95 protein-coding genes and 4 tRNA genes (1 of these 99 only partly in view) are annotated in these 106659 nt (G+C 68.3%); 41 read left to right on the forward strand and 58 right to left on the reverse strand.

Annotated features, from left to right (window positions below; all coding sequences use genetic code 11):
• Both ACIHAX_RS00560 and ACIHAX_RS00565 read left to right on the forward strand, forming a co-directional pair.
• On the forward strand, positions 1–21 hold the end of the coding sequence (locus ACIHAX_RS00560) for an MFS transporter (protein ID WP_397275058.1). It extends 1914 nt beyond the left edge of the window; 21 of the gene's 1935 nt are visible here — the last part of the coding sequence; its start codon lies beyond the left edge, outside the window; its stop codon occupies positions 19–21.
• Complete coding sequence (locus tag ACIHAX_RS00565; RefSeq protein ID WP_355074967.1) at positions 18–599, forward strand: DUF2771 domain-containing protein; 582 nt, start codon at positions 18–20, stop codon at positions 597–599. Before ACIHAX_RS00560 ends, ACIHAX_RS00565 begins: the two co-directional genes overlap by 4 nt.
• 256 nt (positions 600–855) lie before the next feature.
• On the opposite strand, the gene ACIHAX_RS00570 is transcribed toward ACIHAX_RS00565, so the two are convergent.
• Entirely contained in the window at positions 856–1275 is a 420-nt protein-coding gene (locus ACIHAX_RS00570; protein ID WP_039795090.1) for a cold-shock protein, read from the reverse strand.
• 188 nt (positions 1276–1463) lie between these two features.
• Here ACIHAX_RS00570 and ACIHAX_RS00575 point away from each other — a divergent pair, with 188 nt between their 5' ends.
• Complete coding sequence (locus ACIHAX_RS00575) at positions 1464–1706, forward strand: hypothetical protein (RefSeq protein ID WP_397275060.1); 243 nt, start codon at positions 1464–1466, stop codon at positions 1704–1706.
• A gap of 410 nt (positions 1707–2116) precedes the next feature.
• The gene (locus tag ACIHAX_RS00580; RefSeq protein WP_355074971.1) at positions 2117–2752 is read left to right on the forward strand and encodes a resuscitation-promoting factor Rpf1 domain-containing protein; all 636 of its coding nucleotides are present in this window, start codon (positions 2117–2119) and stop codon (positions 2750–2752) included.
• Between the two features lie 83 nt (positions 2753–2835).
• On the opposite strand, the gene ACIHAX_RS00585 is transcribed toward ACIHAX_RS00580, so the two are convergent.
• Positions 2836–3024, reverse strand: a complete 189-nt coding sequence (locus tag ACIHAX_RS00585; RefSeq protein WP_040864798.1) for a hypothetical protein — start codon at positions 3022–3024, stop codon at positions 2836–2838.
• 95 nt (positions 3025–3119) lie between these two features.
• Between ACIHAX_RS00585 and ACIHAX_RS00590 the strand changes: the two genes are divergently transcribed.
• The gene (locus ACIHAX_RS00590) at positions 3120–5414 is read left to right on the forward strand and encodes a helicase-associated domain-containing protein (protein ID WP_355074973.1); all 2295 of its coding nucleotides are present in this window, start codon (positions 3120–3122) and stop codon (positions 5412–5414) included.
• Here the strand turns inward: ACIHAX_RS00590 and ACIHAX_RS00595 are convergent, their stop codons facing one another.
• Positions 5415–5945 carry a hypothetical protein gene (locus ACIHAX_RS00595; RefSeq protein WP_355074975.1) on the reverse strand — a complete coding sequence of 177 codons (531 nt, stop codon included), beginning with the start codon at positions 5943–5945 and terminating at the stop codon, positions 5415–5417. It lies immediately after the preceding gene.
• Between the two features lie 295 nt (positions 5946–6240).
• Between ACIHAX_RS00595 and ACIHAX_RS00600 the strand changes: the two genes are divergently transcribed.
• Positions 6241–7068 carry a hypothetical protein gene (locus ACIHAX_RS00600; protein ID WP_397275063.1) on the forward strand — a complete coding sequence of 276 codons (828 nt, stop codon included), beginning with the start codon at positions 6241–6243 and terminating at the stop codon, positions 7066–7068.
• Between the two features lie 4 nt (positions 7069–7072).
• Here ACIHAX_RS00600 and ACIHAX_RS00605 read toward each other — a convergent pair whose 3' ends face one another.
• The 5 genes from ACIHAX_RS00605 to ACIHAX_RS00625 form a co-directional block, all read right to left on the reverse strand.
• Complete coding sequence (locus tag ACIHAX_RS00605; protein ID WP_397074130.1) at positions 7073–8494, reverse strand: M1 family metallopeptidase; 1422 nt, start codon at positions 8492–8494, stop codon at positions 7073–7075.
• 60 nt (positions 8495–8554) lie between these two features.
• Positions 8555–9193 (reverse strand): LysE family translocator, encoded by a 639-nt coding sequence (locus ACIHAX_RS00610; RefSeq protein WP_355074981.1) that lies wholly within the window; start codon positions 9191–9193, stop codon positions 8555–8557.
• 53 nt (positions 9194–9246) lie between these two features.
• Entirely contained in the window at positions 9247–9915 is a 669-nt protein-coding gene (locus tag ACIHAX_RS00615) for a DUF3239 domain-containing protein (RefSeq protein WP_355074983.1), read from the reverse strand.
• 41 nt (positions 9916–9956) lie between these two features.
• Positions 9957–11615, reverse strand: a complete 1659-nt coding sequence (locus tag ACIHAX_RS00620; protein WP_355074985.1) for a DNA repair helicase XPB — start codon at positions 11613–11615, stop codon at positions 9957–9959.
• Between the two features lie 151 nt (positions 11616–11766).
• Positions 11767–13929, reverse strand: coding sequence for an acyltransferase family protein (locus tag ACIHAX_RS00625; protein ID WP_397275066.1), 2163 nt, complete (start codon positions 13927–13929; stop codon positions 11767–11769).
• Between the two features lie 275 nt (positions 13930–14204).
• Here ACIHAX_RS00625 and ACIHAX_RS00630 point away from each other — a divergent pair, with 275 nt between their 5' ends.
• The 3 genes from ACIHAX_RS00630 to ACIHAX_RS00640 all read left to right on the forward strand — a co-directional run bounded on the left by ACIHAX_RS00630 (position 14205) and on the right by ACIHAX_RS00640 (position 16228).
• On the forward strand, positions 14205–14957 hold the full coding sequence (locus ACIHAX_RS00630; protein ID WP_397275068.1) for a DUF6973 domain-containing protein: 753 nt from the start codon (positions 14205–14207) through the stop codon (positions 14955–14957).
• 3 nt (positions 14958–14960) lie between these two features.
• Positions 14961–15497, forward strand: a complete 537-nt coding sequence (locus ACIHAX_RS00635; RefSeq protein ID WP_397275070.1) for a hypothetical protein — start codon at positions 14961–14963, stop codon at positions 15495–15497.
• Positions 15498–15583: 86 nt separating this feature from the next.
• Positions 15584–16228, forward strand: coding sequence for a LysE family translocator (locus tag ACIHAX_RS00640; protein ID WP_397275072.1), 645 nt, complete (start codon positions 15584–15586; stop codon positions 16226–16228).
• Positions 16229–16244: 16 nt separating this feature from the next.
• Here ACIHAX_RS00640 and ACIHAX_RS00645 read toward each other — a convergent pair whose 3' ends face one another.
• Genes ACIHAX_RS00645 through ACIHAX_RS00655 form a run of 3 tightly spaced genes read right to left on the reverse strand, consistent with a single transcriptional unit; the run spans position 16245 to position 18972 of the window.
• A complete protein-coding gene (locus ACIHAX_RS00645) occupies positions 16245–16805 on the reverse strand; it encodes a dihydrofolate reductase family protein (RefSeq protein ID WP_397275074.1) in 561 nt (186 codons plus the stop codon).
• Between the two features lie 49 nt (positions 16806–16854).
• Positions 16855–18021 carry a pyridoxal phosphate-dependent aminotransferase gene (locus tag ACIHAX_RS00650; RefSeq protein ID WP_355074996.1) on the reverse strand — a complete coding sequence of 389 codons (1167 nt, stop codon included), beginning with the start codon at positions 18019–18021 and terminating at the stop codon, positions 16855–16857.
• A gap of 39 nt (positions 18022–18060) precedes the next feature.
• Complete coding sequence (locus ACIHAX_RS00655; RefSeq protein WP_355074998.1) at positions 18061–18972, reverse strand: sigma-70 family RNA polymerase sigma factor; 912 nt, start codon at positions 18970–18972, stop codon at positions 18061–18063.
• 101 nt (positions 18973–19073) lie between these two features.
• Here ACIHAX_RS00655 and ACIHAX_RS00660 point away from each other — a divergent pair, with 101 nt between their 5' ends.
• Positions 19074–19685 carry a GNAT family N-acetyltransferase gene (locus ACIHAX_RS00660; RefSeq protein WP_397275077.1) on the forward strand — a complete coding sequence of 204 codons (612 nt, stop codon included), beginning with the start codon at positions 19074–19076 and terminating at the stop codon, positions 19683–19685.
• Positions 19686–19812: 127 nt separating this feature from the next.
• On the opposite strand, the gene ACIHAX_RS00665 is transcribed toward ACIHAX_RS00660, so the two are convergent.
• The 3 genes from ACIHAX_RS00665 to ACIHAX_RS00675 form a co-directional block, all read right to left on the reverse strand.
• Complete coding sequence (locus tag ACIHAX_RS00665; protein WP_397275079.1) at positions 19813–20904, reverse strand: 3-deoxy-7-phosphoheptulonate synthase; 1092 nt, start codon at positions 20902–20904, stop codon at positions 19813–19815.
• A 304-nt stretch (positions 20905–21208) separates the two neighbouring features.
• Complete coding sequence (locus ACIHAX_RS00670) at positions 21209–21679, reverse strand: carboxymuconolactone decarboxylase family protein (RefSeq protein WP_355075004.1); 471 nt, start codon at positions 21677–21679, stop codon at positions 21209–21211.
• A gap of 115 nt (positions 21680–21794) precedes the next feature.
• Positions 21795–22673, reverse strand: coding sequence for an oxidoreductase (locus ACIHAX_RS00675; RefSeq protein ID WP_397275081.1), 879 nt, complete (start codon positions 22671–22673; stop codon positions 21795–21797).
• Positions 22674–22870: 197 nt separating this feature from the next.
• Here ACIHAX_RS00675 and ACIHAX_RS00680 point away from each other — a divergent pair, with 197 nt between their 5' ends.
• The gene (locus tag ACIHAX_RS00680) at positions 22871–24487 is read left to right on the forward strand and encodes a (2,3-dihydroxybenzoyl)adenylate synthase (RefSeq protein WP_397275083.1); all 1617 of its coding nucleotides are present in this window, start codon (positions 22871–22873) and stop codon (positions 24485–24487) included.
• A 42-nt stretch (positions 24488–24529) separates the two neighbouring features.
• Here the strand turns inward: ACIHAX_RS00680 and nbtS are convergent, their stop codons facing one another.
• Entirely contained in the window at positions 24530–25840 is a 1311-nt protein-coding gene (gene nbtS, locus ACIHAX_RS00685) for a nocobactin biosynthesis salicylate synthase NbtS (protein WP_397275085.1), read from the reverse strand.
• A 267-nt stretch (positions 25841–26107) separates the two neighbouring features.
• Between nbtS and ACIHAX_RS00690 the strand changes: the two genes are divergently transcribed.
• On the forward strand, positions 26108–28576 hold the full coding sequence (locus ACIHAX_RS00690) for a glycerol-3-phosphate 1-O-acyltransferase (protein WP_356963683.1): 2469 nt from the start codon (positions 26108–26110) through the stop codon (positions 28574–28576).
• Positions 28573–29982, forward strand: a complete 1410-nt coding sequence (locus ACIHAX_RS00695) for an HAD-IB family hydrolase (RefSeq protein WP_364425026.1) — start codon at positions 28573–28575, stop codon at positions 29980–29982. Before ACIHAX_RS00690 ends, ACIHAX_RS00695 begins: the two co-directional genes overlap by 4 nt.
• 275 nt (positions 29983–30257) lie before the next feature.
• Here ACIHAX_RS00695 and ACIHAX_RS00700 read toward each other — a convergent pair whose 3' ends face one another.
• From ACIHAX_RS00700 to ACIHAX_RS00730, 7 genes are all read right to left on the reverse strand, one after another.
• Entirely contained in the window at positions 30258–30977 is a 720-nt protein-coding gene (locus ACIHAX_RS00700) for a polyprenol monophosphomannose synthase (RefSeq protein ID WP_228827674.1), read from the reverse strand.
• A 195-nt stretch (positions 30978–31172) separates the two neighbouring features.
• Positions 31173–31355: a hypothetical protein gene (locus tag ACIHAX_RS00705; protein ID WP_355075016.1), complete on the reverse strand. Its 183-nt coding sequence runs from the start codon at positions 31353–31355 to the stop codon at positions 31173–31175.
• A gap of 73 nt (positions 31356–31428) precedes the next feature.
• Positions 31429–32109, reverse strand: a complete 681-nt coding sequence (locus ACIHAX_RS00710) for a GAP family protein (protein WP_397275088.1) — start codon at positions 32107–32109, stop codon at positions 31429–31431.
• Between the two features lie 268 nt (positions 32110–32377).
• A tRNA-Phe gene (locus ACIHAX_RS00715) sits at positions 32378–32451 on the reverse strand.
• A 58-nt stretch (positions 32452–32509) separates the two neighbouring features.
• Positions 32510–32583: transfer RNA gene (locus tag ACIHAX_RS00720), tRNA-Asp, on the reverse strand.
• A gap of 29 nt (positions 32584–32612) precedes the next feature.
• Positions 32613–32685 (reverse strand) — tRNA-Glu (locus tag ACIHAX_RS00725).
• A 94-nt stretch (positions 32686–32779) separates the two neighbouring features.
• The gene (locus tag ACIHAX_RS00730) at positions 32780–33445 is read right to left on the reverse strand and encodes a TetR family transcriptional regulator (protein WP_355077042.1); all 666 of its coding nucleotides are present in this window, start codon (positions 33443–33445) and stop codon (positions 32780–32782) included.
• Between the two features lie 853 nt (positions 33446–34298).
• Between ACIHAX_RS00730 and ACIHAX_RS00735 the strand changes: the two genes are divergently transcribed.
• The 7 genes from ACIHAX_RS00735 (at position 34299) to ACIHAX_RS00765 (ending at position 43863) form a co-directional block, all read left to right on the forward strand.
• Positions 34299–34371, forward strand: a tRNA-Lys gene (locus ACIHAX_RS00735).
• A 1329-nt stretch (positions 34372–35700) separates the two neighbouring features.
• Positions 35701–36669 carry an acyl-ACP desaturase gene (locus ACIHAX_RS00740; RefSeq protein WP_355077002.1) on the forward strand — a complete coding sequence of 323 codons (969 nt, stop codon included), beginning with the start codon at positions 35701–35703 and terminating at the stop codon, positions 36667–36669.
• A 161-nt stretch (positions 36670–36830) separates the two neighbouring features.
• Positions 36831–37958, forward strand: a complete 1128-nt coding sequence (gene dusB, locus ACIHAX_RS00745) for a tRNA dihydrouridine synthase DusB (RefSeq protein ID WP_397275325.1) — start codon at positions 36831–36833, stop codon at positions 37956–37958.
• Positions 37959–38713: 755 nt separating this feature from the next.
• Positions 38714–40489, forward strand: a complete 1776-nt coding sequence (locus tag ACIHAX_RS00750) for an LCP family protein (RefSeq protein WP_397275090.1) — start codon at positions 38714–38716, stop codon at positions 40487–40489.
• Between the two features lie 709 nt (positions 40490–41198).
• Positions 41199–41861: a phosphate signaling complex protein PhoU gene (gene phoU, locus ACIHAX_RS00755; RefSeq protein WP_355076998.1), complete on the forward strand. Its 663-nt coding sequence runs from the start codon at positions 41199–41201 to the stop codon at positions 41859–41861.
• Positions 41862–41980: 119 nt separating this feature from the next.
• Positions 41981–42274, forward strand: a complete 294-nt coding sequence (locus ACIHAX_RS00760; protein WP_355076997.1) for a hypothetical protein — start codon at positions 41981–41983, stop codon at positions 42272–42274.
• 32 nt (positions 42275–42306) lie between these two features.
• The gene (locus ACIHAX_RS00765; RefSeq protein WP_397275093.1) at positions 42307–43863 is read left to right on the forward strand and encodes a hypothetical protein; all 1557 of its coding nucleotides are present in this window, start codon (positions 42307–42309) and stop codon (positions 43861–43863) included.
• Between the two features lie 98 nt (positions 43864–43961).
• On the opposite strand, the gene pstB is transcribed toward ACIHAX_RS00765, so the two are convergent.
• The 6 genes from pstB to ACIHAX_RS00795 form a co-directional block, all read right to left on the reverse strand.
• Positions 43962–44738, reverse strand: a complete 777-nt coding sequence (gene pstB / locus ACIHAX_RS00770; protein WP_039795034.1) for a phosphate ABC transporter ATP-binding protein PstB — start codon at positions 44736–44738, stop codon at positions 43962–43964.
• 21 nt (positions 44739–44759) lie between these two features.
• A complete protein-coding gene (gene pstA / locus ACIHAX_RS00775) occupies positions 44760–45662 on the reverse strand; it encodes a phosphate ABC transporter permease PstA (RefSeq protein ID WP_356963675.1) in 903 nt (300 codons plus the stop codon).
• Entirely contained in the window at positions 45662–46633 is a 972-nt protein-coding gene (gene pstC, locus ACIHAX_RS00780; protein WP_355076991.1) for a phosphate ABC transporter permease subunit PstC, read from the reverse strand. The genes pstA and pstC overlap by 1 nt, the downstream gene beginning before the upstream one ends.
• Positions 46634–46723: 90 nt before the next feature.
• Positions 46724–47836, reverse strand: coding sequence for a phosphate ABC transporter substrate-binding protein PstS (pstS, locus tag ACIHAX_RS00785; RefSeq protein ID WP_355076989.1), 1113 nt, complete (start codon positions 47834–47836; stop codon positions 46724–46726).
• A gap of 241 nt (positions 47837–48077) precedes the next feature.
• Positions 48078–48998: a mycothiol synthase gene (gene mshD, locus ACIHAX_RS00790; RefSeq protein ID WP_397275096.1), complete on the reverse strand. Its 921-nt coding sequence runs from the start codon at positions 48996–48998 to the stop codon at positions 48078–48080.
• 114 nt (positions 48999–49112) lie between these two features.
• On the reverse strand, positions 49113–49877 hold the full coding sequence (locus ACIHAX_RS00795) for a response regulator transcription factor (protein WP_355076986.1): 765 nt from the start codon (positions 49875–49877) through the stop codon (positions 49113–49115).
• 294 nt (positions 49878–50171) lie between these two features.
• Here ACIHAX_RS00795 and ACIHAX_RS00800 point away from each other — a divergent pair, with 294 nt between their 5' ends.
• The 6 genes from ACIHAX_RS00800 to ACIHAX_RS00825 all read left to right on the forward strand — a co-directional run bounded on the left by ACIHAX_RS00800 (position 50172) and on the right by ACIHAX_RS00825 (position 54266).
• On the forward strand, positions 50172–50972 hold the full coding sequence (locus ACIHAX_RS00800) for an LmeA family phospholipid-binding protein (protein WP_355076984.1): 801 nt from the start codon (positions 50172–50174) through the stop codon (positions 50970–50972).
• Entirely contained in the window at positions 50969–51412 is a 444-nt protein-coding gene (locus ACIHAX_RS00805; protein WP_379250435.1) for a thioredoxin family protein, read from the forward strand. Before ACIHAX_RS00800 ends, ACIHAX_RS00805 begins: the two co-directional genes overlap by 4 nt.
• A gap of 288 nt (positions 51413–51700) precedes the next feature.
• Positions 51701–52195: a DUF4395 domain-containing protein gene (locus ACIHAX_RS00810; RefSeq protein WP_364425042.1), complete on the forward strand. Its 495-nt coding sequence runs from the start codon at positions 51701–51703 to the stop codon at positions 52193–52195.
• A gap of 29 nt (positions 52196–52224) precedes the next feature.
• Positions 52225–53058: a sulfurtransferase gene (locus ACIHAX_RS00815; protein ID WP_355076979.1), complete on the forward strand. Its 834-nt coding sequence runs from the start codon at positions 52225–52227 to the stop codon at positions 53056–53058.
• A 5-nt stretch (positions 53059–53063) separates the two neighbouring features.
• Positions 53064–53369, forward strand: coding sequence for a DUF1416 domain-containing protein (locus tag ACIHAX_RS00820; protein WP_063023277.1), 306 nt, complete (start codon positions 53064–53066; stop codon positions 53367–53369).
• A gap of 189 nt (positions 53370–53558) precedes the next feature.
• Positions 53559–54266, forward strand: coding sequence for an FABP family protein (locus ACIHAX_RS00825; RefSeq protein ID WP_355076977.1), 708 nt, complete (start codon positions 53559–53561; stop codon positions 54264–54266).
• A 476-nt stretch (positions 54267–54742) separates the two neighbouring features.
• On the opposite strand, the gene cydC is transcribed toward ACIHAX_RS00825, so the two are convergent.
• From cydC to ACIHAX_RS00850, 5 genes are all read right to left on the reverse strand, one after another.
• Positions 54743–56452 (reverse strand): thiol reductant ABC exporter subunit CydC, encoded by a 1710-nt coding sequence (gene cydC, locus ACIHAX_RS00830; RefSeq protein WP_397275327.1) that lies wholly within the window; start codon positions 56450–56452, stop codon positions 54743–54745.
• 71 nt (positions 56453–56523) lie between these two features.
• Positions 56524–58611: an ABC transporter ATP-binding protein/permease gene (locus ACIHAX_RS00835; protein ID WP_397275098.1), complete on the reverse strand. Its 2088-nt coding sequence runs from the start codon at positions 58609–58611 to the stop codon at positions 56524–56526.
• Positions 58612–58615: 4 nt separating this feature from the next.
• Positions 58616–59647: a cytochrome d ubiquinol oxidase subunit II gene (gene cydB / locus ACIHAX_RS00840; RefSeq protein ID WP_379250430.1), complete on the reverse strand. Its 1032-nt coding sequence runs from the start codon at positions 59645–59647 to the stop codon at positions 58616–58618.
• A gap of 9 nt (positions 59648–59656) precedes the next feature.
• Complete coding sequence (locus ACIHAX_RS00845) at positions 59657–61147, reverse strand: cytochrome ubiquinol oxidase subunit I (RefSeq protein WP_364425050.1); 1491 nt, start codon at positions 61145–61147, stop codon at positions 59657–59659.
• Between the two features lie 176 nt (positions 61148–61323).
• Entirely contained in the window at positions 61324–62187 is an 864-nt protein-coding gene (locus ACIHAX_RS00850) for an aminodeoxychorismate lyase (protein WP_364425218.1), read from the reverse strand.
• On the opposite strand from ACIHAX_RS00850, the gene ACIHAX_RS00855 reads away from it, so the two are divergent.
• The 5 genes from ACIHAX_RS00855 to ACIHAX_RS00875 all read left to right on the forward strand — a co-directional run bounded on the left by ACIHAX_RS00855 (position 62092) and on the right by ACIHAX_RS00875 (position 65695).
• Positions 62092–62337: a hypothetical protein gene (locus ACIHAX_RS00855; RefSeq protein ID WP_355077071.1), complete on the forward strand. Its 246-nt coding sequence runs from the start codon at positions 62092–62094 to the stop codon at positions 62335–62337. The genes ACIHAX_RS00850 and ACIHAX_RS00855 overlap by 96 nt on opposite strands.
• Before the next feature lie 89 nt (positions 62338–62426).
• The gene (locus ACIHAX_RS00860) at positions 62427–63539 is read left to right on the forward strand and encodes a folate-binding protein (protein ID WP_364425052.1); all 1113 of its coding nucleotides are present in this window, start codon (positions 62427–62429) and stop codon (positions 63537–63539) included.
• Between the two features lie 101 nt (positions 63540–63640).
• Positions 63641–64357 (forward strand): MOSC domain-containing protein, encoded by a 717-nt coding sequence (locus ACIHAX_RS00865; RefSeq protein ID WP_397275101.1) that lies wholly within the window; start codon positions 63641–63643, stop codon positions 64355–64357.
• Positions 64354–65307 (forward strand): asparaginase, encoded by a 954-nt coding sequence (locus tag ACIHAX_RS00870; RefSeq protein ID WP_355076967.1) that lies wholly within the window; start codon positions 64354–64356, stop codon positions 65305–65307. The genes ACIHAX_RS00865 and ACIHAX_RS00870 overlap by 4 nt, the downstream gene beginning before the upstream one ends.
• Before the next feature lie 175 nt (positions 65308–65482).
• Positions 65483–65695 (forward strand): DUF3073 domain-containing protein, encoded by a 213-nt coding sequence (locus tag ACIHAX_RS00875; protein WP_039794982.1) that lies wholly within the window; start codon positions 65483–65485, stop codon positions 65693–65695.
• A gap of 149 nt (positions 65696–65844) precedes the next feature.
• On the opposite strand, the gene purM is transcribed toward ACIHAX_RS00875, so the two are convergent.
• From purM to purF, 7 genes are all read right to left on the reverse strand, one after another.
• Positions 65845–66921, reverse strand: a complete 1077-nt coding sequence (gene purM / locus ACIHAX_RS00880) for a phosphoribosylformylglycinamidine cyclo-ligase (RefSeq protein ID WP_355076965.1) — start codon at positions 66919–66921, stop codon at positions 65845–65847.
• 130 nt (positions 66922–67051) lie between these two features.
• Entirely contained in the window at positions 67052–68740 is a 1689-nt protein-coding gene (locus tag ACIHAX_RS00885) for an ABC transporter ATP-binding protein (protein WP_397275103.1), read from the reverse strand.
• Positions 68733–69731 carry an ABC transporter permease gene (locus tag ACIHAX_RS00890; protein WP_397275105.1) on the reverse strand — a complete coding sequence of 333 codons (999 nt, stop codon included), beginning with the start codon at positions 69729–69731 and terminating at the stop codon, positions 68733–68735. The genes ACIHAX_RS00885 and ACIHAX_RS00890 overlap by 8 nt, the downstream gene beginning before the upstream one ends.
• Positions 69731–70741: an ABC transporter permease gene (locus ACIHAX_RS00895; RefSeq protein ID WP_356963892.1), complete on the reverse strand. Its 1011-nt coding sequence runs from the start codon at positions 70739–70741 to the stop codon at positions 69731–69733. Before ACIHAX_RS00895 ends, ACIHAX_RS00890 begins: the two co-directional genes overlap by 1 nt.
• A 125-nt stretch (positions 70742–70866) precedes the next feature.
• Positions 70867–72438 carry an ABC transporter substrate-binding protein gene (locus tag ACIHAX_RS00900; RefSeq protein ID WP_397275330.1) on the reverse strand — a complete coding sequence of 524 codons (1572 nt, stop codon included), beginning with the start codon at positions 72436–72438 and terminating at the stop codon, positions 70867–70869.
• A 357-nt stretch (positions 72439–72795) separates the two neighbouring features.
• Positions 72796–73218: a hypothetical protein gene (locus ACIHAX_RS00905; RefSeq protein ID WP_397275107.1), complete on the reverse strand. Its 423-nt coding sequence runs from the start codon at positions 73216–73218 to the stop codon at positions 72796–72798.
• Positions 73219–73281: 63 nt separating this feature from the next.
• Positions 73282–74871, reverse strand: coding sequence for an amidophosphoribosyltransferase (gene purF, locus ACIHAX_RS00910; RefSeq protein WP_355076960.1), 1590 nt, complete (start codon positions 74869–74871; stop codon positions 73282–73284).
• A gap of 205 nt (positions 74872–75076) precedes the next feature.
• Here purF and ACIHAX_RS00915 point away from each other — a divergent pair, with 205 nt between their 5' ends.
• Positions 75077–76345, forward strand: coding sequence for an ABC transporter permease (locus ACIHAX_RS00915; RefSeq protein WP_355077058.1), 1269 nt, complete (start codon positions 75077–75079; stop codon positions 76343–76345).
• A 30-nt stretch (positions 76346–76375) separates the two neighbouring features.
• On the opposite strand, the gene ACIHAX_RS00920 is transcribed toward ACIHAX_RS00915, so the two are convergent.
• The 3 genes from ACIHAX_RS00920 to ACIHAX_RS00930 form a co-directional block, all read right to left on the reverse strand.
• On the reverse strand, positions 76376–76765 hold the full coding sequence (locus ACIHAX_RS00920; protein WP_355076959.1) for a sterol carrier family protein: 390 nt from the start codon (positions 76763–76765) through the stop codon (positions 76376–76378).
• A gap of 139 nt (positions 76766–76904) precedes the next feature.
• Positions 76905–77627 carry a lysostaphin resistance A-like protein gene (locus ACIHAX_RS00925; protein WP_397275109.1) on the reverse strand — a complete coding sequence of 241 codons (723 nt, stop codon included), beginning with the start codon at positions 77625–77627 and terminating at the stop codon, positions 76905–76907.
• On the reverse strand, positions 77624–79357 hold the full coding sequence (locus tag ACIHAX_RS00930; RefSeq protein ID WP_355076955.1) for an alpha/beta hydrolase: 1734 nt from the start codon (positions 79355–79357) through the stop codon (positions 77624–77626). Before ACIHAX_RS00930 ends, ACIHAX_RS00925 begins: the two co-directional genes overlap by 4 nt.
• Before the next feature lie 185 nt (positions 79358–79542).
• Here ACIHAX_RS00930 and ACIHAX_RS00935 point away from each other — a divergent pair, with 185 nt between their 5' ends.
• Entirely contained in the window at positions 79543–79833 is a 291-nt protein-coding gene (locus ACIHAX_RS00935) for a YiaA/YiaB family inner membrane protein (RefSeq protein WP_355076953.1), read from the forward strand.
• Between the two features lie 61 nt (positions 79834–79894).
• On the opposite strand, the gene purL is transcribed toward ACIHAX_RS00935, so the two are convergent.
• A complete protein-coding gene (gene purL, locus ACIHAX_RS00940) occupies positions 79895–82189 on the reverse strand; it encodes a phosphoribosylformylglycinamidine synthase subunit PurL (RefSeq protein WP_397275112.1) in 2295 nt (764 codons plus the stop codon).
• Positions 82190–82350: 161 nt separating this feature from the next.
• Here purL and ACIHAX_RS00945 point away from each other — a divergent pair, with 161 nt between their 5' ends.
• Complete coding sequence (locus ACIHAX_RS00945; protein ID WP_397275114.1) at positions 82351–83664, forward strand: glycosyltransferase 87 family protein; 1314 nt, start codon at positions 82351–82353, stop codon at positions 83662–83664.
• On the opposite strand, the gene ACIHAX_RS00950 is transcribed toward ACIHAX_RS00945, so the two are convergent.
• Both ACIHAX_RS00950 and ACIHAX_RS00955 read right to left on the reverse strand, forming a co-directional pair.
• Complete coding sequence (locus ACIHAX_RS00950) at positions 83613–84911, reverse strand: M18 family aminopeptidase (RefSeq protein ID WP_397275116.1); 1299 nt, start codon at positions 84909–84911, stop codon at positions 83613–83615. The two genes, ACIHAX_RS00945 and ACIHAX_RS00950, sit on opposite strands and share 52 nt — an antisense overlap.
• Before the next feature lie 228 nt (positions 84912–85139).
• A complete protein-coding gene (locus ACIHAX_RS00955) occupies positions 85140–85571 on the reverse strand; it encodes a MarR family transcriptional regulator (RefSeq protein WP_355076947.1) in 432 nt (143 codons plus the stop codon).
• A gap of 49 nt (positions 85572–85620) precedes the next feature.
• Between ACIHAX_RS00955 and ACIHAX_RS00960 the strand changes: the two genes are divergently transcribed.
• Entirely contained in the window at positions 85621–86697 is a 1077-nt protein-coding gene (locus tag ACIHAX_RS00960) for a substrate-binding domain-containing protein (RefSeq protein ID WP_355076945.1), read from the forward strand.
• Between the two features lie 18 nt (positions 86698–86715).
• Here the strand turns inward: ACIHAX_RS00960 and purQ are convergent, their stop codons facing one another.
• A complete protein-coding gene (gene purQ / locus ACIHAX_RS00965) occupies positions 86716–87393 on the reverse strand; it encodes a phosphoribosylformylglycinamidine synthase subunit PurQ (protein WP_355076943.1) in 678 nt (225 codons plus the stop codon).
• Positions 87390–87626, reverse strand: coding sequence for a phosphoribosylformylglycinamidine synthase subunit PurS (gene purS, locus ACIHAX_RS00970; RefSeq protein ID WP_195078153.1), 237 nt, complete (start codon positions 87624–87626; stop codon positions 87390–87392). The genes purQ and purS overlap by 4 nt, the downstream gene beginning before the upstream one ends.
• Before the next feature lie 131 nt (positions 87627–87757).
• Between purS and ACIHAX_RS00975 the strand changes: the two genes are divergently transcribed.
• The gene (locus tag ACIHAX_RS00975) at positions 87758–88402 is read left to right on the forward strand and encodes an MBL fold metallo-hydrolase (RefSeq protein ID WP_397275119.1); all 645 of its coding nucleotides are present in this window, start codon (positions 87758–87760) and stop codon (positions 88400–88402) included.
• 2 nt (positions 88403–88404) lie between these two features.
• Here ACIHAX_RS00975 and ACIHAX_RS00980 read toward each other — a convergent pair whose 3' ends face one another.
• Positions 88405–89760, reverse strand: coding sequence for a dipeptidase (locus tag ACIHAX_RS00980; RefSeq protein ID WP_356963655.1), 1356 nt, complete (start codon positions 89758–89760; stop codon positions 88405–88407).
• A gap of 193 nt (positions 89761–89953) precedes the next feature.
• Between ACIHAX_RS00980 and ACIHAX_RS00985 the strand changes: the two genes are divergently transcribed.
• The gene (locus ACIHAX_RS00985) at positions 89954–91345 is read left to right on the forward strand and encodes a glutamate decarboxylase (RefSeq protein WP_397275122.1); all 1392 of its coding nucleotides are present in this window, start codon (positions 89954–89956) and stop codon (positions 91343–91345) included.
• A 114-nt stretch (positions 91346–91459) separates the two neighbouring features.
• Here the strand turns inward: ACIHAX_RS00985 and ACIHAX_RS00990 are convergent, their stop codons facing one another.
• From ACIHAX_RS00990 to ACIHAX_RS01000, 3 genes are all read right to left on the reverse strand, one after another.
• A complete protein-coding gene (locus tag ACIHAX_RS00990; RefSeq protein ID WP_397275124.1) occupies positions 91460–92161 on the reverse strand; it encodes a DUF2334 domain-containing protein in 702 nt (233 codons plus the stop codon).
• 144 nt (positions 92162–92305) lie between these two features.
• Positions 92306–94474, reverse strand: a complete 2169-nt coding sequence (locus ACIHAX_RS00995) for a S9 family peptidase (protein WP_355076934.1) — start codon at positions 94472–94474, stop codon at positions 92306–92308.
• A 10-nt stretch (positions 94475–94484) separates the two neighbouring features.
• The gene (locus tag ACIHAX_RS01000) at positions 94485–94856 is read right to left on the reverse strand and encodes a MerR family transcriptional regulator (RefSeq protein WP_364425075.1); all 372 of its coding nucleotides are present in this window, start codon (positions 94854–94856) and stop codon (positions 94485–94487) included.
• Between the two features lie 46 nt (positions 94857–94902).
• Between ACIHAX_RS01000 and ACIHAX_RS01005 the strand changes: the two genes are divergently transcribed.
• On the forward strand, positions 94903–95991 hold the full coding sequence (locus ACIHAX_RS01005; protein WP_397275127.1) for an alkene reductase: 1089 nt from the start codon (positions 94903–94905) through the stop codon (positions 95989–95991).
• 132 nt (positions 95992–96123) lie between these two features.
• Here the strand turns inward: ACIHAX_RS01005 and ACIHAX_RS01010 are convergent, their stop codons facing one another.
• The 4 genes from ACIHAX_RS01010 to ACIHAX_RS01025 all read right to left on the reverse strand — a co-directional run bounded on the left by ACIHAX_RS01010 (position 96124) and on the right by ACIHAX_RS01025 (position 100064).
• A complete protein-coding gene (locus ACIHAX_RS01010) occupies positions 96124–96543 on the reverse strand; it encodes an HIT family protein (protein WP_364425079.1) in 420 nt (139 codons plus the stop codon).
• Positions 96544–96642: 99 nt separating this feature from the next.
• On the reverse strand, positions 96643–98064 hold the full coding sequence (gene purB, locus ACIHAX_RS01015) for an adenylosuccinate lyase (protein WP_355076928.1): 1422 nt from the start codon (positions 98062–98064) through the stop codon (positions 96643–96645).
• 6 nt (positions 98065–98070) lie between these two features.
• Entirely contained in the window at positions 98071–98769 is a 699-nt protein-coding gene (locus ACIHAX_RS01020; protein ID WP_355076926.1) for a TetR family transcriptional regulator, read from the reverse strand.
• 128 nt (positions 98770–98897) lie between these two features.
• Entirely contained in the window at positions 98898–100064 is a 1167-nt protein-coding gene (locus tag ACIHAX_RS01025) for a pyridoxal phosphate-dependent aminotransferase (protein ID WP_355076924.1), read from the reverse strand.
• A gap of 188 nt (positions 100065–100252) precedes the next feature.
• On the opposite strand from ACIHAX_RS01025, the gene ACIHAX_RS01030 reads away from it, so the two are divergent.
• Entirely contained in the window at positions 100253–101095 is an 843-nt protein-coding gene (locus tag ACIHAX_RS01030; protein ID WP_397275130.1) for a M23 family metallopeptidase, read from the forward strand.
• Between the two features lie 486 nt (positions 101096–101581).
• On the opposite strand, the gene purD is transcribed toward ACIHAX_RS01030, so the two are convergent.
• Positions 101582–102853: a phosphoribosylamine--glycine ligase gene (purD, locus tag ACIHAX_RS01035; protein ID WP_356963647.1), complete on the reverse strand. Its 1272-nt coding sequence runs from the start codon at positions 102851–102853 to the stop codon at positions 101582–101584.
• Between the two features lie 181 nt (positions 102854–103034).
• On the opposite strand from purD, the gene ACIHAX_RS01040 reads away from it, so the two are divergent.
• Together ACIHAX_RS01040 and ACIHAX_RS01045 are read left to right on the forward strand one after the other, a co-directional pair.
• Positions 103035–103412, forward strand: a complete 378-nt coding sequence (locus tag ACIHAX_RS01040; protein ID WP_356963646.1) for a PH domain-containing protein — start codon at positions 103035–103037, stop codon at positions 103410–103412.
• A gap of 50 nt (positions 103413–103462) precedes the next feature.
• Positions 103463–103888: an HIT family protein gene (locus ACIHAX_RS01045; protein WP_364425090.1), complete on the forward strand. Its 426-nt coding sequence runs from the start codon at positions 103463–103465 to the stop codon at positions 103886–103888.
• Between the two features lie 194 nt (positions 103889–104082).
• Here the strand turns inward: ACIHAX_RS01045 and ACIHAX_RS01050 are convergent, their stop codons facing one another.
• The gene (locus tag ACIHAX_RS01050) at positions 104083–105795 is read right to left on the reverse strand and encodes a glycoside hydrolase domain-containing protein (protein ID WP_364425092.1); all 1713 of its coding nucleotides are present in this window, start codon (positions 105793–105795) and stop codon (positions 104083–104085) included.
• Between the last annotated feature and the right edge of the window lie 864 nt (positions 105796–106659).

Below are 106659 nucleotides of genomic sequence, written 5' to 3' on the forward strand. Positions count from 1 at the left end.
CAAGGAGACCCGATCTGGTGAGCAAGCTCAACGCACGCACGATCGCCGCGCTGGCCGCGGTCGCACTGCTCGTGCTCACCGTCGCCTTCGTGGGCGTGCTAGCGGTGCTGGTCCACGACGCCGAGAAGCCCGACGTCACCCTCACCGCCTACGCACACGGCAAGACGGTCACCGTGCGGCCGTTCAGCTACTGCTCGGTGACCATGCAGGACTGCAGCATCCTGCCCGAGGACAATGTCCCCGGCACCGTGTTCACGACGCTGAATTGCGGGCCCGACACGCCGGATTGCCACCGTGGCCGCACCGTCGACCTGGAAGTGCCCGCCGGTTACCCACTGCAGCTGTCGCTTCCGAAGAAGGTCGCCGACGCGCCTTGGCTCGCACAATTGGTCTACCTTTTGCCGAACGGCGAGAAAGTCGACCAGGTGATCAGCCGCAACGACTACCCGGACCGGGCCTTCGCCCTCACCATCGATTCCAAACCGGAGCCGGACCTGCGCCTCATCGGCGTGGAGTTCCAGCTGCCGATCCTCGCCCGCGACGAAACGGGCCGGGAGTTCTACGTGCCGCACGCCACCTGGTCGATCAGCACGGCGTAGCGAGTCTCGGACGCAACGTCTTTCGCCGACTCCGCAGACGCCGGTGCGCGTTCCGAGCGCACGGCGCCTGCACGGTGGCCGGGCAGGACTCGCCCGAAACCCGCTGCGGGTCGGATGAATCCACCGATGGACGGCCACGAACGATCGGCGTCAGAAGTCCGGCAACCGGGCTTCCCTCGACCTCCGCGGCCCCAAAACGCCTACCTCGAGTGAATTCGGCCCGACGGCCGCCCGGATGAAGCGAAATCGAGCGGAATCAGTGGTCCAGTTCGCGCGCCACCGCGCGGACGACTTCCGAGATGCGCTGCGCCGTCTTGCGATCCGGGTACTTGCCCTTACGCAGGTCCGGCTGCACCTTCGCCTCGAGCAAGGTGATCATGTCCTCGACCATGCCGTGCAGCTCGTCCGGCGTGTGCCTGCGCGCGGCAGGCTCCTTGCGCGCGTTGCGTTCCTGGCCCTGCCGGACCGACGGCGGCGCCTCGAGCAGCTTGAGGCTCAGCGCCTGGGGGCCGCGACGGCCTGCGGCCATGCCGAATTCGACGCGCTGGCCGGGCTTGAGGCCCTCGACGCCCTGGGGCAGCGCGGACGAGCGCACGTAGACGTCCTCACCCTCGTCCTGGGAAAGGAAGCCGAAGCCCTTTTCGACGTCGTACCACTTCACCCTGCCGGTCGGCACTGCGCTCACCCGTTCATCATCGAAAACTCGGACCCCTACGGCCCGAGCACATCCGTCTACCGGGCCGGTCGCGCGACCGGCCCTTTTCCTGTGCGAAAAGAACGCGCCCAGCAGGATTGCAGGACGCGATTGCTATCGAGTCTACCCCGGTGCGAATAACGCAAGCACATCAGTTTTACCGTCGAACCGTGACGAACCCTTCCGCTCCGACCCCGCCCGGCGGCGCCCCACGGCGGCGCGGCGACTGGTTGCTGCAACTCGCGCTCTCCGTGTTCGCGCTGGGATTGCTGGCTATCGTCGCGATTTTCGCGATCCCCTTGCTGACCGACGGCGAGCCGGGGCTGTGGCTCTACTTCGGGGCGATGCTCGCGCCGCTGGGGTTCGTGCTCGCGCTCGCCTTCGCGCTGCGCTCGGGCCGCCGGTCGCGCTGAAGCGGAGTGATCATCTCCGATCCGACACCGAACCGGTTACCCGATGCGATCGTTACCCACTCCAGTGTGTGATCCTCATCACATTACGAGTAGATCACGAAGCGGTGACGACCGGCCGCGGGTGCGGCCGCGGCGCCTCTAGCTGCATGAAGCCTCCTTCCCGGTCCGATATCGCGTCGAGACCCGTTGGTACACGCCGGTTACCAAATAGTGATTTTTCCCGCGGTTCGTCGTACGGTCTTATCCAGCCGGGGCACCCCCGGCGACCACCGGCCCGCCGCACCGAGCCTCGCCCCGCGGGTACCGGATCCCCCGACGGAAACGTAGGGGCGAGGGCGGAACGGACGACCTCTCAGTCCGAACCAGAACCGAAGATGTCGCAGGTGCGTCGAGAGGAAGACGAACCCGATATGAGTGGACGCCATCGCAAGCCAAGCTCGACCGGACGCACGGTAGCCAAGGTTGCCGTGACCGGAGCCATCATCGGCACCGCCGGTGTGGCCTTCGCAGGCAACGCCAGCGCGGCACCCGACTCCGACTGGGATCGACTCGCTCAGTGCGAGGCCGGCGGCAACTGGGGCATCAACACCGGCAACGGTTTCCAAGGCGGGCTGCAGTTCTCGCCCAGCACGTGGCGCGCCCACGGCGGTCAGGAATACGCCGCCAGCGCCAACCAGGCCAGCCGTGAACAGCAGATCGCGGTCGCCGAGAAGGTGCTCGCCTCGCAGGGTTGGGGCGCTTGGCCCTCCTGCTCCTCGAAGCTGGGCCTGAGCAGCGCGCCGAGCCCGCGCTCCGCGCCCGCCACCGCCGAGACCCCGCGCTGGAACCCCGCGCCGCAGCTCGCTCAGTCAGCGCCTGCCGCGCCTGCCGACACGCAGCAGATCTTCTCGGCCGTCGACCGCGCTCTCGAGGTCGTGCAGAGCCAGGGCGTCCAGGTGCCCAAGGAAGCTCTCGACTTCTTCAACGCCGCCAAGTCCAGCGGAGTCACCCTCGACCCCGCGATCGTGAACTTCTACGAGGCGAACAAGGGTCTGCTCCCCTCCTGACCCGAAGGCTTCAGCAAGAAGGGCCCCGCATCAACGTGGATGCGGGGCCCTTCTCCGTAGCCGAGAACGTTCCGGTCGCGCGCTCAGCGGTTGATCACCGTGTTCGGGTGCATGTAAGGCAACTGCTCAGCCGGGACCGGGAACTCGGTGTCCTCGCCGTAGGGCGAGAGACCACCGGATCGGGCCGAAGAGAGCTCGGTGACCGCGGGGTCACCGTCGGCGACCTTCGGCCAGCCGTTGTCGACGTAGGATTTCTTCGATTTGTTCACCACGGCCCCATGCTAGCCCGGCCGCTCAACCAGGATGCCCCGCAGCCCGTAGCTCCGGACGTCGGCGGGCGATCGCCCAGCATCGTAGGCTGGATCGGATGACCGTGACCGACTCCCTTGCCGGATGGCTCGGTGCCCGCAGTGATGCCCAGCTCGTGACGCTGCTGCAGCTTCGGCCCGACCTGGCCGTCCCGCTGCCCTCCGCCATGGCCGTGCTCGCCGCCCGCGTCGAACAGCGCGCGTCGGTGCTGCGCGCCACGGAGGACTTGAACACCCTCGAATTCGCCATCGTGGAAACCCTTGCGATGCACGGGGTGACGCGCACCGACGGCGGCACGCTGCGCCGCGCCGAGTTGCATGTGCAATTGAGCGAACGGGTGCCGGCCGCCGCGATCGATGAGGCGCTGGAGCGGCTGACCGCTCGCGCGCTGGTCTGGATCGACGCCGAGCAGGGACTGCACCTGATTCCGGCGGCCGCCGAGGCGTTGCCGTGGCCGATCGGCACCGCGACCGAGATCCCCGACGCGCTCACCGAACCCGAGGTGGTCGCGGCGCTGCCCGAGCTGCCGCCCGCCGAACGGTCCCTGCTGGACAAGTTGGCCGCGACAGGGCCTCGTGGCCGCACCAAGGACGCCGCACCGGGCACTCCGGCCGAGCGGCCGATCCAGCGGCTGCTGGCGCGCAGGCTGCTGCACCGGATCGATGACGAGACCGTCGAACTCCCGGTCACCGTCGGCCAGGTGCTGCGAGGGGAACCGGTCACCCACCCGCATGCCCTGACGCCGCCGCGACCGGAGCCGGCGAAATACCCGCCCGCCGATGTGAACGCGGTCGCGGCGGGCGAGGTCGGCGAGCTGCTGCGGCACTGCGCGGCCGTGCTCGAGGTGCTCGGCCATGCCCCGGCTCCCGCGTTGCGCGCGGGCGGCCTGGGCGTGCGCGAGCTGCGCCGCATCGCCAAGCAGGTCGGTGTCGACGAGCCGAGGGCGGGTTTGCTGGTCGAGCTGCTGGCGGCCGCGAAATTGATCGAGAAGGGTTTGCCGGACCCGCCACCGGACTTCGAGACGACCGACGACTTCTGGGCGCCGACGCCACTGGTGGACGCCTGGCTGGAAGCGCCGCCCGCCCGGCGCTGGGCCGCCCTCGGACTGACCTGGCTCGAATTGGATCGGATGCCGTGGATGATCGGCATGCGCGACGCCAACGACAAACCGCTGGCCGCGCTGTCGCTGGAACTGCGCACCCCGACCGCGCCGCGCGACCGGCACGCGATCCTCGCCCTGCTGGCGGAATATCCGTCCGGCACCGCGCTGGCCCCAACGGAAATCGGCCGGGTACTGGCCTGGCGGCAGCCGCGCAGGCGCAGGAATTTCCGGCCGGAGGTGGTCGAACAGACGCTGGCCGAGGCGGCGGCGCTCGGGTTGATCGGCCGCGGCGCGCTCGGCTCGGCGGCGCGGGCGCTGCTGCACGCGGCGCCGACCAGCGTGGCCGACGCCGAGGCGGAGATGGAGGCGGCGCTGCCGGAGCCGGTGGACCACGTGCTGGTGCAAGCCGATCTCACGGTGATCGCACCCGGCCCGTTGACCACCGATCTCCAGCGTCGCGTCGCCCTCGTCGCCGACGTCGAATCCGCGGGCGCCGCAACGGTATACCGGATCGGAGAGTCCTCGGTGCGGCGCGCGCTGGACGCCGGGCTGACGGCGGCGGAGCTGCACGCGCTGTTCGCCGCGCATTCCCGGACGCCGATCCCGCAGGCACTGACCTATCTGATCGATGACGTGGCCCGGCGTCACGGCCAGTTGCGCGCGGGTATGGCCCAGTCGTTCATCCGCAGTGACGACCCGGCGCTACTGGCCCAAGTACTGTCCGCGCCGGTGGCGAGCGCGCTGGCGCTGCGATCCATCGCCCCGACCGTCGCCATCGCCCAAGCGCCGCTCGGCGAACTGCTCGAGCAGCTGCGCGCGGCCGGTTTCGCGCCCGCGGGTGAGGACTCGAGCGGCGCGATCGTCGATCTGCGGCCGCGGGGCGCGCGGATCTCGGTGCGGCCCGTCGCACGGCAGCCGTATCGGCCGACACCGCCCAGCACCGAACAACTCGAACTGCTCGTCACGGAATTACGCGCGGGCGAACGCGCCGCCAGTGCCCGGTCCGGTCAAGCGGTACGCACGGACGGCACGCGGACCAATACCGCCGCCACCCTCGCCCTGTTGCAGCTCGCGGCGCGGGTGCGACGGTCGGTGAACATCGGCTACGTCGACGCCCAAGGCGTCGCTTCCCAACGGGTGGTGGAGCCGTTGAAGGTGGGCAACGGGCAGCTGGACGCGCTGGACCCGGTCACCGGCGCGGTCCGGCACTTCACGCTGCACCGGATCGCGTCGGTTGCCCTGCTGGAATGATCAGCCCTTGGGCTTGGCGGTGCAGAAGGTGACCTTCGGGTCCGTTTCGATGAGGCGGAAGCCGTCGGCGTCCTGGTCGCACAGCAATTCGTCGGCCTTGCCGTCGATCCGCTTCAGCACCTTGAAGGTGGCGTCCGAGGCAGCGCAGTCGACGTGCTTGTATCCGGTCGTGCTGCTCTCGTTGTAGCAGCTGCCTTCCTTGAAGTTCGGGGCCAGGCACAGGAAGGCGGTGGTACCGCCGGCCAGGGTCTCCTCGTAGGAGGTGTAGTCGGCGGCGCAGTCGGTCTTCTTGTCGTAGGACTGCGCGACCTTGTACACGGCTTTGTCCGACGAGCAGTCGACCGGTTCGGTCTTGGAGTCGACCGCCGAGCCCTCGATGACGTTGATGCAGTCGCCGGCCTTGGCCTTGGCGGTGTCCGACTTACCCGCGTCCTCGATCAACGAACAGCCGGCCACCGTGACCACCACCGCGGCCACCGCGACGAGGGCGAGCACGATCCGTGCCAGCAACCTCGCTCCTGGAAACTTCACCTGAAAACCTCTCTCACCGAAACGTTCACGTGCTCGTGAACGCGGTGAGGATACCCGCACGACCTGAGCGGCCGCATCAGCCCGCGGGCGACCTGGCACGGGGGCGGCCTAGATGCTGTGCGTGCCGTACAGCCCCATGAGCGCGTAACCGAGGATGCTGGGGAGCAGACGGCCGAGCAAGAAGAACGCAGAGTAATTCACTAGCAACGCCTTTCGCGTATTCCATGCAACTGGACTCTTGTCCGGTATGCGGAGTGTGTCGTCGCCCGAGACCGAGTCGTTACGCTTGGGCAGTATGACGGTCGAGGACGTCGCACGCGACCTGTACGGGTTGGCGCCCGCGGATTTCGTCGCGGCGCGCGCCGACCGGGCGGCCGCCGCGAAACAGTCGGGTGACAAGCAACTGGCGGCCGCCATCGGCAAGCTGCGTAAACCCACCCTGACCGCGTGGGCGGCGAACCTGCTGTCCAGGGCGGCGCCCGAGGACGTGGCCGCCCTGCTGCGGCTGGCCGCCGCGCTGGCCGCCGCGCAGCGAAAACTCTCGGCCGAACAGCTGCGCGAGCTGACCGCGCAGCGCCAGCAACTGGTCAACGCCCTCGCCAAGAAGGCGGGGGCGCTCGCCGCCGAACACGGGCATCCGGTCGGCGAGAACGTCGTCCGGGAGATCGGCCAGACCTTGACCGCCGCACTCGCCGATCGGGACGTAGCCGATCGGCTGCGTGCCGGAACACTCGCTACGGCCGCGAGCTACGAAGGCTTCGGACCGAGTGGACCGGGTCTGCTCGCGGTGCCCGAACGGGCCACGCGGCCCGGACGAGCGGCCGTGCGGCAGCCCGACGACAGCGCGCGCCGAGAACTGCGGGAGGCCGAGGAGGCGCTCGAAACCGCCCGTGCCGAGGAGGATTCGGCCGGAGCCGCGTTCGAAGAAGCGACCGGAGAACTGTCCTCGGCCGAGGAACGCGTCGCCGCGCTGCGCGACGAGCTCGAGCACGCCGAACAGCAGCGGCAGTTCCGCAAGTCGGCCGAGCGGTCGGCGAAGGACGAGTTGCACGCGGCGCGCCGTCAGGTGGAGCGAGCCGAACGCAGGCTGGCGAAGGCCAGGCAGCGCGCCGGGGACGACTGACGGGTCAGCTGCGCAGGACGCCCGGAAACAGGTACTCCTCCGGCGGCGGCGCGGTGGTGTTCAGCCACGCGTGGAAGAACCCGGTCAGGTCCATGGGTGAGCGGGACTGCACGAAAGCGCGGAATTCTGGCATCGAGGCATTGCCGTAGGCATGCGCGGCGAGGAAGTCCCGAACAGCCGCGAAGAACACCTCGTCGCCGATCTGCTTGCGCAGCGCGTGCAGGAACAGCGGGCCACGGTAGTAGACGGAGGTGAACTCCTTTCCCACGCCGGGGTCCTCCAACGGGATGTTCCAGTACTTCTCACTGTCGCGGTATTTGCGGATGGTCTCGCGGTACTGGTCGTCGACGTTCTTGCCGTCCATCCGCTCCGGCCACAGGTAGTCGGCGGTATAGCTGGCGAAGCATTCGTTCAGGCAGATGTCCGACCACCGGCGTATCGACACCCAGTCGCCCCACCACTGGTGCGCGATCTCGTGCACGACAGTCTGCAGATCGATCGACGGCGCGTAGAGCGGGCGGGTCTGGGTCTCCAGCGAGAACGTGATGCCCGCGTCCACGTGGATGCCGCCTGCGGCCTCGAACGGGTAAGGGCCGTAAATCTTTTCGGCGAAGTCGAGGATCTCCGGCAGGCGCTGTTCCAGCTCGCGCTGATCCTGCTCCACATTCGGGGCGAACGCGCTGATCAGCGGAATGCCGTTAGCCCTGCGCTGCTCGAGGTAGTCGAACTTGTCGATCGCGACCGTGGTCAGATAGCCGACCACCGGCTTGGCGTTGAACCAGCGGACCGTCCGCTTGTCGCCGCGCACCACGTCCTCGATGCGTACGCCGTTGGAGATCACCTCCCACTCCGCGGGAACGGTGGCGTTCAGGCTGAACGTGGCCTTGTCCAGCGGGGTGTCGTTGAGCGGGTACCAAGTCGTCGCCGAGTGCGGCTCACCGGCGACGAACGCGCCGCCGCTGGGTGCGAAGGTCCACCCCTCCCCTTCGGCGTTCACCGCGGGGCCCGCGTAGTCCACCGTGACGGTGAACGGCAGGCCTGGCAGCAGCGGCAACGTCGGCGTGACGGTCAACTCGTGCTCGCCGTTGCGGTCGAAGTCGGCGGGCAGCCCGTTGACCGCCACCTCGCGCACATCGGGCCCCGCGTAATCGAGGTTGAACACGCGCAGGGGCTGGGTGGCGTGCGCGGTGATCGTGGTGGTGCCTGCCAGTTTCCGGCTGGGCGGGTCGTAGTCGATGCCGACGTCGTAGTGCTGGACGTCGTAGCCACCGTTGCCGTCGAGCGGATAGTACGGATCGCCCAAGCCCGGCGCGCCGACCAGTGGGTCCGGGGGCGGCTCCGCGTGCGCGGGCACCTGAGACACCGCGGCGAACACACACGCGACCGCGGCGCACATCCGGCCGGACAACCACATACGGACAACCACCCCTTTCCACCCCGCCTCCCGCCGGTACCGGCGCACCGACTTCGCTGGATGGTAGCGGCTTCAGTCGCCGCTTCCGGTCAGCGCCACCGACGCGCCGACACCGAAGATCATCACCCCGCCCGCGCCGCCGATCGCCTCCAGCCTGCGCGGCGACTTGGCGAACCAGGACCTCGCCGAGGCGGCCAGCAGTGCCCACGCGCTGTCGGAGACCAGCGCGATGGCCAGGAAGACCGTGCCGAGCAGCAGGAACTGCCACGACAGCGACCCGGAGGCCGGGTCGGCGAAGTGCGGCAGCACCGCGGAGAAGAAGACGATCGCCTTGGGATTGGTGAGCCCGACGACGGCGCTCTGCCGCAGCACCCGCGTGTTCGGGGCCGGTTCGACCGCGGCGCCCAGCGCCTCGCGCAACGCCGAACGCTGACGGATCGCTTGGATTCCGAGATACATCAGATACAGCGCACCCGCGAACTTGACCACGGTGAGCGCCAACGCCGACGCGGTCAGTAAAGCGCCGAGCCCGATCGCGACCAGGACCAGTGCCGCGTAGACGCCCATGGCGTGCCCGAGCACCGACAGCAGGGCCGCGCGCCGGCCGAGCGTGAGCGCGCGACCGACCGTGAAGAGTACGCCGGGACCGGGCACGACGATGATGACGACCGCGGCGGCGACGAATGCCAGCAGATTGGACGCTGGAACCATCCTTCGAGTCTAGGCGACAGCGCAACCGATAAACCCCGCGGACACAGCCGGATTCAGGAGCCGAGTTCGCCCGGTAGCTGGTGCGGATCGAGCAGCAGGCGTTTCGTGGTGGTGCGCCGCACCTTCTCCGCGAGCGCGAGGTTGTCGGTGAGCAGCCGCCACTCGGTCTCGCTGATCGCGGCGCGGGCGCGGGCGATGACCGAGTCGTCGGTCGTGCCCCAAGCGATCGGCATGGCGCTCACCGACTGCCAGCGCTGACCCACCTGGCGCGGCGCGCGGTCGGTCCGCACCGCGACCGACGGCACGCGCTCCCCGGCCCTGGCCTGGTGACCGGGCAGGTCGCGGACCTTCCTGGTCACCAAGGCGTAGCGCGGATCGCGCGTATCCGGCGCGGACACATCGACCAAAGCGAGCAGCACGACACCCGACGGGCGCGCCTCCGAAACCACCGCGGGTACCAGCTCACCGTCCGCGTAGAGCTTGTCGATGCTGGAATGCCACGGTGTCCACAAGGCCACCCACAGCGCCGTCACCGTGCCGAGCGCGAAGGCGACCGCGAGCAGATACGCCCACGGATGGTCCAGCCAGATCAGCAACGCCGTGCCCGCCGCCGCGACCACCGTGGCGGCGATCGCCAGCAGGCGCAGGCGGCGAAGGTCGGCGAAGACTTCGTTCACCGCGTGGGCGTGCTTGCGGTCCACCGCGAATTCGAAGTGTCGCACGCCCTTATTCCTAGCACAGTTTGTGGAGGGGATGCCTCCGCTTATCCGATGGCGGGTCCGAGCAAGTCGTCGGCATCCGTGATGCGGTAGGCGTACCCCTGTTCGGCGAGAAAACGCTGGCGATGCGCGGCGTATTCGGCGTCCAGGGTGTCGCGCGCGACGACCGAGTAGAAATGCGCCTGTCCGCCATCGTGTTTCGGACGCAAGAGCCGCCCGAGACGTTGCGCCTCCTCCTGTCGCGAGCCGAAGGTACCCGAAACCTGGACGGCCACGGACGCTTCCGGCAGATCGATGGAGAAGTTCGCCACTTTGCTCACCACGAGCACCGGAATCTCGCCGCGCCGGAACGCGTCGAAGAGTTCCTCCCGCTCCTTGGTCTTCGTCGACCCTTGGATCACGGGTGCGTCGAGCGCGACCCCGAGTTCGTCCAGTTGGTCCAGGTACGCGCCGATGACCAGGCTCGGCGCATCCTGGTGCTGAGCCAGGATCGACTCGACCACGGCGATCTTGGTGTGTGCGGTGGAGCACAGCTTGTAGCGCTCCTCCGGCTCGGCGGTCGCGTAGGCCATCCGCTCGGCGTCGGTCAGCGTGACCCTGACCTCGATGCAGTCGGCCGGAGCGATCCAGCCCTGGGCCTCGATGTCCTTCCACGGCGCGTCGTAGCGCTTCGGGCCGATCAGCGAGAACACGTCGCCCTCGCGGCCGTCCTCGCGCACCAGGGTGGCCGTCAGGCCGAGCCTGCGGCGGGACTGGAGATCCGCGGTCATCCGGAAGACCGGCGCGGGCAGCAGGTGCACCTCGTCGTAGATGACCAGCCCCCAGTCGCGGCTGTCGAACAGTTCCAGGTGCTTGTACTCGCCCTTGGTGCGCCGAGTGATCACCTGGTATGTGGCGATGGTGACCGGGCGGATCTCCTTGCGCTCCCCGGAGTACTCGCCGATCTCGTCCTCGGTGAGCGAGGTGCGGGCGAGCAGTTCACGCCGCCACTGCCTGCCCGCCACCGTGTTGGTGACCAGGATCAGCGTGGTGGCCTTCGCCTTGGCCATCGCGGCAGCGCCGACCATCGTCTTGCCCGCGCCGCAGGGCAGCACCACCACCCCGGAGCCGCCCGCCCAGAACGAGTCGGCGGCCATCTGCTGGTAATCGCGCAGATGCCAGCCGTCGGTCGCGTAGTCGAGGTCGATCGGGTGCGCCTCGCCGTCGACGTAACCCGCGAGGTCCTCGGCGGGCCAGCCGATCTTCAGCAGCGTCTGCTTGATCCGGCCGCGCTCGGACGGGTGCACCACCACCGTGTCGTCATCGATGCGCGCGCCGAGCATGGGCGCGATCTTCTTGTGCCTGAGCACCTCCTCCAGCACCGCGCGATCCAGGCTGACCAGCGTCAACCCGTGGGCTGGATGCTTCACCAGCTGCAACCTGCCGTAGCGCGCCATGGTGTCCACCACGTCGACCAGCAACGGCTGCGGCACCGCGTACCGGGAGAAGCTGACCAGCGCGTCCACCACCTGTTCGGCGTCGTGCCCGGCCGCGCGCGCGTTCCACAGCGCCAGCGGCGTCACCCGATAGGTGTGCACGTGCTCGGGCGCCCGCTCCAGCTCGGCGAACGGCGCGATCGCCTGCCGCGCGGCATCGGCCAACTCGTGGTCGACCTCCAGCAGCAGCGTTTTGTCACTCTGCACGATCAGCGGACCGTCGTTCACAGTCCCTCCTCAGCTAGATTCCCCGCCATTCTCCCCGACCCCTCCGACAACCCGCAGGTTACCGGCCCTTCCCGCAGGGCGCGGGTGCGGCAGCGATCGGATGCAACGCCGGAAGAGCGCGATGTCTTCCCGCGGACCGCACCGGGACGACTCAGCCGCGCGCGAGCGCCCGTTCGGTGAGCGCGCCGACGACCGGGGCGAGCGTCGTGGCGTAACCGCTCGTCAGGTGATTGTCGTCACGGTAGACGAGGGTGTTCCCGACGATGACGGGACAGCGGGCGGTGGTGCAGAACAGCGCGGTCAGATCAGCGTACTGGCCGCCGCCCGCCGTAGCGGCCGCGCGCTCGGCGGCGATGCCCGCCTCGTCGACCGCCACCGCTCGGGCGGGGGCGCATGCGGAGGCGTCGTCGATGTGCTCGGCCACGCACGCCGGCACGGTGGCGTGTGGATCGGGGATGCCGCCGAGCACGAGGACGGCCGCGCCCGACTCGCGCAGCTGGGCGACCAGGCGACGCACGCCGTCGATCCACGCCGGGTCGTAGGTCACGAAGCCGAAGTCGCCGCCGTAGCGGCGGGACATGCCGACCACGATCAGCCGGGGCCGTTCGTGCCGTAACCGGGTCATGATCTGCCCGCGCCACTGTTCGCATTCGGTATACGTCCGCCCCAGGTAGGGGCTGGTGATGGGCAGATCGAGCAGCGGGCAGGTGACCTTCGCCATGGTCTCCAGCCGCCAATGGTGCGCTACCGACATGTTCTCGAACGCCGGTTGCCACATCGCCGCGTGGGAATCGCCGACCAACGCGACCGTGGTGGACGAGGCGGGATCGCCGGAGGCGCACTCCCCTTGGCCCACGTCAGTCCAGGAACGGAAGCAACCGTTGTCGAACACCTCCGCTCGGTCGCCGCGCGCGTTCGACAGTGCCGGCGTGAGATTCGACGGGACGTCGCGGACCTCCGCCGAGGCGGCGACCGCCGCTTGGGTCTGCGCGGTCAGCTGCTCGATCGCGGCATCGTAGGGGTCGGCGGTGGGAGTGGCCGGTGCGGCCGGTGTCGTCAGTGTGAGACTCCGCGCCGCCGTGCCGTGTCCGACCGGAGGGGGTACGAGCACGAGTAGCGCGGCCGCCACACCGATGGCCAGCGCGGTGCTCACACCACCGCAGGCGAGGCTGAGCCGGCCCGAACCGCGCAGGCGGGCCGCGAAGCGGACCGGGTTCTCGATCAACCGCTGAGTGAGCACGGCGAGCCCACCGGCCATGGCGACCGCGCCGAGTGCGCCGACCAGCCCGAGCGGGCGGCCGAGCGCATGCGGGGCCAGCACCAACACCGGCCAGTGCCAGAGATACCAGGAGTAGGACAGCCTGCCGACGGCCTGCATCTCGGGTACCGCCAGGACGCGACCGACGCCGAATCGCGGTGCGACACAGCCGCTCGCGATGACCAGGACCGCGCCGAGCACGGGCAGCAGCGCCGCGATGCCCGGATACGGGGTCTTCTCGTCGAGCCGAACGCAGGCCACGACGATCAAACCGGCTCCCGCCCACCCCGCGCAGGTGGCCACCGACTTCGGCAACCGGGACCAGAGCGCGGCCGACAGCGCCACCATGCCGCCCGCGGCCAACTCCCAGGCCCGAGTGGGCAGCGCGAAAAACGCCCACGGTGGCATGGTGCGGGTCCAGGTCAGCGCGACCGCGAAAGAGAGCGCGGCGACGACGACGAGAACGATCAGGTACGGCAGCGCGGTCGCCGAACCGCTGCGGCGCCGTCGCACGAGCCGAGCCGTCGTGATCACCAGCGCGGGCCAGATCAGGTAGAACTGCTCCTCCACACCGAGCGACCAGAAGTGCTGAAACGGTGAAGGCGGCGCGTCCGCGGCAAGGTAGTCGGTGCCCTGCAGGGCGAAGCGATAGTTCCCGGCGTACAGCGCGCTCGCGATCCCGTCGCCGAGCGCTTGGCGGCCCTGCAACGGCGGCAGCAGCACGGCCGCGCCGATCGCCGTGGCGACCAGCACGACCCCTGCGGCGGGCAGCAGCCTGCGCGCTCGCGCGCCATAGAACCGGACGAGCCCGACAGTGCCGTCGGCCGCCGATTCCCGATACAGCATTCCCGTGATGAGAAAACCGGAAATCACGAAAAATACGTCCACACCGGCAAATCCCCCACCGATTCCCGGCACACCGGCATGAAAAAGCACTACGGCCAGTACCGCGACCGCCCGCATTCCTTCGATGTCCCCCCGAAATGCCGCCCCCGGCGACACTCCGTCGATCAGCTCCGCCCGCCGATTTCCCAACCCGCTGACCGTGGCCGCCATGCGCAGCATTGTCATCGGTCCGGCCGGACAAGTCCCGCCGACTCGCCGCCGGGCATGCGCCTCGGCCGGGGTGTCCGCGCGCTGCGCCTATTCCATCCAACTCATTGCACGCCACACCGGCACAATCCCGAGCTTGCGGTAAGACAACACTTTTCGATCCGATCGTCCGATTTGTCGACGCCTACATGAACAGACGACACCAGGTCTCCCGGCGCTGCCACGATGCCCTCCTGCGGCCGGTACGCTTGTCCGGAATACGACCTCGAGGGGGCACGGTGAGCGAGCTCGAACTTGATCCGGTCCAGACGCGAGAGATGGCGGGGGCAGTACGTGGCCACGCCGACGCGATACGGCAGTCGGTGCCCCTGGCGAGGGATGTCGTCGCTGTCGAAACCATGCGCGACTCCCAGGTCGAGGTCCTTACCAAATTCCAGACCGCACCGTCGAGTGCTCCCGCCACGCTGTGGCCCTCCGGTTTGGTCCTCGATCGCATCCGTGCCGTCCGCCCGGACTTCCAACCCATCCTGATGACGCCCGAAGAGATAGCGCTGCTCTCATCACGAGTCGCCCGGCCGGGAACCACTGGGATAGGTGAAATCAGGGATTTCTTCGAGATAAAAGCGCAGGCTGAGGACGCTGCCGAGAAGACCTACACCAACCCGGACCAGAACGCGCTCAACGACGGCCACGGCGACGCATTCCGGCACATGTACTGGAATGCGCTCATGACACAGCGCTACGGCGCGGAGTGGACCGAAAACTATGGTGCCGCGCATGAAGGCCTCGGCGCGAACCCTCCCACGCGAGAAGCGATGGATCTACACAACAACGCGATCGGCAGGCAGATCGCCATCGACAATCCGAATGCCGCACCGGAGGAACTACAGCGATTGGTATATCAACGAATCAAGGAGGGTGGCGCGATCGTGCTCGATCCGAGCGGCCAGGTCGCATGGAGCAACCAGGTCGAAGTGGGCAAGAACGGGCACCCGGCGCGTGCTGACATCCCGCTTCCGGCAGGTCGGTGATCCATGGGTCATCTGCTCCGGATCACGGCTGTAATTCTGGGCCTGCTGGCCGGTGCGGCATGCTCCACGTCGGAGGACCGCGGTGCGACCGCTTCGCAGTGCTCGGCCAACTTCGATCTGGAGTCGCGCGCCGAGCCGCTGGGTTCCGCGACCGAATTGCGGCGCTCCATCAGAGAGCGGGCTGCGCAGCCGGGAACCTATTCGCTGCGGGCGCTGACCGAAGCCGCAGGGTGGGATGATCAGTGGGATCGCGTCGTCATAGCGTCTTCCGGGCTTCCAGCAGAGAAGCTGAACTCGGCAGCGAATCTTCCCGGATACTGCTGGTCCAACCTCCCGGACTCCGGGTTCGACCGGCCCATCGATAATTTCTACGTCTTCATCACGGGCTCTACTCCCACACAGGTAATTCGCGCCGCACAGGGCTCCGAGCTCTTCCGAGGCGTGCGTAGCGGTGAGGTACTCGGACCGGAGTCCCGCTTCCAGTCGGTTCAGCCGCCGGCCCAGCTGCAGAAGCCGTATCTGGAATTGACGCAGGGCTGATCGGAAGCACGGTACGCGTTGCCTCACGTCCAGCAGGTGTCGAGTGGACCGCGACAAGGAGCGGTGGGGCGGGCGAGGATCGGGGCATGATCGAGATGGCGGCGGTGGCCGGGGTCGCGGTGGCGGCGTTGGGCATGGTGCTCACGCCGGGGCCGAACATGATGTATCTGGTGTCGCGGACGGTGTCGCAGGGGCGACGGGCCGGGTTGGTGTCGTTGGCGGGGGTAGCGGCGGGGTTCGGGGTGTATCTGGCGGCCGCGACGGCGGGGATCACGGCGGTGTTCGCGGTGGTCCCCGGCCTGTACCTGGCGGTGAAGCTGGCCGGAGCCGCGTACTTGGGTTGGCTGGCCTGGCAGGCGCTGCGACCGGGCGGCGGCTCGGTCTTCGCGCCCGCGGCGCTGTCCGCGGACCCCATCCGGCGGTTGTTCACGATGGGGCTGGTCACCAACCTGCTGAATCCGAAGATCGCGATCATGTACATGGCGCTGATCCCGCAGTTCGTCACGCCGGAGCACGGGAAAGTGTGGTTGCAGAGCCTGTGCCTGGGCACGGTGCAGATCGCGGTGGCGCTCACCGTGAACGGCTTGATCGTCCTCGGGGCGGGCGGTCTGGCGACGTTCCTCGCCGCCCGGCCCCTGTGGCTGCGCACCCAGCGATACCTCACCGGCACCATGCTCGGCGCCATCGCCGCCTTGCTCGCCACCGACCGCGCCCGCCCCATCCCGGCCTGAGCCGAACGGCCTCGACTCAGCGCTGATCGGCCGGATTCGCCAACCGGTAGCGCAGTTCCACGAACTGACCGGCCTGCTGCACCGCGGTGAGCCGCATCCGGCTGGAAAGGATGCGTCGCGGCAGCAGCGGGGCGCCCGCGCCCAACGTCACCGGAGCGACGCTCACCATGACGTCGTCGAGCAGGCCGGCGTCGGCGAATTGCCCGGCCAGGTCCCCGCCTCCGACGATCCAGATATCGCGGGCGCCGGCCGCCGCGGCCATCTCCCGGTGCACCGACTCGACCGGCCCTGCGACGAACCGCAGATTCGCGTCCGGTATCGCGGGAAGATCCCGGTGGGTGAAGACCCAGCACGGGAGGTCGCCGTAGTACTTACTCCAGTTCTCCGGTGGTTCGTTCGCCACGACCCATTCGTAGGTGGTCGCGCCCATGCACATGGCGCCTACCTGCGCGAGGAAGCCCGCCATGCCCGCCTGCGCCTCGTCCGCTCCATCTACCTCGAAAAGCCAGGTGAGCGAGTTCTCCGTGTCGGCGAGATATCCGTCGAGACTGGTTGCCGTGTAGTACTGAGTTGCCATGCCGTGCACGTTGCCAGCGAAACATGACAGTTCACGTCATGGTTCGGGATCAACCGTGACGCAACCGGCGGACCCCTTCGTCGAGCGTTTCGTCGCGCTTGCAGAAGGTGAACCGGACCAGATGACTCCAGGCGGCCGTGTCGTCGGCGAACGCGCTGACCGGCACCGCCGCCACGCCGAGCCGCTTGGGCAACTCACGGCAGAAGGTCAGGCCGTCGGCGGCGCCGAGCGGCGTGATATCGGCGACGACGAAGTAACCGCCCGCGCTCGGGTATACCCGCAGACCGGTATCGGCGAGCGCCGCGGAGAGGCGAAGCCGTTTCTCCGACAAGGAGTCCCGCAGCTTGCCGACCCATTCCAACTCGTGGTTGATCGCGTGCGCGACGGCGGGTTGGAACGGCCCGCCCGCCACGAAGGTCAGGAACTGTTTGGCGGCGAGCACCCCATCGATCAGGTCGGCGGGCCCACACGCCCACCCGGTCTTCCACCCGGTGACGCTGAAGGTCTTCGCCGCGCTGGAAACCACGACCGTCCGCTCGGCCATGCCAGGCAAGGTGGCCAGGCTGATGTGCTCGGCGCCGTCGTAGACCAGGTGCTCGTAGACCTCGTCGGTGAGCACCAAAATGTCATGCTCGCAGGCGATCTCGGCGATGGCGAGCAGGTCCGCGCGTCCGAGGACCGTGCCGGTCGGATTATGGGGCGAGTTGACGATGAGCATCCGGGTGGCCGGGGTGATGGCCGCGCGCAGACTGTCCAAGTCCAGGACGAACCGATCTCCGTCGGCCACGAGACGCGCCGTGCGCCGTCGGGCGCCGGCCAGTGCCACGGCCGCGGCGTACGAGTCGTAGTACGGCTCGATCAGCACTACCTCCTCGCCCGGCTCGACCAAGCCGAGCACCGCCGCGCTGATCGCCTCGGTCGCACCCACGGTCACCAGCACTTGTGAATCGGGATCGTAGGAGGTTCCGTAGCGCCGGGCCCGGTCGTCGGCGACGGCTCGGCGCAGCACCGGCATACCGCGTCCCGGCGGGTACTGGTTGAGTCCGTCGGCGATGGCGCGGCGCGCCGCTTCCAGCATGCTCGCGGGCCCGTCGGTGTCCGGGAACCCCTGGCCCAGGTTGACCGCGTCGTGCCGAACGGCGAGTTCGGTCATCTCGGCGAAGATAGTGGACGCGAAAGGGCGCAGACGGGCAACGGTCGGATGTCGCGAGGGCATATCCGGAGACTAGTCCAGCGGTCCACCGCACAACCGGGCTCAACCCAGTCGGACGCCACCCAGCTTGGCCGGATTCGCCACGTCGTAGGCGCCCCAGACCAATCCGTCCCGAACCGTGAAGCCGACGACTCGCGCGGGATAACCGCCCCTGCCCTCGGTCTCCGGACGCGCCGCGACGCTGATACCCAATTGCCCGTTCACCGAGACGAACGCGTACACCTGCGAGGCGTCCTCGAGCCCGTACTTGCGCACCAGGCCCAGATAGAAACGGGCGATGCGATCCGCGCCGTGCAGGACGTTGATCGCGGTGGCGGTGGTGCCGTTGGCATCGCCGATCATCATCGCGTCCGGATGCAGCGCCGCGGCGACGGCGGCCACGTCACCCGTGCTCAGCGCGACGAGGAAACGCTGCACGGCGGCCTCGTGCTCGGCGTCGGGCACCGGTTGCGGCGTCTGCGCCACCGCCTTGCGGGCACGCACCGCCAGCTGCCGCGCCGCGTCGGCGGAGATGCCGAGGATGTCGGCGATCTCGTCGAACGGCACCGACAACCCGTCGTGCAGCACGAAGGCCACCCGCTGCGGCGGCGTCAGGGTGTCCAGCACGATCAGCGCGGCGAACCGGCACTCCTGCTTGCGCACCACGGCTTCCAACGGGTCGGGAGCGCTCGACGGTGTGCGAGCGGTGACCACGGGTTCCGGCAGCCACTGGCCCACATAACTCTCCCGCCGCGCCGCGGCGCTCCGCAGACGATCCAGGCAGATCCGGCTCACCACGGTGGTCAGCCAAGCTCGCAGATCATCGATCTCGGACTGGTGCGCGCCCGCCAAGCGCAACCAGCTCTCCTGCACCGCGTCCTCGGCATCGCCGACGCTGCCCGTCAGTCGATAGGCGACCGAGAGCAGATGCGCTCGATGTGACTCGAACAGGTCGGAAAGCAGCGCGGCAACCATCGACGGGAAGTCTACGGTCCGATTCGCATCATCCCGGCATCGGCGGCCTGCGCCGGACAAACCGGATGATCCACCGGCCGCTTCCGTGACAGCATGGCGCGATGGAACACCGCGTGCTGTCGAACGGAACGATCTGGCTGTCGGCTCCGACGGCGGACGATGTCGACGCCATCACCGAGTGCTGCCAGGACCCGGCCATCGCGGAGTGGGTGACCATCCCGGTGCCGTACGTCCGGGACAGCGCCGTGACCTTCCTCGAGGAGATGGTCGTTCCAGGGTGGGCGGCGCGCAGCCCGACCTGGGCGATCCGGCCACGTGCGGGCGCACCGGTCATCGGCATGATCGGCTTGGGCGAACAGGACGAGAGCGCGGCCGAGATCGGTTTCTGGCTCGCTCCGGCGCAACGGTCGCGCGGCCTGATGACACAGGCGGTCGAGCTGGTGTGCGAATTCGGGTTCCACGCCGACGGACTGGCGCTGGAGCGGATCTCCTGGCGCGCCTTCGTGGGCAACTACGCCTCGGCGGCGGTGGTCCGGCGCGCCGGGTTCCGGTACGAAGGCATGTCGAGGCTCGGCAGCATCCAACGCGGACGACGCCGCGATCACTGGCTCGCCGCCCGGCTGCGCACCGATCCGCCCGGACCGTCGGACGACTGGCCCGCCGAGTTCATCTCCGCCCGGACGCCGAGCACGCAAGGGCCGGGGGTGCCGTAGCCGAAGCGGGCCCGGCGTTCGGGCCGGCCCAGCTGACTTGCGCGTCGGCGGCTTCCCGGCTCGTGCGCGAGCGGACGAAACTCGCGCTTCGTCCACTCGGGCACGAGCCGCGCCGAAAACGCGGTGGTCAGCGCTCGCGGCGCTGCCGCACCGCGTCCGCGAGGCGGTCCAGCTGCACGGCGGTGGTCTCCCAGTCCAAGCAGGCGTCGGTGATCGACTGGCCGTAGGTGAGCTCATCGGCGTGGCCGAGAGTGAGGTCCTGGCGGCCCGCGATCAGGAAGCTCTCCAGCATCACGCCCACCACGCTCGACTCGCCCGCCTCCAGCCGCCGTGCGATGTCGGTGACCACGTCGGCCTGCTTGTTGTGGTCCTTGTTGCTGTTGCCGTGGCTGGCGTCCACCACGATCCGCTGCGGTAGCGACGCCTTCTCCAGCCGCAGGCACGCCTCGGCGACCGAAGCCGCGTCGTAGTTCGGCCCGGCGCTGCCGCCGCGCAGGATCACATGGCAGTCCGGATTGCCGGTGGTGCGGATGAGCGCGGAGCGGCCGTCGAGGTCGGTACCGGGGAACACATGGCTGGCCGCCGCGGCGCGCACGCCGTCCACCGCCACCTGGACGTCGCCGTCGGTGCCGTTCTTGATGCCGACCGGCATCGACAGCGCGCTGCTGAGCTGGCGGTGCACCTGACTGGCCGCGGTGCGCGCGCCGATCGCGCCGTAGGACACCAGATCCGCGATGTACTGCGGCGTGATCGGGTCCAGGAACTCACAGGCCACCGGAAGACCGAGAGCGGTGATGTCGACCAGCAGCTTGCGGCCGAAGCCCAAACCGGTGTTCACGTCGAACGATCCGTCCAAGTGCGGGTCGTTGATCAGGCCCTTCCAGCCCAAGCTGGTGCGCGGCTTCTCGAAGTAGACCCGCATCACCACGTGCAGTCGATCGTCCAGCTCCGCGGCCTTGGCCGCCAGACGGCGCGCGTAATCCAGTGCGGCGGCGGGGTCGTGCACGGAGCACGGGCCGACGATCACCATCAAGCGATCATCCGCGCTGTTCAGCACGTCGACGGTGGCTTTGCGTCCCGCACGGACGGTGTCGGCGAGGGCATCGGTGATCGGGTGCACCCGACGCACCTCCGCGGGCGAGCGCAGCGGGCTCACGTTGAGGGTGCGTTGATCGTCCAGATCCGAATGCCGTGCGTCGACGTCGGCTGCGGTTGTCATGTCGTGGGTTCCTTTTCTCGGGGCCGACCCACGGATGAGAATCCCGTCGAGCCGGTCCATCGTCCGGCTCGGGGTGGAAGTTCGTCAGCGCACGCGGTTGCCGCAGACCAGCCCACCCAGGGCCGGCTTGCTAAACCAGAAATACACGCGCTGCACGTCAGGCACAGTACCAGCCCACATCCGATCGGTGAACTGTGTTATCTGCCACGGTGTGTTTCGACGGGGAGGCGGACCTACAAGCGCCGTTCGCGGCCCCACGTGACAAGGGGCCCCGAACGGCGCGGGCGATACCGGACGGTCCGGCTCATCCCCACTGCCCGGGCACGTAATCACCGGCCGGGGTGCGGGCGATGACGTTCATCCGGTTCCAGGCGTTGATCATCGCGATGGCGGCGATGAGGGCGGCGATCTGGTCGTCGTCGTAGTGCTTGCGCACCTCCTGCCACACCGCGTCGCTGACCACGCGTCCGTCGCCGATCCGGGTGGCCTCCTCGGTCAGTGCCAGCGCGGCGCGCTCGGCCTCGGTGAAGACGGTGGCCTCGTGCCAGGCGGCGATCAGGTTGAGCCGCACGGAGGTTTCGCCCGCGTGCGCGGCGTCCTTGGTGTGCATGTCGGTGCAGTAACCGCAGCCGTTGATCTGGCTGGCGCGAATCTTCACCAACTCGTAGGTCGCGGCGTCCAGGGTGGAATCGTCGATCACCTTGGAGGCCATGGTGAGCCGCTTGATGAAGCTGGCGCCGACCGGGTTGGCGAAGAGTTCGAAGCGCTGTTCCATGATGTCCGTCCTTTGTCGTTCCCTGTGGGTTCACAAGGAGGACGACGTGGAAAGACGGAGTGTGACAACGGCTTATGAGACGTAGGTCACACCGCGTCCGCGGGAAGAGCTGCGGTCATTTCGTGAAGTCGTAGGTGACCCCGGTCAGTTTCTCGGACAACTCCCACAAGTCGGCGGCGACCTTCTCGTCCCTGGACGCTTTCGACGACCCGGACGGCCCCGGGTACCCGCGCATGCCACCCAGGCCGGTCGGTCCGTAGTAGCCGCCCGGCTGGACGTCGGTGGTCGCGGCGAACAGCGTCGGCAGCGCGCCCATCGCGGCGCTCTGCGCGAGCAACCGGTTGCCGACCCACATCACCCGGTCGAGGAAAGACTCGGTGTGCGACTGCAATTCGGTGGAGGCATAGCCGGGATGCGCGGCGACCGAGAGTTTCGTGGAGCCCGCCGCCGTCAACCTGCGCTGCAGCTCGCGAGCGAACATCAGGTTGGCCAGCTTGGCCTGCCCGTAGGCGGCCCACCGCTGATACTTGCGCCGCTCCCAGTTGAGATCGTCCAAGTCGATCTTGCCGACCTGGTGCGCACCGCTGGAGACGGTGACGATCCGGTCGGAGATCTTGTCCAGCAGGAGGCCGGTGAGCGCGAAGTGACCGAGATGGTTTGTGCCGACCTGTTTCTCGAATCCGTCGGCGGTGCGGCCTTCGGGCACAGCCATCACGCCCGCGTTGTTGATGAGCACATCGACCCCGTCGACGCTCTGGGCGAACGCGCGGACCGAATCGAGATCAGCCAGATCGAGTTCGCGAACCTGCGCCCGGTCGCCGAGTCCGGCGGCCACCCGCTCGCCTTTGGCCACGTTCCGGCAGGCGAGCACCACCTCGCCGCCCGCCGCGGCCAGCGCGCGCGCCGTCTCGGCCCCCAGGCCACTGTTGGCCCCTGTCACGATGAACTTCCGGCCGCTCTGGCTGGGGATGTTCGAGGTGTCCCACCTGGTCATGCCGGAAAGTCTAGTGCGCGGCGGCACCCGGCGGCAGGTTCGAACACGCCCGGGCGACCGCATTCACCCGACGCCGGAAGCGTCACGGCGACGGTGCCGCCACCGGCCGGAGTCGGTGATCGGGACGGCACAAACCCACGTGAAGTAGGGTTGCCTAACCTATATAAGGGAACCTTTGCTTGATTTGTGAGGCAGACGTGACTTCCACACCGACCGGGTCCGCGCATCGCGACGGCTACGTACCTTTCCCCGCCGACGCGGCCGCGCAGTACCGAGCCGCGGGCTTCTGGGCCGGGCGCCCGCTCGGCGATCTGCTGCGCGCGAGCGCACACCGGCATCCCCAGCGCCCCGCGCTCCTCGATGCGGAGGGCTCGCACAGTTACGCCGACATCGACACCGCCGCGGACCGGATGGCCCACGGGCTGCTCGCGCTCGGCATCGCTCCCGGCGACCGCGTGGTCGTCCAGCTACCTAATGTGCCCGAGTTCATGACCGTGTTGTTCGGCCTGCTGCGCGCCGGAATCATCCCCGTGTTGAGCCTGCCCGCGCATCGTCGAGCCGAAATCGAGCATCTGGCGCGGCTTTCCGACGCTGTCGGTTACATCGTCGCCGACCGGGCAGGCGATTTCGACTACCGCGAACTGGCCTCGACCGTGCGGGACGCGGTGCCGTCACTGCGCCACGTCCTGGTGCTCGGCGAGCCGGGGCCGTTCACCGACCTCACCTCGGTACCGCGCGACGGCGGCGAACTGCCCGAGATCGATCCGGGCGATATCGCCCTGATGCTGGTCTCCGGCGGAACCACCGGCCTGCCGAAGCTCATCGCACGCACGCACGACGACTATGTCTACAACGCCACCACGAGCGCCGAGGTGTGCGCGTTGACCGAGCAGGACGTCTATCTCGCGACACTGCCCGCCGCGCACAACTTTCCGCTGGCCTGCCCCGGCATCTTCGGCACCGTCGGGGTGGGCGGCGCGGTCGCCTTCGTCGGCGACCCCAGTCCGGAAAGCGCGTTCGCCGCGATCGAGCGGCACCGGGTCACGGTGACCGCCGTCGTGCCGCCGCTGGCCCAACTCTGGTGCGCGGCCACCGAATGGGAAGAGGCCGACCTGAGTTCGCTGCGCCTGCTCCAGGTGGGGGGCGCACGACTGGCCGAGGTCAACGCCAAAGAAGTGACCCCGGCGCTCGGCGCGACCCTGCAACAGGTGTTCGGCATGGCCGAGGGCCTGATCAACTACACCCGGCTGGACGATCCGGCCGAACTGCTGCACACCACCCAGGGTCGTCCGCTCTCACCCGCCGACGAGATCCGCATGGTGGACGGCGACGGCAACGATGTGGCGCCCGGCGCGGAGGGCGAGTTGCTGACCAGGGGGCCGTACACGATCCGCGGCTACTACCGAGCGGCCGAGCACAACGCACGCGCGTTCACACCGGACGGCTTCTATCGCAGCGGAGACCTGGTCCGCCGCCTGCCCAGCGGGCATCTGGTGGTGTCCGGCCGGATCAAGGACGTGATCAATCGCGGCGGCGAGAACGTGTCCTGCGACGAACTCGAGGAACATCTGCTCGCCCATCCCGCGGTCCGGCATGCCGCCGCCGTCGGGCTGCCCGACGCGGTGCTGGGCGAAAAGGTCTGCGCCATCTTGGTCGTCGATGGTGAGATGCCCACGCTGGCCGAGATCAAGTCCTTCCTCACCGCGCGCGGGCTGGCCACCTACAAACTGCCGGACGTGCTGCGCCGCAGCGACAAGCTGCCGATCACCGCGGTCGGCAAGATCGACAAGAAGGCGCTGCGCGCCGAGTCCTAGATCGACGGGCAGCGCACCCACCGGCGCGCTGCCCGTACCGCCTTACGCCTTGACGACGTAAGGCGCGATGCTGCCGAGCTTCTCGCAGGTCTCCTCGAACTCACGCTCCGGCCGGGACTGACCGACGATGCCCGCGCCCGCGCGCAACCAGGCTCCCTCCGCGTTCTGGTACACCGCGCGCAGCACCAGGGTCGCCTCCAGCGCACCGGTCGGCGCAACGGTCACCACCGCGCCGGAGTACAGCCCGCGCGGGTCGTGATCGAGCCGGAACACCGAGTCGACGCCCTCCCGCTTGGGGATTCCCGAGGCGGTCACCGACGGGAACAGCACCTCGAGCGCGTCCCAGCTGGACCGGTGCGCGGCCAGCCGCCCGCGCACTGTGGACGCCAGATGCTGCACGCTGCCACGCTCACGCACGGCCATGAAGTCCGACACCGCGGGGGTGCCGGGATCGGCGACCGCCGTGATCTCCGCGAACGAGGTCTGCACCGAAATAGCATGTTCCACGATCTCTTTCGGATCGGTGACCAGTTCGGCCCTGGCGGCGAGATCGGCCGCGGCGCCGCGGCCGAACGCGCGGGTGCCCGCCAGCGGCTCGGTGGTCACCACCCGATCGTCGTCCACCGACGCGACCAGTTCCGGACTGAAGCCCGCCGCTTCCAGGCCGCCGAGCCGCAGCAGGAACGACCGTGCCGGAGTGTTGTGCGCGCGCCCGAGCCGATAGGTCGCCGGAACATCCACGGCGAACGGCAGATCGACTTTCCTGGACAGGATGACCTTCTGATAACGCCCGGCCCGGATCTCGCCGACCGCCTCGGCCACCCGGTCCCGGTAGCCGGTGGGGTCGATGCGGATGTCGGCCGGATGCGCCTGCGGCAGTTCGGTGTTCTGCGACCGCGCGATCAGCTCGTGAATGTCCGCGATCTCCGACGGCGTCGCACCCGATACCCGGACGCCGAATTCGCCTACCCTGACCTCGATGCGGGGAACCATCAGGTGCGCCAATGCGGTGCGCGGGTCGAGGTGCTCCGTGGCGTCGAGCGCCCAAGCGCAGAACTCGAATCCGATCCAGCCGTAGGCATTCCGCCCGTCGAGGGGCAGCGCGCCGAGCGCGCGGTCGATCACCGCCGCCGGATTGCCTTCCCACCGGCTGGTCGTGGTCGCCCCTTGCCAGGTGACGCACAACTCTCGCACATCCAGTTCGACACTGCCGAGCGGATCGGCGGCGAACACCCATTCCCCCGGACGCTCGTACATCACGTACTCGCCGAACCGATCCGCCCCCGCCAGCCGGGACATCGCTGCCGCCGGATCGGTTACATACTCAACCCGCAGGCGTTCCGTGGTCGACAACGATCCTCCAAAGGTAACCCTGGCCTAACTTGTGGAGGTAAGGTTAGCATTACCTCCTTCAACGCGCCGGTGTGCTCGCGGCCACAACGCGGACCCGAGAAATCGCTTCGAGCTGGATGGTTCGCGCCTGCCGAGTTCTTTCGTCCGGGCGTGCGCCGTTCGCGTCGTCGGCGCCCGCGCACGAACTCGCCGCGCCGACTGCCTGCGCGGAACAGACCCGCCGAGATTGAATAGGGGGAAGCGTCACCTGCGGAGGGAAGAACATCGATGATCGATCACCGCGGCGATTCACCCGCGACAGTCCGGCCCGGGACCACACCGCGATCGGTGGTGGCCCTGATCGACGCCGCCTCCGGGGTGGAACGCGAACTCGTCGGCAAGTGGCTCGCCGACGGCGGGATCAGCGCCGAGTTCGGTACCGACGCCCCGGTCACCCAGCTGGATCTGGACGCGGGCGCCGTCGCCGCACGGCTGGTCGGCAGGCGCGACGATCCACTGGTGGTGCCGATCCGCGTGCTGTGGCTGCCGCCGGAACGTGACGGCGTACGCCGCGTCACCTTCGCCGATCTCGCCCTGCTGACCAACCCGCGCAAGCCCAACCGGCTGGCACAGCGCAAGCTGGTGTCCAAGTCACCGGACCGGCACGTCGTGCTGACCGGCGCTCCGGCCCGGCTCAGCGAGTTGCGCGTCAACAATCCGGAGGCTTCGGCGCTCTACGACAAGGGCACCGCCGAACCGTTCGCCCGCGCCGTCGTGCGCGCGGCGGTGGTGGCGCTGGAACGCGCCGAGCGCACCATCATCGGCGACCGGTACAAGGTGCCCAAGCTGGTCGCGGAGGAGATACTCGACTCACCCGACTTCCTGCGCAGGCTGGAACTCATCGCCGATCAGATCGGGGCGAGCCCGCACGAGGTGTACCGGCGCGCGGAGAAAGCGCTCAACGAACTCGTCGCCGCCCAGAGCAGGCTGGTTTCCGACCTGTTCACCCAGGCCATGCGCCCGGTGCACGCTTCGACCTGGAATGTGGACTTCGACGAGTCCGGCCTGACCGGCTTGCGCGACCTGAACCGCCGCTTTCCGCTGGTGTTCCTGCCTTCGCACCGCTCGTACGTCGACGCGTTCGTACTGGGAGACGTGCTGGCCCGCAACGACTTCCCACCGAACCACGTGATCGGCGGCGCGAACCTCAGCTTCTGGCCGATGGGCCCGATCGCCCGGCGCACCGGAACGGTGTTCATCCGGCGCAGTTTCGGCGACGACGAGGTCTACAAGGCCGTCGTCGAGGAGTACTTCGCCTACCTGCTGGCCAAGCGCTTCAACCTGGAGTGGTACTTCGAGGGCGGCCGCACCCGCACCGGCAAGCTGCGGCCCCCGCGCTACGGCTTGCTGAACTACCTCGCCGCGGCGGTCCGTTCCAACCGCATCGACGACGTCATGCTGGTTCCGGTCTCGATCACCTACGAGCGGCTCAACGAGCTCGGCGCCATCGCCACCGAGCAGGAGGGCGGCAAGAAGAAACCGGAGGGCCTGACCTGGCTGGCGCGCTACATCCGCAGCCAGCAGCACTCCGCCGGGCACGTGTACGTCCGCTTCGGGGAGCCGCTGTCGGCCCGCGATCGTCTTGCCGCACATGGCGACCCGCTCACCGCGCCACCGCTGACCATCCCCCTGCACCATACCGAGCCGATTCCGGCGCCGCGCACGGAAGCCGGGGTCGTCGACAGCGAGCCGCCGGAAATCGCCGAACTGGAACGAAAGGCCGTGCAGCGGTTGGCATTCGAAGTCGCGGTCGGCATCAACGCGGTCACCCCGATCACCGTCAGCGCGCTGGTCACCCTGGCTCTGCTTGGCGTGGACGGGCGCGCCCTCACCCTCGGCGAGGTGCGCACGGTGCTCAACCCGGTGCTCGGCTATATCGACAAGCGTGAGCTGCCGGGCGGCGAACTCGACGCGCTGCGCGACGCACAGGGCCTGGCCGTCGTGCTGGAACAGCTTTCGCTGGCCAAGGTGGTCACGGTGTATCGCGGCGGGGTCGAGCCGGTGTACTCGATTGAGCCCGGCGCGCATCTCGAGGCCGCCTTCTACCGCAACAGCGCCGTGCACTGGTTCGTCAACCGCGCCATCCTCGAGCTGTCCATCCTGGCCGGGGTCGACAACGGTGACGCCGACGCCCTGAAGACAGGGTGGGACGAGGCATTCCGGCTGCGCGACCTCTTGAAGTTCGAGTTCTTCTTCCCCGATCGCGGCGAGTTCGCCGATCAGATGGTCGCGGAAATGCTGCTGGTCGATCCGGACTGGTACAGCCATACCCGCAGCGACACCCTCAGCTCGGACATCCTGGCGAAGCTCACCGCCTCCGGGTTCACCATGGCCCACCGCGTGCTGCGCTCGTTCGTCGACGCGCAGTTGGTGGTGGCCGAACGGCTGGCCGCCCGGGATGCGGGCGACGAGATCGACCGCAAGGAGTTCATCACCGAATGCGTGGCGGTCGGCAAGCAGATGATGCTGCAGCAGCGGTTGCACAGCCCGGAGTCGGTCTCGACCGAGCTGTTCACCAGCGCGCTGAAGCTCGCCGACAACTACGGCCTGCTGGAGACGGTGTCCGACGACGAGCCGGAGGAGCGCCGCGCCGAGTTGGTCGGGCGAAGGAACGAATTCGCCGAGCGCCTGCGCACCATCGGCGCCCGCATCGCGCAGGCCGCCACGCTGGATCCATCCAATCGGGAGGCGCGGTGACCGACGCGCGCGCCGACCTCGACGCCGCGCTCGCCGCCATCCGCTCCGGTCCGCAAGGCAGCGCGGTCGCCGCGATCTTCGATTTCGGCGGTACGGTCATCGACGCCCCGAAATCGCGTCGGCTGCGCCGCAAGCCCGCCGATGTGCTGCTCGGCGGCCTCCGCGATCACATGACCGACGGCGAATACAGCCGGTTCCTGCGCGAGTTGTCCGAGGCGCTGGCCGGACGCTCCGAACAGGAGCTGGACGACGTGGGCAGACGCCTGTTCCAGCGCACCGTCTACGGGTACCTGTATCCCGAAGCTTGGGAACTGATCCGCACCCACCGAGCAGCCGGTCACACCATCGTGCTGGTCAGCTCACTGACCCGATTCCAGGTGGCGCCGGCGGCGGCACAATTGGGCATCGAGCACGTGCTGTACACGCCGATGGCCACCAGCGGCGGTGTGCTCACCGGCTATCCCGATGGGAAGACGCTGTGGCACAACGGCAAAGCCGAGGCTGTGGCTACCTTCGCCGCCGCGCACCGAGTGGATCTCGAGCACAGCTACGCCTACGCCGACTCGATCGCCGACCTGCCCATGCTGTCGCTGGTAGGGCATCCGGTGGCGGTGAACGCCGACGACGCGCTCAGCGGCGCCGCCGACCGGCAGCACTGGGCCACGTTGGCATTCCGGCCGCGCCGCGCGCCGCGTGCGAGCGATTACGTACGCACCGCCGCGGGATTCGCCGGGCTGCTCGGGGGCGCGCTGTTCGGCGTCGCGTCGAAAGCGCCCACCCAGGACCGGCAGCGGATGGCCGACGCGCTGATGGCGCACGCGGCGCGCAACACGCTGCGCATCGCGGGCGTGCGCGTGCGGGTCACCGGCGGCGAGCACGCGAGATCGCCGCGGCCCGCGGTCTTCCTGTTCAACCATCAGAGCCAGTTCGACATCATCATCGTGCCCGAAGTGCTCGGCGGCGGGGTGACCGCGATCGGCAAGAAGGAACTGACCAAGAATCCGGTCTTCGGGCCGCTCATGCGCTTCGTCGGCGTGACGTTCATCGACCGGGCGAATACCGCTCAGGCCAAGGCGGCGCTGCGGCCGGTGGTGGAGACCCTGCGCGGTGGCTTGTCGGTCGCGGTGGCTCCGGAAGGCACCCGTTCCTACACCCCCGAAGTCGGGCCGTTCAAGAAGGGCGCATTCCACATCGCCATGCAGGCGGGCGTGCCGGTGATCCCGGTCGTCATCCGGAACGCGGGCGAGATCTGCTGGCGCAACGCGATGGTCGCCCGGCCGGGAACAGTCGACGTGGCGATACTCGACCCCATCGACGTCAGCGCATGGGAGCCGGGTGATTTGGACGACAACGTGGCGCGGGTCCGCCAACTGTTCGTAGACACGCTACTGAATTGGCCGCACTGATCGGCACGGCGTCGCGCCACGACGGCCGCCGGTCGTGTTGTCGCCCCGCTTCGGCCGCGATGCTGTCCCTAGCTGCGGACCGACGTGCTGTGAGCGGCGCGGGTGATCGGTGCGACGCAGCCTGCGGCGGCTATCACGCCGGACATCGACCTGGTCTGCGCGTCTCCCCTCGCCCGTGCGGTCGGTGCTCGTGACTGGGCTGGAGGCGATGCACAGCCGCTCGGTCAGCCGTTGACCGCCTGAGCCGCCGACGAACGGGACCCGTTGGCCGTAACTCAGACCGCGCGGCCGAACAGCAGCTTCCACGGCATGAGCGCCGACTCGAGCTGCACCTTCAGGCTCATCTTGGACGCGCCGAGCGTCCGCTCCTCGAATCGGATGGGGACCTCGGCGATCGCGATCCCCTTCTTGATGGTCCGGTAGTTCATCTCGACCTGGAACGAATACCCGTTGCTGCGGATGGAGGCCACGTCGATGGCGCGCAGGGTGTCGGCCTTCCACGCCTTGAAGCCCGCGGTGGCGTCCTTGACGCCCAAGCGCAGGATGAGGTTCACGTAGAAATTGGCCCAGGCCGAGAGCGCCTTGCGGTACCACTTCCATTCCGCGGCGGTCGAGCCGCCGGGAACGTAACGCGAACCCAGCACGACGCCGGCGTCCGTGCCGGAGAGCTTCTCCAGCATGGCCGGGATGACTTCGGCGGGGTGCGACAGGTCGGCGTCCATCTGGATCACGACGTCCGCGCCCTCGTCCAGCGCCCGAGTGATGCCCGCGACGTACGCCCGGCCGAGTCCGTCCTTCTCGGTCCGGTGCAGCACACCGACCACGTTCGGCAGTTCGGCGGCGAGCTTGTCGGCCACCTCGCCGGTGCCGTCCGGCGAGCTGTCGTCCACCACGAGTACGTGCAGGTCGGGCACCGGCAGCGCGGTCAGCCGCTCCACCGCAACCGGCAGATTTTCCCGCTCGTTGTAGGTCGGCACAACAACGGTAACCCTCAAGGGTCGCCCTCCCTGCTGATCCTGGTTTCCGCTCGCAGCCCACGCCAGGACCTCCGAGCATTCGTCGAGTTCTGGAGAACCGTACTCGATACACCTGATCGCGACCTGAGCGGCCGCACCCGGTGTGACGCGGTCCGAGCCCTCGACCTGCGGCCCAAGATCAACTTCACCGCCCGGGGGAAGACCCTGGGCGCGTCACTCCCCGTCCCGCCAGGCCCGATCCCGGGCATCTTCCCGCTCGTTGCGCGCGTGCGCGATCTCCAGCGCGCGCTCGGCCGTCGCTTTGTCCGGGTACGGCCCCATCCGGTCGCGGAACCAGCACTGCCGCCCTTGCTCGGCCCGATTGTGCTTCAAGCAGTAATACCAGCGCTCAGCCATACCTCCAGCATCCCACCGAACACCACCGCTCAATCGCTTTTCCGTTCGCCATCCGTTGCCCGGACTCGGCAATTCACGGCCAGAGGCTTCGGTAATGGATGAGCGCGTGGCACAGGACGACCACACCGAAGATCGCGAAGAGTACGCGCACCGAAGCAGGTCCGTACGAGCTGATAATGCGAACGATTTTCCGATACATCCGCCGCGCGCCGGTCGTACGCCGCATCGCGAGGCCGAGTATCACCAGCGGCGGCAGCAATGCCAACGCGCAATACGCGACCACGATCAGCGGCCACAACGTCGGGAGCGGATTCCGTGCGGAGATCATCGCGAGTCCGGCCAGATAGGGAACCGCGGTCGGCGCCTGTGCGATGCCGATCGCCACGCCGAGGCCGGCGAGCACCCACGGTTGCCGTCGTAGCGCGCTCGCCCGTTCCGGGGTCGCCGTACCGGCCATTCGAATACACGCGAGAGCGATCAGCACCACCCCCGCGAGGAGTTCTCCCCAATACCGCACCGTCGGCGTGATCTCGAAGTCGAACAGATCGGTCAGAAAACCGATCCCCAGGATCGTGCAGATGCCGAAGGCGGTGGTGACGGCGAAGACGCCCGCCAGCAAGCTCAAACCGCTCACCAGCGGCGAGCGACGGCTCAATCTGCTGTCGTAGACCACCGCCGTGGTGAGGCCGATCAGTAGCAGGTCGAGCGAGTCGAGGAAGGCGAACCCAGCGAGCGCGAGGAGAAGGATCCACATGGCCGCGCCAGCCTACCCGCGCCCTACAAGCAACCGCGTAGTCCCGAACCCCGATGCGCGACCGCTCGATTCGCCAGATCTAATCGAGCGGTCAGCGAGCAGAGAGCAACGCCACACCGGACGACGATCAGCCGTCCGCCCGCGCGGACGAAGGAAACCACCAAGCGAGAAAGTCGGGCGACGCAGACCCGTAGAACGGGAATTGAGCACATAACGAAACGAGCCCGGCTCACGCTCTCCGTGAACAGGGCTCGCCAACAAGTGAAGGTGGCCAGGGCCGGGATCGAACCGGCGACCTTCCGCTTTTCAGGCGGACGCTCGTACCAACTGAGCTACCTGGCCGCAGGCACCCGAAGTGAATGCCATACGCGAAACGCCGGATATCTCCGGCGCTTGCTTGCGACCCTGACGGGACTCGAACCCGCGACCTCCGCCGTGACAGGGCGGCGCGCTAACCAACTGCGCCACAGGGCCATGCTCTGCTACCAACGATCCATGGATCGTACCCCCTACGGGATTCGAACCCGCGCTACCGCCTTGAAAGGGCGGCGTCCTAGGCCGCTAGACGAAGGGGGCTCGTCCCGGATTTCTCCGGACCGGCTTTCAACGGCTGTCCGTTGGGAGCTGGGATAGCTTATGACAGACCGGACTCGAATCCCAAACCGGCTGGTCAGAGGCTCAAACCGAGCTCTTCCAAGCGCGCGTGGGCACGCCACCCGTCGCTGCGGAACTTCTCCAGCCATTCCGGGGTGGCCATCGCCTCCATCACGACCTCGAGCGCCTCCTCGAACCGCGCCCGCAGATCGACCTGCCCGCCGAGCAGATCCACCATGTACCGCTGACCGGCCAGCGCCGCGGCGAGCGTGCGGGTGAACCGGTCGGGATCGGCGTCCGCGCGCAGCTGCCCGTGGTCGATGGCGCGGACGGTGAGCACCCTGGTGGTGCGGCCCAGGATGCGGCCGCCACCGGCCTGCACGTCCCGATAGAAGTCCGGTTCGATGATCAGGCGGTACTCGGCCTGCACGATGATGTCGTGCTCGAGTCGCAGCGCGATCTCGTCGACCACCCCGTGCAGGATGTCCAGCGGGCTGAGATCGGTTCGCGCCAGCCAGCGCTCGGCGGAGGCGCGGTAGCGTTCCACCGCGGTCTCCAGCACCGCGCGTGCCAGGTCTTCCTTCGAATCGAAATGGAAGTACATGGCGCCCTTGGTGGCACGCGATCCTTCCAATATGCGGTTGAGCGATGCAGCGGCATAGCCGCTCTTCCCGAACTCAACGGCGGCGGACCTGATAATCGCCGCCCGTGTCCGGCGCGCCCGCTCTTGCTGCCGTGCCATGCTCGAAACGCCTCCGAAGCCTTACTCGCCGCCAATCAGCCACCCCCGAAGGAACGGACCCTCGGCGCGAATTCATGAGTTTTATCAATACGTGGAACCCGGTTTTCGACCGATTGCAGACTTTCGGTACGAAAACGCCCTAAAAACCTGAAACACACCAGCTGGTATAGTTTGCCTGCCCGGGTGCGCCGCAGGGGGTGCGCATCCGGGCATTTCTTCGTTTCGAACGTGCCTCCTCCTGCGGCATCGAGTTCCGTCGAGCCCTGGCCGGCCGGGCCGACCGCGGCACCTTCGGACACAGCAACGACAATCCGAATTCCGTGACGCCGACCGAGTCGACGATTCTTTCGGAATTCACCAAGGCGTCACCGTACCCGGAATCCCGATCCGACACGCGGCAAACCGAGGAGTCAGGTAGCCATCCGATTCGGTTTTCTGTTACGGCAAATGTTCGGCAACCTGGACCGCCTATCCGAGTGGTGCGCGAATTCGCCAGCGGTTCAAGGTTCTTCACGCGCGCCGACCGACAACCCGGACGACCGGCCGCCGCCCACGTTTCGCCCGCCAACCCGTCCTCCACGCCTTCCCCGGCCACAGCCGTTCACCCCTGCAAATCCAAAGAGATTGCCAGCCAACATGTTTGAATGATATCCAGATCCAGCTAAGATGAACAAAGCTGGGTGCCAAGTGTTTACCGCCTGCATCGCCCACCGCGCACGCCGCGTTACCCATCCCCCCGCGTCCGCCCGCCCCAGCGGGTCCGCCACGCCGCCCCACCCATCCAGCCCGCCCGCCGACACGAACTCCCCCGATTGGGGCATACGCCCCTGCCCGCACTACACTGTTGCTCCGCGCCCCTATAGCTCAGTTGGTAGAGCTACGGACTTTTAATCCGCAGGTCGTAGGTTCGAGCCCTACTGGGGGCACAAAGGTCGGGCGTCCGGATTGCTCCGGGCGCCCGACCTGTTTTCTCGGAGTTCTCCGCCGTGCGGCGCCGGCCATACGGCAGTGGAAACGCCGCGTCGAGGCTCTATTACCTGTGCCGCACGGACGCTTCGCAGGAGGCGGCGTCCGGGGAGCGCGCTCGGCGGCGAGAAGGGCTGCACCGCTCCCCGATCACCGGTCACGGTTTGCACAGTCGGCGCCGTAGACGGTGTAAGCGGTGAGGAACAGGAACCTCGGCCGGAGCGACATCGCCGGTCACCCCCGGCACGGCTATAGGGGTCACCACGATGGAGTGGCATCAGAGGTGTACCGGTTGGATTGTGACGAACAGCACAGCTACCTCGCATAGGGCATTCGTCGACTGGAGAGATCGCGTCTCGCGTACCGGTCAGTCATGCGCCGGTTGTGATATCCCCTTGATCGCGGTTGTACGCCGGTCGGCGGAAAAGCCGATGACAGCTCGGCTTGCACAGTAGATACATATGGACAATTCGCGGCGCAGGACAACCGTCGGGTCACGACGGCACAGCTGGAGGCCCGGATGCTTCGTCGCCTCATGAACAATCCATGCGGCATGACCCGAGGGTGACGAGCAGCCGAGGGCAGTGGCATACGCCGCCGGGCGGCGCATTACGTATAGAAGGACATGGTTGTCGACGTAGTTGCGATGCGCAGTCGACCGCCCGTCGGCGATCGGGGATGAAAAGCCTGCGAAGATCCGACAAGCGTGCGACTTGGAAAGAGCGGCATGAAGGTGTTGGCCTTCGGAGGCGATGGATGGCGATCGGAGACGCCGATTTCACCGCGATCCATCGCGAATCGCCGGCTCGATCGCACAGGACGTCATGCAACCAAGGCGCGTGGCGCCCGGGAGACACATGCCGGATCCCGCCATCACACCTACCCACTTCCTGGCGGGTGCCGACCTCTCGACCGCTCTCCACGGAGGGCGTCGTCGGCGCCAATTCACAGGAACATCGCAGCTGGGCTCGCCGCAGTTCGCCGACACGCGCAGAACCAGGGCGTTTCGATCCCATATCGGCCCCCTGGGCCGCCCTTGTGTGTTCGCCCACGTACGGCTAACGCTCCTATCACCGCGTCGATAGACCCATTGCAGCGGGTAGAGCCCATACACTCATGGAGATCACCGAACGGCGAAGAGGTCGTATGAGGTGGATCACCAGAGCATCGATCGCCTAACGGATGCGTTTCGCATCACACCTACGGTGCCGTAAGGTATGGCCGCATCGGTATCGGTCTACCTTGGGATTGACCTGCACGACCGGAAGCACACACTGAAGGGTTCATACATGGCAAGGGATCTGACTCAACTCGAGCTGCTGACGGAGTTGGAGCCGGTTGCCGAAGAAAACGTCAACCGGCACCTCTCCATGGCAAAGGAATGGCACCCGCACGACTACGTCCCGTGGGACGACGGCCGCAATTTCGCGGCACTCGGTGGCGTGGACTGGGATCCGGAGCAGTCCCGCCTCAATGAGGTCGCGAAGGCGGCCATGATCACGAACCTGCTGACCGAGGACAACCTGCCCTCCTACCACCGCGAGATCGCCGAGAATTTCTCTCAGGACGGCGCGTGGGGTACCTGGGTCGGCCGCTGGACCGCCGAGGAGAACCGGCACGGCATCGTGATGCGGGACTACCTGGTCGTGACCCGCGGCGTCGATCCGGTCGCGCTCGAGGAAGCCCGAATGGTCCACATGACCAACGGCTTCGCCTCCCCCGCGGAAGCCGACGCGGGCTTCCTGCATTCCGTCGCGTACGTCACCTTCCAGGAACTGGCCACCCGGGTCAGCCACCGCAACACCGGCAAGGTCTGTGACGACCCGATCGCCGATCGCATGCTGCAGCGCGTCGCCGCCGACGAGAACCTGCACATGATCTTCTACCGCAACATGTGCGGCGCCGCCCTCGACCTGTCTCCCGACCAGGCGATCGAGGCGATCACCCTGATCCTGGAGAACTTCCAGATGCCGGGCGCGGGTATGCCCAACTTCCGCCGCAACGGCGTGCTGATGGCCAAGCACGGCATCTACGATCTGCGCCAGCACCTGGAGGAAGTGGTCCAGCCGGTGCTGAAGAAGTGGAACATCTTCGACCGCACCGACTTCACCGCCCGCGGCGAGGCGGTCCGTGAGCGCCTCGGCCTGTTCCTGGACAAGCTGGGCAAGGACGTCATCAAGTTCGAGGAACAGCGCGACCGGATGCTCGCCCGCGAGGCCGCCAAGCGCGACCGCGCGATGGTCGGCAGCTCCGTGTAGAACCCGAGGAACAACAGCAGGCGCCGCCCCGGAAGACCGAGGGCGGCGCCGGTGTGCACGGCCCGGTGCCGCGCGACATGCGCACCGGGCGAACGACCCGCTCCGGCCGACTTACGTGCGCAAATGAGACACTGGTCGGCGTGACGATGACTACCGAGGCGATGACGAAGCTGCGGATCGGGCCGTATCCGGTCGATCCGCCGGTCGTGCTCGCGCCGATGGCGGGCATCACGAATCTGGCGTTCCGCAAGTTGTGCCGGGAATTCGGCAGCCCGACCTCGATCTACGTGTGCGAGATGATCACCGCGCGGGCGGTGGTGGAGCGTAACGAGAAGACGCTGCACATGATGTCCTTCGACGCCGACGAGCATCCTCGCTCGATGCAGCTCTACGGCGTCGACCCGGCCACGCTCGGCGAAGCGGTGCGGATCATCGTCGGCGAGGGCTGGGCCGACCACATCGACCTCAACCTGGGCTGCCCCGTGCCCAAGGTCACCCGCCTCGGCGGCGGCGCCGCCCTGCCGTACAAGCGGACGCTGTTCCGGAGCATCGTGCGCGCCATGGTGAGCGCGGCGGAACCGGCGGGGGTCCCGGTCACCGTGAAGTTCCGCATCGGCATCGATGACGACCACCTCACCTATCTGGACGCGGGCCGGATCGCCGAAGCCGAAGGCGCGCGAGCGGTCGCGTTGCACGCTCGCACGGCCGCGCAGCGGTACTCGGGCCAAGCCGACTGGACCGCGATCGCCCGGCTCAAGGAGGCGGTCACCTCGATCCCGGTGCTCGGCAACGGTGACATCTTCTCCGCCGCCGACGCCGTCCGCATGATGGACGAAACCGGGTGCGACGGTGTGGTCGTCGGTCGCGGCTGCCTTGGCAGGCCGTGGCTGTTCGCCGAGTTGCAGGCGGCGCTGCGCGGTCAGCCGCTGCCGGAGGCGCCCGATCTGGGCCGGGTCGGCGCGGTGCTGTACCGGCACGGCGCGCTGCTTTCCGAGCATCTCGGCGAGGAGAAGGCCATGCGTGATCTGCGCAAGCACATGGCGTGGTACCTGATGGGCTTCCCGGTCGGCTCCGATCTGCGACGTGCGTTCGCCACCGTGGGCAGCCTCGCACAACTGGAAGGCCTCGTCGGCCAACTCGACCCGACGGTTCCGTTCCCGGAGGACGCGGAAGGTCCGCGCGGCAGGCAGGGCTCGCCGGGCAAAGTCGCGCTGCCACACGGCTGGCTCGATGACCCGGACGATCCCGCGGTGCCTCGCGCGGCAGATGTGATGCACAGCGGAGGCTGATCGGCAATCGCACAGCGAACGCTGGCGTCGAACCGTTGTGACCTGTTCGATTTCGCCGTGGGGTGGCCTGCCGTGGCGGAATCGTTATCATTGCGGGATCGGTGCCGCCGGTCCGGTATGACCCAGGCGGAAAGCAAGACGAAAAGCGAGGTTCGTTGGTGGGTGACGATCGGCACGGGCGTTCGCCACGGCCCGGAGGTCGCGCCCCGTGGGAGCGGTATCCCGCGGCGGATAACCCCGAAGGAGACGTCGCACGCACGTCTCGTCGTTCCCGCCATACCGACGCCGCTCCTGACCAGAGTTCCGCGCCCCTGACGGTGCAGGATCTCGTCCAGCGAGTCGACAACGAACGCACCGGCCGCCGCGGTCGCCGCGCGGAACCCACGCCACCGGACCCGACCGCCCCGCCGAGCCGAGGCCGCCGCGCGGAACCCGAACCACCGGACCCGACCGCCGCGCCCATCCGAGGCCGCCGCCCCGAGCCCGGCCCACCGGACCCCGCCGCCGCGCCCATCCGAGGCCGCCGCCCCGAGCCCACGCCACCGGTAGCGGGCTCTCCGACGAACCGAGGCCGCCGCCCTGAGCCGGTACCCCCGCAGGCAGGCCCACCATCCGCACGAATCAATCGCGCCGAGCCACGTCAAGAAGCTCCGCGCCGACCCGCCGACCCGGCCGCCGCCAACGGCCGTGGCGCGGCAGCCGGTCCCCGGCGCGCACCGGACTCGCCACCGCCACGGCAGACCGGTAGCTCACCGGTGGTCCAGGACATCACGGGCGCGACACCGGCCGCCCGTCCCGCGAGCCGCCGCCCTGCCGAGCGCTCGGCATCCGCCGCACCACCCGTCGCTCCCCCGGAACCGGAACAGGCCGAAGAGGTCACCGACGTCCTACCTCCGCTCGACGAGCCCACGCGCGCCAAGCGCAAGGGCGTGAGTTGGCCGACCAAGGACGGCAAGGACGCCAAGCCGAAGCCCGTCGGCACCGCCCAGACCCGTCTGCAGGCCTCCAAGGAGCGCCGCAACAAGCGTCTGCGCACCGCGGGAAGGGCGGGGGGAGCGGTGTGCGCTGTGCTCGCTCTGCTGGTCACCGGCGGCGGCTGGAGTTACCTACGGTCGACGACCGACAGCTTCACTCAAGTCTCCGCGCTGGACGACAATTCGGAAGACGTGATCGACTCCAACGCCCAGCTCGGCGATGAGAACTACCTGCTCGTCGGCACCGATACCCGTGCAGGAGCCAACGGCCAGCTCGGCGCGGGCACTTTGGACGATGCCGAAGGCTCGCGCGCCGACACGACCATGCTCGTGCACATCCCGAAGGCCCGGAACCGGGTTGTGGTCGTGTCCTTCCCCCGCGACCTGGACGTCACCAGACCTCAGTGCAACGGGTGGGACACCAGTGACGGCAACAACCCCGTGTACACTAAAGAGACCTTTCCGCCCTTCATGGGCGACAAGCTGAATGCCGTCTACGCCCTCGGCGGGCCGAAATGTCTCGTTTCGACGATTCAGCGACTGACCGGTAGCTCGATCAACCACTTCATCGCCATCGACTTCGCCGGGTTCGAGGCGATGGTCAACCAGGTCGAGGGTGTCGAGGTGTGCGCCAGCAAGCCGATCGTCGACGAGGTCCTCGGCACCGTTCTCGCGCAGCCGGGTAAACAGCGCATCGACGGCGCGACCGCGCTCAACTACGTGCGTGCCAGGCACGTCTACGGCGAAGAACGCAGCGACTACGATCGCATCAACCGGCAGCAGCGTTTTCTGGCCTCGCTGCTGCGCGGCGCCTTGTCGAGCCGGGTCCTTTTCGACTTGGGCAAGCTGAATGGCTTTATCGATGCCTTCCGCAAACACACCCTGGTCGACAAAGTCGAATCCTCCGACCTGCTGATGCTGGGACGTTCGCTGCAGAAGGTCGACGCGGGCGCGGTTACCTTCATCACCGTTCCGACCGCGGGCACCACCTCGTACGGCAACGAGATTCCCCGCGAATCCGACATCAAGGCGATCTTCAAGGCAATCCGCGATGACCAGCCTCTTCCGGGCGAAAAGCCGACCGTTCAGGCGAATGTACCCGCACCGACACAGGCCTCGCCGACACCGACCAAGCACAAGGCGGTAGATCCTTCGACTGTCTCGCTGCTGGTGTCCAACGGCTCCGGAGTCGAAGGGCTGGCGCGCACGGCGGCCACCAAACTCGGCAACCAGGGCTTCACGATCTACAACACCGGAAACTACGCCAACGGCACCTCCACGACAACGAAGGTCCGCTACGCCCCGGGTCTGGAAGCGGAGGCTGCCACAGTGGCTACTTCGATTCCCGGCGCGACCATCGAGGCCGCCGACGATCTCGGCGGCATCGTCGAGGTCGTCATCGGAGGCGACTCGAAGACCGGCGTCACAGTGAAGGCGCCGACGCCGGTCGGTGACGAGATCACCAACGTCACGACGAGCACCTCGACGAGTTCGACGCCCGCCGTCCTGCCCTCCGACCTGGAACACGTCAACGCGGCCGACGAGGTCTGCAAGTAGGCGACGGGGTGCACCAACGCCCTCCCCCCGGCAGCCCAAATTCGTGTCGAGTCACTTTCTACCGCAACAATATTCGCTTGAGCCGCCCGTTCGATGGCTGCTAGCGTCGAGGACGTCGATCATCAACACGGAGGGGATTTCAGTGGTGATACGCAAACTAATCTTCGGAGCAACTGCAGCAGCGGTCGCCATGGCGCTGTTCGCAGGTCCTGCCCAAGCAAGTCCTCCGAGGTGGCACGTGTATGGCGATCCGCAGACATGCGAGCGGGAAAGATCAGCCGATCAAGCCCGTGGTATCCCTGTGAGCGGCGCATGTGAGTTCCGAGCAGGTGGCCTGCTCGACGGCTCCGATGGTTGGCTTTACTGGGTGTACGACCGAGCGAACAATCAAGCCTGATTCGTCGCCGAATACTATGCGACCGTGCACTCACACGATCGCATAGTTTCCTTCGGACGACCATGGCTATCTGCCCTACAACTGAAGTAACACGCCACTGGCATCTACAGGTAGCACCGCACCCCCGAGGGGCCACCGCGCTCAGTGTGATTCAGGTCACCGGTTCCCTCGATATCGCCGCCACCGCATGCGGCTCCAGTGACTCATCCCGGCCCGATCCCGACCGACGGCAACCCCCGCGCTAATGATGCACACCGGTCATTCACTCCCTGTTCGTGACTTGGTCAGCGCGGCGAACTAGTGTCAGTTCCCATGCGTGTCATCTACAACGAGCAAATGGCTGAGCTCGCCCACCTGCTGGGTGAGATGGCCGGGTTGGCCGGCTCGGCCATGGAGCGGGCTACCCAGTCGCTGCTCCAGGCGGACCTCGCCCTGGCGGAGCAGGTGATCAGCGAGTCCGACCGGATCGCCGAGCTGATCCAGGACGCCGAGGAGAAGGCCTTCGCTCTGCTCGCGCTGCAAGCTCCGGTCGCCGGTGATTTGCGGCAAGTGGTGAGCACGATCCAGATTGTCGCCGATGTGAATCGGATGGGCGCGCTGGCGCTGCACGTGGCGAAGGTCGCGCGCAGGCGTCATCCGAACCACGCGCTACCGGAGTCCGTCAACGGCTACTTCGCAGAGATGGGCCGCATCGCCGTGAACATGGGAGCCAGTGCGCGTGAGGTGCTGGAGACCCGTGACCCGGAGCGCGCCGCGCAGCTGAACGAAGACGACGAGGCGATGGACGATCTGCACCGTCACCTGTTCACACTGCTCATGGACCGCGACTGGAAGTACGGCGTCGCGGCTGCCGTCGATGTCACGCTGCTCGGTCGCTACTACGAGCGCTTCGCCGACCACGCGGTGGAAATCGGCCGCCGTGTCATCTTCTTGGTCACCGGAGTGCTCCCGCCGGACCCCGACTCGGAGTCGTAAACGAAAAGCTTGCTGCGCTTGACGTTTCGCAGGCGGCGAATGATAGATTGAGCCGCACAGGGCGAGATTGCTCTGGTATAGCGTTACGCCGGAGGGGAACCGGCATGAAGGGGGGCGTTATGGACGTCGATCCAGCGGAGTTGCGCGCGCTGGCCGCGTCGATGGACAAAATCGGCGGTGAGATCGGCGCTTTGACCGTGCGTGCGACCACCGACGCGCTCGGTGGCGTGCTGCCCGGTTCGACGGTGGGTGAAGCGTGTTCCACAGCGGGTTCGAACGTCGAAGACGCATGGCGGCGAATGGCCATGCGCTGCAAACGAGTTTCAAATATCGCGAAAGGCGGCGCCGCGAATTACGAGGTGTCCGACCAGGAGTTTCGCGCGGGTCTCGACGCGATGGGCGCACAGCTGTGAGGTCTACGAGCAGTACGCCAACCCTCAGCCAGGTGCGGTCGGAATGGCAGCCGTGGAAACTGAGCGAAGCCGGTACCGAAATACGCACGCGCAACGGCGAATTCGTTTCCCTGATCGATCAAACGGTGACGCAGATCCGGGCAGCGGGCGCGCATTGGAGCGGTGACGCCTATTACGCCGCGTACGACCGCATCGCAGGCGACCGCGACACGGCGAACAAGGTGGCGTTGGATACCGAGACGCTCGCCCAGACATTGATCGACAGTGGTACCAGCCTCGTCGGATTCCGCCAAACGTTGCTGGACAAGGTCGATGAGGCCGTCGCGGCCGGATTCACCGTCTCCGAGGACTGGCAGGTCACTCCCGGGCCGGGCGCCTCGGACGAGGACGGTGATGCGCAGTTCACCTACCAGACCGCCATCACCACCGCCATGAACGAACTGCTCGGCACCCAGACGGACGTCGCGGCGAAGATCGAGCAGGCGAGCGGCGACGTCAGCACCCGAGCCGCTCAACTCGGCGACGGCGACCCGCTCGACAGCGACAAGTCCGCCGACGGGACGGACCCGGCTCTCGCGTTGTACAGCAACCAGTCCGACGCCTCGGCCACGGACCAGGCCGCAGGCACACCAGCGGACGACAGCAAGCAGTCCGACCAGACGGCCCCCGCGAGCACACCGCAGGCGAGTCCGATCGCCGCCCAACAGCAGTCCGCCGACCAGACCGGCGCCGAGAACAAACAGGACAGCGGCGAGTCGGGCGATGGTAAGGACAAGAAAGAAACGGGCGACGGCAAAGACAAGCAAGACACCGGCGACGGAAAGAACAAAGACACCGGGGACGGCAAAGACAAAGGCACCGGCAACGGGTCCGAGGACAAGTCCGCCTCCACCGGTGCGGCCAGCGACCCGAACTCGTGGAAGCCGTCGGATGTGACGAGTTTGATCAGCTCGGTCAGCCAGATCACCGGCAATGTGCCCACGCTGATCGAATCCATCGGCAAACTCGACGACGATCTCGACGACATCATCAAAGCAGGCGGGGAGGCTGGAAAGGGTCTGATCGAGGCCGCCGGTACCAGCGCCGAGAAGTTCGCGAACGCCGTCGACACGATCGCCGGAACGCACCAAACGGACGGCACGCACACGGACTCACCGTCCACGGGTGACCCCGCCGGAACCGGGACCCCGAAGCAGGATCCGGCGGCCACCGATCCCACGACCGGACAACCCGCAGCCACCGATCCGAACGCGAAAACGGAAGATCCGAACGCGAAGTCCACCGATTCGAAGACCGACCATCCGGCAGGCACCGAGAACAGCAAGACGGATAAACCGAATTCGTCGCAACACGCGGAAACCAAGCCGGACCAACCGGCGTCCGTCCGGCAGGCGAGCTACACCAATGCCGACTCCGGCAGTCCGAGCGTTGCTCCCGCGTCCGCGTCCGGTTCCCCGTCCACCGCACCCGCGAGCACCGGACTGCTCGGAGGAATGTCAGCGGCGAATCGTGAATCGGATTCGGAGCACACGCGCCGAGTGCAATCCACGCCGACGCCGCTGTTCGAGACCCCGCCTCTCGACGAATAGCCGAGGCCCGAATATCCGAAGGCCCTGGGGGTGGTCACCGCCCAGGGCCTTCGTTTTGCGTATGCGGCGGGTCCGCGGATGCGGAACCCGCCTCGAGATCAGCCGAAGCGACCGGAGATGTAGTCCTCCGTGGCCTTCTGGGACGGGTTGGAGAAGATCTTCTCGGTGTCGTCGATCTCGATCAGCTTGCCCGGCTTGCCCTGGGCCTCCAGGTTGAAGAAACCGGTCTGGTCACTCACGCGCGCGGCCTGCTGCATGTTGTGGGTGACGATGACGATGGTGAATTCCTTCTTCAACTCGGTGATCAAATCCTCGATCGCCAGGGTCGAGATCGGGTCGAGCGCCGAACAGGGCTCGTCCATCAGCAGCACGTCGGGCGAAACCGCGATGGCGCGCGCGATGCACAGACGCTGCTGCTGACCGCCGGAGAGGCCGCCGCCCGGCTTGTCCAGGCGGTCCTTCACCTCGTTCCACAGGTTGGCGCCGCGCAGCGAGCGCTCGGCGACCTCGTCGAGTTCCTTCTTGTTGCGCACGCCCTGCAGCTTCAGACCCGCGACCACGTTGTCCTTGATGGACATCGTGGGGAACGGGTTGGGCCGCTGGAAGACCATGCCGATCGTGCGGCGCACACCCACCGGGTCGACCTGCGTGCCGTAGATGTCCTCGCCGTCCAGCAACACCGCGCCCTCGACCCTGGCATTCGGGGTTACCTCGTGCATGCGGTTGAGCGAACGCAGCACGGTGGACTTGCCACAGCCGGAGGGACCGATGAAGGCGGTCACGCTGCGCGGCAGCACGGTCAGCGAGACATCCGACACGGCGTGGAACTTGCCGTAGTAGATGTTCAGATCTTTGACGTCGATCCGCTTGGCCATTTTCGGTAATCCGTTCCGCTTCTATCGGTTCCGGGTGAGCAGGCGGTTGAGGACCGCAGCCGCCAGGTACAGGAGGGCGATGATGATGATCAGGGTCAGAGCCGCGCCCCAGACCCGCTCGCGTCCGGCAGCTTCGGGGTTGGCCAGCTCCTGGTAGATCAACAGCGGCAGCGACGCCATGTTGCCGTCGAAGATATTCATGTTGATCGACTTGCTGTAGCCGACCAGCACCAGCACCGGAGCGGTCTCGCCCATCACCCTGGCGATGGCCAGCAGGATGCCGCTGATCATGCCGGGCAGCGCGGTGGGCACCACGATCCGCACGATGGTCTTCCACTTCGGGATGCCCAGCGCGTAGGACGCTTCACGCAGTTCGTCCGGCACCAGTTTCAGCATTTCCTCGGTACTGCGGACGACCACGGGCAACATCAGCAGCACCAAGGCCAGCGACACCGCCAGCGAACTCTGCGGGAATCCGAGCGTCGCGATCCACAGCGCGAAGATGAACAGCGCCGCGACGATCGACGGTACACCGGCCAGGATGTCGACCATGAAGGTGGTGACCTTGGCCAGCAAGCCGCGGCCGTACTCGACCAGATACACCGCGGCCATGATGCCGAGCGGCACGGCGATCACCGTCGCGACCAGCGACTGCACGATCGTGCCGTAGATGGCGTGATAGACGCCGCCCGCGACCTGATTGGGCAGCACGCCCTTCAGCGAGTTCTGCCACCAGTCCACCCGGACCACCGCGGCCAAGCCCTTGCTGATCACCATGATCAGTACCCAGGCCAGCGGTACCAGCGCGACCGCGAACGCCAGCCACACCAAGCCGGTCGCGACGTTGTTGCGTACCTTGCGCGCCAGGCTCACATCGCGGAAGGTGGGCGGCTTGATCGGCCGGTCCAGAGTCGAGGAGGTCATCACCCGTTCACCCTTCCGCCCGCGGCCAGTCGAGCGAGCGCGTTCACGACGAAGGTCAGCGCGAACAGCACGAAGCCTGCCGCGATGTACGCACCGGTCGGCAGAGGGGCACTGAACTCCGCGGCGGCCGAGGCGATTTTGGAGGCGAAGGTGTAGCCGCCGTCGAACACCGACCAGTGTCCTGGCTGCGCGGCCGTCTTCAGCACGATCAACACGGCGATGGTCTCACCGAGCGCGCGGCCGAGGCCGAGCATCGCGCCGGCGATCATGCCGCTGCGCCCGTAGGGCAGCACCGTCATCCGCACGACTTCCCACTTCGTCGCGCCGAGCGCCTGCGCCGCCTCGATGTGCGCACGGGGGGTGAGGTTGAACACCTCACGGCTGACCGACGTGATGATCGGCAGGATCATCACCGCGAGCACGACGCCCGCGGTGAAGATCGTGCCGCCGCTGGCCAGCGGGATGTTGCCGTCATCGAAGAGGAACAGCCATCCCAGGTTGTCGTTCAAGAAGTTCTGGATCGGCTCCAGTTGCGGAGCGAGAACCAGGATTCCCCACAGACCGAACACGATCGAGGGCACCGCCGCGAGCAGATCGACGAGCACCGAGAACGGCCGTGCCAGCGTCTTCGGCGCGTAGTGCGTCAGAAACAGCGCGATGCCGATGCCGATCGGAACGGCGATCACCAAGGCGAAGACCGAACTGAGCACCGTCACCATGAACAGATCCCGGATGCCGAACCGTAAGTGGTTGGCGTCCGAGGTGTTGAACTCTGTGCTGGTGAAGAAGTTCGCCTCGTTCGCCAGCACCGACGGCACCGCCCGGATGAGCAGGAACAGCGCGATCAACGCGATGGACGCGACGATGATCGCACCGGCCGTCGTCGCCAGCGAGCGGAAGATGATCTCCGCCCGCGGGCTGTGCTGGCGACGGCTCTTCGCGGTCGGTTCGGTGCTCGGCTTGCTCGGCATGAGCGCAGTATCTCCGCCTGCTCGCTGGTCGGTCGAATCAGACGGACCAGCGGCGGCAACCTCGTCGTGCACGGTCATGTGGGACTGCTATCAGGAGATGGCGTTGATGGCGGTGGTCAGCTTGGTCTTGAACTGTTCCGGGATCGGGATGTACCCGGCCTCGTCCAAGCCCTGCTGGCCGTTGGTGACCGCCGAGGTGAGGAAGGCCTTGACCGCCTTCGACGTGTCGGCGTCGGAGTACTTCGAGCACACGATCTCGTAGGTCGGCATCACGATCGGGTACGCGCCCGCCACCGACGGCTTGTAGAACGAGGAGGTGTCGATGACCAGGTCGTTGCCCTGGCCGGAGACCTTCGCGGACTCGATCGCCTTGCCCGCCGAGGCGACGCTCAGCGTCACCGGGTCCTTGCTCGCCGAGGTGATGATCCGCGCGATCGACAGGTTCTGCGCCTTCGCGAACGACCACTCGTTGTAGGTGATCGAGTTCTTGGTGCTCTTCACCGCGGCCGAGGTGCCCTCGTTGCCCTTCGAGCCCGCGCCGACGCCGCCGTTGAAGGCCTTGCCCGCGCCCTTGCCCCAGGCGCCGTCGGAGGCGGAGTCCAGGTAGAGCTGGAAGTTGTCGGTGGTGCCCGACTCGTCGCTGCGGAAGATCACGGCGATCGGCTCGGACGGCAGCTTGGCGTTCGGGTTCAGCGCCTTGATCTCGGGCGCGTCCCAGGTGGTGACGGTGCCGTTGAAGATCTTGGCGGCGGTCGGGCCGTCCAGCGCGAGATCGGTCACGCCGTCGATGTTGTAGGTGATCGCGACCGGGCCGAACACGGTCGGCAGGTTCCACGCGGGCGAGGCGCAGCGGTCGGCGGCCTTCTTCGGCTCGTCCTTCTTCGCGCTCAGCGGGGAGTCGGAGCCACCGAAATCGGTCTGGCCACCGAGGAACTCGCTCACACCGGCGCCCGAGCCGCTCGAGGTGTAGTTGAGCGTGGCGCCGTCGCAGTTCTTCTCGTACGCGGCGATGAAGCGCTCCATCGCGTTCTTCTGCGCCGAAGAGCCGCTGGCCTTGAGGGCCTTCTTGCCGCCGCAGGCGACGTCGACCTTGGCCACGTTGCCCGAATCGGCCGAGGTGTTGTCGTCGCTGCCACAGGCGGCCAGCGCCATGGCGCCGACGGCCAGCACACCAACGAGGGCGCTGCTGCGCTTGAGATTCACTATTCCTCCGGAATGGCGTCCTACTCGTCCGGTCCCTCACCGGCCCGGACGGGTGTTGTGGTGCTGTTCGCGGGGAACTCGCGCACCAGGCAGCAGTGTGCTGCCCTCACTCAACCTAAGGTCATGTGGTTGACAGTTGGACCGACCTGAGTGAACGGAGAGTGAACAGCCCGGCGCGATTGCGCCTGGTAGATGTGACGTTTGCCGCAGTTTTACTGGCGCGCATCCATTCTGCCGCCTGTTATTCAACCTCCGCCGCCGCGTAGGCGACGTCGACATGTGCCGGAGCGAATCCGAGACGGGTATAAGTGCGCACCGCGGCGACATTGTCGGCCTCGGTGTAGAGCAGAACTTCGGCCAGCCCGCGCTCCCGCAGGTGATGCAGACCGGTCAAGGTGAGCAGCCGGCCGAGTCCGCGCCCTTGCGCCGCCGGATCGATGCCGACCACGTAGACCTCGCCGAGCGGCGGTTGCTCCGCGTGATGCACCTTGGTCCAGTGGAATCCCAGCAGACGATCAGGGGCCGCGGTGTCGAATGCCAGGAACAGGCCCGCCGGGTCGAACCACGACTCGTCACGGCGGATCTCGATGTCACGCCGGGTCCACGCGCCCTGTTCCGGGTGCCAGGCGAAGGCGGCGCCGTTCACTCGCAGCAATTCCGCGTCGTCGGCGGGACCGGCGTAGGTGCGCAGCACGATGCCGTCCGGCACGGCCAATTCCGGTAGCTCAGGAGTTGCTAGAGACCGGCGCATCTGCCACAACTCACGCACGGTCCGCAGCCCGAGCCGCGCTGCGACGGCTTTGGCCGCCGGCCGGTCGCCGTGCGCCCAGACCCGCGCGCCCGGACCGCCCGCGGCCAGCGCTGCCGCGACCAGATCGGTACCGACGCCGTGACCGCGCCGAGCCGGGGCGACCGCGACCTCGGCCATAGCAGGGTGTTCGCCGTGGGCCGGAACGAGATTCGCGTAGCCGACGACGGCGCCTTCGCGCCGCGCGAGCAGATGGCGCGCTCCGGTATCCGCGCCCGAAGTCAGCGACAACACGGCCTGTTCCGAGACCGGGGCGACACCGTCGGCCTCGGTGGCGCGCGCGAGCAGATCGGTGACCGCCCGCGCGTCGCCCGCGTCGGGGCGGTCGGTCCACTGTGTCGTCGCGCCGCTCATCGGCCTCCGTTCATCGAGCCTGCGGACCCCGCATGGAGTCCACTCCTGGCAACGTCGTAGCGGCAGGAGGCATTTCAGCCCCGCCGAAGCGATGCGGGCACGGTCCGCCGACGATTACTGCACGGAGCCGTTGACCGGCGTGAGCGGTGAATCGTCGGTGCCCTCGTTGTCGTCGTCCGGAAAGCTCACCGGCTCCCCCTTGACCGCCGCGCGCGAGGGGCGCACGGCCTTGTAGCCGACATTGCGCACCGTGCCGATCAGCGACTCGTATTCGGTGCCGAGCTTGGCGCGCAACCGCCGCACGTGTACGTCCACGGTGCGCGTGCCGCCGAAGAAGTCGTAGCCCCAGACCTCTTGCAGCAGCTGCGCGCGGGTGAACACCCGGCCCGCGTGCTGCGCCAGATACTTCAGCAGCTCGAACTCCTTGTAGGTGAGATCGAGCGGGCGGCCACGCAGACGCGCCGTATAAGTGCCCTCGTCGATCACCAGCTCACCGAGGGTGATCTTGCCGGTGTTCTCCGGGCTGGCCACGCCGCCGTTGCGGCCGACCAGCAGCCGCAGCCTGGCGTCGAGTTCGGCGGGGCCGGTGCCGGGCAGCAGGATGTCGTCGAGTCCCCAGTCCGCGTTCACGGCGACCAGGCCGCCCTCGGTGAGCACCGCGACGACCGGCACCGATGACCCGGTGCTGCCGAGCAAGCGGCACAGACCGCGGGCGGCGGCCAGGTCCGTCCTGGCGTCCACCAGCGCGACATCCGCCGTGCCTGCCTCGAGCAGCGAGGCCACCTCAGTGGGCGCAGGGCGCACGTTGTGCGCGAGCAACGCGAGCGAGGGCAACACCGACTCGGGGTTGGGGTCGGAGGTAAGCAGGAGCAGCTCCACGGGCCCTCCTCCCATCTCGTAGCCACGTGGATGCGGCAGCACCGCCGCGGCCACGTCGCTAATCACAGGTAATCGGATGCAAGATTAGCGCGTAACAAGGCATGACCACGCATTCCGGGGTCGGCGAGCGCACCGGAGGACACTCGGGAGCCCCGCCCGGGCCAACCGATATGGTGCGTACATGGGTTACGTATCGGGCATGCCCGCCGTCGGCGAGGCCCCCGAGGCGGTAGCCGAACGCGCGCCGCGCGGCTCCCGGCCGCCGCGGCCCGAGACCCGGAGAGACGGGGGAGCATGCGCAAGCTGATCATCGGCCTGCTGTGTCTGGCTGGGTTCGCCGTCGTCGTCGACTTCAGTACCGCGGCCTATTCGGAGTATCGCGTGTCCCGAGCGCTGCGCGACGGCGCCGATCTCACCGCCGATCCCGAAGTGACGATCCACGGTTTCCCCTTCCTCGGCCAGGCCTGGGACAGCCGCTACGACCACGTGGAGATCCGGGCCCGCGCGAAGCGACTGGACATCCCGGGAGAGATCGCGCTCGAGGCGACGCTGACCGGGGTGCGGCTGCCGGTCGGCGAACTCGTCGACGGCAGCCTGCGCGGCGTCCCGGTGGAGCGCGTGGACAGCCGGTTGCGGGTGGAGCCGACCGAACTCGGCAGGCTGTTCGCCATTCCCGATCTGCAGGTGCACTCGCGGCCTGCCGACAAGTCCGACGGGACCGGCGGATCGGGCGGTTCCGGCATGACCACCACGGGCGCACTGGTGCTCACCGGAACCATGCCGGAGACGCCGGGCGCGCAGTACGGCGGTGAAAAAGTCAGCGTGCAGGCCGATCTGCTGCTCGACGGCGATCAGGTGAAGATCGTGGCGACCGGGTTCTACCGGGGCCCGCCCGGCACCGAGACCATGCCTGTGGCGGTGATCACCGAGGCCGATCGCCCGGCGGTCCTCGCCCGCTTCACCCGTACCATCGACACCAAGGAGTTGCCGTTCGGTGTCCGGCCTACCAAGGTCTCCGCTCAAGGCGGTCAGATCGTCGTGGAGGGCAAGGGCGTGAACGTCACGATCGACCTCGACCGATTGCAGCGACCATGATCCAAGTCACCATCCTCGCAGTAGTACTGCTCGCCGCGCTGGCGGTGGGCGTCCTGCTGCGCCGGCGCGACGGCAAGATTCGCGCGGCCGACGGCATCGACCTGTCCCACACCGCCCGCGCGGAACTGCTGGCGTCCGTCGGCGTGACCGGCGCCGGTCCCGCGGTACTGCATTTCTCCGCCGAGTGGTGCGGACCGTGCTCCGCTGTTCGCCGGGTGGTTGCCAACGTCACAGGCCAGCTCGCGGGCTCACCGCAGCCGCCGCAGGACATCGAGGTGGACATCGACGCCGAGCCTGCGCTCGCCCGGGAGCTGAACGTGCTCTCGCTGCCCACCACGTTCGTCTTCGACATCGCGGGCAGGGAACGGTTCCGCATCTCCGGGGTGCCCAAGGCCACGGATCTGCACTCCGCGCTCGAGCCGCTGACCGCGGCGGCCTGAGCTGCGACGACAAGCCCCCTGGACGGAAGTGATCCACCCCGGGTCCATATTCTCCCGCCGAATTGGGTAAACTGCTGACGTGCTTACCAACCACGAGCTGATGCTCACCCGACGCCGCACAGTGGATCTGTGTCGGCTCGGTGGTTGTTGCTGCCTGTGCCGCTGAGCGGTCGGCTTTTCCGGATTTCCTGACGCCGACCCCTGTCCGCCGCGCGAGCGATCTCACGATCCCCCGGCGAATTGGCAAATTTTCAGTCATCGGACTTATTCAGCGCAGGAGTACGCACAATGTCCACCGAGATCCGTAATACTTCCGAAGCGATCCCCGTTTCTTCCGACCGGGTCGACGTGCGCGGACCACGATTCGCCGCATGGGTGACCACCGGCGTCCTCGTCGTGGTGCTGCTCGCCGCCGCGTTCTCGCCGGTCGCCGCGGGGGTGTTGATCGCCCTGCAAGCAGTCGTCTTCGCGGTCGGCGCCGCCCTCGGCCCGCGCCGCCACCCCTACGGCCGGATCTACGCGGCCGTCGTCGCGCCGCGTCTCGCGCCGACCACCGAGACCGAGCCGACGGCCCCGCTGCGGTTCGCGCAGTTGCTCGGTTTCGTGTTCGCGGCCGTCAGCCTGCTGGGCTTCGCGCTCGGCTCCACGATCGTCGGCGCGGTGTTCGCCGGCTTCGCCTTGTTCGCGGCGTTCCTGAACGCGGCGTTCGGGCTCTGCCTGGGTTGCCGGATCTATCCGCTGGTAGCCCGCCTCCGCCGGACCCCGTCACCGGCATCGAACTGACCCTGCACGTCATCTCTGAAAGGAAAACAATGGCTCGCTCCGATGTCCTGGTCTCCGTTGACTGGGCCGAAGAGAACCTCAACGCCCCCGGCGTCGTGTTCGTCGAGGTCGACGAGGACACCTCCGCCTACGACGGTGGTCACATCGAGGGTGCCGTCCGGCTCGACTGGAAGAAGGACCTGCAGGATCAGGTTCGTCGCGACTTCGTGAACCAGGAGCAGTTCTCCGACCTGCTCTCGGCGCGCGGCATCTCGAACGACGACGAGGTCATCCTGTACGGCGGCAACAACAACTGGTTCGCCGCGTACGCCTACTGGTACTTCAAGCTGTACGGCCACAACAACGTCAAGCTGCTCGACGGCGGTCGCAAGAAGTGGGAACTCGACGGCCGTCCGCTGTCGACCGAGCCGGTGAACCGGCCCGCCACCCAGTACAAGGCGTCGGCGCCCGACCTGAACATCCGCGCCTTCCGTGACGAGGTCATCGCGGCCATCGGCACCAAGAACCTGGTCGACGTGCGTTCGCCCGACGAGTTCAGCGGCAAGATCCTGGCGCCCGCCCACCTCCCGCAGGAGCAGAGCCAGCGTCCCGGCCACATCCCCGGCGCCATCAACGTGCCGTGGAGCAAGGCCGCGAACGAGGACGGCACCTTCAAGTCCGACGCCGAGCTGACCGAGATCTACCAGGAAGCCGGCCTGGACGGCGAGAAGGAGACCATCGCGTACTGCCGGATCGGCGAGCGTTCCTCGCACACCTGGTTCGTGCTGCAGGAACTGCTGGGCCACCAGAACGTCAAGAACTACGACGGCAGCTGGACCGAGTACGGCTCGCTCGTCGGCGCTCCGATCGAGTTGGGAGAGTAATCCATATGTGTGCAGCACCTACCCAGGGCCAGGCAATCCCGGCCGGTGTCGACGTGGAGAAGGAGACGGTCATCACCGGCCGTGTCCTGAGCACCGACGGCCAGCCGGTGGGCGGGGCGTTCGTGCGCCTGCTCGACGGCAACGGTGATTTCACCGCCGAGGTCGTCGCGTCGGGCACCGGTGACTTCCGGTTCTTCGCGGCTCCCGGCTCGTGGACCGTCCGCGCGCTGTCCTCGGCGGGCAACGGCTCCGCCGAGGTGCGCCCCGAAGGCGCGGGCATCCACGCGGTGGACGTCGCGGTCGCCAAGTAAGACCTCGCAGTCGTCGAACGGCCCCGGTCGCTTTCCGCTCCGCGGAAGCACCGGGGCCGTTTGCGCGCCGCGAAAGCGAGGTCGTTAGACTCGAAACGTGGTCCTCTTCTTCGAGATTCTGCTGGTGGCCGTGGCCGTCCTGATCGGCTGGTTCGGCCTCTACGTCTTCTACCGGCTGTTCACCGAATCATGAGCGAACTCGCGAGCGAAGGTTCCAATCCGGCCGAGCGAGCGAGTGAACAACTGAACGGCAACGCTCCGGCTGATTCCGCCGGTCGCCGCAGCGGCGACCAGGCCGTAGCCGAGGCTGCCGAACGGGCGAAATCGACCGGTGCCCGCAACATCCCGGTCCTACCGGATCTTCCGCTGCCCGAGGACACGGCCAACTTGCGCCTCGGCCCGGACCTCAGCGCCTCGATGCTCGCGCTGCTCCCGCTGGTGGGCGTGTGGCGCGGCGAGGGGGAGGGCAACGATCCCGAGCGCGGGGACTACCACTTTGGCCAGCAGATCGTCGTCTCACACGACGGCGGCGACTATCTCGCCTGGGAATCCCGGTCCTGGGTCATCGAGGCCGACGGCGCCTACGGCGGCCCCGACTTGCGCGAGAGCGGCTTCTGGCGAGTCGGCATCGACGGCAACGACGAGGTCATCGAACTGCTGCTGTCACACAGCGGCGGCATCGTGGAGCTGTTCTACGGGCAAGCGCTGTCCCAGTCGTCCTGGGAACTGGCCACCGACGTGGTGATCCGCAGCCAGTCCGGCATCGTCGTGGGCGGCGCCAAGCGCCTCTACGGCATCGTCGAGGGCGGCGACCTGGCCTACGTCGAAGAACGCGTGGTAGCCGACGGCCCCCTCCAACCCCGCCTCTCGGCCCGCCTCCAGCGCTACATCGGCTGAGAATTTCTCCTCGCCCAGCACGGCACCCCGCCGCGCTCGGCGCTGCCCAACGCAATCGCAGGCTAGCCGCAGCGGAACGCAGTACGTGGTCTGCTGCAACCCCTGACCGACTCCACCCCAACGCAACACCTGATCTCGCGAGCACATGGGTAACTCACCGGGAACGCCCAAAACCCACCCACATCCCCAACGCAGGCCCTGTGACCAACCCACACCCCACCCCACTGGTACGGCCTGAATACCCGGAGAGGCGGAACAGAACAGCCCCCGAGCCATACCGGTGCGATTGTGGTCGCACGGGTCCGGTCGGACGGACCGGGGCTCGGGGGCCGGGTGACTGCCTGGAATTCGCTAGCGCTCGCGCGGGCGAAATCCACCTGCAGCGGTGGCGCTAGCGGACAGCCACCTCACGTGTCCTATGAATAATCATTCTTCGAACCACCTCCTTCCTGTGTACGAACGAATCTAGCGATGCGTCAGTAGCTCGGCAACGGATTTTCTCGGTGGGCTGAATCGGCGCTGCCACATGGCGTTCCGTGCCCCGCGAGGTCCGTCGTGACCTGCCCTGATGCGGATACTCGCAGCACCGCGTCGGCCCGATGGTCTTCCGGGAGCTGATGCGTGACGACGACCACGATCCGATCCGGTTCCACGAGACCGCTGTCGGCGTCCAACAGGTCGCGCAGCAGCTTCGCCCCGGCTTCGGCTTCCAAGTGCTCGGTCGGTTCGTCGAGCAGCAATACCCGCGCCGGTGACACCAGGGCGCGCGCGAGCAGGATCCGGCGACGCTGGCCACCCGACACGGCTGCCGCTCCCCCGACGAGATCGGTGTGCACACCCTGCGGAAGCCCGTCCAACCAGTTCCCGAGACCGACCGTTCGCAAAGCTTCTTCGGCTTCTTCCGCGGTCAGATCACCGCGGGCGACCCGCAGATTCTCCAGCACGGAGGTGCCGAACAGGTGCGCGTCTTCGGCGAAGAAGGTGACGCCGGGGCGCGGCGTGTCGAACAACCCGGCCCACTTCATGAGCAGAGTCGTCTTGCCCGCGCCGCTGGGGCCGACCACCGCGATCCGCCGTCCGCAGGGCAGTTCCGGCACATGGGCGTCGATGGGAAGAGTCCGAGCGACGTTCGCCGCGTCCTTTGCATGTGGAGGGCGGGTGGTCTGCCGCGCCGACGGGCCGACCGACGCACTCGGGGGCGAATCGGGGTCGAGTCCATCCAGGCGATGCAGGGCCGCGCGGGCCGTGGTCAGCGTCTGCGCCGCCGTGGGCAGCGGGCCGACCGCTTCGAAGGCCGACAAGGGCAAGAGGACCAGGACGACGAGCGCCATGGGCGTCATCGCGCCTGGCGAGCCGCCGTCCGGGCCGTAGAGGGTGATGCCGATCAGCAGCGCGCCGAGGACAGCCGCGCCGATGGACAGGGGCGTGGCAGCGGCCGACCAGGCGCTGCGCGCGGCCGCCCGATCTTCCGCGGCGACCGCACGGCGCGACGCTTGCCCGGCCGCGGCGAGGGCGGCATCCAGGCGACCGGCTACGCGTAGTTCCGCGGCGTGGTCGAGCACGGTGAGGGCCTGAGCGGTGAACTCCGCCCGGTCGGCCCGCACGGCGCGTTCCGCCTCGGACGCCGCCTTGGCCGACAACCACGGTGCGACGATGCCCGACAGGACCAGCGCACCCGCCAGGATCGCGGCGGCGGCGGGCGAGATCGTGGCCAGCAGAGCGACGGCGGCGAGTGAGAGCGCGAGGGCGACCGCGACCGGCACGAACGCACGGACCACCACGGCACCCAAGTCGTCGATGTCGCTGCCGATCCGGACCAGGAGATCTCCGCGGCGCAGCGGCTTGCCCGACCGATCGCCGCCACTCGGCGACACCTCGGGTCGGCGCAGCCAGAAATCCGAACGAGCCAGCGTCCGGTACACCGTGGTTCGCGCTGTTGTCATAGCGCGCAGTGCGACGTCGTGTGTGGCGAGACGTTCCAGGTACCGGCACAAGCCACGGGAGATGCCGAGCGCGCGCACCGCCACCACGGCGATGCTCAGATCGAGCACCGGCGGCATCTGCCAGGCGCGCGCGATCAGCCAGGCCGCCAACGCGGCGAGCCCGAGCCCGCTGCCGAGCGCCAGCACGCCCCATCCGATCGCCACCGCGACCCGCCAACGGGACAATTCGAGCAGCGCCCACATTCGGCGCAGATCACCGGGCACCGTGGAACCGGTGGCACGCGGAACGGCCCGCGTCGCGCGTCCGCCGGTGTTCATCCCGGCACCTCCTCTCGCGAGGTGCGCAGGTCCGCGCGCACCTGCACGACATGGTCGGCGGCGGCCAGCACGGTCGGGCGGTGGCCGACGACGACGACCGTCGCGCCCATACGGGCCCTGGCTTGGAGTGCGGCCAGCACGGTGGCTTCGGCGGCGGCGTCGAGGTGCGCGGTCGGCTCGTCCAGCAGCAGGATCGGGCGATCGGTGGCCAGCACCCTGGTCAGCGCGAGGCGCTGGCGTTGACCGAGCGACAGGCCGACGCCGCCGGGGCCGACCACCGTGTTCCAGCGCTCGGGCAGTTCATCGAGCACGGCATCGAAACCAGTTGCCAGACAAGCGGCTTCGAGATCATCGAGGACGCGTGCCGGGCCGTGTGCGGCGTGGTCCACCGTCCGCGCGCCGAGCAATTCGAGGTTGTCGCGCAATGTGCCGGGAACCAGCACCGGCCGCTGCGGCAGCCAAGCCACACGCGCCCACCATTGGTCCTGGTCCAGTTCGCGGACGTCCACCCCGTCGACGGTCACGGCACCTCGGTCGGGTGTGATCAGGCCCAGAATCGCCTGTACCGCGGTAGATTTACCGCTTCCGTTGGGACCGGCGAGCACCGTGAGGGCACCGGGCCGCAAGATCGCCGACAGGCCCGCGGGAGCGAACCCGTCCCGCGCCCGGACCGACAGGTCGCGGAGTTCGACCGTGCCGGGCCACTCGGAGCTGCCGCGGCGAGCCGTCACCCCGGCTTCCTCCGGCAAGGCACAGCGGCCGCATGCACCGGCGCGCGTCGACTCGTCCCGCACCGCATCGACGCGCGCCACCCCCTGCACGCCCCGGCTGGACAGCGACTCGACCGGCTCGTGGTCAGGCGCCGTGGCCGCGCCGGAGTCCTGGGGACTGCCGCGGCGAGCCGTCACCACGGCCTTCTCCGGCTCGGTGCGTCGACAGTCGCATGTACCCGCGTGGGCCGACTCGTCCGGTGCGCCCACACCGGCGTGCGCCGCCGCGCGCCGCGCGCCGTGGCCGGGTAGCCGCTCGGTCGGCTCGGCGGGCGTGGACTCGAGGATCGCGAACGCTCGGTCCGCGGCCGCCATACCGTCCTGGGCGGCGTGGAAACGTTCGCCCACCATGCGCAGCGGCAGATACACCTCCGGGGCGAGCACCAGCACCACCAAGCCCGCGTAAAGACTCATCTCACCGAAGACCAGTCGCAGCCCGATGGAGACCGCGATCAGTGCCACGCTCAGCGTGGCGAGCAACTCCAGCACCATGGAAGACAGAAAGGCGATGCGGAGCGCGCCCATGGTGCGCCGGCGCAGCGCGTCGCCGAGATCGCGAACACGGTGCCGCATGGTGTGCGCGTGTGCGGTCGAACCGCCCGTCCCGGTGTCGTTCCGCTGTCCCCGCGCAGTGGGCTCGGGCTGCGCGTCGCCGGTCTCGCGGCCGAGCGCACGCAATGTCGGCATGCCCGCGAACAGATCGAGCATTTGGTCCGACAGCCGGGTGGTGGCCGCGAGCGTGGCTTCCGCCCGGCCCTGGGTCAGCAGCCCGATGAGGATCATGAAGATCGGGATGAGCGGCAAGGTGATCACCACGATCACACCGGAAGTCACATCGTGGGCCGCGATGACCGCGAGCACGATCGGTGGAACCAGCACCGCCAGCAGCAGAGCGGGCAGGTAGCCGACAAGATATCCGCGCAGCCCGGACAGGCCCGTGCCGACGACCACGGCCAATTCCGTTCGACGCGCGTCGAGTTCGCGAGGCGACAGCCGTGCGCCCGCACCGAGCACCGCGCCTTCCAGCTCCGCCACCACGCTCGCGCCCGCTCGGTGCGCCAGCCGGGACTGCGCCCACGTGGCGAGCACCCGGGCCGCGATCGCGACCGCGAGCACGACGAGTTCGACCGTCCACGCGCCGAGCGTGCGCGCACTCGGATCGGTGACCACCCCGGCGAGCACCCGCCCGATCAGCACCGCCGCGACCACGATCGCGCCGGTGACGACGAGCGACAGCGCCACGCTCAGCGCGAGGTAGCTGCGTGCCGAGCGGGCATAACGCCACAGGCGCGGATCGATCGGCGGGCGGGCCATGGCGTCAATCCTGCGCGACCCGCAGGGGCAGGCCGACCGGGGGCGGGATCTGCTCGACGGTGATGCGCTTGCGGAACACCCAGTACGTCCAGCCCTGGTACACCAGCACGACCGGCGTGACCAGCGCGGCGGCCCAGCTCATCACCTTCAGCGTGTACGGCGTGGAGGACGCGTTGTAAACCGTCAGGTCGAACGCCGCATCGATCGTCGAGGGAAGCACCGCGGGGAACAGCGAACCGAACAGCAGCGCGGTCGCCGCCGCGACGGTCACCGTGGTGCCGGTGAACGCCCACCCGTCGCGCTGCGCGAGATCGGCCGCCGCCGCCACGACCAGACCGAGCACGGCCAGCCCCAATGGGATCCAGGTCCAGCCGTTCCCGTAGGCCAGCTGCGTCCACAATCCGAATCCGCCGACGACGACCACGGTCGGGACGAGCAGCAGCCGAGCGGTGCGTCGTGCATCGTCGCGGACCTCGCCCGCGGTCTTGAGCACCAGGAACATCGCTCCGTGCAGCGCGAACAGCAGTCCGGTCGCCAGCCCGCCGAGCAGGGCGTAGGGGCCGAACAAGTCGGCGACCGAGCCCGCGAACTGCTTCTTCTCGTTCAGCGGGACACCGTGCACCACATTGGCGAACACCCAGCCCCACGCCAGCGCCGGAACCCAGGAGCCGATGCCGATGCCGATGTCGCAGCGGGCCCGCCAGCGCGGATCATCGATCTTGCCGCGGTACTCGATGGCGCAGATCCGCAGGATCAGCGCGACGAGCACCAGCAGCAACGCCAGGTAGAAGCCGGAGAACAGGCTCGCGTACCACTCCGGGAACGCCGCGAACATCGCGGCGCCCGCGGTGATCAACCAGACTTCGTTGGCGTCCCACACCGGCCCGATCGTGTTGAGCACCGCGCGCCTGCGCCGGTCGGACCCCTTGCCGAGGATCGGCATGAGCATGCCGACGCCGAAATCGAAGCCCTCCAGCACGAAGTAGCCGGTGAACAGCACACCGATCAGGACGAACCAGAACTCTTGCAGACTCATCGCCGGCTCCTAGTAGGCGAACGAAAGTTGTTCGACGGCGGGCTCTTCGAGGCGGCGTTCGCCCGAAGTCGTATCCGTGTCGTGCGGCTCGGCGGCGGGCGCCGCCGGATCCGGTCCGTGGATCACGTACCGGCGCATCAGGAAGAACCACACGAACGCGAGCGCGCCGTACAGCAGCGTGAAGGTGATCAGCGAGAACAGCACGACGCCTGGCGCGTGATCGGAGACGCCCTGCTGAACGGTGAGGCGCAGATTCGGGTCGCCGGTTGGGTTGGGCGCGACCACCCAGGGCTGCCGCCCCATCTCGGTGAACACCCACCCGGCGCTGTTGGCCAAAAACGGGGTGGGGATGGCCAGCAGGCTCAGCCAGGCGAACCAGCGCTGGTCCGGCACTCGTCCGCGGCGGGTCAGCCAGAGCCCGGCCAGCGCGAGCAGCACCGAACCCGCCGACAGCCCGATCATGGCACGGAACGACCAGTAGGTGACGAACAGGTTGGGCCGGTAGTCACCGACACCGAACTTCTCGTTGTAGGTCTTCTGCAGGTCGACGACGCCGTCCAGCGTCACACCGGTGAACTCCCCCTTCGCCAGCCAGGGCAGCACATAGGGCACTTCGAGCACGTGCGTCACGCTGTCGCAGTTGTTGTGCGTGCCGACGGTCAGCACGGAGAAATCGGGGTCGAGGGCGGTGTGGCACAGCGATTCCGCCGAGGCCATCTTCATCGGCTGCTGCTCGAACATCAGCTTGCCCTGCACGTCGCCGGTGTAGACCAGAGCGGCCATCGCCGCGATCACCACGACGATGCCCGCACGCGCGGCGGGCCGCCACATCTCGCGCGCGTCAGCCGACTTCGCCTCGTCGCCACTGCGCGCGTTGCGCACCATCCACCAGCCGGCGATGCCGACGACGAAGGTGCCCGCCGTGAGGAAGGATCCGGCCACCACGTGCGGGAAAGCCGCCAGCAAGGTGTTGTTGGTGAGCACCTTCACGATGCTCTCCAGCTCCGCGCGACCGGTTTCCGGGTTGTAGCGGGCGCCGACCGGATGCTGCATGAACGAGTTGGCCGCGACGATGAAATACGCCGAGGCGTTCACGCCGATCGCGACCATCCAAATCGCGCCGAGGTGCAGCAGTTTCGGCAACCGGGTCCAGCCGAAGATCCACAGTCCGAGGAAGGTCGACTCCATGAAGAAGGCGATCAGCCCTTCCAGCGCGAGCGGGGCGCCGAACACGTCACCGACGAAGCGGGAGTACTCGCTCCAGTTCATGCCGAACTGGAACTCCTGCACGATGCCGGTCGCGACGCCGAGCGCGAAGTTGATCAGGAACAGCTTGCCGAAGAACTTCGTCAGCCGCAGCCAGTGCTGCTTGCCGGTGACGACCCATGCCGTCTGCATGGCAGCGACCAGCGGCGCGAGACCGATGGTCAGCGGCACCAGCAGGAAGTGGTAAACGGTTGTGATGCCGAACTGCCATCGGGAGATGTCCAAGGCGTTCAAGCCGGCCTCCTGCGTGTCTACGACATGTCGTAGTAAAGCCTACGCCGGAGCAGACCTCGAAAAATGAGTCCTAGGCCACGCCACCAGGGCTGATACTGCCTGTTCGGCCTGTTTTCCGTGCTCATCACCGCCCCGTGCCCGCCCGAGTAGGACGGAGATCACGGAGCGGCGCACACTCACCAGTCGCCGATGGCTCCCGCCCGCTCGATACCGCGATCGACCAGCCCGATGATCTCTTCGGCGTTGTCCGGCGCGGACATCCGCAGCCCGTCCAGCGAATTCACCCGCGCCGCAAGCGAAATGCTCGACAGCATCCAGATGCTGTCGCAGGTGAGCAGGTCGGCGGTGAACAGCGAGTCGTAGCGGCATTGCCAGCCGGCCTTCTCGGCTTCGGCGAACAGCGCGCGCTGAGTGACGCCGGGCAGCACACCGTTCTTCGCGGGCGGCGTGATCAGCTGCTTGTCGCGGGCGATCACCACGGTGGATCGCGGCCCCTCCAGCACCCGGTTCTCCGTGCTGGTGAAGATCACGTCCTCCGCGCCCATCCGCGCGGCGAACCGCAGGGCGGCCATATTGGTGGCATAGGACAGCGTCTTGGCACCGAGCAGTTGCCATGGCGCCGCTTGCGCGAGGTCGACCGAGATGCCCCGCGACAGGCTCACCACGGCGACGCCCTCGGCGCGGGCCTTCTCGACGCGCTCGGGCACCGGCACCACGAGCACGAAAGCGGTCGGCACGGGCACGGCGGCGGCGAGGTCACCGGTCTTGACCTTGTCGGGCGTTGCGGCCAACTCGGAGTCGCGCCCGCGGGTGAGCACCAGCCGCATCACGCCTTCGCGCTCGCTGCCCCACTCCTTGGCGGCGGTCTCCACCGCCTCGCGCCATTTGCCCAGTTCCGGCTCGGGCAGATCGAGCGCCTGGGCGGAGCGGCGCAATCTGCCTAGATGAAATTCGATCGCACACGCGACGCCCGCGCGCACGAGCACCGTTTCGAAGACACCATCGCCACGCAATACGCCAATATCGTCCGCAAACAACAACGGCGCATCCGCATCCCGGACCGCGCCATCGAGAGTTACCAGAACTCGATCCACCATGCGACGAGCGTAGGCGGTGTGAGCGGACAATGCCTATGTCACGGCCGCTTTTGCCAGACCTTTTGTGCAGCCGCCCCACGCGGCCCGCTGTAATGCTCGGACAATGCCGATCGGCTATGCCGTTCTCCGACGCCCTGGCCCGGTTCGCGCACCGCCGGGCGGGCCCGCCTAGAGTGGGAGAGGTGTCCGTGGTCGTTGCGCCCAGCCCCATCCTCAGTGTGTCGGGAGCCGTCGCGGGAGCGGCGGGTTCGCCCGACGCCGCCGTCGCGTGGCATTACGGCGATCCGTTCGGCGAGCAGCGCGCCGCGGTGCAGCGCGCCGCGATCGTCGACCGGTCACACCGATTCGTGCTGCGCATCACCGGCGCGGAGCGGCTCTCCTGGTTGCACACCATCTCCAGTCAGCATGTCGCCACCCTCGGCGACGGGCAGTCCGCCGAGAACCTCGACCTGGATTTGAACGGCCGGGTGCAGCATCACTTCGTGCTCACCGAACTGGACGGCGCCGTCTGGATCGATACCGAAGCCGAGCGCGGACCCGACCTGCTCGCGTTCCTGCAGAAGATGGTCTTCTGGGCCGATGCCAAACCCGAAGCCGCCGACTACGCGGTACTCAGCCTGCTCGGCCCCGGAGTGGCAGACCTGGCCGAAACACTCGGCATCACCGCCCTTCCCGGCGTGTACGAGGCGACGCCGCTGCCCGGCGGCGGATTCTTGCGCCGGATGCCGTGGCCGACGGCCGACTCCTTCGACTTGGTCGTCCCGCGCGATCAGCTGACCGGCCTGTGGGACCGGCTCACCGCGGCAGGCGCCGTTCCCGCCGGAATGTGGGCGTTCGAGGCATTGCGCGTCGCGGCCGTCCGGCCGCGGATCGGATCGGACACCGACGAGCGGACCATCCCGCACGAGGCCCGCTGGATCGGCGGCGTCGCCGAACACGGAGCCGTCCACCTGGACAAGGGCTGCTACCGCGGCCAGGAGACGGTGGCCAGGGTGCACAACCTCGGCAAGCCGCCGCGGCACCTGTTGCTGCTGCACCTGGACGGCTCGGCGGACGAGCGCCCGGTCATCGGCGACGACGTCACCGCCGGCGGCCGCGCGGTCGGCAGGCTCGGCACGGTCGTCGACCACTTCGAACTCGGCCCGATCGCCCTCGCGCTGGTCAAGCGCGCGGTTCCGGCCGACACCGCGCTGGTCGCCGGCCCGGTCGCGGCGTCCATCGATCCCGATTCGATGCCCTCCGACGACGAACCGCAAGCGGGCCGGCTCGCGGTCGACCGGCTGCGTGGGCGCTGACCTGTTGACCGGCCACCGGCAAGCGGGACGTTTTCCTCAGCCGACATCCGCACTCTTGCTCAGCGCCGAGCTCCCCATTCGTGACGAGAGGAGCGCCGTTCATGCGCGTCGGTGATTCCGGAGAGGTGCTCGCGGCGTGCGTCGTGCACGCCGATATCGAGGTACCGGGAAGGGTCGGTCGCAGCGCCATCGACAAGCGCCCGGCGGCGGGACGAGTCGCGGTACGCGCCCTCGGCTTGGACGGCGATCACGTCTGCAACACCAAGCATCACGGCGGCGTGCACCAGGCCGTCTACGCCTACGCCGACGAGGACGCCCGCCGCTGGGGCACGGAGCTCGGCCGGGAACTGCCCGCGGGCTGGTTCGGCGAAAACCTGCGCGTGCGTGGCCTTCCGGTCAGCGACTCGGTGATCGGCGCGCGCTGGACGGTCGGTGACACCGTGCTGGAGGTGAGCGCTCCGCGCGTGCCGTGCGCCACGTTCCAGCACTGGAGCGGCGAGCAGCAGTGGGTCAAACGGTTCACCCTGCGCAGCGATACCGGCGCCTATCTGCGGGTGCTCACCGAGGGCACGATCGCGGCGGGCGACCGGATCTCGGTGGTACACGTCCCCGAGCACGGCATCACGGTCCGCGATCTGTTCACCGGCGCCGATCCGGATCTGCTGGCGATCCTGCTCGCCGACGAGCCGACCATCTCCGACAACGTGCGCATGCAAGTGGAACGGCACGCGCGCAGGCATGGCAACGCCGTGCGCGCCACCGCGCACCGGCACGCGACGACGAGCACCGACGACATCGGCACGGGAGCGAAATCGTGAGTGTGGAACTGGTCGAAGTGGTCCGCTCGGGCTTCCGTGAATGCGTGCACCGCGGCTCGGTGGTGGTGCTCGACGCCGCGGGCGAGCCCACCCTCGAACTCGGCGAAGTGCACCTGCCGATCTTCCCGCGCTCGACGAACAAGCCGATGCAGGCGATCACCCTGCTGCGCAACGGTTTCCAGCCGGTCGATGACGCCGAACTGGCGATCGCCACCGCCTCGCACTACGGCGAACCCGACCATGTCGCGCTGGTGCGCAGGCTGCTGGACCGGTTCGGCCTGCCCGAATCCGCCCTGGCCTGCCCGGCCGATCTGCCGTACGACGAGGGCGCCCGCACCGCGCTGCTGTCCGGCGGAGGACAACCACGCCCCATCTACATGAACTGCTCGGGCAAACACGCGGCGATGCTCGCGACCTGCGCGATCAACGGCTGGCCGACCGAGGGCTACCAGGACCGGGCGCATCCGCTGCAGCGCGCGGTGATCGCGACCGTGGCCGACCTGACCGGCGAGCCGGAAGCCGATCTGGGCATCGACGGCTGCGGATTGCCGATCATCCCGGTCTCACTCGTCAACCTCGCGCGGGTGTTCTCGACCATCGCGACGGCCGAGCCGGGAAGCCCGGAACGCCGGGTCGCCGACGCGGTGCGCGCGCATCCGCGAGTGATTTCCGGCACGAACGCGCCCGATCTGCTGACCATGCTGGCCACTCCCGGGCTGGTGTGCAAGATCGGCGCGGATGGTGTGCACGCGGGCGCGCTGCCGGACGGATCGGCTTTCGCGTACAAGATCGAAGACGGCCACGACCGCGCGCGAATGCCGCTGACGCTGGCGATTCTGCACCGAATGGGAATCGAGTGGACCGATGCGCACGCGGAGCTGGCGGCCCCCGCGGTGCTGGGCGGGGGTATCCGAGTCGGTGTGATTCGTGCTATACCCGGGGTCGTCTAGCTATTCCACGGCAGGGCGACAAGCGGGCAAACGGCACTGGTTCCGGAGTTCTTCACCCACTCCTGGAAGCGAGACCGCCGGACACACGCTAAAGTGTCTGTCAGGAAGAGTATTAATTCGAACGGGGCCGCCACCAAACCCCAGGCCGCCCCGCTGTGACGCGAGGGGGTCAGCCATGGGCCGTGGCCGGGCTAAGGCAAAGCAGACCAAGGTCGCACGCGAGCTGAAGTACAGCTCGCCCACGACCGACTTCGCGAGCCTTCAGCGCGAGCTTTCGGGAAGCCCCAACTCCCAGCGGAGTGGTGGTGTGCTGTCCGATGAGCACGACGCGGACGACTCCTTGTCCCGCTGGGACGAGGACGACGACTACGACGACTGGCGCCGCTGACTCGGATTTACGTCTGAAGGGGGAGGCCGACGGGCCTCCCCCTTCGATCGTTGTCGCGGGTTGACGTCTCTGGCGCCGAAAAGGCTTGCAACACACCGGAGTCCCGCATCGTACATAGATGCGGGACTCTCACGTGTCTTCACCGCGAATCAGAACCGCGGATGCTCACCGACCAGCACGGCGCGCGCGGCGTCGGCGTCCTTGGCCTTCTTGACCGTGCCCAGCGTCCAGCACTCGATGTGCCGTGCGGTCAGCACCGCCAGCGCCCGGTCCACATCCTCGGGAGCGACGACGGCGACCATGCCGACGCCCATGTTGAACGTCTTCTCCATCTCGGGCCGCTCGACCCGGCCGCGCTGGGCGATCATCTTGAACACCGGCGCCGGGTTCCAGGTGCCTCGATCCAGCTCGGCCACAATGCCCGCGGGCAGCACCCGGGCGAGATTGGCCGCCAAGCCACCGCCGGTGACGTGGGCGAACGTGCGCACATCGGTTTCGGCGATCAGCGCGAGGCAGTCCTTGGCGTAGATCCTGGTCGGCTCGAGCAGTTCCTCGCCCAGGGTGCGGCCGAACTCCTCGACGTGGCCGGTGAGCGACATGCGATCGATCTCGAGCAGCACCTTGCGGGCCAGACTGTAGCCGTTGGAGTGCAGTCCGGAGGACCCCATGGCGATCACCACGTCGCCGGGACGGACCCGGTCGGGTCCGAGCACCGCGTCGGCTTCGACCACGCCGATGCCGGTGGCGGACAGGTCGTAGTCGTCCGGATCCATCAGCCCGGGATGCTCGGCGGTCTCGCCGCCGAGCAGCGCGCACCCGGCGCGCACACAGCCCTCGGCGATGCCGGAGACGAGTTCGGCGACCTTCTCCGGGACGACCTTGCCGATGGCGATGTAGTCCTGGAGGAACAGCGGCTCCGCGCCGCAGACCACGAGATCGTCCACCACCATGGCCACCAGGTCGAGGCCGACGGTGTCGTGTTTGTCCATCGCCTGCGCCACCGCGATCTTGGTGCCGACGCCGTCGGTGGAGGCCGCCAGCAACGGTTCCCGGTAGCCGCCCTTCAGCGCGAACAGCCCGGCGAAGCCGCCGAGGCCGCCTTGGACCTCGGGCCGGGTCGCCTTCTTCGCCAATGGCCCGAACAACTCGACTGCGCGATCACCTGCCTCGATGTCCACGCCTGCCGCGGCGTACGAAGCACCACCACTGGGGGTCTGTTCAGTCATTTTCGGGGAAAGCTCCAAACCGAATCGGCGGATAGATGCCTGCTCACGCTACCGGAGCCGGATAACGACCCCGCACCGGTGTTGGCTCGCCCTCTTGACAATAGGGCAGAGCCAACCGTAAAGCGGACGATCAGTCCGTCTCGTCGCCATCGAACCCCGCGGCCTGTGCCCGGCGGTGGCGTTGCCGCACCGGATCCGGTACCGGCACCGCGGCGACCAAGCGGCGGGTGTACTCCTCCCGTGGGGCGCGCAGGATGCGATTCCGATCGCCCGCTTCCACCACCGCACCGTCGCGCAGCACCACGATCCGGTCGGCGAGCTGGTCGACCACGGCCAAGTCGTGGCTGATGAACAGGCAGGCCCAGCCGCACTCGCGCTGTAGCTGACCGAACAGCTCCAGCACCGCGGCCTGCACCGAGACGTCCAGCGCGCTGGTCGGCTCGTCGGCGACCAGCAGGTCCGGGTCGAGCACCAGCGCGCGGGCGAGGCTGGCACGCTGACGCTGCCCGCCGGACAACTCGTGCGGGTACCGGCGTTCGACGCCCGCGGGCAACCGCACGTCGTCGAGTAGCAGGCGCACCCTGGCGCGAATCTCCGCCGAGCTGCCCGCCTTGTGCACGAGCAGCGGTTCGGACACGCACTCGCCCACGGTGAGCCGGGGATTCAGCGAACTGGCCGGGTCCTGGAAGACGAATCCGAAGCGCCGCCGAATCGGTCGCAGCTCGCGCTGTGACAGCCCCACGATGTCCTGCCCGCGCACTCGCACCGTTCCGGAGGTGGGCCGTTGCAGTGCCGCGACGCAGCGGCCGATGGTCGACTTGCCCGAGCCGGACTCACCGACCAGGCCGAGCGTCTCGCCGGGACCGATGCGCAGACTCACGCCGTCGACAGCGCGGAAACGCGGCCTGCCGAACGGGCCGGGAAATTCGACCACCAGATCACGGACCTCGAGTACCGGATCGCCCTCGGTCTCGGCACTGTCGGGCGGGCCGTGCTCGATCTGCTCGGTACCCAGGTGCGGGACCGCGGCAAGCAGGGCGCGGGTGTAGTCCGCCGTGGGACGCGCGAACAGTTCATCCACCGGCGCCTGCTCGACCACCGCTCCGTCGCGCATCACCACCACGCGGTCGGCGATGTCGGCGACCACGCCCATGTTGTGGGTGATCAGCACGATCGCGCTGCCGATCCGGTCGCGCAGGCCCCGCAGCAGGGCGAGGATCTCGGCCTGCACCGTGACGTCCAGCGCCGTGGTCGGCTCGTCGGCGATGATCACCTTCGGCTCGCAGGCGATGGCGATGGCGATCACCACGCGTTGTTTCTGCCCGCCGGAGAGCTGATGCGGGTAGTAGTCCACCCGGTGCTCCGGATCGGGCAACCCGACCAGGCGCAGGAGTTCCACTGCCCGCGCCTTGGCCGCCTTCTTGGTCAGGTCGGTGTGGGCGCGCAGCGCCTCGCCGATCTGGAAGCCGACGGTGAACAGCGGGTCCAGGGCCAGGCCTGGTTCCTGGAACACCATCGAGATCGCGCCGCCGCGCAATGCGGTGAGCTGCCTCTCGTTCATCGTGGTGACCTGCTCGGTCCCCAGGGTGACCAGGCCGCGCACCGTGGCCGTTTCCGGCAGCAAGCCCATCGCGGTGCGTGAGCTCACGGACTTGCCCGAACCGGACTCCCCGACGATGGCCAGCACTTCGCCGGGGTAGACCTCGTAGGAGACGTCGGTGACCGCGTGCACCGGCCCCGCGTCGGTGGCGAAGGTGACCGACAACGATTCGATGGACAGGGCGGGGCGGCCCCGCTCCGTCGCGGAGGACTCAGGCATCGGTCGCGTCCTTTCCGCCGCCGTCCGGTCCGGCCACCGCCGCGGCGCGGCGGGTGCGCAGGACGGGGTTCAGCACTTCGTTGAGGCTTTCCCCTACCAAGGTCATGCCGAGCACGACGAGCACGATGGCGACACCGGGAAAGATGCCCGTCCACCAGATGCCGTTGGACACGTCCGGCAGCGCTTTGTTCAGATCGAAACCCCATTCCGCGGCCTGGGTCGGTTCGATGCCGAAACCGAGGAAGCCCAGGCCGGCCAGGGTGAGGATGGCTTCCGACCCGTTGAGCGTGATGATCACCGGCAGCGATTGAGTGACATTGGCCAGGATGTGCCGGAACAGGATTCGCGTGGTCGACGCGCCGGTTACCCGCGCCGCGTCGACGTACGGCTCCTGCTTCACGGCCACGGTCGCGTTGCGCACCACCCGGAAGTACTGCGGGACGAAGACCGCCGTGATGGCCACCGCCGCGGACAGCACACCGCCCAGGCTGGTCGAGCGACCGCCCGCGACCACGATGGACACCACGATCGCCAGCAACAGTGTCGGGAACGCGTACATCGCGTCCATGAACAGCACGAGCAACCGGTCCGGCCACCGGCCGACGTAGCCGGACAGCAGTCCGAGCGGTACCCCGATCAGCAGCGAGAGCAGCAGGGAGATCGTGATCACCCACAAGGCTGTCCGCGCGCCATAGATCACCCGGGAGAACACGTCTTCTCCGCGCACCGAGGTGCCGAACCAATGCTCGGCCGACGGTGCTTGCTGGCGAACGAAATCGACGCCGTCAACGGCACTCTGGGCGAATCCGTACCGTGCGATCAGCGGAGCGAAGAGCGCGGCGACCACGAAGACACCGACCAGAGCCAGGCCGAGGACCAGCGTCGCACGCTGCAAACCGGAGGTCATCGAGAACAACCGGAGGCCGGGTACACCCCGCCGCGCCGCGGGTGGCGTGACCAGGGTTTCGTTCAGCAGTTCCGGAGCCGTCATCAGAACCTCACCCTCGGATCGATCAGGGCCACCAGGACGTCGACCAGGAAGCTCATCACCGCCACGATGAGCGCGATGAACGCGACGATGCCCTGCACGGCGATGAAGTCGCGCGCCGAGAGGTATTGCGCGAATTGATAGCCGAGGCCTTTCCACTCGAACGTGGTCTCGGTGAGCACCGAGGCGCCGAGCATCATGGCGATCTGCATGCCCATCACCGTGACGATCGGGATCAGCGCGTTGCGGAAGGCATGCCGCCCGGTCACCACGCGGCGGGACAAGCCACGGGCCCGTGCCGCGTCCACGTAGTCGGCGCGGAGGGTCTGGATCAGGTTGATCCGCACCAGCCGCAAGAAGATGCCCGCGGTGAGCAAGCCGAGCGCGATGGCGGGCAGCACGGCGTGTTTCAGCACGTCGAGCAGGTATCCGGCGTCGCCGTAGAGGATCGCGTCGATCAACATGATGTTGGTCTTCGGCGAGACGTGTTGCAGCCGCAGTTCCACGTTGGTGCTCGCCCGGCCCGCCACCGGCAGCCAGCCGAGTCGCACCGCGAACACCAGCTTCAGCAGCAGGCCGACGAAGAACACCGGCGCGGCGTAGAACAAGATGGCCAGCAACCGCAACGTGGTGTCGGCGGCCGAATCCCGCCGGGTGGCGGCGTACCTGCCCAGCGGGACGCCGATCGCGAACGCGACCACGAGTGCCCAGCACACCAGTTCCAGCGAGGCGGCGCCGTAGGTGACCACCACCTCGCTGATCTCCCGGTTGTCCTGGGAGCGACCGAGATCCCCGTGCAGAAGCCCGGACAGATAGTCCCAGTACTGGGTCAGTATCGGCCGGTTCAGCCCGGCCGCCTCCTTGCGCGCCTCGATCTGTTCCTGGGTCATGCGTCCGCCCATCGCCGCGCTGATCGGGTCGCCGACCACGCGCATCAGGAAAAACACGACCGTGACCAGGATCCACGCGGTCACCGGAATCAGCAGCAGGCGGACGCCGAGGTAGCGCAGCAACGCGCCGTGGCGAGAATCGTCGCCGCCCTTGCCGGTTCGCCGCAGGGCGAAGGGCCGGGCCCGAACGGGTGTCGGCGCGATGTCCGCCGATGTGGTCGCCCCGGGCCCGGCCGGACCGCCGGAACTCACTTGCTCAGCACCGTATAGCGGAACTTGAACGATGCGTCGAGCGTCTGTTCCACACCCTGCACCCCGGTGGCGGAGACCGCGATCTGCTTGCCGGACAGCAGCGGGACGATCGGCAGGAAGTTCTGCGCGAGATCACGCTGCACCTGCTGGATCTGCGCGAGCCGCTTGTCCTTGTCGGGCTGGGTCGCCTGGGCGATCAGCTGGGCGGAGATGCCGGGGTCTTCGAAATGCGACTGCAGGAAGTTGTTCGGCCCGAAGAACGGGGAAAGGTAGTTGTCCGGGTCCGGGAAGTCCGGGAACCAGCCGAATTGGAAGAGCGGGTAGGCATCACGGGCGCGTTCTCGCTGGTAGGTCACCCATTCGGTGGATTGGAGATCGACCTTGAACAAACCCGTTGCCTCCAGTTGCGACTTGATCGCCGCGTACTCCTCGGAGCTGCTGGAGCCGTAGTGGTCGGGGTTGTACTGGAGATTCAGCTCGACCGGCGTCGCGACCCCCGCGTCGGCGAGGAACTTCGCCGCCTGGTCCTTGTTCGGCTGGGGGCCGTAGATTTCCTTGAACGGCTCGGCCGCGCCCGGCATGCCCTGCGGCACGGACGAATACGCGGGCAGGTAGGTCTTCTTGTAGACGCCGTCGGCGAGCGCGGCACGGTCCACGGTGGCCGCGACGGCCTTGCGCACGGCCAGTTTCTGCGCGGGCGTGCCACCCGGCATGGTGTTCAGATTGAACACGATGTACCGCAGTTCCCCACCGGGGCCCTCGTGCACGGCGACCTTGCCGTCGTTGCGCAGCGACTCGATGTCGGTGGGCGTGAACGACCGATATCCGACGTCGAGCGAACCGTTCTGCAGGTCGAGCTTCATGTTGTCGGTGGTGGCGTAGTACTTGGTGGACACCGTCTCGGTCTTCGGCTTGCCGAGGATGCCGTTGTAATCGGCGAACGCCTGGTACTCGACGAGTTTGTTCTTGTCGTAACTGGCGATGACGTACGGGCCGGAGTAGCCCTTGACCTTCACCACATCCTCGTCCGGCATCACCTTGTCCGGCGCGTATACCTTCTCGTCGACGATCGGCCCGGCCTGGGTGGGCAGGATCGCGGGGAAGGTCTGGTCGTCGGCCACCTTCAACGTGAACGCGACGGTGCGCGGGTCCACTACGTCGGTCTTCTCCAGGTTGCCGAGCAGCGAGGCGGGACCGTTCGGGTCGTTGATCCGCAGCATCCGGTCGAAGGAGAACTTCACGCTGGTCGCGGTCAGCGGGTTGCCGTTGGCGAACTTCAGGCCGTCTTTCAACGTGCAGGTATACACCGTGGGCGTGGTGAACTCGCACTTCTGGGCCGCGTCCGGCTTCGGCGTCGCGTCACCGGGTGCGAAGTTGAGCAGGTACTGATAGATCTGCGTCTCGGCGACCAGCGACCCGTTGTCGTAGGCGGCCGCGGGATCGAGCGAGAAGATCTTGTCGGTGGTGCCCGCCACCAAGCCGCCGCCGTCACCGCCCTCCCCGGTTCGCCCGGAACCGCATCCTGCCAGCACCGAACCCGCCAATGCCAGCAAGCCGACGGCCGCGATGGTTCGCGTCCCGATCTGTCGCCCCAACCTCGAATTCCTCATCACGGCCCCACTTCTCGCGCGCCGCACGCGTTGCCCTGGATCGCAGGCCCGGTGCGGACACGGGTGAACTTCCGATCTGATCGGCACCGTACCTACGAAGCATTTTCGGCACGTTACGTTTTCGAAGAAAATCCGCGGCGCTCTCAGCAGGTGTTATTCGCGGCGACTACGACCGGCCCGAAAAACCGGTCGTACGTCCAGAATCGCCGGACGGTGCACGGCGTGATGTCTCGAGCAGGCCACATCACCGCGCGAGACAGCGAACAGCATCAGCAGCGCATCGCGTTCGCGCCAGCAGCGCGACTGGCCCGAACCTTAGCGGTGGTTCGTGATGGTCAACGACGTGCGGGGCCACGGCACACTGACTCCCAACTGCCCTATTGGCGCCACCATCGCACGTGTCCTCGGACACGACCACACCGCCACCCCGCCGCTCACGCCCGCCGCCAGCGGATGAGTGTTCGGATGTCTCGGGCACACCGGCCACACCGGTGACTCGCCCGCCGTCCACAACGCCTCTACCGCCCACTCGTGCGCCTTGTCGGCGAGATACGCCACCTGCTCCGCGTAGTCGTCGCCGACCAGCGGTCCGATCCCGGCGCCGCTACCGTCGGGCTCGTAGAACATCACCCAGTCCATGCCCTGGTGCGTCTCCTCGACCACGATGGGCTGGACAGCGCAGGTAGCGGCCAGATCCCGACGCACGGGCTCCAGCGCGACGGCGTACTTCGCATCCATGCGCTCATTGTGCGGCACGCGGTGAGCGAGTTCGGCTACGCGGATCCCGAGCGACGTCCCGCGTCACGGACGGCTCAGCGCGCTCGCATTCGCGTTGTCGCCCAGCAGCTCGGCCTCGGTCTGACCGGTGAGCATGCCCTCGAGCACGTTCTTCCCGATCGCGGCCTCGGTGGGCAGCGGGATCGGATAGTTGCCGTCGAAGCACGCGGCGCACAGCCGCGAGCGCGGCTGTTCGGTGGCGGCGATCATGCCGTCGAGCGAGATGTAGCCGAGGGTATCGGCGCCGATCGACCGGCGCACGCCCTCGACCATGTCCGCGACGTCGCCCTCGGTGCCCGCTCCGTTGGCGATCAGTTCCGCCCGCGAGGCGAAGTCGATGCCGTAGAAACAGGGCCACTTCACCGGCGGCGAGGCGATCCGCACGTGGATCTCCAACGCGCCCGCCTCGCGCAACATCCGGATCAGCGCGCGCTGGGTGTTGCCACGCACGATCGAGTCGTCCACGACGATCAGGCGCTTGCCGCGGATGACCTCGCGCAGCGGATTGAGCTTTAGCCGGATGCCGAGCTGACGGATGGTCTGGCTGGGCTGGATGAACGTGCGGCCGACGTAGGCGTTCTTCATCAGGCCCTGGCCGTAGGGCACGCCCGACCCCTGCGCGTAACCGACGGCGGCCGGTGTGCCGGATTCGGGAACCGGAATCACCAGATCGGCGTCGACCGGGTGCTCCTTCGCCAGGCGACGGCCGATCTCCACCCGGGTGGCGTGCACCGACCGGCCCGCGATGGTGCTGTCCGGCCGCGCCAGGTACACGTATTCGAAGACGCAGCCCTTGGGCTCGGGGTTGGCGAAGCGCATCGAGCGCACGCCGTCGGCATCGATCGCCAGCAATTCGCCGGGTTCGATCTCGCGGACGAAGGCGGCGCCGACGATGTCCAGCGCGGCGGTCTCACTGGCAACGACCCAGCCACGCTCCAGCCTGCCCAGGCACAGCGGGCGCACGCCGTGCGGGTCGCGCGCGGCGTAGAGGGTGTGCTCGTCCATGAAGGTCAGGCAGAACGCGCCCTTCAGGGTGGGCAGCAGTTCCATCGCGGCCCGCTCGATGCTGGAGTCGGCGGCGGCGTGCGCGAGCAGCGCGGTGACCACGTCGGAGTCGGAGGTCGCCGCGGCGGGCTGCGGGCGCCCGCCCCGGACGGAGGCGAGCAGGCCGAGTTCCCGTGCACGGCCGGCCAATTCGGCGGTGTTGACCAGATTGCCGTTGTGCCCCAGGGCAAGTCCGGAGCCCACCGCGGTGGTGCGGAAGATGGGCTGAGCGTTCTCCCAGGTCACCCCGCCCGTTGTGGAGTAGCGACAGTGACCGACGGCGATGTGACCCGGCATGGCCGCCAGCGTCTGCTCGTCGAACACCTGGCTGACCAGTCCGAGATCCTTGAACACGAGGATCTGCGAGCCGTCCGACACCGCGATGCCCGCCGCCTCCTGGCCACGGTGTTGCAGAGCATAAAGCCCGTAATACGTGAGTTTCGCCACTTCTTCGCTCGGCGCCCAGACTCCGAAGACTCCGCACTCCTCGCGCGGCTCGTTCTCGTCGACGTCCGGGGTGGGACACGAGGCGGCGGAAATGCTCTGGACCGGCAGTTCGGCGTTGGTCACCGTTTGCTCCCTGTTCGGGCGGGCTGGGGGCAGATTTCATTCTACGGATGCCGCGGCGGTGCCCGCGCACCGCCGCCGCATCCGAGCAGCAATTCCAGGTGACCGAAGCGGGGTCGCCGCGACGCCTTCGGCTGTTACGGTGCGGACCGTGACGACTACGGACGACGCGGGCACGACGGGGCCGGTGCGCAGGCCATGGCCTCGGATGGTGCTGTTTCCCATCGCGGTGTTGAGCCTGCTCACCGCGCTGCTGGGCATCATGTACCTCGACTATGTCGTCGATCCGGAGAAGAACCTGCACGACTTCCCGATCGCCCTGGTGAACCAGGATGTCGGCGACACCATCGGCAGCGGGAGCGCCGAGCAGAAGGTCAATTTCGGCGATCAGATCACCAAGGCGCTGGCCGCCGGAGTGCCGTCGGACAAGGTCGACCTGCGCGTGCTCAGCATCAACGAGTCCGAGCGGCAGATGCAGTCCGGACAGGTCTACGGCGCGATCGTCATCCCGAGCGATTTCAGCAAGCAGCTCGGCAATCTGGGTGTGGGCAGTGTCATACCCGGTGACATCCCGCGCCCGATCATCACGGTGCAGACCAACCCGCGCGCGGGCGCGTTCGGCACGCAGATCGTGCTGCGGGTCGGCAACGAGGCGCTGACCGAGGTGAACAAGCAGGTCGGCAAGCAGTTGCTCGACCAGGTGAACGCGCAGCTGGCCCCGCGTCCTGGCGGTCCGCCCGCACCCGAACTGACCGGCGCGACCAGGGTGGCGCTTGCGTCGCCGATCGAGGTGGTGCAGCAGCAGTACCACCCGCTGCCGCACGGTAGCGGCCAGGGCCTGACCGCGTTCTTCTACGCCCTGTTGCTGCTGCTGGCCGGCGTGGTCGGCGCGATGGTCATCCACACCATGATCGATGCGCAGCTCGGTTTCGTGCCCACCGAGTACGGCCCGTGGTACGTGCACTACCCGCCCACGCCGATCTCGCGGTTCAAGACGCTGCTGATCAAGTGGGGCGTGTTCGTGCTGGCGGCGAACATCGTCGCCGGAGTGTTCCTCGTCGTGGGCGAACTGCTGGACATGCCGATCGGCAATCCGCTGGCCCTGTACCTCTACAGCGCGCTCGCCATGATCGCCGTCGGCGTGACCGGGCTGTCCATGCTGGCGGCGATCGGCTCGGCGGGCCTGCTGGTGAACCTCATCCTGTTCGTCATCCTCGGCCTGCCGTCCTCGGGCGGCACCGTGCCGATCGAGGCGACGCCGCGATATTTCGGCTGGCTCGCCTCCTTCGAACCCATGCACCAGGTGTTCCTGGGTGTGCGGTCGATCCTGTACTTCGACGCCGATTTCGAGGCGGGGCTCACGCGTGGTGTGTGGATGGCGGTCCTCGGGCTCGCGATCGGGCTGATCTTCGGCGCGTCGGTCACCCGCTTCTACGACCGCAAGGGGCTGGAGCGCCGCAACATCGTCCGGGCGTGAACTGTCCGCGCCGCAACGATCGGCTCGGTCTCAGTCGACTCGGACGATCGGCAGCCAGTGCGTGATCTCGGCCGCGCGGGTGCCGGACGCGCTCACCGCGCCGGAGTCGAGCGCGTCGTCGAACTCGAGCAGTCCGGTGGCCAGTAGCAGCCAGGTACGCGGGTCGGTCTCCACGACGTTCGGCGGTGTACCCCGGGTGTGCCGCGGGCCCTCGACGCACTGCACCGCGACGAACGGCGGCACCCGGACCTCGACCGAGTGCCCGGGCGCGGAGGCCGCCAGCGAGCGCGCCGTGGTACGCACAGCCGCCGCGAGTTCGGCGCGCGCGGGCGCGTCGACCGACTCGTCACGCAACCATTCGCTCACCACCGCCACCGCTGCCCGCGTCTGCGCGGGGTCTACCGTGCCTCGTCCTGCCACCTGCCCGACCCTACTTCGCGCTCCGTACGCCTCGCGCCCGTGATCGACCTCAGCCGTGCTTCGGCGAGGGCGGTCGACACGACGGTGTCGGCGCGGCTTCGGGACGGCGGCGGCGCGGTGCCCGGCGTCGGCCGCCCCGTCAACGGGCTCGCGGTATATCCGAAGCCGGAGTTGCGAATTCATCCACAGTTGTCCCGAGGTCCGAACGTGCCACCCGCATCGCATGCGCGGAACCCGGGAAGTGGCGGGCCAGGCGCGGAGCGATCGCTCCGCCCGCGTTCATGGCGAGATGCAGCAGCGCGGGGGCGGCGGTGCCCGCGGTGCGGCGGCGCAGCAAACCGAACACGAGTCCGCCCGCCGTAGTCACCGCCACAGTGGCGGGAACACTGTCGCCCACGGCCCGCGCGGGAGTGATGTGCCAGAGTCCGAAGGTCGTCGCGCCGACCAATGCACCGGCTCGCGGACCGAAAAGGCGGTCCAGCATGGGATCCAGCGTGCCGCGGAAGACGAGTTCCTCGCTGTAGACAGTCCCGAGAGGAATGTGCACAGCCACCCACTCCTGCGTCGACACAGCGGGCGCACGTTCAGCGAGTTCGGCCAGTTGCCATCGCAGCGACGGAACGGCAAGGGCCGCTGCGTAACCGGCCACGACGACCGACGCGGCGAGCAGCCCGCAGCGCACGCCGCTCTTCGACCACCGGCCAGGTTCCGCGCGCAGCGCGACCGCGTAGGCGGTGGCGAAACCGGCATTGGCGGCGGTTCGTCCGCGGATGCCGAGACGGAGGCGGGGCAGGACCGCGTTGCTCCAGAACAACGGAACGGCAACGGCCGCCATGGTTCGCACGGCCCGTTCCTGGCTCACTTGATCTTCCGCTCGAATTCCTCCGCGGCCTCGACTTCGACCCGGATCCGCTCGGAACGCTCGGCGGTCCAGTCCGGTGGCGCGGCGATGGCGGCCCAGCCGTCCAGGACCAGGCTGCCGTAGCGGTGTCCGTGCCCGTCGGTGACGCCCTGCGCATTGGTCAGATCGGCGGCCACCTGCCAGAAGGTGACGAACGGCCACCAGCGCATCTGGGAGGAGACGTCCGAACCGCGCGGCTCCGACAGCCAATCCGGCCGCGAGAAGATCAGATCCGGCGACCACCAGACGATGGGATCGGACGCGTGCTGCAGATACGCGATGCGCGGCGGCCGCCATTCCGACGACGGGCGCGCCAGGTCACCGCTGTCGGAGGCGAACCGGACCACCAGCCCGTCGGCGTACAGCGGCTCCACCTCACGGGAGCCCGGATCGCGGCGGGCGACGAACTGCTGCCACAGCCGGTTGGAATTGGGCGGGCCGACCCACAGCGCGCCGTCGACCTTGGCGCGCAGATCGGCCAGACCGTCGAACGCCGCCTCGGAACCCTGCGAACCGAGGCTCTCCCCGTACACCAGCAATTTGGGTCGTGCCTGCGGCGGACGCGCGGTCCAATGCTGGTACACCGCGTCGAACAGATCCCTGCCCGCCGCGGCGGCCTTGCTCCGGTCGGCCAGGAAGGACAGCACGCTGGGCAGATACGAGTACTGGGTGGCGACGATCGCGGTGTCGCCGTCGTACATGTACTCGAGCGCGGACGCGGCCAGCGAGTTCACCCATCCGGTCCCCGTGGTGGTGACCACCACGAGCGCCTTCCGGTCGAACGCACCGGTTCGCTCGAGCTCGGACACCGCCAGCTCGGCCGGTTCCTGGTTCCCATCCACCGACTCCAGACCGACGTAGGCCCGGACGGGCTCCTTGGCCGGGCGGCCGGTGAGCGAGGTGATGTGGCTCGCGGTGGGTCCGTGCGAGACGAACCAGCGCCCCTCGAATCCGAGGGTCTCCCATTTGGCCAGCGAGGCGGGGCTGCCGGAGCGCTCCGGTTGCTGTGGCTGCACCGCGTTCACCGAGGTGTGGTCGTTGCGCACGCTGAACGCGGAGTTGGCCACCGCGAAGAACGCTTGCGTGGCGACACCGTTGAAGATCGTCACCGCCAGCACCACCAGCACCAGGAATCCGGCGGCCGGAGCGAGTTCGCGGGGCACCTTCACCCACCGGTTGAGCAGGCGGGCCAGGAACAGGATGAACTCGCGCACGGTCCGGTAGACCGCGACCGCCGCGGCGCCGACCGCCATGCTCAGCAGTCCGGTGCGCAGATAGGCGGGCGTGGTGGTGCCCGCCATGCCCATCAACGCCGTGATCTCCCGCTGCCAGCGCGCCGACTGCACCAGCATCAGCGCGGCGCTCAGCGCGGCGGTGAGCAGCACGGCGGACTTGACGGCGTAACGCGCCCACGTCGGCGGCGGCGCGATCTTCAGCCGCGGCCGCACCCACAGCCGGAACAGCCACTCCAGCAAACAGCCGGCGCCGTATCCGATGGCGGCATTGATCCCGCTGATCAGCCCCTGGAACAGCCAGTCGCGCGGCAGCAGCGACGGCGTCACCGACAGCGCGAAGAACACCGTCGCCACCACCAAGCCGACGTAATTGAGGTCGATGACGTCCTCGACGCGCCGGATCACCGCGACCGCGCGCGTGCGCAGTTTCCGCATGGTCCCCGCGGTCTCCAGCATTCGATCAGTATGGCGGTCGCCACCGACGGCCCGGCGCGTCGCCCACCGTGACGCGGGCGCGCACGACGCGGATCACACCCTGCGCGACCCCGTGATCGGACGCGTTCGCGCGGATGGCAACTACCCATTTCGCTCGAGTAGTTGTACACGGGTGCGCGGGTCGCGCCATCCGGAAACTTTGGTCCATGAGCACAACGACCGCGGCGCAGAAAGCCAGCGCCGCTTACGTCGCACAGGCCGCGATCGCCTTCGGCATCAGTTTCGTCGGCATCGGCATCGGGATCTACGCGCTCCCGCTGGACGTCTGGCAGCGCGGATTCCTCGGTATGTCCGTGTTCTTCCTGGTGACCAGCACCTTCACGCTGGCGAAAGTGGTGCGCGACCAGCACGAGGCGGCGACCGTTCACGGTCGCATCGATCAGGCGCGGATGGAGAAGCTGCTCTCCGAGCACGATCCGTTCAATTCCGTCGCCTGAGTACGCGCACCTGGGCGGGCCCGGTAACGAGGGGTTCAGGCCCGCCCAGGTGGGCGTCTCGTCAGACGGTTCCGGCGCCGAACAGCTTCGGCAGCGTGCCCTCGTGCGCGGTCCGCAACTCGTCCATGGCGATCGAGAACTGGCCCTGCACCTCGACCGAATCCGAGCCCTGATCGACCACGCCGATGCGCACCCACGGCAGTTCGCGCGCGGTGCACATGCGGGTGAACCTGGTCTCCTCCGAGCGGGGAACCGCGACCAGCACACGGCCCGCCGACTCGGAGAACAGCGTGACGAACGGATCCGCGTCCTCGGGAAGCAGGATGCGGCAACCGGTCTCACCGGCGAGCGCCGCTTCGACGACAGCTTGAGCGAGACCGCCCTCGGACAGGTCGTGCGCGGCGCTGATCATGCCGTCGCGCGAACCGGCGGTCAGCACCTCGGCGAGCAGCTGTTCGCGGGCGAAGTCGACCTTCGGCGGGACGCCGCCGAGATGGTCGTGCGCAACCTGCGACCAGATCGACCCGCCGAACTCGTCGCGGGTCTCGCCGAGCAGGATCAGCGTCTCGCCCGGCTCCAGGCCGATCCCGGTCGGGATGCGGCGGTGCACGTCGTCGATCACGCCGAGCACGCCGACCACCGGGGTCGGCAGGATCGCCGTCTGGCCGGTCTGGTTGTAGAAGCTGACGTTGCCGCCGGTGACCGGGATGCCGAGCGCCACGCAACCGTCGGCCAGGCCGCGCACCGCCTGCTGGAACTGCCACATCACCCCGGGATCCTCGGGCGAACCGAAGTTCAGGCAGTTGGTGACCGCCTTCGGCGTTGCACCGGTGCTGGCCACGTTGCGGTAGGCCTCGGCCAGCGCGAGCTGCGCACCGGCATAGGGGTCCAGCTTGGTGTAGCGGCCGGACGCGTCGGTGGCCAGCGCGATGCCTCGGCCGGTCTCCTCATCGATCCGGATGACGCCCGCGTCGGCCTGATCGGCCAGCACGGTGTTGCCGCGCACGTAGCGGTCGTACTGCTCGGTGATCCACTTGCGGCTGCACAGCTGCGGGCTGGAGATCATCCGCAGCAGCGTCGCGCGCAGTTCGTCGGCGGTTTTCGGACGGGCGAGCCGGTCCGGGGTGTCGGCGATCAGCGCGTCCTGCTCGTCGGGGCGCGCGACCGGGCGCTCGTACACCGGACCCTCGTGCGCGACGGTGCGCGGCGGCACGTCGACCACCGTCTCGCCGTGCCAGGTGACCACCAGCCGGTCACCGTCGGTGACCTCGCCGATCACCGTGGCCAGCACGTCCCACTTGCGGCACACGGCCATGAACGCGTCCACGTTCTCGGGAGTGACGACCGCGCACATGCGCTCCTGCGATTCGCTGGAGAGCACTTCGGCGGGCGTCATGCCGGTCGCGCGCAGCGGCACCTTGTCCAGCTCGATGTGCATGCCGCCGTCGCCGGCCGCCGCGAGTTCGGATGTGGCACAGGACAATCCGGCGCCGCCGAGGTCCTGGATGCCCACCACCAGCTTCGCCGCGTACAGCTCTAGACAGCACTCGATGAGCACCTTCTCGGTGAACGGGTCGCCCACCTGCACCGACGGCAGCTTCTTGCGGCCGGAGCCGGATTCGTCGCCGGAGAAGGTGTCCGAGGCCAGCACCGAGACGCCGCCGATGCCGTCCAGGCCGGTGCGCGCGCCGAACAGCACGATCTTGTTGCCGGTGCCGGAGGCGAAGGCCAAGTGCAGGTCCTCGACTCGCATCACGCCGGCGCAGAGCGCGTTCACCAGCGGGTTGCCCTGATAGGAGGCGTCGAACACGGTCTCGCCGCCGACGTTCGGCAGGCCGAGCGAGTTGCCGTAGCCGCCCACACCGCGCACCACGCCGTCCACCACGCGACGGGTGTCGGCCGCGTCCGCCGCGCCGAAGCGCAGCTGGTCCATCACCGCGATCGGGCGCGCGCCCATCGCCATGATGTCGCGCACGATGCCGCCGACGCCGGTGGCCGCGCCCTGGTACGGCTCCACGTAGGAGGGGTGATTGTGGCTCTCCACCTTGAAGGTGACCGCCCAGCCGTCACCCACGTCGACGACGCCCGCGTTCTCGCCGATGCCCGCGAGCATGGATTCGCGCATCTCGTCGGTGGTGGTCTGGCCGAAGTAGCGCAGGTGCACCTTGGAGGACTTGTAGGAGCAGTGTTCGCTCCACATCACCGAGTACATCGCCAGCTCGGCGTCGGTCGGCCTGCGACCGAGGATCTCCTTGATGCGGGCGTACTCGTCGTCTTTGAGGCCGAGTTCTTTGTAGGGTTGCGCCACGTCGGGGTTTGCTGCGGCTGCGCTGACGGTGTCGACCTGCGGAGTCACGGAGTACCAGGGTCCTTTCGGCCGGGCATGGGGGTCGGCAAGCCGGCGGGGTGGGCGAGCTCAGCGAAGCGACGAGCGTTGTCACTGGGCGGCGGCGAGATGCCTACGTGTAAGTCTAGAGGCACTGGGTACCGACTATGCGCACCGGCTACTCTGGGCCCGTGAACGAAGGATCGGGGGTCGCGAATCCGGGTGAGAGATCGGTCACCTCGGATGCCGCGCCGACCGGCAGCGGCGGATCGGGGACCACATCCGGTCACGCGTCGCCGAACCCACTGAGCCCGCAAGTACGCTGGCTGATTGCTGCGATCGCGTTGTTCGCGGTGTCGGCGATCGTCTCGCTGCTCGCGCACTGGTGGCACGGCTACATCGACCTCCAGGTGTATCGCAACGGCGCCCGGGTCTGGCTGGACGACGGCGACCTGTACGGCCCGATGCCGCCGGTCGAGGGAATCGGACTGCCGTTCACCTATCCACCCTTGGCCGCGTTGTTCTTCGCGCCGCTGGCCCTGATGCCGCTGGTCGCCGCCGAGGTGCTGGTGGTCGTCACCAATGTAGTCAGCCTTGGCATCTCGCTGTGGCTGGTGCTGACCCGCCTGCGGCCCGAGCTGTCGCGCCCGATCCTGCTCACGCTGGTCATCGGCGCGGTCGCGGTGGCGCAGTTCTTCGAACCCATCCGCCAGACCTTCGGCTTCGGCCAGATCAACCTGGTGCTGATGGCCGCGATCACACTGGACTGCCTGGCGCGCAAGCCTTTCTGGCCGCGCGGCATGCTGATCGGCATCGCGGTGTCGGTGAAGCTGATCCCCGCCGGTTATCTGCTGTACTTCGTGCTGCGCAAGGACTGGAAAGCCGCGGGCACACTGGTGGTCTCCGCGATCGCGGCGGTGGGTCTCGGATTCCTGCTGTTCCCCGGCGATTCCGTGGACTATTGGTTCCACACCCTCGCCGACACCGGCCGGATCGGACCTCCTTACTTCGCGGGCAACCAGTCCATCAAAGGCATGGCCTTCCGCCTCGGCATCGGCGACACGGCGGCCACACTGGTGTGGATCACCTTGTCGGTGCTGGCGGTCGCGCTGGCCGCGGTGTGGATGCGCAGGCTGATCGAGGCGGGCGCCACCGTGGCGGCGCTGCTGGTGAACGCCGCGGCGGTGCTGCTGGTCTCGCCGGTGTCGTGGTCGCATCACTGGGTGTGGATCGCGCCCGCACTGGTCGTCGCCGCCGACCTCATGGTGCGCGGTGCGCGCAGCCCGCGGGCGATCGGCGTGGTCACGGTCGCCGCCGCGCTGTTCCTGGTCGGCCCGCACTGGCTGCTGCCGCACTCGCGCGACCGCGAGCTGGACTGGGCCTGGTGGCAGCAGATCATCGGAAGCAATTACGTGCTCGCCACTTTCGCCGTGTTCGTCGTCGCGGTGTTCACCTATCGCCCGGTGGTCTCGGGCGTGAGGAAGGCGGCCAGCGCGGCGGCGTAGGCCGGAACGTCGAACGCGCCCATCAGCTCGCGCGCCGAATGCATCGCCAGCTGCGGCGCACCGACGTCGACGGTCGACATGCCGGTACGCGCCGCGGTCATCGGCCCGATGGTGGAGCCACAGGGCAGGTCGGCGCGATGGACGTAACGCTGCAACGGGACCGCGGCCTGCGCGCAGGCCAGCGCGAACGCGCCCGCGCCGGTGGAGTCCGTGGCATAGCGCAGATTCTGGTTGACCTTCAGCACCGGCCCGCCGTTCACCTCGATCCGGTGCGCGGGCTCGTGCCGCTCCGGATAGTTCGGGTGCGTCGCGTGCGCCATGTCGCCGGACGCGCACACCGAACCGGCCAGTGCGGCGAGATATTCGGCGCGGCCGCCGCCGCGCGCGAGCACGATCCGCTCCAGCACCGCGGGCAGCAGATCGGACTGCGCGCCGCGGTCGGACTGACTGCCGACCTCCTCGTGGTCGAACATGGCCAGCACCGGGACGGCCGCGCCCGGCTCCTCGATCGCGGCCAGGAACGCCTGCAAGCCCGCGAAGCAGGTGCCCTGGTTGTCCAGTCGCGGCGCGCTGACCAAGTCCTGGTCCCGCCCGATCAGCCTGCTCGGCGTCAGGTCGTGGGTCATCAGCTCCCAGCCGAGCACGTCGCCCGGATCGACCTCGGCCCAGTCGGCCACGAAATCGATGAAGGCGGCCGCCTCGTACCCCGCGCCCCACACCGCGTTGACGTGCCGCTGCGGATCCAGCGTCACACCCCTACGGTCCTCGGACAGATGGATGGCCAGCTGCGGCACCCGCAGGATCGGCTCATCGATGCGAACCAGGCGCTCGCGCATTGTGGTTCCGTCCCGCACGCTCAGCCGACCGGAAACACCCAGCTCCCGGTCGAGCCACGAGTTCAGCCACGCACCACCGTAGGGCTCCAGCCCGACCAGCTGCCAGCCCGCCGAGGTCAGGTCGGGATGCTGCTTGACGCGCAGGTTGGGACTGTCGGTGTGCGCTCCGACCACGCGGAACCCCGTCGCGGCCGCGGTGTCCCCCGCCGCCCAGGCGACCAGCGACCCACCGCGAATCACGTAATGCCTGCCCGGGCTCTCCGCAGACCAGGTCTGCGACTCGGCGAGCCGGGTGAACCCGCGCGCGTCCAATTCCGCGGCGACCGTGCGGCAGACGTGGAACGGCGACGGGGACGCATCGATGAACGCGCACAGCCCGGCGGCCGTGGCTGCGGTGGTGGAGACGGGCATGCCTGCGATCCTAGGCAAGCGGGGCGCGACCGGCGTGTCCCGGTCGCTGGGCACGCGTGGCGAATACCGTCCGAAACGGTCCGGACTATACCGTTATAGCCGCACCGAGATCAGCTCGAGGCGCCCGTCGATTCATCCCACAACATAAGGGCAAGAATGGTCCGGCGACCGATCACGAATCGGACGTACGCGGCATTCATCGGACGAATGTCCGGTACGCCGGAGTATTTACTCCGAGGCGATGGAAACCAGGTCGAGCAATCGCATGAGTTCGGTATATCGGCGTGCGCCGATTCGCCCGCGCAACTCCTGCTCGGCGCGCGCCTCCTCCGCGCGCACCTCGCCGACCAAGTCGGCGCCGAGCCTGCTCAGGCCGATCAGGATGCGGCGCCGATCGTCCTGCGCGGCGAGCCGGAAGATCAGGCCGCGCTCGGCCAGATAGTCGGCATGCCTGGTGGCAGAGGACGGCGCGAGCTGCGATTTGGCCGCCAGCTCGGTCATCGTGATACCCGCGTCGCCGCACAGATTCGACAGCATCGACCACTGATCCGGCGAGAGCTGCCTGGCGCACAGCGCCGCGTCCAAATGCCGTACCCAACCGCGCTCCGCGGCACGCAGCGCGCCATGCAGCGTCGAATTTCCGCTTACAATGGACGTCATTATTTCCCGCCTGCCGTGAATTCCGTTCGAACGAGAAGAAGAGTACCGAATGTCGACGCCGATCGAGAGCCCCGACGGCACGATCGAGGTCCTGAACATAGTGCCACGGCAGGGACCTGGCGGTATCGTCGCGCCGTCCTGCGATGCGGCGATATCGCTCGCGGTCGACGAAATCAACCGAGGCGCGGGAATTCTAGGGCGGGAAATTCGTACTACGAATATCGACGGGGGACGGTCGCCGCACGAGGTGGCCGCCGAGGTCTCCGCCCTGCTGGCCACCGGCATGGTGCACGCCATCACCGGCTGGCACACCTCCGCGGTGCGGCGGGCCGTGGCGCGAGCCGGTGCGGGCCGGGTGCCGTACCTGTACGCCACCAGCCACGAGGGACTGACCGACGAGCTACCCGGCGTGCTGATGCTCGGCGAGCACCCGGCCGGACAGACCGTGGCCGCCGTGCACTGGCTCGAACGCGAGTACGGCGTGCGGCGCTGGGCCGTCATCGGCAACGACTACATCTGGCCGCGCCGGTCCGCCAAGGCGATTCGGGAAAGCCTGTCCGACCCGGCCGCGATCGTGCTGGAAAGGTATGTGCCACTGGGATACGCGGATTTCGCGGACTTCCTCGCCCATCCGGCGCTGGACTTGGCCGACGCCGTGGTGATCCTGATGGTCGGCGCCGACGTCGCCCGCTTCAACCGGCAGTACGCGGCCAGTGGCCGTGCCGCGACGCAGTTGCGGGTGAGTCCGGCCGCCGACGAAAACGTGCTGTTGGCAGCGGGAGCGGAGGCGAACCACGACTTCTTCGTGGCGTCCAGCTTCTTCCTCGACGACCGTATGTCCGACGGACGCGACCGGATGACCCGCTATCGCGCGCGGCACGGCGCGTTCGCTCCCGCGCTGACCAGCTTCAGCAACGCCACCTACGAAGCCGTCCACACGCTGGGCGCGCTCGCGCGGACGGTCGGATCACTGGAGGTGCCGGAGATCCTCGACGCCCTCGACCACGGCCTGCACCTCGAAACCCCTTCCGGAATCAGGGGTTTCCGAGGCAATCAGGCGATTCAGCACGGCTACATCGCCCGCGCGAACGGCGTCGACTTCGAGATCGTCGACCGGATCAGCTGACCCGACGCCGCGGGACGATCACACCCCGACCAGCGTGTCCAGCACCGAGAGGAACAGGCCGAGCCCGTCGTCGCTGGGGCCGGTCAGCGGCTCGGTGGCATGTTCGGGATGCGGCATCAGGCCGACGACGCGACCGTTGGCCGAGGCGATACCCGCGATACCACGCTGCGAGCCGTTCGGGTTGTCGCTCGCGTAGCGGAAGACCACGCGGCCCTCGCCTTCGAGCTGGTCCAGCACGGCCTCCGACGCCTGGTAGCGCCCCTCCCCGGACTTGAGCGGGACGAGGATCTGCGCGCCCGTCTCGAAGCGGGAGGTCCACGCGGTCGACACCGACTCCACGGTGAGCCACTCGTCGCGGCAGATGAAGTGCAGCCCCTCGTTGCGGGTCAGCGCGCCGGGCAGCAGGCCGGCCTCGCACAGCACCTGGAAGCCGTTGCAGATGCCGAGCACCGGCAGCCCGGAGCCCGCCGCTCGCACGACCTCGCCCATCACCGGGGCGAAACGGGCGATGGCGCCCGCACGCAGGTAGTCGCCGTAGGAGAAGCCGCCGGGCACGATCACCGCGTCGACGCCCTTCAGGTCGGCGTCGGCATGCCACAGGTCGACCGCCTCGGCGCCGGCCAGACGCACCGCCCTGGCCGCGTCGATGTCGTCGAGCGTGCCGGGGAACGTGATGACCCCGATGCGCGCGGTCATGAGACGCGAACCACCTTCCACTCCTCGATCACCGTGTTGCACAACAGCGATTCGGCGATCTGCTCGAGCGCCGCGTCGTCGACGCTGTCGTCGACGTCGAGTTCGAATCGCTTGCCCTGCCGCACGTCCGAGATGCCCTCGAATCCCAGACGCGGGAGTGCGCCAACGATGGCCTGCCCCTGCGGATCCAGGATCTCGGCCTTCGGCATCACCTCGACCACGACTCGTGCCACGCGTTGCTCCTCATGTGGTTGGGGGGTTACCTCAGCAGCGTAGTTGTGCTGGTCGCGTGCGTCATCCGCGGGGTCGGCCGAGACCGTGGCGCTGTCGTGGAGAACACACCCGGCGTGGTTAGCATGGCGGCATGCGCATAGCCCACTTCGGCCATTCCTGCCTCCTCGTCGAGCTGCACGGCAAGAAGATCCTGTTCGATCCGGGCACCTTCTCGCACGGCTTCGAGGGCCTCACCGGCCTGGACGCGATCGCGGTCACCCATCAGCATCCCGACCACATCGACCCGAACCGGATCGAGGCGCTGATCGACGCGAACCCCGGCGCACGGTTGCTGTCGGACCCGCAGACCGCCGAGCAGCGCGGCGAACGGTGGGAGGCGGTGCATGCGGGCAACGTGCTGACCCTCGGCGATCTCCGGATCACCGGCGGCGGGGGCAGGCACGCGATCATCCATCCGGAGATCCCCGTGATCGACAACACCGTCTTCCAACTGGGCACCGCCGACGACCCGGCCCAGCTCGTCCACCCCGGCGACTCGCTGTGGGTGCCCCCGGTCCCGGTCGGCGTGCTCGCCGCACCGGCCGCCGCGCCCTGGATGCGGATCAGCGAAGCCGTCGATTACCTCCGCGCGGTCGCTCCGCGTGTCGCGCTGCCCATCCACTACGGCATCATCCGGGAGGAGGCGCAGGGCATCTATTTCGGCAGGCTGTCGGAGATGGCCCCGGCCGGAACCGAATTCCGGGTGCTCGAGGCGGAGAAAGACACCGATCTGTAGCGCTACCCGGCGTAGGTGGCGAGGAATATCGCCTCGGCCAGCGCCATGTGTTCGATCTCCTTCGGATCCACGCTCTCGTTGGGCGCGTGGATCAAGGACTTCGGCTCCTCGACACCCATCAGCATGATCTCCGCGTCCGGATAGGTGGTGGCGAAGACGTTGCACAGCGGAATCGAGCCGCCCTGCCCCTGGGTGGTCGCCGGGCGGCCGTAGGACGCGGCCAGCGCCGCTTCCATCGCGGCGCGCGCGGGCCCGCCGGTCGAGGAACGGAACGGCGCTGCGGTGCCTTCCAGCTCGACGGTCAGCCTGGCGCGCCACGGCGTGTTGGCCTCGAGATGCGCGAGCAGCGCCTGGTACGCGTCTTCCGGGTCGGTGCCAGGCGGAATACGCAGGTTGAGGCGGGCCCGCGCGGTCGCGGGGATCGCGGCGGCCGATCCGACCACCGGCGGCGCGTCGATGCCGAGCACGGTCAGCGCCGGTCGCGCCCAGAGCATGTCGGCGACAGTGCCGTCACCGATGAGTTCGACGTCGCGCAGGACGCGCGCGTCGGCGTGGAACTGCTCGCTCGGGTACTGGACCCCCGGCCAGACCTGATCGTTCGACAACCCGTCGATGGTGGTGTTGCCCCGCTCGTCGCGCAGCGAGGCCAGCAAGCGGATCAGCGCGGCCAGCGCGTCCGGGGCGGGGCCGCCGAACATGCCGGAATGCAAAGGGCTGGCGAGCGTTTCGATGGTGACCACCACGTTCACGCCGCCGCGCAACGTCTGGGTCAGGGTCGGCACACCGGCGGCGAAGTTGCCGCAGTCGCCGACCACGATCGCGTCCGCGCGCAGCAGTTCCGGATTGGCCTCGACGAAGCGCTCCAGTCCTCCGGTGCTCTGCTCCTCGGAACCTTCGGCGACGACGGTCACCCCCAACGGCAGATCCGGGCCGAGCGCGCGCAACGCCGTCAGGTGCATGACGATGTTGCCCTTGCAGTCGGCGCTGCCGCGTCCGTACCAGCGCCCGTCGCGCTCGGTCAGTTCCCACGGCGGGGTGCGCCACGCCGCCTCGTCCATCGGGGGCTGAACGTCGTAGTGACAGTAGAGCAACACCGTGGGCGCGCCGTCGGGGGCGGGCCGGGACGCGACGACCGCCTTGGTGCCGTCCGGCGTTTCGTGTAAGCCGACCGTGGTCAGTCCGGCGGCGACGAACGCGTCCGCCACCCACTGGGCCGCCATGTCGCACTCCTCGATCGGATACTGCCGTGGATCGGCCACCGATTGGAACGAAACAAGCTGCGCCAAATCGGTTTTCGCCTGGTCCATCAATCCGGCCACGGCACCGCGCAATTCCGCCACCCGCACATCCTCCGCCATTCCCCCACCCTATCCCCCGTTCCTCGGGCGGAGTTCGCGCCGCCTGCCGGGTGTTCGGACGGTCCGCGCGCGGAAGCGGGAAGTGCGCCCGATGGTGGAAAGGGTGTGCCAAGCTGAGCGTCGAGGGCGTTGGCTAACTGTCGGCATCCTCGGCAGGCACACCCGCACAACGTCTAATCGGGAGGCCGTTCTCATGTCCGAAGCAGCCGATGACCTGTTCGCCCTGCCGGGGCTCAGCCGGTCCGCGCCCCGGTCCGGATTCCCCGCGCACGAGATGTTCCCTCAGGTCGCCTACGAGATCGTGCACGACGAACTGATGCTCGACGGCGTCTCCAGGATGAACCTGGCCACGTTCTGCACCACCTGGGTGGACGACCAGGCGCGCAGGCTGATGTCCGAATGCCTGGACAAGAACATCGTCGACAAGGACGAGTATCCGCAGACCGCCGAGCTGGAGCGCCGAGCCGTCCGGATGGTCGCCGATCTGTGGCACGCGCCGGATCCGGCCGTCACGCACGGCACCTCGACCACCGGATCCAGCGAGGCGGCCATGCTCGGCGGCTTGGCGGCGAAATTCCGCTGGCGCAAGCGCGGCGGCACGGGGACGCCCAACTTCGTCTGTGGACCGGTGCAGGTGTGCTGGGAGAAATTCGCGCGCTATTTCGATGTCGAGATCCGCCAGATCCCGCTACGTGGCGAGCGGCTCACCATGCACCCCGACGACCTCGCCCAGTACTGCGACGCGAACACCATGATGGTCGTGCCCACCTTCGGGCAGACCTACACCGGCCTGTTCGAGGATGTGGCCGGGATCAGCGCGGCGCTCGATGCCTTGCAGCGCGAGAAGGGCCTGGACATCCCCATTCACGTCGACGCGGCCAGCGGCGGCTTCCTGGCCCCGTTCGCCGCACCGGATCTGGTCTGGGATTTCCGGCTGCCCAGGGTCAAGTCGATCAACGCCTCCGGCCACAAGACCGGGTTGGCCCCACTCGGCGCGGGCTGGGCGATCTGGCGCGAAGCCGACGACCTGCCGGAGGAGTTGATCTTCGACGTCGACTACCTCGGCGGCAGCATGGCCACCTTCAACCTGAACTTCTCCCGGCCCGGCGGGCAGGCGATCACGCAGTACTACCAGTTCATCCGGCTGGGGCGCACCGGCTACGCGCGGGTGCAGTCCGCGATCTACCGCGCGGCGCAGCACTTGGCCGCGGGAGTGCGCGGGCTCGGGGTCTTCGAACTGATCCACGACGGCGACCCGCAACGCGGCATCACGGCGGTGTGCTGGCGCCTGACCGGCGATCCCGGCTTCAACCTCTACGACCTGTCCGACCGGCTGCGTTCCCGAGGCTGGCTGATCGCCGCCTATCCGCTGCCCGCCGACCGGAACGACGAGACGGTGATGCGGGCGGTGCTGCGCCACGGCTTCACCATCGACATGGCCGACCTGCTGCTCGCGGACCTCGACCGCTGCATGCGGCAGCTGCGGCAGCGGCCGTTCTCGACCTCGCTCACGCGCGCCGAGGCGGGCGGCTTCACACACGACGCTGCGCCCGCCGTAGCGAAGCCGTCGATCGCCGCGTCCTGACAGCGCCGCCGCCCGGCTACGCCATTCGCGGGCGGCGGCGCCGATCGGTCGCGCGAAGGCGGTCCCGACCGGCCGCGGGCGATGGAGCCGACCCACCGTCGCCCGCGGCGTCAGTCATGCGGCCCGAGCCGCCGCGAAGGGCTCCCACCGGTAGGTGGCGCCCACCGCACCGTGGAACAGCGCGAGGTCGACGGCGTCGAGCATGGCTTGGCGCGGGCCGGACCGCCCCAGCTGTGCGGCGGACACGGCCAGCCGCAGCAACCCGCCGCGACGGGCGGTGCGCGCGGCGCCCATGACCAGGGCGCGGCACCACCACGGTTCCGCGCGGAAACCCTCGCCGATGCCGTACACCCTGGCCTTCTGCGCCGTGTTGCGCTCCAGGTCGACGATCGACGTGAGGCCGAGCGCCAGCCGGAAACCGGCTCCTGGCAGCGCCTCGAGCGCCCCCGTCGAGGCATCCCAGCGGGGAGCGGCGAACAGCCGGGTGCGCAGGTCGGCCTGCTCCAGCACCCGGTCCGCGGCGGTCAGCCGCAGCCGCGCCTCGTGTCCGGGCAGCATGGCGAACTCGGCGCGCCGCCGCTTGGTGGCCGCCTGGTCGTAGCCGTGTAGCACGATCGCGTCGCCGCGAGCCCGCCTGCCGCGCAGCCAGGCCTGCGTCGCGGGATCCTCCAGCAGCCGGTATTTGCCCTTCAGCCGCGGCGCGACCAGCAGCGAGAGCGGCACGCCGCGCCGATCCATCTCTTCGGCGAATTCGATCGCCGTGTCCCGGGTGGTGTCCCTGATCCCGGAAATCGACACGATCAACTCAGCGTTCATGACCCCACGGTGCCAGCCGCACGTGTCCGTGATGTGCAGAGTGTATGACCACGTGGCGAACACTCCGCCACGCCTGTGCCGAGTGGTCGCCCCGCGGTCGGCGCGCCGATGCCACCCGATGGCGGGCGTCGGCGCGCCGGTGCGCTACGCGCCTGCGAGACCGAGCGTGTCCAGAATCCAAGCGTGCTCGAAGGCCACTTCCCGCCATTTCTCGTAGCGCCCGCTGACCCCGCCGTGGCCCGCGCTCATCTCCGTCTTCAGCAACAGCGGCGCATCACCGGTCGCGGTGGCGCGCAGCTTGGCGATCCACTTCGCGGGCTCGACGTAGAGCACGCGGGTGTCGTTCAGGCTGGTGATGGCCAGGATCGCCGGATAGTCCTTGGCTTCGACGTTCTCGTACGGCGAGTAGGACTTCATGTACGCGTAGACGTCCTCGTCGGCGAGCGGATTCCCCCATTCGTCCCACTCGATCACGGTGAGCGGGAGCGACGGATCGAGGATGGAGGTGAGCGGATCGACGAACGGGACGTTCGCCAGAATGCCCGTGAACAGTTCGGGGGCCAGGTTCGCCACCGCGCCGACCAGCAAGCCGCCCGCACTGCCGCCGTCGGCGATCAACCGGTCCGGGGCCGTGACCCCGGTGTCGACGAGATGCCGTGCGGCGGAGACGAAGTCGGTGAAGGTGTTCTTCTTGGTGAGCGTCTTGCCGTGCTCGTACCAGAGCCTGCCCATCTCGCCGCCGCCGCGCACGTGCGCGACCGCGAAGACCATGCCGCGATCCAGCAGCGACAATCGGGCAACCGAGAAAGACGGGTCGATGCTCGCCTCGTAGGAGCCGTAGCCGTACAGCAGCAGCGGCTTCGGCCCCTCGGCCGTCGTCTTCTTCCGCACGAGCGAGATCGGAATCCGGGTGCCGTCCTCGGCCACGGCCCAATCCCGGTGCTGCTCGTACTCGTTCGCGTCGTAGCCGCCGAGCACGGGCTGTTCCTTGCGCAACAGCAGCTCACCGGTGACCGGGACGTAGTCGAACACCTGCATCGGCGTGATGAACGAGGTCACACCGATGCGCAGGGTCGGCTGCGCCCACTCCGGGTTGGAGCCGACGCCGACCGCGAAGAGTTCCAGATCGAAGTCGAGTTCCCGGCGCTCGCCGTAACCGGAGTCGGTCAGCGGCCACACCGCGATCCGGGTGAGCGCCTCGCGCCGGTAGCTGAGCACCAGGTGGTCGCGGAACGCGTCGATATCCTCCAGCCGCACGTCCTCGCGATGGCCGATCAGCTGGGTGAGGTTCGACGGGTCGTCCACCGGCGCCTCGGCGAGCACGAAGTTCTCCGCCTTGACGCCGTCGACCACGTCGTTGTGCAGGATCAGGAAGCGGTGCTCGCCGCCGATCACCGCGTGCTCGGCGGAGTACTCGACGCCCTCGCGGCGCGGCAGCAGCACACGGAACTCGCCCTCGGGATCGTCGGACTCGAGGACCCAGCCCTCGCTGGTGATCTTGGAGCCGACCCAGATCATCAGGTATTTCTCCGAGCGGCTCGCGCCGATGCTGACCCAATAGCGCTCGTCGGGTTCGTGGAACACTTTGACGTCGGGATCGGTGGCGCCGAGCCGGTGCCGCCACACCGTATCGGGCCGCCACGACTCGTCGACGGTCTGATAGAAGACGTGGCTACCGTCCAGCGACCAGGTCGCGCCCGGAGCGGTGCCCGCGATCTCGTCGCCGAGCAGTTCGCCGGTGCGCAGGTCCTTGAAGCGCAGCACGTACCGCTCGTCACCGACGTTGTCCACCGAGTAGGCGAGCAGCGTGCCGTCATGGCTGATCGAGAACGCGCCGAGCGAGAAGAAATCGTGTCCTTCGGCCAGTTCGTTGCTGTCGAGCAGCACCTCTTCGCCCTGCACCTCGGTCTCGGCGTTCAGCTGCGGCGGAGTCCACGCGTCGATGCCTTCGGCGCCCGCCGCGATCGGGCACCGGCAGTGCACGCCGTACTGCTTGCCCTCGAAGCTGCGCGAGTAGTACCAGTAGTCGCCCAGCCGGGTTGGCACCGACAGATCGGTCTCCTGCGTGCGCGCTTTGATCTCGTCGAAGATCGTCTCGCGCAGCGTGCTCAGGTGCTCGGTCTGCGCCTCGGTGTAAGCGTTCTCCGCCTCCAGGTAGGCGATGACGTCGGGGTTGTCCTTGTCCCGCAGCCACTCGTACTCGTCGACGAACACGTCGCCGTGGTGCACCCGCTCGGTGGGCACCGTCTTGGCGACCGGCGGCGCCACCGCGCCGCTACCGGGTTCGGAGATCGTTCCGCTGTCGAGAGCCATGGCGTCCACCCTACTGTTCGGATGCCTCGCCGCCCGCCGCCTGGATGATGCCGTCGAGCACGTCACCGGTCCGGCGCAGATCGCGCATCGCCTGATCGATCCTGGCGCGCTCCTCGGTGAGCTTTTCCACCAGGAACGGCGTCGCCCTGGCGTTGGGCGTGCCGTCGACGTCGTGGATGCACGGCAGCAGTTCGCCGATCGTGTCGCTGTGCAGGCCGGCGGCGAACATCTGCTGGATGCGCCGGACGCGGTCGACCGCCGTCTCCGCGTACTCTCGCTGCCCGCCGGAGGTCCGCTCCGAGGCCAGCAGTCCCTTGGTCTCGTAGTACCGCAGCGACCGGACGCTCACGCCGGTCCGCTCGGCGAGTTCACCGATCCGCACCATCGCTCCTTGACCTAACATCAATGTCAGGTTTTACGGTACAGCCATGCTGCTGTTGACCGAATACCGCAACCACCCGCTCGACCTCCCCAACCGGATCGTCATGGCGCCGATGACCCGGCTGCGTTCGCTGCCCGACGGCTCGCCGACCGGCGACGTCGCCGCCTACTACGCCCAGCGCGCCACGGCGGGACTCATCGTCACCGAGGGCATCTGGCCGCATTCGACCGGCCAGAGCGAAGCGTGGGTGCCCGGCTTGCAGACGCCCGCGCACGTCGCGGCGTGGCGCCGGGTCACCGAGGCGGTGCACACGCGCGGCGGACGGATCTTCGCGCAGCTCATGCACGGCGGGCGCAAGGGTCATCCGCTCGCCCGGATCGATGGATCCTGGCCCGCCGGACCGTCGGCGGTGCTGGACGACGACAGAGTGCACCTGATCGACGGCGGCAAGGCCGATCCGATCACTCCCGCCGCACTCGATCGCGCGGATATCGAGGCCACGATCGAGCACTACGCCGCCGCCGCGCGCAATGCCGTGGCAGCGGGCTTCGACGGCGTCGAGATCCACGGCGCGAACAGCTATCTGCTGCACCAATTCCTCGCCGACAACACCAACCTGCGCGACGACGAATACGGCGGTTCGATCGCCAACCGCATGCGGCTGCCTCTCGCGGTGGTGGACGCGGTGAGCGAGGCCATCGGCGCGCACCGCACCGCCATCCGGCTCTCGCCGGGCAATCCCCAGTTCAACATGTACGAGGCGGACCCGGCCCCGCTCTACCGCGCACTCGTCAGCGAGCTCGATCGGCGCGAGTTGGCCTACCTGCACCTGACCGACAACGACCGCTACCCGGCGCTGGCCGACCTGCGGCCGCGCTGGCACGGCACGCTCATCGCGAACATCGGCGAGAATCGCGAGCCGACCACGGCGGCGGGCGCGGAACAGGTGCTGCGCGCCGGTCACGCCGACCTGGTTTCCTTCGGCAGGCAGTTCATCTCGAATCCCGATCTCGTGCACCGCATTCGGCATGACCTGCCGCTGGCTCCCATCCGCGAGGAATACCTGTACGGCCGCACCGCCGAGGGCTACAGCGACTATCCGAACTGGACCGCGGCCGAACTGGTGCGCGACTGACTCGTCGCTACGGGAAACGCGGGCGCGGCCGATTCCTCGCGTCCCGCGAAAACCCGAGAGGCCGGGGCATCACCGCGCCGATCGATGACGCCTCGGCGATGATCGCCGACCATGAGCCGAGCCGCGGCGAGCTCAGTCCAGCGCGCCGCGGATCGAGGAGGCCAGGTAGTCCAGATCCTCCCGCCGCGGACTGGTCGGGCGGCCGCGCAAGCCGAACCCGTCGCCCGGAGTACGCGGGATCACGTGCAAGTGGACGTGGAATACCTCTTGCCCGGCGGTAACTCCATCCGCCAGAAAGAAATTCACCCCGTCGCACCCCACCTCACTGGCCCGCAACGCCGCCGCAAGCCGCTGCCCCACCTGGAACAACTTCCCCCCGACGACCGGATCGAGCTCCGCAAGACTGCGCGCCGCCACCTTCGGCACCACCAGCAGATGCCCCGGCGTCATGGGCCGAATGTCCATGAACGCCACGACATCGTCGTCCTCGTAGACCTTGCTCGACGGCGCCCGCCCGGCAACGATATCGGCGAAAATCGTGTAGGGATTCACGACTCGCAGCCTATGCGGTCGTCTGTCTCTTCGTGCTACGCAATCCCTTCCGGTTCCCGCCCGCGCGACGAAGGATTTCGCCGCGAAAGGCGCAGTCCGCTAGAGGATCGGTGACGGCGAGTATCGGGCCGCGTCCGGGTACCGGTCGACGAGTTTCTGCACCTGGCCGATCACCTCGGCGACCTGGGCTTCGGCGGCGCCGACGAAGACGGACTTGTCGGACAGCGCCGCGTCGAGGGCGGGGCGGTCGAGCGGGAGGCGCGGGTCGGCGGCGAGGCGGTCCAGGAGGTCGGGTTCGCGACCCTGCTCGCGCATGGCCAAGGCGACCGCGACGGCGTGCTCCTTGATCACCTCGTGCGCGGTCTCGCGGCCGACACCGGTCCGGACGGCTGCCATGAGGATGCGCGTGGTGGCGAGGAACGGCAGGTACCGGTCCAGTTCGCGGGCGATCACCGCCGGGTAGGCGCCGAACTCGGCCAGCACGGTGAGGAAGGTCTCCATCATCCCGTCGATGGCGAAGAACGCGTCCGGCAGCGCGACGCGGCGGACCACCGAGCAGAACACGTCGCCCTCGTTCCACTGCGCACCGGCCAGCTCGGCCGCCATCGAGGCGTAACCGCGCAGCACCACTTGCAGACCGTTGACCCGTTCGCAGGAGCGGGTGTTCATCTTGTGCGGCATCGCCGAGCTGCCCACCTGCCCGGGCTGGAAACCCTCGGTGACCAGCTCGTGCCCGGCCATGAGCCGGATGGTGTGCGCGAACGAGGACGGGCCCGCGCCCACTTGCACCAGCGTGGACAGCACATCGTGATCCAGCGAGCGCGGGTAGACCTGGCCGACGCTGGTGAGCACGGTCGCGAAACCCAGGTGCCGGGCGACCTGCTGCTCCAGCCGGGCGAGCTTGGCCGGGTCGCCGCCGAGCAGGTCGAGCATGTCCTGCGCGGTGCCCATCGGGCCCTTGATCCCGCGCAGCGGATAGCGATCGATCAGCTCGCGCAGCCTGGTGAGCGCGATCAGCAATTCGTCGGCCGCGGAGGCGAACCGCTTGCCGAGGGTGGTGGCCTGCGCCGCGACGTTGTGCGAGCGGCCCGCCATCACCAACGCCTGGTATTCCGCGGCGCGCTCGGCCAGTCGCGCGGCGATCGCGACGCCGTGCGCGTGCACGTGCTCGAGCGAGAGCCGGATCTGCAGCTGCTCCACGTTCTCGGTGAGGTCGCGGCTGGTCATGCCCTTGTGCACGTGCTCGTGCCCGGCCAGCGCGTTGAACTCCTCGATGCGCGCCTTCACGTCGTGTCGGGTGACCCGCTCACGTTCGGCGATGGAGGACAGATCCACCTCGTCGAGCGCCCGCTCGTAGTCGGCGATCACCCCGTCGGGCACGTCGACGCCCAGCTCCGCCTGTGCCCGCAGCACCTCCAGCCACAACCGCCGCTCGAGTACGACTTTGTGCTCCGGCGACCACAGATGCACCAGCCCGGGACTGGCGTAGCGGGTGGCGAGGACATTGGGGACGATGCTCACGTCCGGTCAGTCTAGTGCTCGGTAACGATCCACTTGCTGGGGCGTGGCACGCACGGGGCTGTCCGCGGCCGCGTAGGCCGCCGCCTCCGGAGGCGCCGACCGCGCCGGGGGCGCGACGATGTCGATCACTTCCAGTAGCGCGCCGCGAGCCATCCGCCGGGGCTCCGGGTCCATCTCGGTGAGCGCGGCGACCACGGCTCCGTCCACCACCGCGACGAGTCGGCGCAACTGTTCCGGCCGCACCATCCGGTCGGATCGGCGCAGCACGTCGGCCAGCAGCTCGTCCAGCTGGGCCCGCAGCCGTAGCTGGACTTCGCGTAGCTCGGGGTGCCGCGCCGACGCGACCGATCGCTCGTAGCGGGCGATGAGCTGCCCGCGCGCGCCCTCGTCGGCCCCGTCGCTGCCCACCAGCAGGTCGAGCACCAGGTCGACGGTGGCCTCCGCGCCGCGGCGGCGGTGGCTCACCTCGCCGACGCGCCTGCGCATCGCGTCCAACTCGGCGTTGCCGCTGAACTCGACCGCTCGCGCGATGAGGTCGTCCAGCGATTCGAAGTAGTAGGTGGTCGACGCCAGAGGCAGATCAGCGCGCGTCGCAACCGAACGATGCCGCACCGCCTCGAATCCGCCTTCGAGCAACAGCTCGGCAGCGGCGGCTATCAAAGCCTGGCGACGCCGTTCGCCTTTCGGGGTCGTCGCGGTGATCACCGTGCCATCGTGCCAGTCGTCATCAGTTCTTCCAGGGGAAATCAGCGAGGAAAAGCAACCATCGTTGTTTTACCGCATCCGCGCGGCCGGGGTGCCGAACTGCGAAAAGTTCTTGCCGGGCAAAGCTTTCAAACGCGTAGATAGTGCCCTAGACGCAGCAGCGCCGCCTCGATGTCGGCGGTGGCTCCGGCAAACGAGAAACGTACCGTTCGGTGTCCGTTGACGGTGTCGAAATCCACTCCCGGTGCGAGCGCGACGCCGGTGTGGTTCAGCACGTCGGCGCACCAGGCGCGGGAGTCGTCGGTGAGGTGGCCGATGTCGGCGTAGGCATAGAAGGCGCCGTCGGCCGGGGCCAGGTCGGTGATGCCCAGTTTCGGCAGTCCGTCCAGCAGCAACCTGCGGTTCACCGCGTACCGGCGGACGTGCCCGTCGAGTTCCGCCTTGGCCTCCGCGCCGAACGCGTGCAGCGCCGCGTACTGCGAGATCGCGGGCGGGCACACCGTCAGGTTCGAGGCCAGGCGCTGCAACGCGGGGCGCAACCCGCTCGGCACCAGCATCCAGCCCAGCCGCCAACCCGTCATGGAGAAGTACTTGGAGACCGAGCCGATCACCACCGCTTCCCGCGATGTTTCCCACGCCGACGAGGTCGCGCTGTCGGCCCCCGTGTCATAGGTGATGCCGTGGTAGATCTCGTCGGAAATCAGCAGCGTGCCGTGCTCCTCGCACCAGCGGGCCAGCGCCGCGAGCTCCGCCGGGGCGATCATGGTGCCGGTGGGGTTGGCAGGGCTGGCCACCACCAGACCGGCGGGCGGCTCCGGAAGCGCTTCGAGCATGGCGACGGTGGGCTGGAACCTGGTCTGCGCGCCGCAGTCCAGCTCCAGCACGCGGCAGCCGAGCGCGGCGAGCGTGTTGCGGTAGGCCGGATAGCCCGGACGCGCGACCACGACGGTGTCGCCGGGGTCGAACGCGGCGAGGAAGATCAGCGAGAAGGCGCCGGACGAGCCGGTCGTCACGACGACGTCGTCCGGATCGACCTGATAACCATAGGTCTCCCGATGATGTTCGGCGATCGCTTCCCGAATCGCCAGGATGCCGAAAGTCTCGGTATAGCCCAGCAATTCGGACTGAATGGCCAGTTGGGTCGCGCGCAGCACCGGCGCGGGCGCAGGCGTCGACGGCTGCCCCGCCGCGAGTACGAGCACATCACCGTGCGTCCGGGCGCGTTCCGCGGCGGCTTTCCACACATCCATCACGTAGAAAGGTGGAATGGTCGACCGGCGAGATTCTCTGGACACTCGACAGACGGTAGAGCACGCTTCACCGCGCAGTCGCGGTTATGGTCTACCCGATGCTCGATAAGTCTCGACGAGACGGACTCGACCGAGTGCGCGGAGTAGCCGGCATAGGCGTCATTCCGCGCGACTGGCGTGCGCGCCTACCGCGACGTTCCCGACCTCGACTTTTCGGGAGACTCGATCCGCGCGTGCTGTGGGCGCGCCGCCGCCACCTGCGGGCCTGGTGGCGGCGCAGGCCGGATCCCCGTGACCTGTGGCGCCGCAAACCCAGCGGCGAGGCGTTGCTCGGACTGGCGCGCAAGCACAAGGTGCTGCTCGGCGGGCTCGCGGCGACCGCGGTGTTCGCCGCGAGCGACATGTCGTTCGCCGGGACGGTCACCGATCGCACGCCCGCGCCGGACGCCGCCCAGCTCGTCGCCGTCGCATATCCACCGCAGATGCAGAACACTCCGCCCTCGGTGACCAGGTTGCTGAACGCCATCGCCAACGGTGAGCGGCTGCGCGAACAGGCGGTGGTCGCGGCCGCCGCACGCGCGACCCTCGAACGCGCGAAGGCCGAGGCCGCCGCCGCCGTCGCCGGTGAGCAGCAGCCGTGGATGACCGGAACCGCACCGGTGCAGCCCGGGGCGATGCTGCCGGGCGGCCGGGGCTTCGTTCTACCCGCCCACGGCGTCTTCACCTCCGGCTTCGGCTCGCGCTGGGGCACGTTCCACAACGGCATCGACATCGCGGGCCCGATCGGCACCCCGATCTACGCGGTCGCCGACGGCACCGTCATCGACGCGGGACCGGCGCAGGGCTTCGGCCTGTGGGTGCGAATCCGCCACGATGACGGCAGCATCACCGTCTACGGGCACATGTACGACTTCTTCGTCTCGGTCGGCGAGCGGGTGCCCGCGGGGATGCAGATCGCCCGCATGGGCAACCGCGGCGACTCGACGGGTCCGCACCTGCACTTCGAGGTGATCGTCGGCGGACAGCACGTGGACCCGCAGCAGTGGCTGGCGGTGCGCGGACTCACGTTCGGCTGAACCGCGACGCACCCGGTGGCTCGAGCGGCATCGGGGCACGCGCAACCGTCGGCACAGGAGCGGTTCCACGCACCTGCGGCGAGGACCGGCCCTGCGCTGGTGTGGACGACGGTCGGCCACGTAGCGGCATAGGAGATCGACGCCGCGGACCAGGCCCCGACCAGTAGCAGGCTCAGCAGTTCGAGCCCCATACTGCCGTCTGCTGGGCGGCTATCAGGGCCTGCGCCGACCGAGCCGGTTCTACCCCGATCCGTCGGCTCTGCTGTACGGCGACCAGGGCGGCTGCACCGACCGAGCCGGTTCGACCCCGATCCGTCGGCTCTGCTGTACGGCGACCAGGGCGGCTGCACCGACCGGACCGGTGCGACCCCGATCCACTGCCTCTGCTGTACGGCGACCAGCGCCTGCACCGACCGAGCCGGTTCTACCCCGATCCGTCGGCTCTGCTGCGCGGCCACCAAGGCCTGCGCCGACCGAGCCGCCCGCTCAGACCTCGATGCGGTTCTCGACGGCGGCCAAGCCAATATCCGTGCGGTAGTGGCTGCCCGGCAGTTTGATCGCGGCGATGCGGTCGTAGGCGCGGGCGCGGGCCTCGGAAAGGTCGGCGCCGACGCCGACCACGTTCAGCACCCGCCCGCCCGCGGAGAGCAGGGCGCCGTCTTCGCGCTGCGTGGTGCCCGCGTGCAGCACCGTCGCGTTCTCGTCGGACGCGCCCTCGCCCGCGCCGGAGATCGCGTCGCCGAGACGCGGGCGCCCCGGGTAGTTCTCCGCGGCGAGCACCACGGTGATCGCGGAGCCGTCGCGCCAGCGCGGCGGGGCGACCTGCGCCAGCGTGCCGGTGGCGGTGGCGTGCAGCAGTTCGCCGAGCGGGCTTTCCAGCAACGCGAGCACCGCCTGCGTCTCGGGATCGCCGAAGCGGCAATTGAATTCGACCACGGCGGGCCCGGCCGCGCCGATCGCCAGCCCCGCGTAGAGCAGGCCGGAGAAGCCGCTGCCGCGCCGCACCAACTCGGCGGCAACGGGTTTCACCACGTCATCGACGATCGCGGTGACGGTCTGCGCGGGCAGCCAGGGCAGCGGCGTGTACGCGCCCATGCCGCCGGTATTGGGGCCGGTGTCGCCGTCACCGACGCGCTTGTGGTCCTGCGCGGGCAGTAGCGGAACCACCGTCTCGCCGTCGACCAGGCAGAACAGCGAGACTTCCGGTCCGTCCAAGAACGATTCCAGCAGTACGGGGTGGCCTTGTTCGAGCAGTTCGGCCCCGTGCTCGCGCGCGGCGGAGCGGTCGGCGGTCACCACCACGCCCTTGCCCGCCGCGAGTCCGTCGTCCTTCACCACCCAGGTAGGACCGAAACGGTCCAGCGCGTCGTCCAGCTCGGCCGGGTTGTCCACCACCTCGCTGTGCGCGGTGCGCACGCCCGCGGCGGCCATCACATCCTTGGCGAACGCCTTGGAGCCCTCGATCCGGGCGGCCGCGGCCGACGGACCGAAGCACGGGAAGCCCGCCACCCGCAGCGCGTCGGCGACGCCGAGCACCAGCGGGACCTCGGGGCCGATCACCACCAGGTCGGCGTCCACCTCGGTGGCCAGCGCGACCACGTCCTCGGCGGCGCACGGGTCGACCGGGCGGACCTGCGCGTGCTGGGCGATCCCGGCGTTGCCGGGGGCGGCGAAGAGCGCGGTCACCGCGGGGTCCCGGCGCAGCGCCAGGACGAGGGCATGTTCACGGGCTCCGGAACCGATGACGAGTACACGCACGGCAGACAGCCTAAACGAGCCGTTCGGCGTCTTCGCCGCTGCCGGTGCGCGCGGAGGGGATGATGAAAGGGGACAACGGATGTGGGGCGTGACACGGCCCACACCGACCACTGTCGTCCTTTCCGGCACGAGCGGGGGCCTGACCACTCGTGCCGCCGGAGCACCCGAAGGAAGTGCTGAGATGGGTCTGATCGACGGACTGATGGGCAACGCCGGCCGGATCGATCCGGGGCAGGCGCAACAGGAGTACGCCAAGCTCCTCGGCAACGGCGAACAGGTCTATGCCGCGTACCTGCTGGTCCGCGACGCGATGCTGTTCACGAACCGCCGCCTGATCCTCATCGACAAGCAGGGCGTCACCGGCCGCAAGGTGAGCTACCACAGCGTTCCCTATCGCGCGATCACCCATTTCTCGGTGGAGACCGCGGGCACCTTCGATCTGGACGCGGAGCTGGCCATCTGGATCTCGGGCGGCGACGAGCCGCTGCTGAAGCGGTTCAACCGGCAGGTGGACATCTACGAGGTGCAGGGCATCCTGTCGCATTTCGTCGCGGTGTAGCGCGGGGCGGTCCGGCGCCTGGGCACACGGGCCGGTCTACGCTGCGGGACATGGCTTCCGTCTTCAGCGCGATCATCGCCGGTCAGCTCCCGGGCCGTTTCGTCTGGGAGGACGACGAGTTCGTCGGTTTCCTCACCATCGCCCCGGTCACTCCCGGTCACACCCTCGTGGTGCCCCGCAAGGAGATCGACCACTGGCAGGACATCGACACCGACACCCTCGCCCGGCTGACCGCCGTCGCACAGAAGATCGGCCAGGCCGTGCGCGCGGCCTGGGCCGCGCCGCGCGCCGGTCTGCTGATCGCCGGTCTGGAAGTGCCACATTTGCACGTCCACGTGTTCCCGGCCTTCTCGCTGGGTGACTTCGACATCTCCGGCGCCGACCCGAACCCGAGTCCGGAGTCCCTGGACGAGGCCCAGGCCAAGATCAAGCAGGCGCTGCGCGACCTCGGCCACGGCGACAACGTCCCAGGCTGATCCGCCTCTCCGGGTATTCAGGCCGTACTGGTCGGGTGGTGCGTGATTTGCGTTCAGGTCCTGCGTTGCGTGCCACGTAGGTTCTGGGAGTACCCGGTGAGTTACCCATGTTCGTACGAGATCAGTCGTCGCCTCGGTTTTGGTAAGGGCCGACCGCTCGTCGCGGTCGACCCTTACCTTTCTCTATCTATCGGTCAGCTCGCGACGTCGTGCAAGGGTGTATCGACTCCGCCGATCGCGACCGTGGCCAGGGTTTGGCTCGGGGTCCAGTAGATCCGGCCGTGCTCGAAGTCCTGGTAGGTACCCGTGTCCCAGGGGATCTCGTCGGTCGTCGGCCAGCCCAGCGGGCCGGTCTGGTAGCCCGAGCGGTTCCAGCGGTCGCGGATCGCGCCGTGCACCCAGCACACGCTGTCGCTCGATTGGCGCCGGTAGAGCGCTCCGCCTTGGAAGCCTTGCACCTCACCCGTCGTCTGGCCGTCCGCCCCGTGCACGACGGTGCGGTCGGTGATCGGATAGCCGAGCGGGCCTGCCTCCCAACCCAATGCTTCGAACTTTCCCCACAGCGTCTCCGGGATGGCGTGCGCGCCGGTGTCCGGATGCCAATAGATGTACCCGTGCTCGAACTGGGCGAAGCGCCCCGCGCCGTCGGGTGTCGCGATCTCCCCTGCCGTGATCCGCGTACCGAGCCACGGATTCGCCGCCGCGCAATCGTTGATCGCGTTCGGCTCCGATCCGCTCGGCTCGCCGGTGGCGAAGCCGCGCACGTCGTCGGCGAACACGTCCCAGGGGAAATTCGGTCCCACATCGGTGTGCGTGCCGATGCCGAGACACTCGGTGACGTACTTGTGGTCGGAAATGCCCTGGCGCCGCTGGTAGGGCGGCGTGATGACATACGTGTCGAAGCCGTATTTGCGCGCGTCCTGCACCGCGAGCCAGGCCGCGATGCGGATATCGTCGCGGATGCGCAGCCAGTCGTCCCTGCTCCATGCGACGCGGCTGCCCGCGAAGCAGAGGTTGATGGTGAACGAGTTCGCGTCCAGCACCGACCAACTGGCCAGGTCGGTGTCGACCACATCGACCACCACGCCATCGCGGACGGTGTAGTGGTAGCTCACGCCGTTCGCCGGATTGTTCAGATAGTTGGCCAGGCTTTCGGCGGTTCCGTTGCCTTCCTGGGTATGCAGCAGGAAGTTCTCGACGCGCGCACCGTGGCGGCTGGACGCGGAGTCGCCCATCCGGTCCAATTCGACGTAATCGGGCTTCTGCATTGTTCCCCCTGAGTTCGGATTCGCCTTCGACCATTGGCCGTAGTCGGCGGCGAGGACTTTGTCGACATCCACGACGACGCCGCCGACCCGGTCGGCGTCGATGCGGATCTGATGGAGGTGCGCGGCGGGATGGTCGCCGTTGATCGAGGAATCACCGGACCAGTTGTGTTGCCAGAACCACGTGGCGACGCCGTCCTCGAGCGCCCAGTCGATGCACCGGGCGTTGCCGTACATGCCGGTCCATTCCAGACCGACGACCGATGCCCAGCCCCGGAGAAACGGCGCGATCAGCGAATTCCACTCGTCCAGCGACGGATTCGCGTCAACGGGGGCATACAGCGGGCGGGAATCCGGCCCGCCGGCCGCGCGGTGGTAACCGAGCGCGATCCGCGCGTGGCGCACGCCCGCGTCGTAACCGCCTTTCCAGTCCGACGTCTCCCCCTTGCCGTACTGGTAATTGGTGACTATCTCGAGCCCGATGGCGCGTAATCGGTCGCAGTATTCCCGCCGCAGCGGCTTCGCACCGAAATTCGTGCCAGGACGGGAATCGCTGAAGTAGCCTATGACGCCCGTGTATCCAGCGTCTTTGATCGCTTGCGGCTCGATGAGCGCGGCGGAGAAGTCGATCAGCTCAGTCATCGCGCGCCCCCTTGGTCGTACGAGCCCGCGCAACGGTCGGCGGCAACGCGTTGTATTCGTACATCTGAAGCAACTTTCGGCAGATGGAGAACCCGACAGAGCTAGAGTCACCCGAATGTGCGCGAAGTATGCCGAGATGTCCCGTTTGTGGCCCATCCGGTGTTTGCGCGTGACCTGAACATGCTCGTCACGAGAAATATTTGCGCACACCAGACTACAAACAGACTCGTAGCGGGAAACATGCTCGGCAGTCGGTAATCAGATTTGCCAACTGTTTGCTATCACTCTCGAACTGGTCAGCCGTTTGCGCTGAGCACTCGGGAGCAGGCCAGGATGACGAATTCTTCACCGCAGCCACCGAATTCGAATCGGCGCGTTCGGCGGCAGGTCTTCCGCGGCCACCGCGATCGTTCCCTCTGGCCGCGCCACAGCCCGCAGATCGTCCAACTGGCAGCGCAAGCGGTGCGCCCGGTCCGCCTCGGCTCTCGCCTGCCGCGACCGTGACGCCCTCTCGGAGACTCCCGAAAGCGCCCGGCCCGACCGAATCACGCAGCCGAACTCGAGCCGGAGACGACCGCGACAGCGACGAGCGGTGTCGGGGCCGCCGATCGAATCGAGCGGCATCCTGCCCGGCAGAGACCTCACGGGCTGCAACCACAGAGGTGCCGAATGGTGTCCCTGTCAGGATTGAACTGACGACCGCTCGCTTACAACACCGAGCACGGCCTCTACCACTGAGCTACAGACGCGCAGCGGCTGGACGGAGCCCCCTGTCAGGATTGAACTGACGACCGCTCGCTTACAACACCGAGCACGGCCTCTACCACTGAGCTACAGACGCGCAGCGGCTGGACGGAGCCCCCT

The sequence above is a fragment of the Nocardia sp. NPDC051929 genome (assembly GCF_044548645.1).
Classification (GTDB): Bacteria; Actinomycetota; Actinomycetes; order Mycobacteriales; family Mycobacteriaceae; genus Nocardia; species Nocardia sichangensis.

What these genes read in the sequence shown, in the direction of transcription:
- ACIHAX_RS00580 (WP_355074971.1), top strand. Translation starts at nt 2,117, where the DNA reads ATGAGTGGACGCCATCGCAAGCCAAGCTCGACCGGACGCACGGTAGCC.
- ACIHAX_RS00590 (WP_355074973.1), top strand. Translation starts at nt 3,120, where the DNA reads ATGACCGTGACCGACTCCCTTGCCGGATGGCTCGGTGCCCGCAGTGAT.
- ACIHAX_RS00600 (WP_397275063.1), top strand. Translation starts at nt 6,241, where the DNA reads ATGACGGTCGAGGACGTCGCACGCGACCTGTACGGGTTGGCGCCCGCG.
- ACIHAX_RS00610 (WP_355074981.1), bottom strand. Translation starts at nt 9,193, where the DNA reads ATGGTTCCAGCGTCCAATCTGCTGGCATTCGTCGCCGCCGCGGTCGTC.
- ACIHAX_RS00625 (WP_397275066.1), bottom strand. Translation starts at nt 13,929, where the DNA reads ATGGCGGCCACGGTCAGCGGGTTGGGAAATCGGCGGGCGGAGCTGATC.
- ACIHAX_RS00635 (WP_397275070.1), top strand. Translation starts at nt 14,961, where the DNA reads ATGGGTCATCTGCTCCGGATCACGGCTGTAATTCTGGGCCTGCTGGCC.
- ACIHAX_RS00640 (WP_397275072.1), top strand. Translation starts at nt 15,584, where the DNA reads ATGATCGAGATGGCGGCGGTGGCCGGGGTCGCGGTGGCGGCGTTGGGC.
- ACIHAX_RS00645 (WP_397275074.1), bottom strand. Translation starts at nt 16,805, where the DNA reads ATGGCAACTCAGTACTACACGGCAACCAGTCTCGACGGATATCTCGCC.
- ACIHAX_RS00650 (WP_355074996.1), bottom strand. Translation starts at nt 18,021, where the DNA reads ATGCCCTCGCGACATCCGACCGTTGCCCGTCTGCGCCCTTTCGCGTCC.
- ACIHAX_RS00655 (WP_355074998.1), bottom strand. Translation starts at nt 18,972, where the DNA reads ATGGTTGCCGCGCTGCTTTCCGACCTGTTCGAGTCACATCGAGCGCAT.
- ACIHAX_RS00660 (WP_397275077.1), top strand. Translation starts at nt 19,074, where the DNA reads ATGGAACACCGCGTGCTGTCGAACGGAACGATCTGGCTGTCGGCTCCG.
- ACIHAX_RS00665 (WP_397275079.1), bottom strand. Translation starts at nt 20,904, where the DNA reads ATGACAACCGCAGCCGACGTCGACGCACGGCATTCGGATCTGGACGAT.
- ACIHAX_RS00670 (WP_355075004.1), bottom strand. Translation starts at nt 21,679, where the DNA reads ATGGAACAGCGCTTCGAACTCTTCGCCAACCCGGTCGGCGCCAGCTTC.
- ACIHAX_RS00675 (WP_397275081.1), bottom strand. Translation starts at nt 22,673, where the DNA reads ATGACCAGGTGGGACACCTCGAACATCCCCAGCCAGAGCGGCCGGAAG.
- ACIHAX_RS00690 (WP_356963683.1), top strand. Translation starts at nt 26,108, where the DNA reads ATGATCGATCACCGCGGCGATTCACCCGCGACAGTCCGGCCCGGGACC.
- ACIHAX_RS00705 (WP_355075016.1), bottom strand. Translation starts at nt 31,355, where the DNA reads ATGGCTGAGCGCTGGTATTACTGCTTGAAGCACAATCGGGCCGAGCAA.
- ACIHAX_RS00710 (WP_397275088.1), bottom strand. Translation starts at nt 32,109, where the DNA reads ATGTGGATCCTTCTCCTCGCGCTCGCTGGGTTCGCCTTCCTCGACTCG.
- ACIHAX_RS00730 (WP_355077042.1), bottom strand. Translation starts at nt 33,445, where the DNA reads ATGGCACGGCAGCAAGAGCGGGCGCGCCGGACACGGGCGGCGATTATC.
- ACIHAX_RS00740 (WP_355077002.1), top strand. Translation starts at nt 35,701, where the DNA reads ATGGCAAGGGATCTGACTCAACTCGAGCTGCTGACGGAGTTGGAGCCG.
- dusB (WP_397275325.1), top strand. Translation starts at nt 36,831, where the DNA reads ATGACGAAGCTGCGGATCGGGCCGTATCCGGTCGATCCGCCGGTCGTG.
- phoU (WP_355076998.1), top strand. Translation starts at nt 41,199, where the DNA reads ATGCGTGTCATCTACAACGAGCAAATGGCTGAGCTCGCCCACCTGCTG.
- ACIHAX_RS00760 (WP_355076997.1), top strand. Translation starts at nt 41,981, where the DNA reads ATGGACGTCGATCCAGCGGAGTTGCGCGCGCTGGCCGCGTCGATGGAC.
- pstB (WP_039795034.1), bottom strand. Translation starts at nt 44,738, where the DNA reads ATGGCCAAGCGGATCGACGTCAAAGATCTGAACATCTACTACGGCAAG.
- pstA (WP_356963675.1), bottom strand. Translation starts at nt 45,662, where the DNA reads ATGACCTCCTCGACTCTGGACCGGCCGATCAAGCCGCCCACCTTCCGC.
- pstC (WP_355076991.1), bottom strand. Translation starts at nt 46,633, where the DNA reads ATGCCGAGCAAGCCGAGCACCGAACCGACCGCGAAGAGCCGTCGCCAG.
- mshD (WP_397275096.1), bottom strand. Translation starts at nt 48,998, where the DNA reads ATGAGCGGCGCGACGACACAGTGGACCGACCGCCCCGACGCGGGCGAC.
- ACIHAX_RS00800 (WP_355076984.1), top strand. Translation starts at nt 50,172, where the DNA reads ATGCGCAAGCTGATCATCGGCCTGCTGTGTCTGGCTGGGTTCGCCGTC.
- ACIHAX_RS00805 (WP_379250435.1), top strand. Translation starts at nt 50,969, where the DNA reads ATGATCCAAGTCACCATCCTCGCAGTAGTACTGCTCGCCGCGCTGGCG.
- ACIHAX_RS00810 (WP_364425042.1), top strand. Translation starts at nt 51,701, where the DNA reads ATGTCCACCGAGATCCGTAATACTTCCGAAGCGATCCCCGTTTCTTCC.
- ACIHAX_RS00815 (WP_355076979.1), top strand. Translation starts at nt 52,225, where the DNA reads ATGGCTCGCTCCGATGTCCTGGTCTCCGTTGACTGGGCCGAAGAGAAC.
- ACIHAX_RS00820 (WP_063023277.1), top strand. Translation starts at nt 53,064, where the DNA reads ATGTGTGCAGCACCTACCCAGGGCCAGGCAATCCCGGCCGGTGTCGAC.
- ACIHAX_RS00825 (WP_355076977.1), top strand. Translation starts at nt 53,559, where the DNA reads ATGAGCGAACTCGCGAGCGAAGGTTCCAATCCGGCCGAGCGAGCGAGT.
- cydC (WP_397275327.1), bottom strand. Translation starts at nt 56,452, where the DNA reads ATGTGGGCGCTGCTCGAATTGTCCCGTTGGCGGGTCGCGGTGGCGATC.
- ACIHAX_RS00835 (WP_397275098.1), bottom strand. Translation starts at nt 58,611, where the DNA reads ATGGCCCGCCCGCCGATCGATCCGCGCCTGTGGCGTTATGCCCGCTCG.
- cydB (WP_379250430.1), bottom strand. Translation starts at nt 59,647, where the DNA reads ATGAGTCTGCAAGAGTTCTGGTTCGTCCTGATCGGTGTGCTGTTCACC.
- ACIHAX_RS00855 (WP_355077071.1), top strand. Translation starts at nt 62,092, where the DNA reads ATGAAATTCGATCGCACACGCGACGCCCGCGCGCACGAGCACCGTTTC.
- ACIHAX_RS00865 (WP_397275101.1), top strand. Translation starts at nt 63,641, where the DNA reads ATGCGCGTCGGTGATTCCGGAGAGGTGCTCGCGGCGTGCGTCGTGCAC.
- ACIHAX_RS00875 (WP_039794982.1), top strand. Translation starts at nt 65,483, where the DNA reads ATGGGCCGTGGCCGGGCTAAGGCAAAGCAGACCAAGGTCGCACGCGAG.
- purM (WP_355076965.1), bottom strand. Translation starts at nt 66,921, where the DNA reads ATGACTGAACAGACCCCCAGTGGTGGTGCTTCGTACGCCGCGGCAGGC.
- ACIHAX_RS00885 (WP_397275103.1), bottom strand. Translation starts at nt 68,740, where the DNA reads ATGCCTGAGTCCTCCGCGACGGAGCGGGGCCGCCCCGCCCTGTCCATC.
- ACIHAX_RS00890 (WP_397275105.1), bottom strand. Translation starts at nt 69,731, where the DNA reads ATGACGGCTCCGGAACTGCTGAACGAAACCCTGGTCACGCCACCCGCG.
- ACIHAX_RS00905 (WP_397275107.1), bottom strand. Translation starts at nt 73,218, where the DNA reads ATGGATGCGAAGTACGCCGTCGCGCTGGAGCCCGTGCGTCGGGATCTG.
- ACIHAX_RS00915 (WP_355077058.1), top strand. Translation starts at nt 75,077, where the DNA reads ATGGTGCTGTTTCCCATCGCGGTGTTGAGCCTGCTCACCGCGCTGCTG.
- ACIHAX_RS00930 (WP_355076955.1), bottom strand. Translation starts at nt 79,357, where the DNA reads ATGCTGGAGACCGCGGGGACCATGCGGAAACTGCGCACGCGCGCGGTC.
- ACIHAX_RS00935 (WP_355076953.1), top strand. Translation starts at nt 79,543, where the DNA reads ATGAGCACAACGACCGCGGCGCAGAAAGCCAGCGCCGCTTACGTCGCA.
- ACIHAX_RS00950 (WP_397275116.1), bottom strand. Translation starts at nt 84,911, where the DNA reads ATGCCCGTCTCCACCACCGCAGCCACGGCCGCCGGGCTGTGCGCGTTC.
- ACIHAX_RS00955 (WP_355076947.1), bottom strand. Translation starts at nt 85,571, where the DNA reads ATGACGTCCATTGTAAGCGGAAATTCGACGCTGCATGGCGCGCTGCGT.
- ACIHAX_RS00960 (WP_355076945.1), top strand. Translation starts at nt 85,621, where the DNA reads ATGTCGACGCCGATCGAGAGCCCCGACGGCACGATCGAGGTCCTGAAC.
- purQ (WP_355076943.1), bottom strand. Translation starts at nt 87,393, where the DNA reads ATGACCGCGCGCATCGGGGTCATCACGTTCCCCGGCACGCTCGACGAC.
- ACIHAX_RS00975 (WP_397275119.1), top strand. Translation starts at nt 87,758, where the DNA reads ATGCGCATAGCCCACTTCGGCCATTCCTGCCTCCTCGTCGAGCTGCAC.
- ACIHAX_RS00980 (WP_356963655.1), bottom strand. Translation starts at nt 89,760, where the DNA reads ATGGCGGAGGATGTGCGGGTGGCGGAATTGCGCGGTGCCGTGGCCGGA.
- ACIHAX_RS00985 (WP_397275122.1), top strand. Translation starts at nt 89,954, where the DNA reads ATGTCCGAAGCAGCCGATGACCTGTTCGCCCTGCCGGGGCTCAGCCGG.
- ACIHAX_RS00990 (WP_397275124.1), bottom strand. Translation starts at nt 92,161, where the DNA reads ATGAACGCTGAGTTGATCGTGTCGATTTCCGGGATCAGGGACACCACC.
- ACIHAX_RS00995 (WP_355076934.1), bottom strand. Translation starts at nt 94,474, where the DNA reads ATGGCTCTCGACAGCGGAACGATCTCCGAACCCGGTAGCGGCGCGGTG.
- ACIHAX_RS01005 (WP_397275127.1), top strand. Translation starts at nt 94,903, where the DNA reads ATGCTGCTGTTGACCGAATACCGCAACCACCCGCTCGACCTCCCCAAC.
- ACIHAX_RS01040 (WP_356963646.1), top strand. Translation starts at nt 103,035, where the DNA reads ATGGGTCTGATCGACGGACTGATGGGCAACGCCGGCCGGATCGATCCG.
- ACIHAX_RS01045 (WP_364425090.1), top strand. Translation starts at nt 103,463, where the DNA reads ATGGCTTCCGTCTTCAGCGCGATCATCGCCGGTCAGCTCCCGGGCCGT.
- ACIHAX_RS01050 (WP_364425092.1), bottom strand. Translation starts at nt 105,795, where the DNA reads ATGACTGAGCTGATCGACTTCTCCGCCGCGCTCATCGAGCCGCAAGCG.